The sequence below is a fragment of the Thermus sp. NEB1569 genome, from assembly GCF_022385295.1.
GTDB classification, from domain to species: domain Bacteria; phylum Deinococcota; class Deinococci; order Deinococcales; family Thermaceae; genus Thermus; species Thermus scotoductus.
Map to the genome: position 1 here is coordinate 1030534 of NZ_CP092445.1, position 111774 is coordinate 1142307.

The 111774-nt window shown below is 63.9% G+C and carries 98 protein-coding genes, 5 pseudogenes and 3 riboswitches (2 of these 106 cut by a window edge); of the genes and pseudogenes, 44 read left to right on the plus strand and 59 right to left on the minus strand.

Annotated features, from left to right (window positions below; all coding sequences use genetic code 11):
- The 11 genes from MI302_RS06105 to MI302_RS06155 form a co-directional block, all read right to left on the minus strand.
- A protein-coding gene (locus tag MI302_RS06105) for a cobyric acid synthase (protein ID WP_239726472.1) crosses the window boundary here: on the minus strand, nt 1-760 show its 5' end (the start). The gene continues 1217 nt to the left of window position 1, outside the view; 760 of the gene's 1977 nt are visible here — the first part of the coding sequence; the start codon lies at nt 758-760; its stop codon lies beyond the left edge, outside the window.
- Between the two features lie 351 nt (nt 761-1111).
- The gene (locus tag MI302_RS06110; protein WP_126164900.1) at nt 1112-1936 is read right to left on the minus strand and encodes an ABC transporter ATP-binding protein; all 825 of its coding nucleotides are present in this window, start codon (nt 1934-1936) and stop codon (nt 1112-1114) included.
- Between the two features lie 24 nt (nt 1937-1960).
- A complete protein-coding gene (ntrB, locus tag MI302_RS06115) occupies nt 1961-2770 on the minus strand; it encodes a nitrate ABC transporter permease (RefSeq protein WP_126164901.1) in 810 nt (269 codons plus the stop codon).
- 12 nt (nt 2771-2782) lie between these two features.
- Entirely contained in the window at nt 2783-4012 is a 1230-nt protein-coding gene (locus tag MI302_RS06120) for a CmpA/NrtA family ABC transporter substrate-binding protein (RefSeq protein ID WP_038032252.1), read from the minus strand.
- A gap of 13 nt (nt 4013-4025) precedes the next feature.
- Nucleotides 4026-4790, minus strand: a complete 765-nt coding sequence (locus MI302_RS06125) for a uroporphyrinogen-III synthase (protein ID WP_239726473.1) — start codon at nt 4788-4790, stop codon at nt 4026-4028.
- 50 nt (nt 4791-4840) lie between these two features.
- Complete coding sequence (nirD, locus tag MI302_RS06130; RefSeq protein WP_038032256.1) at nt 4841-5188, minus strand: nitrite reductase small subunit NirD; 348 nt, start codon at nt 5186-5188, stop codon at nt 4841-4843.
- Complete coding sequence (nirB, locus tag MI302_RS06135; RefSeq protein ID WP_239726474.1) at nt 5185-7704, minus strand: nitrite reductase large subunit NirB; 2520 nt, start codon at nt 7702-7704, stop codon at nt 5185-5187. Before nirB ends, nirD begins: the two co-directional genes overlap by 4 nt.
- A 13-nt stretch (nt 7705-7717) precedes the next feature.
- Nucleotides 7718-8497, minus strand: a complete 780-nt coding sequence (gene cobA, locus MI302_RS06140; protein WP_052037985.1) for a uroporphyrinogen-III C-methyltransferase — start codon at nt 8495-8497, stop codon at nt 7718-7720.
- Nucleotides 8494-9156 carry a bifunctional precorrin-2 dehydrogenase/sirohydrochlorin ferrochelatase gene (locus tag MI302_RS06145; RefSeq protein WP_038032261.1) on the minus strand — a complete coding sequence of 221 codons (663 nt, stop codon included), beginning with the start codon at nt 9154-9156 and terminating at the stop codon, nt 8494-8496. Before MI302_RS06145 ends, cobA (MI302_RS06140) begins: the two co-directional genes overlap by 4 nt.
- A complete protein-coding gene (locus MI302_RS06150) occupies nt 9141-11273 on the minus strand; it encodes a molybdopterin oxidoreductase family protein (protein WP_126164905.1) in 2133 nt (710 codons plus the stop codon). The genes MI302_RS06145 and MI302_RS06150 overlap by 16 nt, the downstream gene beginning before the upstream one ends.
- 456 nt (nt 11274-11729) lie before the next feature.
- Nucleotides 11730-12707 (minus strand): histidinol-phosphate transaminase, encoded by a 978-nt coding sequence (locus MI302_RS06155; RefSeq protein ID WP_126164906.1) that lies wholly within the window; start codon nt 12705-12707, stop codon nt 11730-11732.
- A 115-nt stretch (nt 12708-12822) separates the two neighbouring features.
- Here MI302_RS06155 and surE point away from each other — a divergent pair, with 115 nt between their 5' ends.
- Entirely contained in the window at nt 12823-13557 is a 735-nt protein-coding gene (gene surE / locus MI302_RS06160; RefSeq protein WP_019550894.1) for a 5'/3'-nucleotidase SurE, read from the plus strand.
- 28 nt (nt 13558-13585) lie between these two features.
- Here the strand turns inward: surE and MI302_RS06165 are convergent, their stop codons facing one another.
- From MI302_RS06165 to MI302_RS06185, 5 genes are all read right to left on the minus strand, one after another.
- Entirely contained in the window at nt 13586-15256 is a 1671-nt protein-coding gene (locus MI302_RS06165) for a ribonucleoside-diphosphate reductase subunit alpha (protein WP_126178694.1), read from the minus strand.
- A gap of 14 nt (nt 15257-15270) precedes the next feature.
- Nucleotides 15271-16239 (minus strand): ribonucleotide-diphosphate reductase subunit beta, encoded by a 969-nt coding sequence (locus MI302_RS06170; protein ID WP_054391844.1) that lies wholly within the window; start codon nt 16237-16239, stop codon nt 15271-15273.
- Nucleotides 16223-18466, minus strand: a complete 2244-nt coding sequence (gene metE, locus MI302_RS06175) for a 5-methyltetrahydropteroyltriglutamate--homocysteine S-methyltransferase (RefSeq protein ID WP_239726475.1) — start codon at nt 18464-18466, stop codon at nt 16223-16225. The genes MI302_RS06170 and metE overlap by 17 nt, the downstream gene beginning before the upstream one ends.
- A gap of 48 nt (nt 18467-18514) precedes the next feature.
- On the minus strand, nt 18515-18871 hold the full coding sequence (locus MI302_RS06180; RefSeq protein WP_038031025.1) for an acyl-CoA thioesterase: 357 nt from the start codon (nt 18869-18871) through the stop codon (nt 18515-18517).
- A 209-nt stretch (nt 18872-19080) separates the two neighbouring features.
- A riboswitch (cobalamin riboswitch) is annotated at nt 19081-19241 on the minus strand.
- A gap of 205 nt (nt 19242-19446) precedes the next feature.
- Nucleotides 19447-20952: an alkaline phosphatase gene (locus MI302_RS06185; RefSeq protein ID WP_239726476.1), complete on the minus strand. Its 1506-nt coding sequence runs from the start codon at nt 20950-20952 to the stop codon at nt 19447-19449.
- Nucleotides 20953-21185: 233 nt separating this feature from the next.
- Between MI302_RS06185 and MI302_RS06190 the strand changes: the two genes are divergently transcribed.
- The 4 genes from MI302_RS06190 to MI302_RS06205 all read left to right on the plus strand — a co-directional run bounded on the left by MI302_RS06190 (nt 21186) and on the right by MI302_RS06205 (nt 24338).
- The gene (locus MI302_RS06190; RefSeq protein ID WP_239726477.1) at nt 21186-21536 is read left to right on the plus strand and encodes a helix-turn-helix domain-containing protein; all 351 of its coding nucleotides are present in this window, start codon (nt 21186-21188) and stop codon (nt 21534-21536) included.
- 117 nt (nt 21537-21653) lie between these two features.
- Nucleotides 21654-22265: an RNA-guided endonuclease TnpB family protein gene (locus MI302_RS06195; protein WP_239726478.1), complete on the plus strand. Its 612-nt coding sequence runs from the start codon at nt 21654-21656 to the stop codon at nt 22263-22265.
- A gap of 155 nt (nt 22266-22420) precedes the next feature.
- Entirely contained in the window at nt 22421-23020 is a 600-nt protein-coding gene (locus MI302_RS06200) for a protoglobin domain-containing protein (protein ID WP_239726479.1), read from the plus strand.
- Nucleotides 23021-23024: 4 nt separating this feature from the next.
- Nucleotides 23025-24338 carry a cobyrinate a,c-diamide synthase gene (locus MI302_RS06205; protein ID WP_126218976.1) on the plus strand — a complete coding sequence of 438 codons (1314 nt, stop codon included), beginning with the start codon at nt 23025-23027 and terminating at the stop codon, nt 24336-24338.
- Between the two features lie 137 nt (nt 24339-24475).
- On the opposite strand, the gene sat is transcribed toward MI302_RS06205, so the two are convergent.
- From sat to MI302_RS06240, 7 genes are read right to left on the minus strand one after another with little or no spacing between them, the layout of a single operon-like run.
- Nucleotides 24476-25528 (minus strand): sulfate adenylyltransferase, encoded by a 1053-nt coding sequence (sat, locus tag MI302_RS06210; protein WP_239726480.1) that lies wholly within the window; start codon nt 25526-25528, stop codon nt 24476-24478.
- Nucleotides 25529-25530: 2 nt separating this feature from the next.
- A complete protein-coding gene (gene cobA, locus MI302_RS06215; protein WP_239726481.1) occupies nt 25531-26256 on the minus strand; it encodes a uroporphyrinogen-III C-methyltransferase in 726 nt (241 codons plus the stop codon).
- Nucleotides 26249-26989, minus strand: a complete 741-nt coding sequence (locus MI302_RS06220; RefSeq protein WP_038029654.1) for a sulfite exporter TauE/SafE family protein — start codon at nt 26987-26989, stop codon at nt 26249-26251. The genes cobA (MI302_RS06215) and MI302_RS06220 overlap by 8 nt, the downstream gene beginning before the upstream one ends.
- Nucleotides 26990-27658, minus strand: coding sequence for a phosphoadenylyl-sulfate reductase (locus MI302_RS06225; RefSeq protein ID WP_019550907.1), 669 nt, complete (start codon nt 27656-27658; stop codon nt 26990-26992). It abuts the gene before it with no gap.
- A complete protein-coding gene (locus MI302_RS06230) occupies nt 27646-28296 on the minus strand; it encodes a bifunctional precorrin-2 dehydrogenase/sirohydrochlorin ferrochelatase (RefSeq protein WP_019550908.1) in 651 nt (216 codons plus the stop codon). Before MI302_RS06230 ends, MI302_RS06225 begins: the two co-directional genes overlap by 13 nt.
- The gene (locus MI302_RS06235) at nt 28293-29051 is read right to left on the minus strand and encodes a uroporphyrinogen-III synthase (RefSeq protein WP_026329025.1); all 759 of its coding nucleotides are present in this window, start codon (nt 29049-29051) and stop codon (nt 28293-28295) included. Before MI302_RS06235 ends, MI302_RS06230 begins: the two co-directional genes overlap by 4 nt.
- A gap of 12 nt (nt 29052-29063) precedes the next feature.
- Nucleotides 29064-30794, minus strand: coding sequence for a nitrite/sulfite reductase (locus tag MI302_RS06240; RefSeq protein ID WP_019550909.1), 1731 nt, complete (start codon nt 30792-30794; stop codon nt 29064-29066).
- Nucleotides 30795-30920: 126 nt separating this feature from the next.
- A riboswitch (TPP riboswitch) is annotated at nt 30921-31030 on the plus strand.
- A gap of 70 nt (nt 31031-31100) precedes the next feature.
- Between MI302_RS06240 and thiE the strand changes: the two genes are divergently transcribed.
- The 7 genes from thiE to thiD are packed head-to-tail and all read left to right on the plus strand — an operon-like array spanning nt 31101 to nt 37036.
- The gene (gene thiE / locus MI302_RS06245; RefSeq protein WP_026329026.1) at nt 31101-31721 is read left to right on the plus strand and encodes a thiamine phosphate synthase; all 621 of its coding nucleotides are present in this window, start codon (nt 31101-31103) and stop codon (nt 31719-31721) included.
- The gene (gene thiS, locus MI302_RS06250) at nt 31708-31902 is read left to right on the plus strand and encodes a sulfur carrier protein ThiS (RefSeq protein ID WP_019550911.1); all 195 of its coding nucleotides are present in this window, start codon (nt 31708-31710) and stop codon (nt 31900-31902) included. The genes thiE and thiS overlap by 14 nt, the downstream gene beginning before the upstream one ends.
- The gene (locus MI302_RS06255) at nt 31903-32688 is read left to right on the plus strand and encodes a thiazole synthase (protein ID WP_015717079.1); all 786 of its coding nucleotides are present in this window, start codon (nt 31903-31905) and stop codon (nt 32686-32688) included.
- Nucleotides 32685-33647: an FAD-dependent oxidoreductase gene (locus MI302_RS06260; protein WP_015717080.1), complete on the plus strand. Its 963-nt coding sequence runs from the start codon at nt 32685-32687 to the stop codon at nt 33645-33647. The genes MI302_RS06255 and MI302_RS06260 overlap by 4 nt, the downstream gene beginning before the upstream one ends.
- Nucleotides 33648-33649: 2 nt before the next feature.
- Nucleotides 33650-34957, plus strand: a complete 1308-nt coding sequence (thiC, locus tag MI302_RS06265; protein WP_239725239.1) for a phosphomethylpyrimidine synthase ThiC — start codon at nt 33650-33652, stop codon at nt 34955-34957.
- A gap of 4 nt (nt 34958-34961) precedes the next feature.
- Nucleotides 34962-36263: an MFS transporter gene (locus tag MI302_RS06270; RefSeq protein WP_019550915.1), complete on the plus strand. Its 1302-nt coding sequence runs from the start codon at nt 34962-34964 to the stop codon at nt 36261-36263.
- Complete coding sequence (gene thiD / locus MI302_RS06275) at nt 36260-37036, plus strand: bifunctional hydroxymethylpyrimidine kinase/phosphomethylpyrimidine kinase (RefSeq protein WP_239725240.1); 777 nt, start codon at nt 36260-36262, stop codon at nt 37034-37036. The genes MI302_RS06270 and thiD overlap by 4 nt, the downstream gene beginning before the upstream one ends.
- A 1-nt stretch (nt 37037) precedes the next feature.
- Here thiD and MI302_RS06280 read toward each other — a convergent pair whose 3' ends face one another.
- The 14 genes and pseudogenes from MI302_RS06280 to MI302_RS06345 form a co-directional block, all read right to left on the minus strand.
- On the minus strand, nt 37038-37796 hold the full coding sequence (locus MI302_RS06280) for an SDR family oxidoreductase (RefSeq protein WP_126170051.1): 759 nt from the start codon (nt 37794-37796) through the stop codon (nt 37038-37040).
- A 9-nt stretch (nt 37797-37805) separates the two neighbouring features.
- Nucleotides 37806-39425 carry a long-chain fatty acid--CoA ligase gene (locus MI302_RS06285; protein ID WP_239725241.1) on the minus strand — a complete coding sequence of 540 codons (1620 nt, stop codon included), beginning with the start codon at nt 39423-39425 and terminating at the stop codon, nt 37806-37808.
- A 40-nt stretch (nt 39426-39465) separates the two neighbouring features.
- Nucleotides 39466-39819 carry a PaaI family thioesterase gene (locus MI302_RS12185; protein ID WP_014630492.1) on the minus strand — a complete coding sequence of 118 codons (354 nt, stop codon included), beginning with the start codon at nt 39817-39819 and terminating at the stop codon, nt 39466-39468.
- The gene (locus MI302_RS06295; RefSeq protein ID WP_014630493.1) at nt 39820-40284 is read right to left on the minus strand and encodes a MaoC/PaaZ C-terminal domain-containing protein; all 465 of its coding nucleotides are present in this window, start codon (nt 40282-40284) and stop codon (nt 39820-39822) included.
- A 16-nt stretch (nt 40285-40300) separates the two neighbouring features.
- The gene (locus MI302_RS06300; RefSeq protein ID WP_014630494.1) at nt 40301-41035 is read right to left on the minus strand and encodes an SDR family NAD(P)-dependent oxidoreductase; all 735 of its coding nucleotides are present in this window, start codon (nt 41033-41035) and stop codon (nt 40301-40303) included.
- Nucleotides 41035-42288, minus strand: a complete 1254-nt coding sequence (locus MI302_RS06305) for a serine hydrolase (RefSeq protein ID WP_239725242.1) — start codon at nt 42286-42288, stop codon at nt 41035-41037. Before MI302_RS06305 ends, MI302_RS06300 begins: the two co-directional genes overlap by 1 nt.
- Nucleotides 42289-42311: 23 nt before the next feature.
- A complete protein-coding gene (locus tag MI302_RS06310) occupies nt 42312-43016 on the minus strand; it encodes an ABC transporter ATP-binding protein (RefSeq protein ID WP_172961930.1) in 705 nt (234 codons plus the stop codon).
- Complete coding sequence (locus tag MI302_RS06315) at nt 43013-43726, minus strand: ABC transporter ATP-binding protein (protein WP_239725243.1); 714 nt, start codon at nt 43724-43726, stop codon at nt 43013-43015. The genes MI302_RS06310 and MI302_RS06315 overlap by 4 nt, the downstream gene beginning before the upstream one ends.
- Nucleotides 43701-44645, minus strand: a complete 945-nt coding sequence (locus MI302_RS06320; protein ID WP_239725244.1) for a branched-chain amino acid ABC transporter permease — start codon at nt 44643-44645, stop codon at nt 43701-43703. Before MI302_RS06320 ends, MI302_RS06315 begins: the two co-directional genes overlap by 26 nt.
- Nucleotides 44642-45499, minus strand: a complete 858-nt coding sequence (locus MI302_RS06325) for a branched-chain amino acid ABC transporter permease (RefSeq protein ID WP_239726506.1) — start codon at nt 45497-45499, stop codon at nt 44642-44644. Before MI302_RS06325 ends, MI302_RS06320 begins: the two co-directional genes overlap by 4 nt.
- The gene (locus MI302_RS06330; RefSeq protein WP_014630500.1) at nt 45496-46650 is read right to left on the minus strand and encodes an ABC transporter substrate-binding protein; all 1155 of its coding nucleotides are present in this window, start codon (nt 46648-46650) and stop codon (nt 45496-45498) included. The genes MI302_RS06325 and MI302_RS06330 overlap by 4 nt, the downstream gene beginning before the upstream one ends.
- 12 nt (nt 46651-46662) lie before the next feature.
- Nucleotides 46663-47799, minus strand: coding sequence for an acyl-CoA dehydrogenase family protein (locus tag MI302_RS06335; protein ID WP_126177898.1), 1137 nt, complete (start codon nt 47797-47799; stop codon nt 46663-46665).
- Nucleotides 47786-48361, minus strand: a complete 576-nt coding sequence (locus MI302_RS06340; RefSeq protein WP_239725245.1) for a TetR/AcrR family transcriptional regulator — start codon at nt 48359-48361, stop codon at nt 47786-47788. Before MI302_RS06340 ends, MI302_RS06335 begins: the two co-directional genes overlap by 14 nt.
- Nucleotides 48330-49559 (minus strand): annotated as a pseudogene (locus MI302_RS06345) (integrase core domain-containing protein). Before MI302_RS06345 ends, MI302_RS06340 begins: the two are co-directional and overlap by 32 nt.
- 188 nt (nt 49560-49747) lie before the next feature.
- Between MI302_RS06345 and fbp the strand changes: the two are divergent.
- The 12 genes and pseudogenes from fbp to MI302_RS06405 all read left to right on the plus strand — a co-directional run bounded on the left by fbp (nt 49748) and on the right by MI302_RS06405 (nt 62381).
- Nucleotides 49748-50839 (plus strand): fructose-1,6-bisphosphate aldolase/phosphatase, encoded by a 1092-nt coding sequence (fbp, locus tag MI302_RS06350; RefSeq protein WP_126200175.1) that lies wholly within the window; start codon nt 49748-49750, stop codon nt 50837-50839.
- A 120-nt stretch (nt 50840-50959) separates the two neighbouring features.
- Entirely contained in the window at nt 50960-52549 is a 1590-nt protein-coding gene (locus MI302_RS06355; protein WP_239725246.1) for a gamma-glutamyltransferase family protein, read from the plus strand.
- A 181-nt stretch (nt 52550-52730) separates the two neighbouring features.
- A riboswitch (cobalamin riboswitch) is annotated at nt 52731-52856 on the plus strand.
- A 119-nt stretch (nt 52857-52975) separates the two neighbouring features.
- A pseudogene (locus MI302_RS06360) lies at nt 52976-53791 on the plus strand (ribonucleotide-diphosphate reductase subunit beta); the annotation flags it as partial.
- Nucleotides 53792-53800: 9 nt separating this feature from the next.
- A complete protein-coding gene (locus MI302_RS06365) occupies nt 53801-55471 on the plus strand; it encodes a ribonucleoside-diphosphate reductase subunit alpha (RefSeq protein ID WP_239725247.1) in 1671 nt (556 codons plus the stop codon).
- 123 nt (nt 55472-55594) lie between these two features.
- Nucleotides 55595-56509 carry a tyrosine-type recombinase/integrase gene (locus tag MI302_RS06370; protein ID WP_239725248.1) on the plus strand — a complete coding sequence of 305 codons (915 nt, stop codon included), beginning with the start codon at nt 55595-55597 and terminating at the stop codon, nt 56507-56509.
- A 117-nt stretch (nt 56510-56626) separates the two neighbouring features.
- Nucleotides 56627-57214, plus strand: coding sequence for a TetR/AcrR family transcriptional regulator (locus MI302_RS06375; RefSeq protein WP_239725249.1), 588 nt, complete (start codon nt 56627-56629; stop codon nt 57212-57214).
- Nucleotides 57207-58178 carry a 1,2-phenylacetyl-CoA epoxidase subunit PaaA gene (gene paaA, locus MI302_RS06380; RefSeq protein ID WP_239725250.1) on the plus strand — a complete coding sequence of 324 codons (972 nt, stop codon included), beginning with the start codon at nt 57207-57209 and terminating at the stop codon, nt 58176-58178. The genes MI302_RS06375 and paaA overlap by 8 nt, the downstream gene beginning before the upstream one ends.
- Nucleotides 58179-58187: 9 nt before the next feature.
- Entirely contained in the window at nt 58188-58709 is a 522-nt protein-coding gene (locus MI302_RS06385; RefSeq protein ID WP_126186989.1) for a phenylacetic acid degradation protein, read from the plus strand.
- Complete coding sequence (gene paaC / locus MI302_RS06390; protein ID WP_038029706.1) at nt 58702-59460, plus strand: 1,2-phenylacetyl-CoA epoxidase subunit PaaC; 759 nt, start codon at nt 58702-58704, stop codon at nt 59458-59460. The genes MI302_RS06385 and paaC overlap by 8 nt, the downstream gene beginning before the upstream one ends.
- Nucleotides 59454-59909: a 1,2-phenylacetyl-CoA epoxidase subunit PaaD gene (paaD, locus tag MI302_RS06395; RefSeq protein ID WP_038029708.1), complete on the plus strand. Its 456-nt coding sequence runs from the start codon at nt 59454-59456 to the stop codon at nt 59907-59909. Before paaC ends, paaD begins: the two co-directional genes overlap by 7 nt.
- Before the next feature lie 92 nt (nt 59910-60001).
- Nucleotides 60002-62011 (plus strand): phenylacetic acid degradation bifunctional protein PaaZ, encoded by a 2010-nt coding sequence (paaZ, locus tag MI302_RS06400; RefSeq protein WP_054391817.1) that lies wholly within the window; start codon nt 60002-60004, stop codon nt 62009-62011.
- 43 nt (nt 62012-62054) lie between these two features.
- On the plus strand, nt 62055-62381 hold the full coding sequence (locus tag MI302_RS06405) for a helix-turn-helix domain-containing protein (RefSeq protein ID WP_026329029.1): 327 nt from the start codon (nt 62055-62057) through the stop codon (nt 62379-62381).
- A gap of 57 nt (nt 62382-62438) precedes the next feature.
- Here the strand turns inward: MI302_RS06405 and bfr are convergent, their stop codons facing one another.
- Both bfr and MI302_RS06415 read right to left on the minus strand, forming a co-directional pair.
- Entirely contained in the window at nt 62439-62915 is a 477-nt protein-coding gene (gene bfr / locus MI302_RS06410; RefSeq protein ID WP_019550930.1) for a bacterioferritin, read from the minus strand.
- Nucleotides 62916-62958: 43 nt separating this feature from the next.
- Nucleotides 62959-64076: pseudogene (locus tag MI302_RS06415) on the minus strand (integrase core domain-containing protein); the annotation flags it as partial.
- Nucleotides 64077-64227: 151 nt separating this feature from the next.
- Between MI302_RS06415 and MI302_RS06420 the strand changes: the two are divergent.
- Together MI302_RS06420 and MI302_RS06425 are read left to right on the plus strand one after the other, a co-directional pair.
- Nucleotides 64228-66219, plus strand: a complete 1992-nt coding sequence (locus MI302_RS06420; protein ID WP_239725251.1) for a thioredoxin domain-containing protein — start codon at nt 64228-64230, stop codon at nt 66217-66219.
- A 121-nt stretch (nt 66220-66340) separates the two neighbouring features.
- The gene (locus MI302_RS06425) at nt 66341-67543 is read left to right on the plus strand and encodes an acetyl-CoA C-acyltransferase (RefSeq protein WP_019550226.1); all 1203 of its coding nucleotides are present in this window, start codon (nt 66341-66343) and stop codon (nt 67541-67543) included.
- On the opposite strand, the gene pxpB is transcribed toward MI302_RS06425, so the two are convergent.
- Nucleotides 67540-69081 carry a 5-oxoprolinase subunit PxpB gene (gene pxpB / locus MI302_RS06430; protein ID WP_239725252.1) on the minus strand — a complete coding sequence of 514 codons (1542 nt, stop codon included), beginning with the start codon at nt 69079-69081 and terminating at the stop codon, nt 67540-67542. The genes MI302_RS06425 and pxpB overlap by 4 nt on opposite strands.
- A 108-nt stretch (nt 69082-69189) precedes the next feature.
- Between pxpB and MI302_RS06435 the strand changes: the two genes are divergently transcribed.
- Nucleotides 69190-69483 (plus strand): hypothetical protein, encoded by a 294-nt coding sequence (locus MI302_RS06435; protein ID WP_366724881.1) that lies wholly within the window; start codon nt 69190-69192, stop codon nt 69481-69483.
- On the opposite strand, the gene MI302_RS06440 is transcribed toward MI302_RS06435, so the two are convergent.
- Genes MI302_RS06440 through MI302_RS06450 form a run of 3 tightly spaced genes read right to left on the minus strand, consistent with a single transcriptional unit; the run spans nt 69456 to nt 74184 of the window.
- A complete protein-coding gene (locus MI302_RS06440; protein ID WP_239725253.1) occupies nt 69456-71168 on the minus strand; it encodes an aldehyde ferredoxin oxidoreductase C-terminal domain-containing protein in 1713 nt (570 codons plus the stop codon). The two genes, MI302_RS06435 and MI302_RS06440, sit on opposite strands and share 28 nt — an antisense overlap.
- Nucleotides 71169-71178: 10 nt before the next feature.
- Complete coding sequence (locus MI302_RS06445) at nt 71179-72849, minus strand: ABC-ATPase domain-containing protein (protein ID WP_019550222.1); 1671 nt, start codon at nt 72847-72849, stop codon at nt 71179-71181.
- 9 nt (nt 72850-72858) lie between these two features.
- A complete protein-coding gene (locus MI302_RS06450; RefSeq protein ID WP_126170884.1) occupies nt 72859-74184 on the minus strand; it encodes an aminotransferase class III-fold pyridoxal phosphate-dependent enzyme in 1326 nt (441 codons plus the stop codon).
- An 89-nt stretch (nt 74185-74273) separates the two neighbouring features.
- Here MI302_RS06450 and MI302_RS06455 point away from each other — a divergent pair, with 89 nt between their 5' ends.
- The 4 genes and pseudogenes from MI302_RS06455 to MI302_RS12250 all read left to right on the plus strand — a co-directional run.
- On the plus strand, nt 74274-75137 hold the full coding sequence (locus MI302_RS06455; protein WP_239725254.1) for a metal ABC transporter substrate-binding protein: 864 nt from the start codon (nt 74274-74276) through the stop codon (nt 75135-75137).
- Between the two features lie 7 nt (nt 75138-75144).
- Nucleotides 75145-76188 (plus strand): galactokinase, encoded by a 1044-nt coding sequence (gene galK, locus MI302_RS06460; RefSeq protein WP_019550219.1) that lies wholly within the window; start codon nt 75145-75147, stop codon nt 76186-76188.
- A 306-nt stretch (nt 76189-76494) separates the two neighbouring features.
- Nucleotides 76495-76635 (plus strand): hypothetical protein, encoded by a 141-nt coding sequence (locus MI302_RS12245; protein WP_279164795.1) that lies wholly within the window; start codon nt 76495-76497, stop codon nt 76633-76635.
- A pseudogene (locus MI302_RS12250) lies at nt 76581-77193 on the plus strand (molybdopterin oxidoreductase family protein); the annotation flags it as partial. The gene MI302_RS12245 and the pseudogene MI302_RS12250, both read left to right, overlap by 55 nt.
- A gap of 18 nt (nt 77194-77211) precedes the next feature.
- Here the strand turns inward: MI302_RS12250 and MI302_RS06480 are convergent.
- From MI302_RS06480 to MI302_RS06490, 3 genes and pseudogenes are all read right to left on the minus strand, one after another.
- Nucleotides 77212-78288: a TRAP transporter substrate-binding protein gene (locus tag MI302_RS06480; protein ID WP_239725255.1), complete on the minus strand. Its 1077-nt coding sequence runs from the start codon at nt 78286-78288 to the stop codon at nt 77212-77214.
- 69 nt (nt 78289-78357) lie between these two features.
- Nucleotides 78358-78528, minus strand: coding sequence for a response regulator (locus MI302_RS06485; RefSeq protein ID WP_015717193.1), 171 nt, complete (start codon nt 78526-78528; stop codon nt 78358-78360).
- A 20-nt stretch (nt 78529-78548) separates the two neighbouring features.
- Nucleotides 78549-79355, minus strand: a pseudogene (locus tag MI302_RS06490) (PAS domain-containing sensor histidine kinase); the annotation flags it as partial.
- Between the two features lie 113 nt (nt 79356-79468).
- Between MI302_RS06490 and MI302_RS06495 the strand changes: the two are divergent.
- The 3 genes from MI302_RS06495 to MI302_RS06505 are packed head-to-tail and all read left to right on the plus strand — an operon-like array spanning nt 79469 to nt 82320.
- Nucleotides 79469-80614, plus strand: coding sequence for an acyl-CoA dehydrogenase family protein (locus tag MI302_RS06495; RefSeq protein WP_026328918.1), 1146 nt, complete (start codon nt 79469-79471; stop codon nt 80612-80614).
- Nucleotides 80615-80624: 10 nt separating this feature from the next.
- Nucleotides 80625-81368 (plus strand): electron transfer flavoprotein subunit beta/FixA family protein, encoded by a 744-nt coding sequence (locus tag MI302_RS06500; RefSeq protein ID WP_038069329.1) that lies wholly within the window; start codon nt 80625-80627, stop codon nt 81366-81368.
- A 10-nt stretch (nt 81369-81378) separates the two neighbouring features.
- Complete coding sequence (locus MI302_RS06505) at nt 81379-82320, plus strand: electron transfer flavoprotein subunit alpha/FixB family protein (RefSeq protein WP_126164888.1); 942 nt, start codon at nt 81379-81381, stop codon at nt 82318-82320.
- Between the two features lie 62 nt (nt 82321-82382).
- Here MI302_RS06505 and MI302_RS06510 read toward each other — a convergent pair whose 3' ends face one another.
- Nucleotides 82383-82805 (minus strand): hypothetical protein, encoded by a 423-nt coding sequence (locus MI302_RS06510; RefSeq protein ID WP_038069332.1) that lies wholly within the window; start codon nt 82803-82805, stop codon nt 82383-82385.
- A 73-nt stretch (nt 82806-82878) separates the two neighbouring features.
- Between MI302_RS06510 and MI302_RS06515 the strand changes: the two genes are divergently transcribed.
- Together MI302_RS06515 and MI302_RS06520 are read left to right on the plus strand one after the other, a co-directional pair.
- Nucleotides 82879-84444 (plus strand): acyl-CoA carboxylase subunit beta, encoded by a 1566-nt coding sequence (locus tag MI302_RS06515; protein ID WP_015717199.1) that lies wholly within the window; start codon nt 82879-82881, stop codon nt 84442-84444.
- Nucleotides 84445-84540: 96 nt separating this feature from the next.
- Nucleotides 84541-85212 (plus strand): type-5 uracil-DNA glycosylase, encoded by a 672-nt coding sequence (locus tag MI302_RS06520; RefSeq protein ID WP_015717200.1) that lies wholly within the window; start codon nt 84541-84543, stop codon nt 85210-85212.
- On the opposite strand, the gene polX is transcribed toward MI302_RS06520, so the two are convergent.
- Nucleotides 85190-86917, minus strand: a complete 1728-nt coding sequence (gene polX, locus MI302_RS06525) for a DNA polymerase/3'-5' exonuclease PolX (RefSeq protein ID WP_015717201.1) — start codon at nt 86915-86917, stop codon at nt 85190-85192. The two genes, MI302_RS06520 and polX, sit on opposite strands and share 23 nt — an antisense overlap.
- A 32-nt stretch (nt 86918-86949) precedes the next feature.
- Here polX and MI302_RS06530 point away from each other — a divergent pair, with 32 nt between their 5' ends.
- The gene (locus tag MI302_RS06530) at nt 86950-87198 is read left to right on the plus strand and encodes a hypothetical protein (RefSeq protein ID WP_038069339.1); all 249 of its coding nucleotides are present in this window, start codon (nt 86950-86952) and stop codon (nt 87196-87198) included.
- Here the strand turns inward: MI302_RS06530 and MI302_RS06535 are convergent.
- Together MI302_RS06535 and nifJ are read right to left on the minus strand one after the other, a co-directional pair.
- Nucleotides 87164-88162 carry a dihydroorotate dehydrogenase-like protein gene (locus MI302_RS06535; protein ID WP_239725256.1) on the minus strand — a complete coding sequence of 333 codons (999 nt, stop codon included), beginning with the start codon at nt 88160-88162 and terminating at the stop codon, nt 87164-87166. The genes MI302_RS06530 and MI302_RS06535 overlap by 35 nt on opposite strands.
- A 44-nt stretch (nt 88163-88206) precedes the next feature.
- Nucleotides 88207-91710, minus strand: a complete 3504-nt coding sequence (nifJ, locus tag MI302_RS06540) for a pyruvate:ferredoxin (flavodoxin) oxidoreductase (RefSeq protein WP_239725257.1) — start codon at nt 91708-91710, stop codon at nt 88207-88209.
- Nucleotides 91711-91792: 82 nt separating this feature from the next.
- Here nifJ and MI302_RS06545 point away from each other — a divergent pair, with 82 nt between their 5' ends.
- Both MI302_RS06545 and MI302_RS06550 read left to right on the plus strand, forming a co-directional pair.
- Entirely contained in the window at nt 91793-91930 is a 138-nt protein-coding gene (locus MI302_RS06545) for a hypothetical protein (protein ID WP_019550208.1), read from the plus strand.
- A gap of 32 nt (nt 91931-91962) precedes the next feature.
- Complete coding sequence (locus MI302_RS06550; protein WP_026328917.1) at nt 91963-93189, plus strand: aminopeptidase; 1227 nt, start codon at nt 91963-91965, stop codon at nt 93187-93189.
- Nucleotides 93190-93306: 117 nt separating this feature from the next.
- On the opposite strand, the gene MI302_RS06555 is transcribed toward MI302_RS06550, so the two are convergent.
- From MI302_RS06555 to hslO, 4 genes are all read right to left on the minus strand, one after another.
- Nucleotides 93307-94548, minus strand: coding sequence for an aminotransferase class I/II-fold pyridoxal phosphate-dependent enzyme (locus MI302_RS06555; protein WP_239725258.1), 1242 nt, complete (start codon nt 94546-94548; stop codon nt 93307-93309).
- A gap of 43 nt (nt 94549-94591) precedes the next feature.
- Nucleotides 94592-96121 carry a cation:proton antiporter family protein gene (locus tag MI302_RS06560; RefSeq protein WP_239725259.1) on the minus strand — a complete coding sequence of 510 codons (1530 nt, stop codon included), beginning with the start codon at nt 96119-96121 and terminating at the stop codon, nt 94592-94594.
- A gap of 341 nt (nt 96122-96462) precedes the next feature.
- The gene (locus MI302_RS06565) at nt 96463-96876 is read right to left on the minus strand and encodes a universal stress protein (protein ID WP_126169819.1); all 414 of its coding nucleotides are present in this window, start codon (nt 96874-96876) and stop codon (nt 96463-96465) included.
- Between the two features lie 12 nt (nt 96877-96888).
- Nucleotides 96889-97911, minus strand: coding sequence for an Hsp33 family molecular chaperone HslO (gene hslO, locus MI302_RS06570; RefSeq protein WP_126169820.1), 1023 nt, complete (start codon nt 97909-97911; stop codon nt 96889-96891).
- A 36-nt stretch (nt 97912-97947) separates the two neighbouring features.
- On the opposite strand from hslO, the gene cysS reads away from it, so the two are divergent.
- Complete coding sequence (gene cysS, locus MI302_RS06575; RefSeq protein WP_019550202.1) at nt 97948-99393, plus strand: cysteine--tRNA ligase; 1446 nt, start codon at nt 97948-97950, stop codon at nt 99391-99393.
- Between the two features lie 87 nt (nt 99394-99480).
- Here cysS and MI302_RS06580 read toward each other — a convergent pair whose 3' ends face one another.
- The 5 genes from MI302_RS06580 to MI302_RS06600 form a co-directional block, all read right to left on the minus strand.
- Nucleotides 99481-101214 carry an acyl-CoA dehydrogenase family protein gene (locus MI302_RS06580; protein ID WP_239725260.1) on the minus strand — a complete coding sequence of 578 codons (1734 nt, stop codon included), beginning with the start codon at nt 101212-101214 and terminating at the stop codon, nt 99481-99483.
- 9 nt (nt 101215-101223) lie between these two features.
- A complete protein-coding gene (locus tag MI302_RS06585) occupies nt 101224-102417 on the minus strand; it encodes a thiolase family protein (RefSeq protein WP_019550200.1) in 1194 nt (397 codons plus the stop codon).
- 12 nt (nt 102418-102429) lie between these two features.
- Nucleotides 102430-104721, minus strand: a complete 2292-nt coding sequence (locus MI302_RS06590) for a 3-hydroxyacyl-CoA dehydrogenase/enoyl-CoA hydratase family protein (RefSeq protein WP_239725261.1) — start codon at nt 104719-104721, stop codon at nt 102430-102432.
- A 122-nt stretch (nt 104722-104843) separates the two neighbouring features.
- Nucleotides 104844-107780: a transcription-repair coupling factor gene (mfd, locus tag MI302_RS06595; protein WP_126164489.1), complete on the minus strand. Its 2937-nt coding sequence runs from the start codon at nt 107778-107780 to the stop codon at nt 104844-104846.
- Nucleotides 107781-107834: 54 nt separating this feature from the next.
- Complete coding sequence (locus tag MI302_RS06600) at nt 107835-108680, minus strand: DegV family protein (RefSeq protein ID WP_239725262.1); 846 nt, start codon at nt 108678-108680, stop codon at nt 107835-107837.
- A 52-nt stretch (nt 108681-108732) separates the two neighbouring features.
- Between MI302_RS06600 and MI302_RS06605 the strand changes: the two genes are divergently transcribed.
- The 4 genes in view from MI302_RS06605 to MI302_RS06620 are tightly spaced (at most 12 nt apart) and all read left to right on the plus strand, a layout consistent with a single transcriptional unit that may run on beyond the window.
- Nucleotides 108733-109314, plus strand: coding sequence for a pyroglutamyl-peptidase I (locus tag MI302_RS06605; protein ID WP_015717218.1), 582 nt, complete (start codon nt 108733-108735; stop codon nt 109312-109314).
- Nucleotides 109311-110348 carry a glycosyltransferase family 4 protein gene (locus MI302_RS06610; protein WP_239725263.1) on the plus strand — a complete coding sequence of 346 codons (1038 nt, stop codon included), beginning with the start codon at nt 109311-109313 and terminating at the stop codon, nt 110346-110348. Before MI302_RS06605 ends, MI302_RS06610 begins: the two co-directional genes overlap by 4 nt.
- Nucleotides 110342-111418 (plus strand): glycosyltransferase family 4 protein, encoded by a 1077-nt coding sequence (locus MI302_RS06615; protein WP_239725264.1) that lies wholly within the window; start codon nt 110342-110344, stop codon nt 111416-111418. The genes MI302_RS06610 and MI302_RS06615 overlap by 7 nt, the downstream gene beginning before the upstream one ends.
- Before the next feature lie 12 nt (nt 111419-111430).
- Nucleotides 111431-111774, plus strand: the 5' end (the start) of a protein-coding gene (locus MI302_RS06620; RefSeq protein ID WP_239725265.1) for a glycosyltransferase family 4 protein. Its footprint extends 868 nt past the window's final position; only the first 344 of its 1212 coding nucleotides appear in the window; its start codon is at nt 111431-111433; its stop codon lies off the right edge, out of view.

Below are 111774 nucleotides of genomic sequence, written 5' to 3' on the forward strand. Positions count from 1 at the left end.
GGGGGTAGCGGAGGACGGCCACCTTGGGGCCCGGGCCAGGCCTAGGGCGATGGCGGAACCCATCTTCCTCGGGAAGCTCCAGCCCCAGCATGGGCAGGGTGCCCAGTACCGGGACCCCAGTCCAGTCCTGGAGGAGGCGGTAGGCGGGTTTTAGAAGTTCCAGATCCCCCCGGAACTTGTTGAGGATAAACCCCACCAGCCTTGGCCTGTGCTCCCCCAGAAGGGCCCAGGTGCCGTAGAGGGCGGCCAGGGAGCCACCTTGGTCCACATCCGCCACCAGGAGGGCCTTGGCCTTTGCCCACTCGGCCACCTTCAGGTTGGGGAGATCGGGCCAGAGATTCCGCTCCACGGGGCTTCCCGCCCCCTCGATCACCACCAGTTCGTAGTCTTGAAGAAGCCCCGCCAAAGCTTTCTGCACCACGCCATCCAGGTGGGCCCGCCGCTCGGCCCAGGAAAGCCGCGAAAGTTCCGGGCTAACCTGGCCCAGGAGGATCACCTGGGAGGCCCGTTCCCCCATGGGTTTTAGGAGAACCGGGTTCATGCGGGGCTCGGGAGGGACACCCGCCGCCTGGGCCTGGACCCACTGGGCGCTGGCCATCTCGCCCCCCGCCACCACCCGGGCGTGGTTGGACATGTTCTGGGCTTTGAAGGGGGCTGCCCTAAGGCCCAGGCGCTTAAAGTGCCTCAACAGGCCGGCGGTGAGGAAGCTTTTCCCCACCCCGCTTCCCGTGCCCCAGATGATGAGGGCCTTGGCCTTCATGGTAGCCTAGGTCTTCCTGGGGTTAACCCTGGGAAGGGCGTGGGGATAAGGGCTCAGGGCTTCAGGTGGTTTTTTCACCGCTTTTTAAGGTGGGCAACGGCTTTCCCCATGCGCCCAGTATACGCACCTACCTTTCCCGCCGCTATGTGGGGGCATTTGGGGGCTCGGCCCGCTGGATGGGCTTGGATACCTCCGCCCAGCAGGATGCAAGGCAGGCAGCCGTCTGGCCTATGGAAAAGGCCTGCCAGGTAGGGAACCGGCGGGCCTTGGCCAGCACACCTCTTGGAACATATCCCACGGTTGGAGGTTCATCAAGAGCAGCGCCCTTGGTTTGACCTCCTGCGGGGGGCCTCAGGCGGGCTTTCTAGGAGGCTCCGGGGCGTAGACCACAGTCAGCAAGTGCAGCAGTTCTTCCTTGACCTCCAGGTAAGCGCGGTTCTGAAGCATCTCCCGCCGGTTGCGGGGGCGGGGCAGCGGCACCTCTACCACCTTGCCGATGGTGGCGGCGGGTCCGTTGCTCATCACCGCAATGCGGTCGGAGAGGTAGATGGCCTCTTCCACATCGTGGGTTACCAAGAGGATGGTCTTGCGTTGGCCGCCCCAGATGGCCCTCAGGAAGCTGTCCTCCAAGGTGGAGTCCCACACCTTCAAGAGCTCGTCTTGCAAGTTCGTACGTGTCAGGGCGTCCAGGGCGCCGAAGGGTTCATCCAGCAACAGGATCTTCGGGTTGGTGGCCAGGGCCCGGGCCAAAGCAGTGCGCTGCTTCATCCCCCCGGAGATCTCGCCTGGCTTCTTGTGGCGGTGTTCCCACAGGCCCACTATGCGGAGAAACTTCTCGGTGATGCGGGCTCTCTCAGCATCGGTAAGTTCGCGGTGCACCGAGTCCACCCCTACCCTCACGTTTTGGTACACGGAAAGCCAGGGCAAGAGCGAGTAGTTTTGGAACACCACCCCCCGATCGGGGCCGGGGCTTCTTATAGGCTGGCCCTCCAGGAGGATCTCCCCCTTTGTGGGCCGGGTCAATCCCGCTATCATGGCGAGGAGGGTGGATTTCCCGCTGCCCGAGTGGCCGATGAGGGCTATCACCTCACCCTCCCGAACCTGAAGGTTCACGTTCTCCAGGGCGGTGTAATGACCGAAGCGTTTCTGGACACCCGAGATGTTCAAGAACGCCATACTCACTCCTAGTGCGAAAAGGCCCTAGCCGTGGCTGAACCGCCTCACTAGCCCGGCTAACAGGGCGTCAAGGCCCCAGCCCACGAGCCCGATGAAGAGGAGGCTAGCCATGACATAGTCCAGTTGGCCCGAGTTGTAGCTGTCCCACACGAAGAAACCTATCCCCATGCCTCCAGCAAGCATCTCAGCGGCCACAATCACCATCCAGGCTGTACCCATGCCTAGCCGGAAGCCGGTGAAGACGTAAGGTAGGCTGTGGGGCAGCACCACGCGGGTGAGGTAGGTCCAGGGTGAGAAGGCAAAGACCTTGGCCACGTTGCGGTAGTCCTGGGGGATTGAGCCTACGCCCAGCGCAGTGTTGATCAGGGTAGGCCATAGCGAGGTGATAGCGATAACAAAGATGGAGGCCGGTTCCGAGGCCTGGAGGGCAGCCAGGCCCACCGGGAACCAGGCCAGGGGGGATATCGGGCGTAGGATCTGGATCACGGGGTTAAGCATGGCCCTTAGCCCTTCCGAAGTTCCCACCGCGATGCCCAGGGGCACAGCGATCAAGGCCCCTAGCCCGAAGCCTGCAAAGACACGCTTAAGGGAGAGCCACAACTGCAAGCCGATGCCCAGGTCGTTGGGGCCGTGGTTGTAGAAGGGATTGGTAAGAAGTTGCCAGAACACCCCTAGGGTTCTGGCAGGATCGGGCAGCTGGGGGGTGATGGTGTGGCTAAGGATGTACCACGCCAGCAGCAGGATGGCAAAGCCGGTAATGGCGTTCAATCCCATGAGCAGGGAGGTGGGGACGGTAATCCTCCGAAAGGGGGACTCTTTACCAAGGCGTTCCATGGACAAACCTCCTTACACCCTCACCTTGTACTTCCTGATGGAACCTTCAGGGTCCTTGGGGTCAAAGGTGACGCCATCGATGAAGCCGGAAAGGGGACGCATATCGTCATTGGGGATGGGGATGCTGAGCTCCTTGGCCACGGAAATATAGAAGTCCTGCGCCAGGATGGTTTCGGCGATGCCTTCGTAGTCAATCCTTCCCTTGAGCATGCCCCAACGGCGGTACTGGGCCAGGAACCAGATGGCATGGGACTTCCGGGGGAAGTTGGTCTGGCCACCGTTATGGAAGAGCATGTAGTCGTCGGTATAGGTGTGCCTACCTAGATCTCCTCCCAGGTCGTACACGCCAAGCAGGCGGGCTTCGATAATGCTGGGATCAGCGTTGACGTACTGGCGGCGGGCAATCACCTTGGCGGCGGTGCGGCGGTTAGCTGGGTTATCCAGCCACTTGCTGGCCTCGAGGACCGCCTTGGTAATGGCCCGCGCCTCCTCTGGATTATCGCGAAAGAACTCATGGTTGAAGACCAAGGCCTTCTCGGGGTGGTGCTTCCAGATGTCCTGGCTGGCTAGGGCAGTGAAGCCGATACCCTGCTTGACCGCCACGCCGTTCCAGGGCTCGCCCACGCAGAAGCCGTCCATACTGCCCACGCCCATGTTGGCTACCATCTGCGGTGGGGGGACCACGATGATGCGCACGTCCTTCACCGGGTTAACGCCACAGGCCCCCAGCCAGTAGCGCAGCCACAGGTCATGGGTGCCGCCGGGGAAGGTCATGGCGAAGGTAAGGGGTTTGCCCTCCCGCTTCTTGGCTAGGATGGCTTTTCCCGCTCCATCCAGGTCCTTGAAGCCCACCTTGCCTCCGAAGTCCTGGCTGGAGAGGGTGATGGCCTGGCCGTTGTTGTTTAAGACCATAGCGATGCGCAACACCCGTCCCGCCGGCCCGCCGATCCCGGTATACACCGAGAAGGGCAGGCCGAAGAGGGTGTGCGCCGCCACGATCTCCCCGCTAAGAAGGTGGTCACGGGTGGTGGCCCAGCTGGCCTCCTTGACCAGTTCCACATCCACCCCGTGCTTCTGGTACAGGCCTAGCTCCTTGGCCATCACCACGGAGGCGCAATCGGTGAGGGCGATGAAGCCGATCCTAAGCTTTCTGCTCCGGGCCTGGCCACGCACAAGCCCGGTGGTGGCAATGCCCAGGGCAAGCCCCTTCTTCAGCACCTCCCTGCGAGCGATCTTTTTCATGCCTCACCTCCCTTTAGCCTGCCTTCCTGGGGCTGCTGATTTCCTCGAGGAAAGCGGCAAATTCCGTTACCAAGGCTCCCATGCGCTCCGTCCTGGGATGCCATACCCGTATCCCCGCCTCTTGCAGGGGCCTTGCGGTTACTCGCCCTATGGCCAAGGCCCAGACCTCCTGGAAGGCCTCCCTCAGATGGTCCATCTGTCCCCCTCTATGGGCGTACTCCAGGAGGCACTCCACCTGGGGCATGCTTGTGAAGACCACCGCATCTACCTGCTGGGCAAGGATTTCCTCCATCAACCGGGCAAGACCGGTTTCGGGGGCGCAGAGGTGCCGGTAGGGTAGGAACTCCTCCACCACCGCTCCCCGCTCTCGGAGAAAGTGGACAAGCCCGGGGGCGGGTTGTCCGTAAAGTTGGAGAAACACCCGTTGGCCCGTCAAGGGATAAACCCGAAGGGCCTCCATCAGACTCTCCATGGTGCCATCCTCGTCCTCGAGGACGGCCTCGAGGGCATGCCCCTTGAGGGCTCGCCGGGCCTTGTAGCCCCGCAGCGCGATCTTGCCGCGCCTTAGTTGGGCATAGACTGCTTCCCACAATCCCAGGGCCTCGGCCTGCTCCTGGAGTTGCTGGAATCCCATGCCCGTGGTGAAGATGACCCAGTCGGCACCATAATGGGCGAATTTGCGAAGCTGCTCCTCTAGCAAGTGGGCTTCAGCCAGCACCGTCTGTGCGGTGGGGCGAAATAGGGGAATGCCCCCTTGCTTTTTAAGAATCAGCGCCAAGTCTTCCCCCCGGCGTGAACTACAGAGGGCAAAGCGCATCCCGGAAAGCTTCATGTACCCACCTTGGCTACCTCGGCGACGGGAACGCCCACCCAGACTTCCCCTGCCTCCAACCTAACCGGGTACACGGCCAGGCGAACGGTGGGGTCGTCCAGGTATTCGCCGGTTTCCAGGTCGAAGCGATGTTTCAGTAGGGGCGAGGCTACGTACAGGCGCTCCCCTTTGCTTCCCACCAGCCCGCGGCTGATTACGTTGGCCTTGGTGAAGGGGTCGAAGTTGGAAAGGGCGAACAGCCGCTCGCCCACGCGGAAGATGGCCACCTGCTTCCCCTCCACCAGGGCGCAGACGCCACTCCCGGGCAGGATGTCCTCTAGCCGGCAGACCCGGACCCACCTCATGGTTCTGCCTCCGTGGCCAAGGGTAGGGGGAGCGTGTCGCGCTCAAAGTCGTAGGCCGGGCGGTGCTGGCCGCGTTGTGGCACCATTACGATGTTGTCGTCGGGGGCGTCGGAGTTGACGAAGTGGCGGAAGTGCTTGAGCTTATTGGGGTCCTCCAACGTGGCCTTCCACTCGCACCGATAGGTCTCGATGTGGCGGGCCATCTGGGCCTCGAGTTCCGCCGCTAAACCCAGTTTGTCTTCCACGATCACCTCCCGCAGGTACTCGATGCCGCCATCCAGCTTCTCCAGCCACCCGCTGGTGCGCTGGAGCTTATCGGCGGTACGGATGTAGAACATCAGGAAACGGTCGATGTAGCGCACGAGGGTTTCCTCGTCGAGGTCGGCGGCCAGCAACTCGGCGTGGCGGGGCTTCATGCCCCCATTGCCGCCCACGTAGAGGTTCCAACCCCGCTCGGTGGCGATGACGCCGACATCCTTACTACGGGCCTCGGCGCACTCGCGGATGCACCCTGAGACCCCCATCTTGATCTTGTGGGGAGCCCTGAGGCCCTTGTAGCGGTTTTCCAGCCGGATGGCCAGCCCAACTGAGTCCTGCACCCCGTAGCGGCACCAGGTGTCGCCCACGCAGCTCTTAACGGTACGCACGGCCTTGCCGTAGGCGTGACCAGATTCAAAGCCAGCGGCGATGAGGTCAGCCCAGATGTGCGGGAGCTGCTCTAGCCGTGCCCCGAAGAGGTCCACCCGCTGCCCGCCGGTGATCTTGGTGTAAAGCCCGTACTTTTTCGCTATCTGTCCGAGGGCGATGAGCTTCTCGGGGGTGATCTCCCCGCCGGGTATGCGGGGTACCACCGAATAGGTACCGTCGCGCTGCAGATTGGCCAGGAAGCGGTCGTTGGTGTCCTGCAAGGGGGCATGGGCGTCCTCCAGCACGTGTTCGTTGTAGAAAGAGGCCAGAATTGAGGCCACGGCTGGCTTACAGACCTCGCAACCCACTCCCCTGCCGTAGTCGCGCAGTAGGGCATCGAAGGTCTTGTAGCCCTTGACCCGGACGATGTCGAAGAGCTGACGGCGGCTATAAGGAAAATGCTCGCAGAGGTGGTCGCTGGCCTTCTCGCCCAGCTTCAGCAGCTCCTCCTTGAGGATATCCTCCATCATGCCCACGCAGCCGCCGCAACCCGTGCCGGCCTTGGTCGCCTTCTTCAACGAGGCGATGTCGCGGGCACCCAGGTGTATGGCCTCAACGATGGTACCTTTGGTCACGTTCTCGCACTGGCACACCCGCGCTGTGAGGGGTAAGGTGGTCCTGGTGGCGGGATTTTCCTGGGCTGGGGGAATGAGCAGGTGCTCGGGGTTTCCCAGCTCTAGGGCGTTGGAGAACAGGTTGTGAAGCCTGGGATAGTCCGAGGTGTCGCCCACCAGGATGCCGCCCAGAAGCCGCCGGCCATCTGGGCTGATCACGAGTTTCTTGTAAACGCCCTTGCCGAGGTCGTAAAGCAGGATCTCCCTTGCGCCTGCGGTTTGGGCGAAAGCGTCGCCGAAGCTGGCCACCTCCACACCCAGGAGCTTGAGCTTGGTGGACGTGTCCGCCCCGGTGAAGGTCCTCGTGCTGCCGGTGAGATGTTCGGCCAGGACGCGGGCCATCTCGTAGCCGGGTCCCACCAGTCCGTAGATGCGGCCTTGGTAGAGGGCACAATCCCCGATGGCGTAGATGTGGGGATCGGAGGTGCGGCAGTGCTCATCTATGACAATGCCGCCGCGCTCGCCTACCTCAAGGCCGCTCGATCGCGCCAGTTCGTCGCGGGGGCGAATGCCCGCCGAGAAGATCACCAGGTCCGCCTCGAGGCTGCTCCCGTCGGCGAAGTGCAGCGCGGCCACGCGGCCATCCCTGCCCCTGATCCTCTGGGTGGTTTTGGAGAGGTGCACCCCGATCCCCATGGCCTCGAGCTTTTTCTTCAACAGATGGGCGCCTAGCTCATCCAGTTGCATGGGCATCAGGCGGGGGGCGAGTTCCACCACGTGGGTCTCTAGACCCAGTTTTAACAAGGCCCCGGCAGCCTCAAGCCCCAGCAGGCCACCACCGATGACCACCCCCTTTTGGCTGTGCTTGGCCCAGGCTTCTATGCGGGTAAGGTCCTCGAGGGTGCGGTAGGTGAAGCAGCCCTCGAGGTCACGCCCCTCGATAGGCGGCACGAAAGGGTAGGGGCCCGTTGCCAGAACCAGGATGTCGTAGGGGATATCCTGATGGGTGGTCCGGACAAGCCTTTGTCCGCGGTCGATGGCCGTGGCCCTGGCGTGGATGATGTGGACGCCCCATTCCGCGTACTGCTCATAGGATCCCAGAGAGAGGTTGGGGCGCGGTTCGCTGAAGAACTCGCTCAGGCGGACCCGGTCATAGGCCAGGCGTGGCTCCTCGGCGATCACCGTGAGGTGGAAGTCTTGGGTCCTGGCCCTCAGGGCTTCCAGAAACTTGTGTCCTACCATGCCATTGCCCACCACTACGATCCGCTCTACCATAGGCACCTCCTCCTTAAGGGCTTAGCGCGGGACGCGGCTCTAAAGCCGTGCTGGCCTCGAGGGGCTTGAGCCGGGCCCTTATCCGCACCACCTCCCCTATCACCCATACGGCTGGAGGCTGGACCTCGCTTCCTCCCGCGGCTACCTCCCCCAGCGTGGAGACCACCACCCGCTCCTGGGGTGTGGAGCCCCGTTCGATAAAGGCCACCGGTTCCTCCGGCCTGCGCCCAACCCGTACCAGTTCTTGGGCGATGCGGCTGCGTTCCTTGATCCCCATAAGCACCACCAGGGTGTCCACCCGGGTGTAGGGGGTGAGGTCTGGCAACCTCCCCCCTTGGGTGTGGCCCGAGAGCACCGCAAAGCCCCCCGACACGCCCCGCATGGTCAGGGGAATGCCGGCCAAAGCTGGGACAGCGAGGGCGGAGCTCACCCCAGGCACCACTTCCACCTCGATCCCTTTTTCGGTCAGGAACAGCCACTCCTCCCCCCCACGTCCGTAGACCAAGGGATCCCCTCCCTTTAGCCGCACCACCTTCTTTCCGGAGCGGGCGTGATGGAGCAGTTGGTGGAGGATGAACTCCTGTACCCTGTCCTGCTCGCCCAGCTCCTTTCCCACGTAAACGAGCTGGGCCCGGGGATTGACCTGTTCCAACACGGCGGGACTGACCAGGCGGTCGTAGAGCACCACCTCGGCCCTCTTGAGCAAGCGGAGGGCCCTGAGCGTTAAAAGCTCAGGATCTCCCGGGCCCGCGCCCACCAAGTAGACCTTGCCTCTACTCCTATCCCTCATCATGAAGACACCCCCTCCAACCCCGATTGGTGTAGAGCCCTGAGCAGAACCTCTCTGGCCTCCTCGGTTTCGCCCCGGGCTACCAGTTCCAGGGCGGGGCTGTCCATCATGCGGTACCAGGCAGCCTTCCTAGCCTGGAAGTCATGGGGAAAGGTTTCCTTCACAATGGTTCGGTAGGCGTGCAGTATTTGGAGAAATTCTTTGTACTCAGGGCCGTATTTCTTGGCCAGTTCCTGCCGGATCCTTACCCCTAAGGCGGGGGCCACCCCGCTGGTGGAGACTGCGATGATCAATGCCCCCTGCCGATGAACCGCGGGTAGGATGAAATCGCAGTGGGCTGGGTCATCCACCGTGTTCAGCCACACCCCTCGCTCGCGGGCCTCCTGGGCGATGAGAGGGTGGAGCCAGCGCTCGCGCGGATGGGCAAAGCACAGTTGAAAGCCCTCGAGGTCTCCCCGGCGGTACCCCCGCCGTAGCCACCGAAACCGTGGGCCCTTGCCGTCTTCCAGAAGGGGTTCTAGCCCCGGGTGCGGGTGGGGAGAGATCAACGTGACGGCTGCCCCCACCTCCAGTAAGCTCCGCACCTTGGCTTCTGTTTCGCAGCCTCCCCCTATGAAGAGGACCGGGCGGCCCCGTAGATCCAGCATCACAGGGTAGTACATGACACCTCCTGGTCGGCTGCCGTTGCCACGGTCTCGGGCTGGGTGAACGGTGCGAGGTCCACGGCGGCCACCTTGAACTCGGGCATCCCGCAACTGGGGTCGAGGGCGGGGTTAATCAGCCGGTTGATGGCCCGCTCTCCTTCCCAATGGAAAGGCACGAAAAGGGTGTCGGGGCGAATCTTGGGGTTGTACCTTACCCGGTAACAGGCCCTGGCACGCCGGCTACGGACCACGGCCAGGCCTCCCTCAGCAAGCCCCAGGCGCTGGGCGGTTTCGGGGTGAACCTCCAAAAGCGGCTCGGGGTACTTCTTAATGAGGCGCTTTAGGCGGCGGGTGTGGTTGCCGGTGAGGTAGTGGTAGAGGACCCGCCCCGTGGTGAGATAGAGGGGATAGCGCCCATCGGGTTCCTCGGCACTCGGCCGAAAAGGCGTAGGGATGAAGTGCGCGCGTCCGTCAGCCTGGGGAAAGCCCTGGGCGAAAGGCCTGGGCGTGCCAGGGCGGTTTTCAGAGGGGCAGGGCCAGAATACCTCCTCCCCGGCTTCTAGGCGCTCCCAGGTGATGCCATAATAATCGGCTTTAGCCCCTCGGGTGGCCAGGCGTAGTTCGTCGTAGACCTCACGGGGATTGGTGTAGCGGAAATACTGCCCTGCCCCAAGCCCAACGGCTAGGTCGCGGAGGATCTCCAAATCGCCTCTGGCCCCAATAGGAGGGCGGTGTACAGCACGGCGCAGGACCACGCGGCCCTCGAGGTTAGTTGTGGTGCCATCCTCTTCAACCCAGAGCGCGCCGGGTAGCACCACCCTGGCATGGCGGGCCGTCTCCGAAAGGAAGGGGTCGATCACCACCAGATGCTCCATGCGGGCGAGGGCATCGCGCACCCAATCCGAGTGTGGGGAAGAGGGGATGGGGTTTGCGCCCATCACCAGCATTCCCTGGATTTCGCCCCGGGCGATGGCTTGCAGGATCTCGAAGGCCGAATACCCCTTGCCAGGGAGCTGCTCGGGCTCAATTCCCCACACCCTGGCGACGGCCAGGCGGTCGCTGGGGTCCTCGAGGCTGCGGTAGCCGGGCAGCTGGTCGGCCTTCAGCCCCATCTCGCGCGCACCCTGGCCGTTGGCTTGGCCGGTGAGGGTACCAAAATCCGCCCCCAGTGCCAGCGCCAGGTTGATATAGGCCAGGGTGGTGTCCACACCGCGCGCATTCTGGTCAGCCCCCCGCCCGGTGAGGATGAGGGCTTTGCGGGCGCTGGCGAGCAGTTGGGCGGCCTGTTGGATCTCGTAAGGCGTCAGGCCAGAAATCTCCGCAGCCCAGACCGGTGTACAGCCCTCCACCGCCGCCAGGGCCTTCTCTAGCCCTCGGGTGTGCTCAGCGATGAAGCCATAGTTGAGGCGATGGTCCTTGGCGAGTACGTGGAGCAAGGTATTGGCCACGGCGAGATCGGTGCCAGGACGAAGCGCGAGGTGCAAGGTGGCGAGGTTCGCGGTGATGGTATGGCGAGGGTCCACCACAATGAAGCGGGTGCCACCCTCCTTGGCCTGGTGGAAGTATGGCATCAGCATGGGCAGGGTCTCCGCCGCATTGGAGCCTGCTAAGAGGATCAGGTCGTACCGGGGTAGGTCGGCTAGGGGACGGTTAAGCCCCCGGTCCAGGCCAAAGGCAAGGTTCTGGGCGGCGGCCGCCGCCGACATGCAATAGCGCCCGTTGTAGTCCACGTGAGGGGTCTTCAAAACCAATCGTGCGAACTTGCCCAGCAAATAGGCCTTTTCATTGCTCAGGCTGCCCCCACCGTACACCGCGTTGGCGGTGTTACCATGCCTGGCTGCAATGCGCCGGAAGCCCTCTACCGCTACCTCCAAGGCCTCTTCCCAGCTCGCAGGCTCAAGCTGCCCCTTCTTACGCACCAGAGGGGTTCTCAGGCGATGGGTGTGCCCCAGCAGTTCGCCCGAGGTCAAGCCCAGTACACAAAGCCTCCCCTTGTTGATGGGGTGAGGTAGGGGTTTGACCGTACCGTCGGCGTGTAACTGCATCGCGCACTGCATGGCGCAGAAACCGCAATGGGTGGAGGTGGCGGGAGTTCCGTTCGGAGGGTGCTCTTCCTGGGTCGGGAGGCTCCTCATATGGGAAAGTATAGGGGTGGTTGTGCAGCTTGTCAAGATAGTAATGGTCAAATGACCACATTTTGACTTACACTAAGCACAGAAAGCGCTGAATATGTGCATAGCGTTCTGATAGTAATAGCTTAGTCTCACAAGTATATGGTACAACAGCAATTTGGGAAGCTACCAGAACCCAAAAAGCCAGGGTTCACCCCAAGCAGGATGGCCTGCGGCTGATCCTGGCCGGCAACCAGGTGGACCGGAAGAGACTTCGGCTGGCCCGGGCTATGTTTTCTTGGTGAAACCGAGATGCACTGAGCCCAGACCAGCCCTTATCGGTTACATGGCGTAAGCCTCGAGGCCCATGCGCCCACCAGGCCGGGTGATCCAGTTGGCTCCCCTATGCCTCGGGTCAGCGTGGCTTCTGGCCCAGTAGGCCGGAGGGTGGCCATGGTGGGGATCTCGGTGGCAGCCTGGCTATACCTGGGCCAGGGCCTTAAGCAAAGCCTCTATGGCCTCCTCCCTTTGGGCGGAAAGCCTGAGCCACTCGGGAAGGCCGAAACTGGTGGCATCCCGCACCCGGATGCCCTTCTCCCTGAGGGCCCTGGCCACCTCCGCGGCCTGGCCCACCCGTACCAGGAGGAAGTTGGCGGGACTTTCCCGCACCTCGAGGCCCAACTCCCTAAGCCCCTGGGCCAGAAGTCCCCTCAGGCGGTGAAGCTCTTTACGGGTGCTTTCCAGCCAGGCCTGGGCCCTGGGGTCCAGTTGCCCCTCCAAAAGCCCTTCCCCGTACACGGATACGGGCCAGGAGGGGGCCAGGTTCTGGAAAACCGTGAGGTCCAAGGGAGCCACCAGGTACCCGGCCCGCACCCCCGTAAGGCCGTGGGCCTTGTTGGGGCTATAGAGGAGCCAAGCCCCTTGGGGTAGGGAAGGGGGCGTTTCCATTAGGGGGAAGTAGGCCAGGTCCAGCACCAAGGCTCCTCCCGCCCGCCTCACTGCCTCCTCCAGGAAGGGGTAGACCTCCCCCGTGGGGTTATTGGGGAGGCAGAGGAAGGCTATGGAGCTTCGTGGCAAGAGCTTTAGGTACTCCTCCGGGGTCTCCACCTCCCAAAGGGGAAGGTCCAGGGCCCGGGCTGCCCGGGCGTACTCGCTAAAGGTGGGCTTTAGAAGGAGGATAGGGCCCCGGAGGTAGTTCCAACGCACCAGGCGGTGGATGAGCTCGCTGGTTCCCGTGCCCACGGCCACCTGTTCCGGCGATACCCCGTGGGCCTCGGCCAGGAGGCGGCGGAGGTTTCGGTAAAGGGGGTCGGGGTAGCGGCTAGGGTCCTTGGCCTGGATGTGCTCGAGGACCACGGGATTAGGCCCCAAGGCGTTGGCGTTGGTGGAGAAGTCGTATAAGGGCTCAGGGCCCCCGTCGGGACCTCCGTGGATGGGCCTCAGGACATCGTCCAACATGCCTCCATGTTAGGCTAGGGTTCAGGGCAGCGCCTTAGCCTGGACCACTGAGGTTCCGTGGGACCTTGGGCCATTGCTTGATGGTGAGCTGACAAAGCGCCCTTAGGGTGGGGGCATGAGGATTCTGGTGACCAACGACGACGGGATTTTCAGCCCAGGGCTCTGGTCTTTGGCGGAGGCGGCCAGCCGCTTCGGCGAGGTCTTTGTGGTGGCCCCCGACGTGGAGCAAAGCGGGGTCGGGCATGCCATCACCATTGCCCACCCCGTCCGGGCTTTTCCCCATCCGGCCCCCCTGCCGGGGCCCCATTTCCCCGCCTACCGGGTGCGGGGCACCCCGGCCGATTGCGTGGCCCTGGGCCTCCACCTCTTTGGCCCCGTGGACCTGGTCCTCTCCGGGATCAACCTGGGGAGCAACCTGGGCCACGAGATCTGGCACTCGGGTACGGTGGCCGCGGCCAAGCAGGGAAGGCTCTTTGGCCTCTCCGCCGCCGCCTTCAGCACCCCCATGAACGGGGCGGGCCCGGATTTCTCCGCATTGAGGCCCTGGGTGGAACGGGTGCTGGAAACCCTCCTGCGGCTGGAGCGACCCTTCCTGGTGAACGTGAACCTGCCCCACCGGCCCAAGGGCTTCCTCTGGACCCGGCAGTCGGTGCGGTCCTACGAGGGGGTGGTGGTGGAGGGTGAGGACCCCATGGGCCGCCCCCATTACTGGTTTGCCGCCAGGCCCCTAAAGGAGGCGGAGGAGGGAACGGACCGCTGGGCGGTGGAGCAGGGGTTCATCGCCGCCACCCCCCTTAGGCTGGACCTCACCGACGAGGCCAAGCTCCAGCCGGCTTTGGCCCACGATTAGCCCTATTCAGGTCCCGCCCGCCTTCTTTTCAGCTCTCGCAGGCCCGGCAGGAGAGGAGAAGGTCCCGGCTGTAGGCCTGGGCGGTGCTCACGCTGAACTGGTAGTACAAGGCCTTTAACCCACCCCTCCAGGCGTGGAGGTAGAGCTCGTTCACGTCCTTGGGTGGGGCCTCAGGATGGATCACCAGGTTCAGGGACTGCCCTTGGTCAATGTGCTTCTGCCGCCCTATGGCCAGGTTGACCAGGGTCTTTTGGGACACCTCGGCAAAGGTCTTGAAGACATCCTTTTCCTCGTCGGTAAGAAAGTCCAGGTGCTGGACCGAGCCGTTATGCTCCAGGATACTCCGCCACACCTTTTCCTCGTCCTTGCCCTTTTGGCGTAGGAGCTCCTGCAAAAAGGGATTCTTGAAGGGGACCCGGGCCTTTTGCAGGTCCTTTAGGTAGTAGTTGCTGGTGTAGGGTTCGATGGAGGGGGAAACCTGGCCTAGGATGAAGGAACTGCTCTTGGTGGGGGCGATGGCCAGGAGGGTGGCGTTGCGCCTTTCCATGACCTCGGCCAGCTCGTCCTCAGGGTGCCGCTTCCTGAGCCAGCGGCTAGCTTCCTCCGCTTTCTCCCTTATGGTCTTGAACACCAGGCCGTTGAGGAAGATCGCCTCGGCGCTCTCCAGGGGTATCCCCTGGGACTGCAGGTAGCTGTGCCAGCCCAAGACCCCGATGCCGATGGCCCTATAGCGCTTGGCGAAGCGCACCGCCCGCTCCATGTAGGGAATCCCCTCTGCCTTCTCGATGAAGTCGTCCAGCACCGAATCCAGGAAGATGGTCAAGGTTTCCACGGCGTCGGTGTCCTTCCACTCGTCAAAGTGGAGGAGGTTTAAGGAGGAAAGGCAGCAGACAAAGCTTTCATCGGGTCCTGAGGGGAGCATGATCTCGGTGCACAGGTTGGAGGCGTGGATGGTTTTCCCCAACTTCTTGAAGATCTCCGGAGCCTGGCGGTTGGCGTTGTCCCGGAAGAAGAGGTAGGGGATGCCCACTTCGGCCCGGCTCTTCAGCACCTGGGCCCATCTTTCCCGCTTCCTTTTATCCCCTCCTATCATCTCCTCCATCCAGGCATCCCCCACGGTGACCCCAAAGAAGAGGGACTGGATCTCGCTCCCCTCCCGCTGGATCTTGAGCCACTCCTCAAAGTCGGGGTGCTCTATGGGGATGTAGGCGGCGCACTGCCCCCGGCGGGTGGAACCCTGGTTGAACACCTCGATCACCCGGTCGAAAAGGGAGGCAAAGGCGTAGGAGCCGTTGCTCTCCCCGTTGTCCCGGATGGGGGCTCCCCTTGGGCGCAAGGCTCCCAGGTAAACCGAGGTGCCCCCACCCTGTTTGCTCATCATGCCGATCTCCGCCACCGCCCTCAGGATGGAGGCGGTGTCGTCTTCCACGTAGGTGCCGTAGCAGGAGATGGGGAGACCCCGCTTGAGGCCGTAGTTGGCCCAGATGGGGGTGGCCAAGGAGTACCAACCCTTGGCCATGTACTCCTGGAACTTGCGGGAGAAGCCCTCGATGCGGGTCAGGGCCTCCGCCCGGTCGGCGATTTCCTTCACCCTCTTCTCCACCGTCACCCCAGGGAGAAGGTAGCCCCGGCTCATGTAGAGGCGGGTCCACTCGTTGGCCCAGTACCACGGTTTGTACTCCCTTTTGGTCTTTAGCATCCTCGTCCCCCTCTTTAGAACAGGCTGTCCGGGTCAAAGCTTTGCACCCTCCTGGCGTAGGCCACGCTCCTTTTGTTGAAGAAGTCCACCTCCTTGTCCGCCAAAAGCTCCAGGTCAAACCATGCCGTGTCCCTAAGCGCTTCCTCCTTAACAGTGAAGGGTGCGGGGAAGCCGTGGAGGGAAAGGGCTTGGTTGTACCGCCATTTCAGGAACTCCAAGACCTCATCCCGCCCCACCGCTTCCGTGTCCCCTTTGGCAAACATCCAGTCCAAGAGGGCTTCCTCCACCTGGAAGAAAGCCTGGACCCGCTTGAGGACCTCCTCGGTGAAGGAGGCATCAAAGAGGTCGGGGCGCTCTTCCTTTAGGATGCGAAGAAGCTCCACCCCGAATAGCCCATGCAGGTTTTCCTCCTTGCTGGTGGCCTCGATGGCATTGGAGATGCCCTTGAACCGGCCGAGGCGTTTGTTTAGGGCCATGAGGGCGTAGAACTGGGAAAAAAGGGAGGCGTGTTCGGTAAAGGCGGAGAAGAGAAGGAGGCCTTTAGCGTACTCCCTGAGGTCCCCCTTTCCCGAGCGGGCCAAGACCTGGGAAAGCTCCTTTTGCCTATCCCTTAGGGCTGGCTCCTCGAGGGCCTGGGCGAAGCGCTCTTCCAGGGAGAGGAGGTCCAGGAGGTGGGCGTAGGCGTTGGCATGCCGCACCTCGCTTTCCGCAAAGGTCATGCCCACCTCGGCGATCTCGGGCTTGGGGAAAACCTCGTAGGCTTTGGCCCAGAAGAGCTTCACGGAAAGCTCCACCTGGGAGATGGCAAGAAGGGAGCGCTCCACCAACGAGCGCACCTCAGGATCCGCCAGGGCGTAGTCCTGGACGTCTGCCGCATAGCTGAACTCCGTGTGGAGCCAGTAGCTGTGCCGAATGGCGTCCCGGTAGGCCAGGAGCTTTGGGTACTGGTAGGGCCGGTAGTGGGGTCTAGGTTCGGTGAGCATGGCCACCTCCTGGGGATTTTCCACCTAGGGCTTGGCGAAGCCGCTTGGCGGCCTCCACCATGTTCCTGAGGTTCGAGATGGCCTCCTGGGGTTTACGGGTTTTTAGACCGCAGTCGGGGTTTACCCACAAGGAGGCCGGGGAAAAGAAGTTGAGATAGCCCTGGAGGCGGGTGAGCATCTCCTCCACCGTGGCTTCCTCTGGCGTGTGCACATCAAATACCCCGGGCCCGATCTCTAGGGGAAGGTCCTTAAGGCTTTGGAGGAAGGCTGGGTCCTGCCGGGCTCCTTCCACGCTCACCACGTCGGGGTCCATGGCCTCCAGGAAAGGCCTTAAGGCGGCGTAATCGGAGTAGCAGAGGTGCTGGTGCACCTGTACCTTGGGTTCCAGATCGCCCACCACCCGATGGAAGGCCTCCTGGGCAAGTTTTAGGTAGCTGGGCTGCTCTTCCCGCCTGAGGGGCATTTTTTCCAGAAGGGCTGGCTCGTCCACCTGGACAAAGCGGATTCCACGGGCGGCCAGGTCCCGCACCTCCTGCCTTAGGGCCTCGGCCAGGGCCATGACCGCCTCAGGGAAGCTAACCCCTTCCGGCAGGTAGCTCCAGGCGGCCAGGGTGATGGGGCCGGTTAGGATGGCCTTCACGGGCTTGGCGGTTAGGCTTTGGGCGTAGAGGGTTTCCCGAAGCACCAGGGGTTCTTGGCGCCGGGGAGGGGCAAAGAGGATGGGAGGGCGCCAGACCCGGCTTCCGTAGGAAAGGACGAAACCCTTCTGGGTGATGAAAAAGCCCTGTAGGCGTTCGGCGAAGAACTCCACCATGTCGCTTCGTTCGGGTTCCCCGTGGACCAGGACGTCCAGGCCCAGCTCCTCCTGCAACCGGATGTTTTCCTCGATGGCTTTTTTGATGTTCTCCCAGTAGGTGGCCTGGTCCAGCTTCCCTGAGCGCAGGCGCCTCCTAAGTTCCCTGAGCTTCCCCGTCTGGGGGAAGCTGCCGATGGTGGTGGTGGAGAAGGGGGGGAGGCCGAGGTCTTGCTGGGCCTGGCGCCGCACCTCCAGGGGGGGCCTAGGGGGAGGTGGGGGAGAAGGGTGGAGCTCCCAGGCGGGAGGCGGGGTGTACCAGGCCCTGGCGGCTTGGTATGCCCTTGAGGGCGAGGTGGCCGCCTCGAGGTGGCCTGCTGGGCCTTGCCCATCCGTCAAGAGCTCTTTGAGGAGGGAAAGTTCCTGTAGCCTTTCCACGGCAAAGGCAAGCCGGCCCTCGAGGGCCTTGGGCAAGGGCTCATCCACCCGCCAGGGCAGATGGAAAAGGGGGGCCTTAGGGGCCAGCCAGACCTCCTGCCCCTCTAGCAGGGGCAGGATCCCTCCTAGGGCCAGGAGATGGGTTCGCCACACGCCTTGCCCCTCCACCACCCCTAGGACCAGGGCCATTCCTGGGGGTAGCTTGGGCAGGGCTTCCCCTACCGGGAAGACCCCAAGGCCCCGCAAGGGAAGGTTGGCCAGGCTCCGAACCACCTCCGAAGCCGGGGGCAGGTAGTAGCTGAGAAGGACCAAAGGTACCCTCTTTGCCAAGGCGGCATAGGCTTTCAGGAGGTGGGGTAGGTCCCGTTCCACCCCATCCAACCCCAGGGCCGGTTCTTGGAGGAGGAAGAGGGTGCCGGCAAAAGGCTCAAGAAGCTCCGCATAGGCCTCCACCAGGGCCTCGAGGTGGTCCTCCACCCTCTCGGGGGGGTTTTGCGCCAGGCGCAGAAGGGTGTAGGGACCGAGCAGGGTGGGAAGGCCTTCCGCCGAGCCTGGGGTTTTTTGGCCAACAGGATAGGGGAAAAAGCCCCGCCTGGGGGTGTAGCGGGGTTTTTCCGGAAGCCGGGGGACCAGGTAGTGGTAGTTGGTGCCAAACCACTTCCTAAGGGGAAGGGCCCCCTTGCCCCGGGCCAGGGCGTAATAGCCTTCCAGGTCAAAAGGTTCCACGGGGTAGACCCCAAGGGCCACCGCCAGGTCCAGCATGGGGTCGTACAGGCTGAGCTCCCCTGCTGGATAAAGGTCCACGTGTTCCCGATAGGTGGCCATCCTGAGACCCTCGAGGTCCTCGAGGGCCTGGAGGAACTCCTCCCTCGGCAAGGAGCCCTGCCAGTAGGCTTCCAGAAGCCGCTTGTACTCCCGGTTAGGGCCCAGCCGGGGAAGGCCAAAAGCCAGGGTCCGGATGTTGCCTTCTAAAGACGCATGGAATTTTTCCCGCATCGCTTACCTCAACTTTCCCATGACCAGGGTAGGGTGGCCCACTGGGAGTTAGGAAAGAGGGGGAACGGAAACCGGCCGCCCCACCTCGTCCACCGCCACCAGCACAAATCCGCCCTTAGCTGCCAGGTAGGGTTCCCTACCCACCTCTATGGGCTCCACCCACATCTCCACCTCCACCCGCATGGAGGTACGGCCCACCTCTATTACCCGGGCTACAAGCTCCACGATGGAGCCCAGGGGCACGGGGCGCTTGAAGTCCACCGCATCCGAGTGCACCGTCACCACCTTGCGCCTGGCGTGGCGGGTTGCGGCCACGAAGGCTGCCTGGTCCATCCAGGCCATGGCGGTGCCGCCAAAAAGGGTCCCGTAATGGTTGGTTTCCCCAGGGAAAACCGGGTAGACCATGCGCGTTTCCTTCACCACGGACCTCCAGGGCCGTCTTTGGGCCCGTAAAAGCTAAATCATCCCTTCTACCTGCCCAAGGGGAGTAACCCCGTGCTGGGCAAGAACTTGCCTAAGGTCGCCTGGCCCAAGGTCCTTGGACCACCGGGTTTTGGGGGGTTAGGAGTCTAAGGTCCCACAGGCATCACCACCTTCACCCTTGCCTCGAGGGCTACGGGGTAAGGCCGCGAAGCGGGTACTCGGGCTTCCGGACAGAGCCGGTTACCGTTGCGGGACAGCGCCGGACTTGCACCGGACTTCCCCCACCGCCTGGTGGCGTCCAGGCCTGTCGGCCTGGCATCGCGGCCAAGACACCCTAAGTCTTGGGTGTCTTACCAGTGAAGCTACCATATCTTGAATCCCAGGTCAATAGGCCTAGGCTTCCCCTTTTGGGAATCGGGGATTTGTCCGAGGAGCCCTGGTGGGACGTGCCTCGGAGCCAAAATATAACAGGCCGCCTAAGGTGGCGGCCTGAAGGAAGGAGCATCTGCCAAGTTTCCTGCCCCGAGAGCGTTTAAGGGGTTCAGGGGAGCATGGCCCTAGGCCCAGATGTCCTCGGGGTGAGCCATGCCCACGGGGCGGGCCTTGAGAACCTCGAGGGCCTCTTCCTCGGACATAACCGGGTTCTGGTAGCGAATGCTCAAGGCTTCGCCCATCAGCCGGAAGACATGGGTGTTGTCCAAGAGGCCCAGAGGGAGGAAGCGGAGGCCCTGGCCGTAAAGGGCCAGCATCACCGGGCTTGCCGTGTGCTGGCCGGAGTTCCAGCCGATGTTGGGCCGGTCAGGCTTCTTGGCGTCCTTCTGCACCATGGCCCAGGAAAGGGTGTTGCTGGGCTGGACGCCGTAGCGCACCCCATCGGGGCGGTGGACCTTCTTGGTGATGGCCTCCACCACCATCTGGGCTTCGGCGTCCTCCAAGGTCACGCCCTTCATGGTCCGGAAGGCTTCCTTTACCTGGCTGGGGTCGGGGTTGTTCCCTAGGACACGCAGCATGTGCTCAAAGCTGGCCTTCTGGCCTTCCAGGAGGTCCAGGCCCACGCTGCTTTCCAGGTAGCTTCTGCCCGTTCCGTACAGGGCCCCCGTGCCCGTGGCGTGGTCGGATACCAAGATGAGGAGGGTGTCGGGGTTCCGGTCCGCGAAGGCGGTGAGGAGTTCCAGGGTTTCGTCGGCCGCCAGCACATCCCACAAGGTGGCGGCGGGATCGTTGAGGTGGTTGGCGTGGTCAATGCGCCCGGCTTCCACCTGGAGGACAAACCCATTGCGGTAGGCGGCCAAGCGGGCCAAGGCGGCCTGCACCATCTCCTTGAGGCTCGGTACCTTCACCCCCTGGAAGCGGCGGTCCACCTCGTAGGGCACGTGGCCGTCAGAGAAGATGCCAAGGAGCTTGCTGGCGTTGGAGCGGGCCAGCTCCTCGGGAGTGCGGACCACTCCGTAGCCTGCCTGAGCGAAGGCGGCATACATGTCCTTCTTGTCCTTGCGCTTCTCGGGGTTGAAGAAGCGATCCCCGCCTCCCAGGTAGACCTCGGCCCCAAACTCCAGGTACTGGCCCGCGATCCTCTCCTCGGCGTTGCGGTCGGGATTGGAAATCACGAAGCTGGCGGGGGTGGCATGGGTTGCGGTGGTGGTGGTCACCAGCCCCACAGCCTTCCCCATCTCCTTGGCTGCGGCAAAGAAGGGCTTTAAGGGGGTGCCGTCGGCATGTACCGCTAGACCGCCATTGACCGTCTTGACCCCGCAGGAGAAGGCGTTGCCGGCAGCGCTGGATTCGGTGACGTAGCTGGTGAGGCTATAGGTGTTGATGAGCCCGTTAGGGTAGCGGGCCAGGAGCCTTTCCAGGGTAAGGACCCGCCCCTGGCGCCTGCGGGCGTAGGCCTGGGCGATGGCGTAGTCTTCCCAAGAGAAACCATCATAGACGAAAACAATGAGGTTCCGGTACCTCCGGCCGAGGCTGGGAACGTTCTGGGGTGCTCCCTGGGCTCCACCCTTGGGGAGAAGGACCAGGGCTCCTGCCGCCAAACCGCCTTTGAGGATATCCCTTCGCTTCATGGCTCACCTCCAAGAGTAGGCTAGGCACCCTGTGTCATAGCCGGGTCAAGGGTTAGAGAAAAGTGGGGGTGTGGGGGAGCTATAATCCCCCGGTTTCCAAGATAGCCCTCAAGATACGCTAACGCGTGACACAGGCTGACCAAACCGGGGATTGCGGCCGCACGCGGCCGCATAGCTCCCCCACGTCCACCACAGGTGGACACGGATTTGGTACTGTGTAGAAGAAGCCAGCCATGCGCAAAGCCTTCAAATACCGCCTTTACCCCACCAAGCCCCAGGTGAAAGACCTGGAGCGCACCCTTGAGCTTTGCCGTGAGCTGTACAACGCCGCCTTGCAGGAGCGTAGGGATGCTTACAAGAAGGCCGGGAAAAGTGTCGGCCTCTACCAACAGAAGAGGTACCTGCCCCAGATACGAGAGGAACTGCCCCAGTACAAAAGGGTCCACTCCCAGGTGCTCCAGGATGTTCTTCATCGGGTGGACAAAGCCTTCCAGGGCTTCTTCCGGAGGCTCAAGGCGGGACAGAAAGCGGGATACCCCCGCTTCAAGGGGCAGGGGCGCTACGACTCCTTTACCTTCCCCTAGGCCTACGAAACCGGGGTCAAGCTCCAGGAGGGCGGGAAGCGGGTGCTCCTCAAGGTGTTTCCCTGACGGGAAAGCAGCTACGGGATTGGCTCCGTCAAGGTTAAGCTCCACCGCCCTTTGGAAGGGAAGATCAAGACGGCGACGGTTAAGCGGGAAGGCGAGCATTGGTACATCATCTTCATCACCGAGGTGGACCCCAAGCCTTTGCCTCCAAGCGAGGAGGCCATCGGCATAGACCTGGGTACCAACCCCCACTTCCTCGTTACCTCGGAGGGGGAGATGGTAGAGGCTCCCCGCCACTTCCAGAAAGCCGAGGAGAAGCTGGCCAAGGCCCAAAGGGAGCTTTCCCGGAAGAAGAAGGGAAGCAACCGCAGGAAGAAGGCCAGGCTCAAGGTAGCCAAGCTCCACCGCAAGATCGCCAACCAGCGCAAAGACTTCCACCACAAGGTAGCCAGGAAGCTGGTAAACCGCTACGGAACCATCGTCCACGAAGACCTGAACGTTCAAGCCCTTTCCCGCTCCCATATAGCCAAGGGCGTACAGGATGCGGGCTGGGCCCAGTTTCTCCAAATCCTCGCCTACAAAGCGGAAGCTCACCGCGCAAGCGGTAGCGTTTTGGCTGGTAGGCGAGTCATCAAGGTAGACCCCAAGTACACCAGCCAGGACTGCCCGGTGTGCGGCCATAGGGAGAAGAAGCCTCTCTGGGTGCGGGCGTACACCTGTCCATAGTGTGGGACGCTTCTCCACCGGGATGTGGCCGCCGCTCAAAACATCCTGGCAAAGGCCTGGACGGGGCCTTCGGGGGAGACCCTGCGTGCTTTCCCGCAGGGAAACACCCCGAGAAGCCCTGGACTTTAGTCCGGGGAGTCGTCACTATGGTACCCATGACCGACAAGAGCCTCGGCCGTTTTTACGCTTTGGCCCAGGAGTTCTGGTCCCAGCTTCCCCCCTCCGCCCGTTTCCGCCCCCTCGAGGACGCCAAGACCTTTGCCCGCCACAAGGAGGCCATGAGGTCTTGGGTGGACGCCGTGGTCCAGGGCTTCTACGACACCCTCTTCGCCCACCCCGCCACCCGGGCCATCTTCCGGGAAGGGGAAAGGCCAGCCCGGGAGAAGACCCTAAGGGACTGGTACCTGCGCACCGTGGAGGGCCCCTTTAACGGGCAGTATTTCGCCTGGCAGACCCTGGTGGGGCTGGTGCACGTACGCCGGGGGGTGACCAACGCCATGATGGCCGCCATGTGGAACTGGGTGGTGGATACCGTCTCCCGCCTGGCCCGGGAGCACCTTTCCCAGGAGGAAGCCCAGGTCCTGGCGGATGCCTGGCGCCGGCTGGGCTTTACCGTAATGGCCTTGATCTCCGAAGGCTATCTCCACGCCTACCTCGAGGCCCTGGCGCAGGTGGAAGGGGTGGAGGTGGGGGTTTTCCTGCAAAGGGCCCAGGAGGAAGCAGCCCGCCTCCTGGCGAGCCTTTCTCCAGGCTAAGGCCATGCTGAGGCTTCCCCGGTTGGTCCTGGCCGCCCCCCACTCGGGGGCGGGAAAGACCACCGTGGCCCTGGCCCTCCTCCAGGCTCTTGGGGAGCGGGGTCTTGAGGTCCAGCCCTTCAAGGTGGGGCCGGATTACGTGGATCCCAGCCACCTCGAGGCCGCTTCGAGGCGCAGGGTGTACAATCTAGACGGCTTTTTCCTGGACCCCTCGGGGCTCCTTTCCCTCTTCCAGCACGGGGCTAAGGGGGCGGACCTGGCCTTGGTGGAGGGAGTGATGGGTCTATTCGATGGCAAAGACCCCTTGGGAAAGGAGGGCTCCACCGCCCAGGTAGCCAGGCTCTTGCGGGCTCCCGTGGTCCTGGTGGTGGATGCCTCCGCCATGGCGGGCTCCATCGCCCCTTTGGTCCAGGGTTTTCGCACCTTTGACCCCGCGGTCCAGGTGGTGGGGGTCTTTGCCAACCGGGTGGGCTCGGCCCGTCACGCGGAGCTTTTGCGGGAGGCCCTGTCCCAGGTGGGCCTGCCCCTTTTGGGCTGGCTTCCACAGGATCCTAGTTTGGAAGTCCCCGAGCGCCACCTGGGCCTGGTGCTGGCGGGGGAGGTGCGGCCGCCCCTCGAGGCCCTGGCCCGGGCTCTCCAGGTGGATCTTGAAGGAATCCTGCGCCTGGCTGCCGCTGCCCCGCCCCTGCCCGAGGCCTTGCCCTTCCTTCCCGATAGGAGGCCTCCCCGGGTCCGGGTGGCCTACGCGTGGGATAAGGCCTTCCGCTTCTACTACCCTGAGGCCCTGGAGCTTTTGGAGGCCCTGGGGGCTGAGCTTGTTCCCTTTAGCCCTTTAGAGGACCCGGCTTTGCCCGAGGCCCAGGCCCTTCTCCTGGGGGGCGGTTACCCCGAGCTCTACGCCCGGGAGCTTGCGGAAAACCGGGCCATAAGGGAGGCTATCCGCCGTTTTCCCGGCCCCATCGTGGCCGAGTGCGGGGGGTACATGTACCTCTCCCAGGGGCTTTGGGTGGAGGGAAACGTTTTCCCCATGGTGGGCTTGGTTCCCGGGGAAGCCCGTATGGCCCAGCATCCGGTGCTGGGCTACCGGGAGGTGGAGGCCTTAAGGGATAACCCCTGGGCGCGAAGGGGGGAGGTGGTTAAGGGGCACGAGTTCCACTATGCCCGGATGGAGCCTTCTCCGATGGCTGCTTGGCGGCGGCTGGATACGGGGGAGAGGGAGGGCTATACGGATGGGCGGGTGCTGGGGAGTTTTGTCCACCTGTACCTGCCGGCCTGGCCTCGAGGGGTTGCGCGCTTTTTGCAGTTTGCAGAAGGTTAGCGGAGAGGGAGGGCACAAGCGTGGTGAATCGTGAATTAAAGCACAAGAAGCCGCCACACTCGGCATAGGGTACCCCAACGCACAAAACAACCCCCGCAAAACGGTACGGCCTACGAACGGAGCCAAGCAGGATGGCATCAGAAGCCTTCCCTCAGAACCGGGAGGAGTTCGGGCCGCACCAGCTCGAGGGGTGGCGTCTTGCCCTCCCTCAGGAGGGCTCGTACCTTGGTCATACTGATGCTTAGCCGCTTTTCCCGGTGCCCTTCTGGACAGGTTCTCTCCGAGGCCATACCCCCACAGACGGGGCAGTGGAAGACCGCGCCCACCTTCACGATCTCGATGCCCAAGGGGGGAAGCTGGTCAAAGATGCGGTGGGCTGCGTAAGGATCGTAAAAATCTCCTACCCCTGCATGATCCCGGCCCACCAGGAAGTGGGTGGCCCCGAAGTTCTTGCGCACAAGGGCGTGGAATACCGCTTCCCGGGGGCCGGCGTAGCGCATCGGGGTGGCAAGGCCAAACAGGGCCACCCGTTCCCGGGGCAAAAAGCCTTCTATGAGGGCTTGGTAAGCCTTAACGATGACCTCTGTGGGGAAGTCGTCCTCTTTCTTGGCACCCAGGATGGGATGGACTAGAACTCCATCGGCCAGCTCCAGTCCCAACCGGATTAGGTACTCGTGGGCCCGATGGGGGGCGTTGCGGGTTTGAAAGGCCACCACCCTCTTCCAGCCCTTTTCCCGGAAGAAGGCCCGCATCTCCTCAGGGGTCTTCTCCAGCTGTGCAGACCGGGGTCTCCAGGCCAGCACCTCCACCCGCCCCCCAAGGGCGTAGGGCCCCTTGGCGAGGAGCTTCCTCACCCCGGGGTGGGCCTCGCTTTCCGTACCGAAAACCTGGCGGGCCAGGGCCTTGAGGTCCAGCTCGTAGGCGTCCTCTACCTGGAGAAGGGCCACCGGCTTTTCCCGGTGCATGAGGATCACCTGATCCCCCTTGTCCACCCGGGGTCGCTCCTGGAGCTGGAGGAGGATGGGAATCGTCCAAACCTCTCCCGAAGGAAGGCGCATTTCCTGGGCCACGGAAAGGGTTTCCTCCCGAGTCATAAAGCCTCGCACAGGGTGGAAGGCTCCCGTGGCCAGGTTTTCTAGGTCCAGCCGCTCGTCCTCGCCAATGGTCACCTGGGGTAGGGTTTCCACCATGGTCAAACCTCCGCAAGGGCCCAAGCCTGTGGTGTTTTTTGGAGAATGTCAAAGACCTCCACCACCTTGCCGATCACCCAGACCGCTGGGGCGGCCACCTCGACCTTCCCCTCCGCCACGTCTTCCAGGGTGGCCGGCACCCTGCTTTCCCTTGGGGTGGTGGCCTCCATAACAAAGAGGGTGGGCTCATCCGGCCTTCTGCCGAGGCGGATAAGCTCCTTGGCGATCCACGCTCGCCTCTTCACCCCCATGAGGACCACCAAGGTGGGTACCTGGGCAAACGCCCTCAGGTCCGGGTAACCCCCATCCTCCAGGACGCCGGAGACCACAGCGAACCCCGAGCTCAAACCGCGGTGGGTAAGGGGAAGCCCCGTGGCCAGGATGCTGCTCACGCCAGGCACCACCTCCACCTCTATCCCATGGGTAGCCAGGAAGAGGGCCTCTTCCCCGCCTCTGCCAAGGACGAAGGGGTCACCTCCCTTAAGCCGGACCACATAGGGAAAGGCCCGGGCGTAATGAAGCAAGAGGCGGTGAATGGTTTCTTGCTTACCGCTTTCCCCCTCCCTCTTGCCCACATCCACTTTTTTTCCGGTTATTAGGGAAAGGATCCTGCCATCTACCAGCCGGTCGTACAGGACCACGGGGGCTTCCCTCAAGAGCCGGTGGGCTTTGAGGGTGAGGAGGTCGGGATCTCCTGGCCCGGCTCCCAGCAGGTAGACCTTAGCCATGGGCCACCCCCCGCCAGACCAGCTGAGCACCGATGAAGAGAAGCCAGAGGAGGAGGGCTACCCGGAAGGGCTGCTTGGGCACGCGGGTGGCCACGAGGGCCCCCAGGCTGGCCCCCACGATCCCTCCTAGGCTTAGGGAAAGGAGGAGCTTTGGGTCCACCTGGCCGAAGTGGAGGTGCACCCCACCCCCCACCAGGGAGAGGACCAGGCCGAAGAGGATGTCCGTGCCCACCACCTGCTGGGGGGTAAGGCGGGTGGCGTAGAGCAGGAGGAGGCTGCCCAGGGCCCCTGCTCCTGCCGAGGAGAAGCCCACCTCGAGGCCAATCCCGAAGGCGGCGGGAGGCAGGAGCCAGGGCCGTTCCCGGCTTAGGGTTAGCCGGGCTAGGCTCCGGTAGAGCCCAAGTCCCGCTGAAACCACCACGGTGAGCCCCACCAGGAGGAGGACCATGTCCTTGGCCCCCTTAAGGTGAACCAGGAGGAGGCTGCCCAGCAGGACCCCGGGGAGCCCCCCCAAAAGGAGGAGGCCCAGCACCCTACCCGCCACCTGGCGCCTAAAGAGGTAGACGGCGCCGGCGGGAACCTTGACCAGAAAACCGAAGAGAAGGGCCGTGCCCACCGCGATCTCCGGGGAAAGGCCCAGGCCCAGGATGAGGAGGGGGGCGGTGATAGTGCCGGCCCCCACCCCGGTGATCCCGATGGCGAAGGCGATGAGGAAGCCCAGAAGAAAGGCCATCTATGCCTCCTTTGGGTGGAGATGGATTCCACACTCCAGCTTGCCCTTGCCCGCCCAACGGCCGGAGCGGGGGTCCTTGGGGTCTAGGGGCTTAGCCGTGCAGGGGGCGCAACCGATGGAGAGGTAGCCCTGATCGTAAAGGGGCAGGTAGGGCAGGTCGGCCACGGCCAGGTAGGCAAACACCTCCTTGAGGGTCCAGTCGTAAAGGGGACTCACCTTCTTCAGGCGATGGCCGCTCTTCAGAAGGGCTTCCTCCACGGGCTTTAGGTTGGCCCGGGTGGGGGACTGCTCCCGTCTAAGCCCTGTGAACCAGGTGTCGTAGTCCTCGAGGGCCCGGAATAGCGGGTCCACCTTGCGGATCTGGCAGCAGCGGGTGGGGTCGGTCTCGTAGAGCTTCCCGTAGAGGCGTTCCTGCTCCTCCCGGGAAAGGCTTGGGGAGAGGTTGATGAGCTGGAAGCCAAGCTTCTCCTTTAGGGCATCCCGGTAGGCGTAGACCTCCGGGAAGTGGTAGCCGGTGTCCAGGAAGAGGACGGGGATGTCGGGTTTCTCCTCCAAGAGGAGATGGAGCACCACCACGTCCTCTGCTTGGAAACTGCACGTGAAGCAGGGCCTTTGGCCTTCTGCTAGGGCGTCCCGGATAAGGGCCTTGGCGCTTGTTACCTTGTCCATGGCTGGACCTCCGCAAGCACTTCCTCCACCTTTTCCTTGGCCCTGGTCAGGCCGGCCTCCGGATCCAGGTCAAGTTCCTCTAAGGCCAAATCCACTAGGCGGTACCAAAGCCGCTTGCGCTCTTCGAAGCAGGGGATCTCCGCTATCCGTGGCCTAAGGCGGCGCAGATAGGCTACAAGTTCCCCGTACTCTGGACCCAAAAGCCGAAGAAAACGCTCCTTTAGGCGCACCGCCAAAGCAGGGGCAGCCCCAGAGGTGGAAAGGGCCACCACCAACTCTCCCCTTCGCACCACGGCGGGGAGGATGGCGGTGGCGTTTTTCGGGTCGTCCACCGCCACCAAAAACACTCTTCGCCTTTCCGCTTCTGCCTTTACCTGGGGATGGATCCCCTTGTCCCGGGGATGGCTCACCACCAGGAAGAAGCCCTCGAGGTCCCCTTCCCGATAACCTCGGGGAAGCCAGCGGATCCTTCCCTCCTTGGCCAAGTCTGCCAGATTCCAATGGTCCTCCTCGGCCAGGACGGTAACCTGGGCCTGGGCCTCCAAGAGGGCTTGGAGCTTGGCCCCCGTCTCCGGGCCGCCGGCGATTAGGAGAACCGGCCTGTCCCTCAGGTTCAGCATGAGGGGAAAGTAGGTCATGCCACCTCCCGGTACAGGCGTAAGAAGCCCTGGAGCATGCTTCCTAGCCGCTCCTGCTCATCCACGTAGAAGGGCTGCACCCCCCACTCCCTTAAGGCATCCGCGGTAACCCGGCCCACGGCCAGGGCCTTTACCTCGTGCTGGAAGGTTTTCCTTAGGTCCGAGGGGTTCCGGGCTCCCTCAAACAGGAATTCCACCTGGATGGCGGCTACAAAGGCTACCGCTTCCACCTCTTTGGCCAAAATGGTCTCCTCCAGAAGGCGGATTCCCTCAGGGTCCGGCAGGTGGCGGTAAGGCATGAGGGGGAGAACCGCATAGCCCCTTTCCTCCAAGGCCTGTTCCAGGAGGGGTAGGGGCTTGCCGTAAAGCTGGAGGGCGGCCACTCCAGGCCCTTGGGGTAGGAGAGGCAAGAGGCTTGGTGTGGTCCCGTCTCCTACCCCATGAGGGGCAAGCCCTAGGTCCCTGAGTACCCGGGCGGCCTTGGTCCCCCGGGCCAAGCGGAGGGCTTTCTCCAGGCTCCCCTTCAGATCTAGTTCCAAAACCCGCCCTCCTTCCATAAGCTCCCTTACCCCTATCCCGGTGGTGGCCACGAAGAGATCCACGCCTTCTCCCAGCCGCCGGAGATGGTCCTGGTATTCGGGAACGGGTACCTTTTCCGTGGCCTGAACAGGGAGAAGGAGGGGGATTAAGCCTAGCTTTGTGGCCAGGGATTTGAACTCTTCCCTCCTCCTGAGACCGGCATAGGCGATGCGCATCCCTAACCTCCCTTACACCGCGCACTCCCCACGGCCTAGCTGCACCCGGAAGGTTTCCCCTTCCGCCCCCAGATCCTGGTAGTACTCTGGGGCTTCCTCATAGGAAGGAATAGTCTGGAGGTCCTCGAGGAGGGGCTTGAAGGAGGCGGCCCCCACCCGGTCCAAATAAGCCTGGAAACTTTCGCCCTGCTCCCGTTCCTCCTGGTAGCGCTTCAGGATCCTTTCCACCGCCTCAGGAGTGCGCCGGGCAGGAATCCGAGCCACTACTTGGCCAAAACGGGCCTCCCCCTCCCGGGTGCGCCCGCCCAGAAGGAGGGTGTAGTGGGGAACCTCCCTTTCCCCTACCTTGCGGCTCGACCCGTAGAAGCCGATGTCGGCAATATGGTGCTGGCCACAGGAGTTGGGGCAGCCGGAGATCTTGATGCTGATGGGCCGGACCATTGGGTCCTGGACCAAGGCAAGGCTCGCCAAGTGGGCTTCCAAGGCCTGGGCCAGGCCCCGGGAGTGGGTGATGGCCAGGTTGCAGGTGTCGGCCCCGGGGCAGCGGGTGATGTCCAGGAGGGTATGGGCCTGGGGCTGGGCCAGCCCGGCTTGGAGGAGGGCCTCATAGAGCCCGCCCAAGGCCTCCTCGGGTACATAGCGAAGGAGGAAGTTCTGGCTGATGGCGCTCCGAACTTCCCCGGCGTAGACCTCGGCGATCTCCGCTAAGGCCCTAAGCCCCTCCGGGGTGATGTCCCCCAAAGGCAGGCGTACGGCTACGGTGTAGAAGCCTGCCTGCTTCTGGGGGTAAAGGTTGGTCCTGCGCCACTCGTCAAACCCCGGGGCGAAGGAGAAGGGCTTCCTCGGGGGTGTGGGAAGCCTGGGGGGTTCGGGCTCTGGGGGCGGGGCCCAGGCCTTCAGGTCCTCGCCGCTTGCCGTGAGCTTCACCAGGCGCCTTTCCTCCCGCACGGCCTCGCGGAAGGCGGCGATGCCCCACTTCTTCACCAGGAACTTGAGCCGGGCCTGGGTGAGGACCTTGCGGTTCCCGTAGCGATCAAAGAGGCGGATGATGGCTAGCATGGTGGGGAGGAGGTCCTCCTCTGGGGTAAAGGGTTCCAAAAGTTCCGCGCTCATGGGAGCCGCTCCCAAGCCCCCGCCCACATAAAGGCGGAAGCCCCTCTTGCCCCCTTCCACCGCCGCCACCGCCCCGATGTCGTGGATGGGGGTGCGGGCGTGGTCCGTAGGGCACCCCTCAAAGGCGATCTTGAACTTCCGGGGGAGGTTCTGGCCCACGGGATGGCGGAGGAAGTAGCGGTAGGTGGCCTCGGCATAAGGGGTCACGTCAAAGGGTGCCTCGGGGGAGACCCCGGCGTAGGGGCAGCAGGTGATGGCCCGGATGGAGTGCCCGCAGGCCTCGCGGGTGGTGAGGCCCACGGCGTTCACCGCCCGGAGGACCTTGGGGACATCCCGGCGGTGGACATGGTGGAGCTGCACCGCCTGGCGGGTGGTGACGTGGGCGAGGCGGTTTTCCGTGTACTGCTCCGCCACCTCCGCAAGGACCCGGAGCCCCTCGAGGCTGATTCGCCCCACGGGAAGCTTGATGCGGATCATGTGGTGCTCGGGACGGCCCCGTATGCCGTAGATGCCGTTTTTGAGCCGGTAGACCCGGAAGTCCTCGGGGTCTTCCTCCCCCGCCTCGAGGCGGGCAATCATAGCCTCCAGATACTGGATTTCGGCTTCGGCCTCCACGCTGAGTCCTGCCATTCCGCCTCCTTTTCCCCCTCCCCGGGGGATTGCCCGGCATAATATACCATTGAGTGTATGAAAGTCAAGAGTATATGCCCTGTTCCCCAGGTCGGGTTTTAGAGAGCCCCGCATGCTATAGTGGAAGGGACAGGCTAGGGGTGCCCCAATGGAGGGGCTGAGAGCTGGGTTTCTCCCAGCAACCCTTAGAACCTGATCCGGGTAATGCCGGCGGAGGGAAGCCTATGCGGAAGACCCTAATCCCCCAAAACCCCACCTCCTTTGGGCCGCGTGGGCCTTTCCCGCTGGCCTGAAGGGGGTGAAAGCTTGCTGGGAAGGCTATACCTGGTGGTGACCCCGAGGCCCGGTTGGTCCATGGCGGAGGTGCTGGATCGGACGGAACGGGCCCTGGCGGGTGGGGTGGAGGTCGTGCAGCTTCGGGCCAAGGACTGGGAGGCGAGGCCCATCCTGGACCTGGGGGAAAGGATGCTGGCCCTGGCCCGACGGTATGGGGTGCCCTTCTTCCTCAACGACCGGCCGGACCTGGCGGCTCTTCTGGGAGCGGATGGGGTGCACCTTGGCCAGGGGGACCTGACGCCCGCGGAGGCCCGCCGCTTCTTCCAGGGGATGGTGGGCCGCTCCACCCACGCCCCCGAGCAGGCCCTAAGAGCCCTCGAGGAAGGAGTGGACTACCTCTCCATAGGCCCTGTGTGGGAAACCCCCACCAAGCCGGGGAGGCAGGCCGCGGGCCTGGGTTATGTGCGCTGGGCCCGGGAGAACCTGGGGGAGAGGCCCTGGTACGCCATCGGCGGCATCACCCTGGAGAACCTGGGGGAGGTTTTGGAGGCCGGGGCGCGCCGAGTTGTGGTGGTCCGCGCCATCCTGGACGCTGAGAACCCCGAGCGGGCGGCCCAGGCATTCAGGGAGCGGCTTTATGGTGTGGCTTAACGGGGAGGCTAAGCCCCTCGAGGGCAAGACGCTCAGGGAGGTTCTGGAGGAGCTGGATGTGGATCTTTCCCGGGTGGCGGTCCTCCTCAACGAGGAGGCCTACCTGGGGCGGGAGCTTCCTCACCACGTCCTGAAGGAGGGGGATGTGGTGGAGGTGGTCACCCTCATGCAAGGAGGCTAGATGGACACCTGGAAGGTCGGGGACATAGAGCTTAAAAGCCGTCTTATCCTGGGCTCGGGCAAGTTCCGGGACTTCGGGGTGATGCGGGAGGCCATAAAGGCTGCGGGGGCCGAGGTGGTCACCGTGGCCATCCGCCGGGTGGAGGCCAGGATGCCCGGGCATGTGGGTCTCCTCGAGGCCTTAGAGGGCGTGCGCCTCCTGCCCAACACAGCAGGTGCCAGGACGGCGGAGGAAGCGTTGAGGATAGCCCGGCTGGGCCGGGTCCTCACCGGGGAGAGGTGGGTGAAGCTGGAGGTGATCCCTGACCCCACCTATCTCCTCCCCGATCCCGTGGAGACCCTGAGGGCGGCGAGGATGCTCATCGATGAGGGCTTCCTGGTCCTGCCCTACATCGGTCCTGACCTCGTCCTGGCCAAGAAGCTTTCGGAGCAGGGCACGGCTACGGTGATGCCCCTGGCGGCCCCCATCGGCTCCGGCTGGGGGGTGAAGACCCGGGCCCTTTTGGAGCTCTTCGCCCGGGAGAAGACCTCATTGCCCCCGGTGGTGGTGGATGCGGGGCTTGGCCTCCCTTCCCATGCAGCGGAGGTGATGGAGATGGGTTTGGACGCCGTGCTGGTGAATACCGCCATTGCCGAGGCCCAAGATCCCGTGGCCATGGCTGAGGCCTTTCGTTTGGCTGTGGAGGCGGGGAGGAAAGCCTTTTTGGCCGGCCCCATGCGACCCCGGGAGGTGGCGAGCCCCTCGAGCCCCATGGAGGGCATCCCTTTGGGAGGTCCTAAGCCGTGAGGGTAGAGGTGGCGGTGGTGGGGGCGGGGATTATCGGAACCCTCGCCGCCTACGAGCTCAGGAAGCGGGGGCTTTCCGTCCTCCTCCTAGATGCCGGTAAGGAGGGAGCGGCTACCCTGGCCAGTGCGGGGATGCTGGCTCCTTATCCCGAGGGGCTTTCCGGGGAGGTTTTGGAGGCGGCCCTTTTCGGCCTAGAGTACTATCCAGGCCTCCTCGAGGAGCTTGCCGCCAAGGGATGGAAGGTGGAGGCGGGGTTTAGCGGCACCCAGGTGGTGGCCCTGTCCCAGGTGGAAAAGGAGGCCTGGGCTGCTTTCCCGTCAGGGAAACAACCAGCGGCCCAGGAGTCCTTGTCCTACCCGGTTCGGGGTGGAAGGGGAGCGCGTACCTTCCCTGGCGGGTATGTCCATCCCAAGGCCCTCCGCGAGGCCTTACTGAAAGCTTTGGAGGTCATGGAAACCCCTTTCCTTCAAGCCGAGGTGGAGGAGGTGAAGGAAGGGGGAGTGCGAGGGCGCTGGCGGGAGGAGCCCTTTACCGCCCAGGCCCGGTTCGTCCTCCTGGCCGTGGGCGCCTGGGGTAGCCGATTTGGCCTTGGGGTCCGGCCCCTGAAGGGGGAGGCCTTGGTCCTCGAGGGCCCGGCTCCTCCTGCCCCCCTTTTCGCCGGGGAAGGGTACCTCCTTCCCCGGGAGGGTGGGGTATACGTGGGGGCTACCCAGCGAGAGGGATGGGCTCAAGGAGTGGATCTATTCGGCCTAAGGTGGCTTTCCGACTACGCCCACGAGCGCTTTCCCCTGCTGGCAGGGGCCAGGTTCCGGGAGGCCCTTTGGGGGTACAGGCCGGTAGGAGAGCTTTTCGTGGGTGAGGTGGAAAGGGGAGTGCTGGCTGCGGTGGGCCATGGAAGGAACGGCATCCTCCTGGCCCCGTGGACGGCGAAGAGGATTCTCGAGCTTTTGGGGGTGTAGCTATGACCCAGCTGGAAGCGGCAAGGAAGGGCATCGTGACCGAGGAGATGGCTTACGTGGCGGAGAAGGAGGGGGTTTCCCCTGAGTTTGTGCGGGAAGGGGTGGCGTCGGGGCGGATCGTGATTCCTAGGAACCCCAACCACCGCACCCTTCGGGACTTCAAGGGGATCGGGGAAGGGCTCAGCGTGAAGGTGAACGCCAACCTGGGTACTTCCTACGACTACGTCAACCTCGAGGAGGAGGTGGAAAAGGCCAGGGTGGCCATCCAGTACGGGGCGGACACCATCATGGATCTCTCCACAGGGGGGGACTTGAAGGCCATCCGGGAAAGAATCCTCGAGGTGGCCACCGTTCCTTTGGGCACTGTGCCCATCTATGAGGCGGAGTTCCGCGCCGCCAAGCGGAAGAGCTTCTTCGACATGTCCGCGGACGAGCTTTTCGAGGTCATAGAGGAACACGGGCGGCAGGGGGTGGACTACATCACCGTGCACGTGGGGGTTACCCTGAAGAACCTGGAGGTTTACCGGAATTCCTCCCGGACCACGGGGATTGTGAGCCGGGGTGGAGGGCTTCTCGCCGCCTGGATGCTCCACCGCGGAGAGGAAAACCCCCTCTACGCCCGCTTTGACGACCTCCTGGACATCGCCCGCACCTACGACATGACCCTCTCCCTAGGGGATGGCCTCCGCCCTGGCTCCCTTGCCGACAGCACCGACCGGGCCCAGATCGCCGAGCTCCTCACCATTGGGGAGTTGGTGGAAAGGGCCCGCCGGGCGGGGGTGCAGGCCATGGTGGAAGGACCGGGCCACATTCCTTTGAACGAGGTGGCCACCAACGTGCAGATCCAGAAGAAGCTCACAGGGAACGCCCCCTTCTACATCCTGGGGATGCTTCCCGTGGACACCGCCGCGGGCTTTGACCACATCGCCGGGGCCATCGGAGGCGCCTTGGCCGGTTGGATGGGGGCGGATATGCTCTGCTACCTGACCCCGGCGGAGCACCTGGGCCTGCCCACCCCCGAGCACGTGAAGGAAGGAGTCATCGCCTTCAAGATCGCCGCCCACGCCGCCGACGTGGCCCGGGGAAACCCCAGGGCCCTGGAGAGGAACCGGCGCATGTCCGAGGCCCGCTACCGCCTGGACTGGGAAGGCCAGTTCGCTCTTTGCCTTTATCCTGAGGAGGCCCGCCGCCTCAAGGAGGAGCGGGGCTCCAGGACCAAGGCCTGCAGCATGTGCGGCCCCTTCTGCCCCATGAACCTGGTGGAGGCCGTCCTCAAGGGAAGGGCGCGCATGGAGCTTCCCGTAAGCTAGAGCCATGGACCCCATCGCCCGCTTGGACCGCCTGCCCTTAGGGAGGCCCCACCTTAGGCTCCTTTTCCTCCTTGGGCTCGGCTGGGCCCTGGACGCCATGGACGTGGGCCTCATCGGCTTCACCCTGCCCGCCCTCACCCGGGAGTTCGGCCTAAGCCCCGTCCAGGCGGGGCTTTTGGGAAGCGTGGGCCTTTTGGGGATGCTCCTGGGGGCCGCTTTGGGGGGGAGGCTTGCCGACCGCCTGGGGCGGAAGGCCGTCATCGGCTATAGCCTCTTCCTGGCAGGGTTAGGAAGCCTCCTCACCGCCCTAGCCCCCTCCTTGGCATGGGTCTTCCTCTTCCGCTTCCTCACGGGGCTTGGCCTGGGGGCTGAGCTCCCCGTGGCCGCAAGCCTCATGGCCGAGTGGAGCCCCTTGCGCCTCAGGGGGCGGATGGTGGTCCTCCTCGAGGCCTTCTGGGCCGTGGGCTGGCTCCTTGCGGCCCTCCTCGGCTACCTCCTCGTGCCCGAGTACGGCTGGCGGTTGGCCTTCCTGGCCGGGGCCCTTCCCGCCCTCTACGCCGCCTACCTGAGGCTTTCCCTCCCCGAGTCCCCCCGCTGGCTCATGGCCCGGGGGCGGGTGGGGGAGGCGGAGGCCCTGGTCCGGGCCTGGGAGGGAGCCTTCGCGGGGCCCCTGCCTGAGCCCAAGGCCGCGGAGGTCCCTAGGCCCTTGCCCTACGGGGCCCTTTTCCGCCCCCCCTATGGCCGGCGCACCCTCTTCATCGCCCTGGCCTGGCTGACCCTGAACGCGGGGTATTACGGGGCCTTCATCTGGCTTCCTTCCCTCCTCGTGGCCCAGGGCTACACCCTGGTCCGCTCCCTGGAATATGTCCTCCTCATCACCCTGGCCCAGCTTCCGGGTTACCTCCTGGCGGCCTTCCTGGTGGAGCGGGTAGGGCGGAGGCCGGTCTTGGTGGGCTTCCTCGGCCTTTCCGCCCTTTTCGCCTACCTCCTTGGGCAGGCGGGAAGCCCGGGGGAGATCCTCCTCTTCGGGAGCCTCCTCTCCTTCTTCAACCTGGGAGCTTGGGGGGCCATCTACGCCTACACCCCGGAACTTTTCCCCACCGCCCTAAGGGGGAGCGGGGCGGGCCTGGCCGCGGCCTTGGGCCGGGTGGGGGGGATTTTGGCCCCCTACCTCACGGGCCTCCTCCTTAGCCCCTTGGGGCCAGGGGGGGTTTTGGCCCTCCACGGGGGGCTCCTCCTCCTTGCGGGGCTTTTTGCCCTCCTCGTGGGGGTGGAGACCCGGGGTAGGGCCCTGGAGGGGGTATGAAGGTCGCTTTGACCATCGCTGGCTCGGACTCCGGGGGCGGGGCGGGGATCCAGGCCGACCTCAAGGCCTTTACCCGCTTCGGGGTCTACGGGGCAAGCGCCCTCACCCTGGTCACGGCCCAGAACACCCTGGGGGTCCAAAGGGTCCACCTTCTTCCTCCGGAGCTGGTCTACGCCCAGATCCAGAGCGTGGCCGAGGACCTCCCCATCCATGCGGCCAAGACCGGGGCCTTGGGGAACGCGGAGATCGTGGAGGCCGTGGCCCAGGGGGTGAGGCGCTATGGGATCGCCCCCCTGGTGGTGGACCCGGTGATGGTGGCCAAGGGGGGGGATCCCCTCCTTGCCCCCGAGGCGGTCCAGGCCCTTAAAGAAAGGCTATTCCCCCTTGCCACCCTCATCACCCCGAACCGCCTCGAGGCGGAAGCCCTCCTTTCCCGGCCTATCCGGACCCTGGCGGAAGCCCAGGAGGCGGCCCGGGAACTTTTGGCCCTCGGCCCCCAAGCGGTCCTCCTGAAGGGGGGCCATTTTGATGGCGAGGAAGCGGTGGATTTCCTGGCCACGCCAAAGGGCATCCAAGCCTTCCGCGGCAGGCGCATCCCCACCCGGAATACCCACGGCACGGGGTGCACTCTTTCCGCAGCCATCACTGCCCTCCTGGCTTTGGGAAAGCCCCTGGAGGAAGCCGTGGCCGAGGCCAAGGCCTACCTCACCCGGGCCTTGGAAACCGCTCCTTCCTTGGGTCAGGGCCATGGCCCCGTGAACCACTTCGCCTAGTTCAGAGGGCGGTAGCCCCGCCGTCCACGGGAAGAATTGCCCCGGTGATGTAGTCGGAGGCCGGGCTTGCCAGGAAAAGCACCGCTCCTCCCAGCTCCCCGGGTTTCCCGGGACGCCCCAGGGGCAGGGTGGCCTTCAGGAAGGCCTCGGCCTTGGGCAGGACCTTTTCCGTCATGCGGGTGGGGAAAAACCCAGGGGCTAAGGCGTTCACCCGAATACCGAACCGGCCCCATTTCACCGCCAAATCCCGGGTAAGGGCGATAAGCCCACCCTTGGAAGCGGAATAGCCCACGGCGTCCAGGACCTCAGGGTACTCTCCTTTTAGCCCTGCCACGGAGGCGATGTGGATGATCTTGCCGTAGCCCCTTTCCCGCATGCGCTGGGCGGCGGCGCGGCTTGCCAGGAAGGCCCCCACCAGGTTGACCTCGAGGACCTCCCGTACCTTTTCCACCGGCATCTCCCAGGAGGGGGCCCCCCAGGAGATCCCTGCGGCGTTCACCAGGATGGTGAGGGGCCCAAGCTCCCGCTCCACCTGGTTCACCGCCGCGAGGAGCCGCCCTTCGTCCCGCACATCCCCTTCCAGGTAAAGGGCTTCCCCAAGGTGCTTTTTGGCCTCCTCAAAGAAGCTGGCCCTCCGGGCCAAAACCGCCACCTTGGCCCCGGCCTCCTTGAGGGCGAGGGCGGCCTCGAGGCCAAGCCCCCGGGATCCCCCCGTCACCAGGGCTACTTTGCCGTTCAGGCGGAATTGCTCCAGGAACATAGTCCCCCCTTATCCCTCTGAGGAATCGTGGAACAGATCCTTATACTGTTCCCTGAGGGCACGCTTTAGGAACTTCCCCGCGCTGGTGCGGGGGATCTCTTCCACGAAGACGAAGGCATCGGGAAGTTGCCACTTGGCAAAACCAGCCTTTAAGAGATGTTCCCGAAGCTCCTCCTCGCTGGGTTTCTCTCCCCTGGGCACCACCACGGCTAAGGGCCTTTCCTGCCACCTGGGGTGGGGAATGGCCACCACCGCCGCCTCCTTCACCTTGGGATGTCCCATGAGGATGTTTTCCAGATCCACGCTGGAAATCCACTCCCCGCCCGACTTGATGAGGTCCTTCAGCCGGTCTTTAATCTCCAAGTAGCCCTCCTCATCCCACACGGCGATGTCTCCGGTTCGGAACCATCCGTCGGGGGTTAGGGCGTTACGGCTAGCCTCCTCGTTCCGGTAGTACCCCCCGGTGATCCACGGCCCCTTGAGCTGGACTTCCCCCATGGTTCTGGCATCCTTGGGCACCGGGCGGCCTTCCTCGTCAGCCACCCGAAGGCGCACAAGAGGGGTAGGGAGGCCAGTCTTAGCCTTGAGGCGGATCCTTTCCTCCCAGGGGAGACTTTCCAGGTGGCTTTTCATGAAGTTCTGCACCACCACCGGAGAAGTTTCCGTGAGGCCATAGCCCTGCCGCACCTCTATGCCCATGCGCTCAAAGCGCTCCACTAGGCTTCTCGGGGCGGCGCTTCCCCCCACCACCAGGCGCCGCAGGGTCTTGAGGCGGTGTCCCGTGTTCTCCAGGTAATCGGCCAAGGCCAGCCACACCGTGGGCACTCCGGCGGTAAAAGTCACTCCTTCTCCGTCAAAGAGTTCTACCAAGGAGGCGGGATCTAGCTTGGGTCCTGGCAGGACCTGCTTGGCTCCCACCAAGGTGGCGGCATAGGGTAGGCACCAGGCGTTCACGTGGAACATGGGTACCACTGGGAGGACCGAGTCCTTCTCCGAGAGAGCCGTGCCATCCTCGAGGCTCGCCGCCAAGGTGTGGAGGACCAGGGCCCGGTGGCTGTAGACCACTCCCTTGGGAAGACCGGTGGTCCCCGTGGTGTAGGCCATGCCGCAGGCGGCCCGTTCGGGTACCCGGATGGGGTCCGCCTCCTCGCCCAACACCTCCTCGTAGGCCAAGTATCCCTCTGGCGCCTTCTCGTCCATTACCACGAAGTGGCGCACGGTGGAAAGCTCCGGGCGCAGGGTCTCCACCAAGGGAAGGAGCTGGGGATCAAAGAGAAGGACCTTGTCCTCCGCATGGTTCAGGATGTAGGCGATCTCCTTGGGGGAAAGCCGGGGGTTTGCGGTGTGGAGGACCGCCCCCATTCCCGGCACGGCGAAGTAGGTCTCCAGGTGGCGGAAGTGGTTGAAGCCCAAGGTGGCTACCCGGTCCCCCACGCCCACCCCTAGGGCCTTGAGGCCGCCCATGAGGCGCCTGGCCCGGCGGTAGACCTCGGCGTAGGTGGTGCGGTGGATCTCCCCGGTGTGGAGGCGGGAAACCACCTCCTTCTTTCCGAATAGCTCCGCCGCCCGCTCCAGAAAATCCCAAAGGTTCAGGTCCTCGTTCATCATGGTAGAGGGCAGAAAATCCATACTCCCCACCTCCTCGCAGATGAACCCAGTATAAAACCCATCACCCCACCCGGTAGAAGATCCCCTTGGCCCAGGCCACCCGCTCCTCGCCCAAAAAGGCCTCCCCTTGGGCGTGGACGAGCTTTCGTCCCCCGTGGACCACCGTCCCCCGGGCTTTTAGGGTGCCGGAGCGCACCGGCCTCAGGTAATGGACGGAAAGCTCCACCGTCACCACCCGGCCAAAGGCGCTTTCCACGGCGCTCCCCATGGCGCTATCCAAAAGCGCAGCCAGGATGCCCCCATGGACGATGCCCTGGCCCTGGAGGAACTCCTCCCGCACCTCCAGAGCAAGCTCGGCCACGCCCTCGGCCTTTCTTAGAATCTGAGCCTGAAACCAGCGGGCGAAAGGACTCAATTAGGCCTCCTGCCTGGAATCTATGACCCTCCTCCGCACCATGGTCACGAACTCCCCCTCCTGCACCACCTCCCCCCTTTGGTTCAGGACCCGCACCCTTTGCACCAGAATCCCCCGGTCGGGCTTGGAGGTCTCCCGCTTCTCCACGATCTCCGTCTCCCCCCGGATGGTGTCCCCGATGAAGACGGGCTTTAAAAAGCGGTAGTTCCGGATCTCCATCCAGGCGATGAGGGTACCGTCCGTAACCCCTGTGCGCTGCCTCAGCCCCGTGAGCATGGCGAGCACGAGAAGGCCATGGGCGATGCGCTGGCCGAAGGGGGTTTCCTTGGCGTGTTCGGCGTCGGTGTGGATGGGGTTGTAGTCCCCCGAGACCCCGGCGAAGTTGACGATGTCCGCCTCGGTCACCGTGCGCCCGGCGGTGGAGAACCTCTGGCCTACCTCAAAGTCCTCAAAGTACATAGGCATCCCTAATCCCTCCCTTCTAAATCGCGCTCAAGACCGAACGCCCTCCGTCCACGTAAAGGGCATGGCCGGTGATGAAACCCGCCTCCTCCGAAAGGAGAAAGAGGGCGGCTTGGGCCACCTCTTCGGGCCTTCCCGCCCGCCCGAGGGGGCAGGCCTCCACCTCCCGCCTTTTGGCCCATTCGGGCAAACCCGCGGTCATCCGGGTGGCGATGTACCCAGGCACGAGGAGGTTCACCCGGACCCCTTTGGGCGCAAGCTCCAGGGCCAGGGTCCGGGTTAGACCGATAAGCGCAGCCTTACTCGCGGCGTAGTGGGCGAGGCCTAGGGCGCCGAGGGCGGCCACGGAGCCGGTTAGAACGATGCTCCCCCCCTCCATCACGGCCCCTGCTTTCTGGACCAGGAGAAAGCTGCTCTCCAGGTTCACCTTGAGAACCCGTTCCCATGCCTCCAGGCTGAGGCGCCAGTGAAGGGCCGAGTCCGCTACCCCGGCGAAGTGGGCAAGGCCGTGGAGGGCCCCGAACTCTTCCAAGGTCTCCTCCAGGACCCGATCTAGGGCCCTGGGATCGCTCACATCCCCAGGGAAGGCCAGGGCCTCGGCCTCGAGGGAAGCCACCGCCTCGCAGAGGGCATCCCCATCCCAATCCATGGCGGCAATTCGCGCCCCCTCTGCGGCGAACAGGTCCAGGGCCGCCCGGCCGATCCCGTGGGCCGCCCCCGTGATGAGCACCACTTTGCCCTCAAGCCGCCCCATCAGCGCACCAAGCTGGCATAGACCATCTGGCGGAAAAGCTGGGAGTAGTAGGCCCGTCCACCCGGGCTCTGGCTCAAGAAGATGCCGATGAGCCGCTCTTTGGGGTCCACGAAGAAGTAGGTCCCGAAAAGGCCCGCCCAGCTATAGTCTCCGCTGCTGCCCATAAGGGGGCTACCCCCATCGGCGAGACGAACGGCCACGCCGAGCCCAAACCCGTACCCGGGCCCCGGCAAATAGGCCGCTCCTCGCTGCAAGGAGGGCAGGTAAAGGGGGCCTAAGTGGTCCTGGGTCATGAGGGCCACGGCCTTCGGGCTTAGAATCCGTCTTCCCTCCAGGGCCCCTCCCTCTAAGAGAGCCTGGAGGAAGCGGAAGTAGTCCCGGGCGGTGGAAACCAAGCCGGCTCCCCCCGAAAACCGTTTGGGCGGGCGCCGTACCTCCAGGGGCGTGGGCGTGGGGGCACCGGTGAAGGGGTCCTGCGGAAAGGGCTCGGCAATACGGCCCCACTTGGCCTCGGGTACGCTAAATCCTGTATCCGCCATTCCCAGAGGCCTAAAGATCCGTTTTTCCAGCAACTGTTCCAGGCTCTGCCCGGTGATCTGCTCCAGGAGGTGGCCCAAGAGGTCAGTGGAGTTTCCGTATTCAAAGACCGTACCCGGCTGGAACTGGAGGGGTAGGTTGGCCAGCTTGTTCAAAAACTCCTCCCGGGTTTGGTCCACCGCGTCCAACCCCACCCGGCGATACTCCCGCTTTACCAAGGAATCGAAGAAGATCCCGTAGGTGATCCCGGAGGTGTGGCGGAGCAGGTCGTAGACAAGGATGGGCCGCTGGGCCGGCACCAACTCTAAAGTGGACTCCCCGTTAGGGCCGGTGCGCTCCACCCCCACCCGAAGCTCCCGGAACTGGGGCAGGTAAAGGGATACAGGGTCGGTGAGGAAGATCCGCCCTTCCTCCATCAGGTTCAAGGCCAGGGCCGAAACCAGGGGCTTGGTCATGGAATAGATGCGGAAGATCGCCTCCTTGGACATGGGGGTGCGGCGTACAGGGTCCAGATAGCCTACGGCCTCCTCAAACACCACCCGCCCGTTCCGGGCCACCAAGACCACCGCCCCAGGAAGCCGACCTTGGGCCACTTCGGCCTCGAGGCGGGCCTTCAAAAGCCCTAAGCGTCCGAGGTCCACCCCCTCCTGGATCTGGGCCAGGGCCAAGCCCAAGAAAAGGAGCAGGTGGACCCACCAGAAACCCTTCCCCCTCATTCCCTCATCACCTCCTCCAAGGGCTAAACCATTCCCAGGTAGCTGGCTTTGACCCGGGTGTCCTGGAGCAGGGCCTTGGCCTGGCCTTGGAGCACCACCCGGCCTTCTTCTAGAACATAGGCCCGATCAGCCAACTCCAGGGCCAAAGCCACGTTCTGCTCTACCAGCAAAATGGGAACCTGTACCTTGATTCTCGCCAAAGTTTCAAGGATCTGGATCCCCAGCCGGGGAGCCAGACCCAGGGTCGGCTCATCCACCAGGAGAAGCCTGGGTTCGGCCATTAAGGCCCGGCCTATGGCCAGCATCTGCTGCTCACCTCCAGAAAGGGTCCCGGCGAGCTGGGAACGCCGATCCTTTAAGACAGGGAAAAGGGTGTAAACCTCTTCTAACCGCACTTTAAGTCCCTTACGCGCCTCTTTGCGGTAGGCCCCCAGGCGCAGGTTCTCCTCCACAGTCATCTCCGGGAAAAGGCCGCGTCCTTCGGGAGCCCAGGCCACCCCTAATCGCGCCACGCGGTGGGGAGGGAGGTGGGTTATGGACTGCCCTTGGAAAAGGATCTCCCCGCGCCGCCAGGTGAGCCCCAAGAGAGCCTTAAGAAGGGTGGTCTTGCCAGCCCCGTTAGGTCCAAGAAGGGCCACCATCTCCCCCGGTTCCACGCAGAGGTCTATCCCGTAGAGCACCTGCAAGGATCCATAACCCGCCTCGAGGCGGCGCACTTCCAGCATCAGGCCACCCCCCCGGTGTAAACCTCTATCACCTTGGGATCCCGGGCTACAACCTCAGGAGGCCCCTCGGCAATGAGGCTCCCAAAGGAAAGGACATAGACCCATTGGGCCAAGCGAAAGACCGTCTTGAGGTCATGCTCCACCAGGAGAAGGCCTAAGCCCCAATCCCGGGTCAGGGCCTCAATTCTCTCGGCCAAAGCGGCCTTTTCCACAGGGTTAAGGCCGGCAAACACCTCATCCAGGAGGAGGTACTTGGGCTCGGCAGCCAGGGCCCGGGCCACCTCGAGACGCTTAAGCTGGGCCACGTTCAGTCCCTCCACCCAAGCCTCAGCCCACTTCTCAAGCCCAACCCCCTCTAAGGCCCGCCAAGCGCTAGCCTCGGGATCCTGGGACCGGCCGGAGAATCGGGCGAAGACCAATACGTTTTCAAAGACGGTAAGGCCGGGGAAAGGGCGGGGAACTTGGAAGGTTCGTACCACCCCAAGCCTTGCCCGGGTTTCGGGGGGTAGCCGGGTGATCCGCCTACCCTCTAGGAAAACCTCTCCGCGGAAAGGCTTAAGGTGCCCGCTCAATACACCGAACATCGTGGTCTTCCCTGCACCGTTCGGACCTATAAGGCCCACCTTTTGTCCGACCTCCACCGCTAAGTGGACCTCGTGCAGGGCCAAAAGCCCTCCAAAGTGTACGCTAACCCCTTGGGCGGACAACGGCATACCGGCCCTCCAGGAAGCCGAAAACTCCGCGGCGCAAAAAGAGAACTACCAGGACTACCAAAGCACCCGTGGCAATGTGGTACCCCCTCTCCAGAACCTGCTTGACCCCAAGCTCAGCCCCCAGGTAAAGCCCTAAGGTACCCAAGATGGGTCCCACAACCGTTCCTCTTCCCCCTAGAAAAGAAGCGACCAGAGGATAAACGGACCACTCAAGGCTAAAGGCATAGGGCGGTTCTAGAAAGCGAATGTAAAGGGCTTGAAAAGCCCCAGCTAGACCGGAGAAAAAGGCACTCAGAAAGAGGGCCTGAGCCTTGAGCCGAAAAACCGGGACTCCCCCAGCTCGCGCCGCCTCCTCCTCCCCTAGGGCCGCAAGGCCCAAACCCAGGGGACCGTAGCGTACCCGGAAGGCCACCCCCACACCTACCAGGAGGAGGCCCAGGATCACGTAAAGGTTGGCAAGCTTGGCGCCAAAATCCACCCCCGGCAGGTATAGGCCCGGAATGCTGAAAAGCCCAGCCGCCCCTCCGGTCAGGCCCTCTAAGAGAATGGCCAAGGTGCGCAGTACCTCGGCGTAGGCCAGCATCGCCAGGGCAAAGTAAGCCCCATGAAGCCTAAGGATGGGTAAGGCCACCACGCTTCCCAGGAAGGCTACCCCCCCTCCGAGGAATAAGGCCAGCCAAGGATCTAGTCCAGCCTTGGACAGAATCCCCGCTCCGTAGGCTCCTAGGCCAAAAAAGGCCGCGTGTCCAAAAGAGACCTGGCCCGCGAATCCCCCGAGGAGATTCCAGCCCACGGCCAGAAGGGCCAAGGTCAAAGAAGAGACCAGGAGATGACGCAGGTACTCGTCTAAAAAAGGAGGTAAAGGAGGTAAGATAAGGAGCAAAGCAAAGAGAAGCCAAAGGAGTCTTCGCTCCCTCATCGCTGTCTCCCAAAAAGCCCCTGGGGTCGGAAGAGGAGCATTAGAACAAAGGTCAAAAAGGCCACAAGTTCACCCCAGGCCGGGTTAACCAGAGCGCTCAAGCCTTCCACGGCCCCAAGAAGGAGGCCCGCCAGGGCTACGCCCAGGGGGGAAGTCAGGCCTGCAAGGACCACCACCACGAAGGCTTTCACCGTAAAAAGAGGGGCTGCCATCGGCGCTATGGGTTGAACCACCACCAAAAGGGCCCCTGCAAGCCCCGCTAAGGCTGAGCCCAAGGCAAAGGCCAAAGCTTCTGCAGCCAAGGGTGAAATCCCTAGGGCCATGGCGGCCTCCCGGTTCTGCGTAAGGGCCCGAACCGCCAAGCCGGGCCAGCTCTGCCTCAGAAACCAAGCCACCCCACCCACCGTAAGTAGGGCAATCCCCAGGGTTATGATCTCTCCAAGGGCCAAGCGGATTGGTCCCAAGTGGACTGGCCTTACCCAGGCTGGGTAGGTGAGGTTGCGCAGGTCACTCCCAAAAGCTTCTACAAGCCCATAGAGGATGATGAGCGCAACCCCATAGGTGAGAACCATGCTGCTAATGGGAGGCTCCCGCCGTACGGGAAGAAGAAGGCTGTAGAGCCCAAGGCCCATAAGTCCCCCAAGCCCACCTCCGAGAAGGATCGCCCCCCAAAGGGGAAGCCCGGCCCCAGCCAGGAGATAGGTCAAAAGGGCCCCTGCTACCAACACCTCCCCATGGGCCAGGTTGACCACGTGCATGGCCCCAAAGATCAGGGCCAAACCCACCCCGATGAGGGCATAAATCCCTCCCTGCGCAAGGCCGGAAGCTAGAGCGTTGAGGAAAAGCTCCATCATCGAGTCCAAGGCACCTGAGGATAAACCCACCTGCCGTACGCCCGTTCTTTGGGCCAAACCGGAACCCCCCTGCCTTGCTGAACTTGGGAAACCACAGTCCGATAGAGCACGTTATCGCCCTTCTCGTCAAAGCGATAGGCCGAGACAAGATTTTCTCCCTGGCTTGCGGCCAAGGCATCCCGCAATGCCTGGGGCGTGGGGCTACCGGACTCTACCGCCTTCTTCAAGGCGTTAAGGAGGATCTGGGTCTGGACATACCCTAGAGCGGCCAGGTAGCCCGGGGTCTGGCCGAATCTGCCACGGTAATCGCGGACAAAGCGAGCTTCCTCCGCACGCAAGGCAACGGGAGCCGAACCGTTGGTCCAAGGCTCGGTTCCGTAGACCCCCTCCATAAGCGGCCCAAGGTCCTGGATGAGGGAGGGCGTGATCAGGCTATAAAGGCCTACAAAGGCATTGACCTTGGGCCTGACCACTTGAGCTCCACGCAAGGCGGTGGCGTAGTTGTTTTCGTAACCAATGAAAATAAGCACCTCAGCGCCGGAGCGACCGATCTGTTCCAAAAGGGGTTTGAGGTCCGTGCTTCGGCCGGGGTAGCTCGAGTCAAAAACCAATTGCAGCCCTAGGGCCTGGAGCTTGGCCCGAACGGCCCGGGCTACGTCAGTACCTCCAGCCCCGTCATCGTGCGCAAGGGCGACCCGCTTAGCCCTAAAGCCCTGGGCGATAAGATCCGCCACCACCGCGTAGCCCTCCACATTGGTAAAGCGGAAGAAATAACGGAAGCCACGCTGGGTCAGATCCCGTGCCAAACCCCCACTCGTGATGTAGGGAACACGGGCCCGCTCGGCCACCTCCGAGGCAGGGCCAATGATGTTAGAACCGTAACCTCCTGTAACGCCCAAAACCCGTTCCCGTCCCACGAGCCTTTCCACCGCGGCCACGGCCTTAGCTGGGGAACTTTCGTCGTCCAAGAGAACCAGCTCTACCTTAAAGGGGGCTGTGGCGTTGAAGTGCTCCACAGCAAGCCGCACCCCATTGGCCATCTCGGTGCCAATCCTAGAAAGACTGCCTGTGAGGGGTAGGTGGGAGCCGATCTTGTACTGAGCCAAGGCCAAGCCAAAAACCAAAGGAAGCAAGAACCCGATCCTCCTCATCCCTGTACCTCCCTATCCGAAAGCCCGCACTCCCGTGAGGTGGGCCCCAATGATGAGCTTCTGCACCTCGCTCGTTCCCTCATAGAGGGTGAGGATGCGGGCGTCCCGGTAAAGCCTAGCTACTTCGTACTCTTCGAAGAAGCCGTACCCCCCGTGGACCTGGATGGCCCGGTAGGCCACCCGGTTGGCCGCCTCGCTGGCGAAGAGTTTGGCCATGCTAGCCTCGAGGGTGTAGCCTTCCCCGGCAAGCTTCTTGACCACCGCCTGGTAGGTGAGAAGCCGGCTGGCCTCGAGGTCCAGCTTCATCTGAGCCAGATGCGCCTGGACCAGCTGGAAGCTGGCGATGGGCCTTCCGAACTGGTGCCTTTCCTTGGCGTAGCGTAGGGATAGGTCCAAGGCCCTTTGCATCAGCCCCACCGCTCCCGCCGCCAGGGAAACCCGGCCGGTATCCAGGGTGGAAAGGGCGATCCTAAACCCCTCCCCTACCTCCCCAAGGACCCGTTCCTTGGGCACCCGAACCCCATCCAGGAAAACCATGCCCGTGTCCGCCGCCCTAAGCCCCAGCTTCCCCTTGAGGGGGGCCGTCCTCACCCCGTCCTCCCGCTCCACCAAAAAGGCGGTGATCCCCTTGGCCCCCTTTTCGGGGTCGGTCTTGGCGAAGACGAGGAAGACCCGGGCCACGTTGGCGTGGGAGATGAAGGTCTTCTGTCCTTCCAGCACATAGTGATCGCCATCCCGGTAAGCCCGGGTGCGGAGGCTTCCTGCATCCGAGCCCGCCTCGGGCTCGGTAAGGCCGTAGGCCCCTAGGATTTCCCCCCGGGCCAGGTGGGGGATGTAGCGGTTCTTCTGCTCAGGGGTGCCGTAGGTGAGGAGAGGGGTGAGGACCAGGCTTTGCTGCACGGAGAGGATGGAGCGCAAGGAAGCGTATCCCCCAAGCTCCTCCAGAAGGGCGATGTAGGCCCAAAAGTCCAGGCCAGCTCCTCCCAGCTCCTCGGGTACGAACACCCCCAGAAAACCCAGCTCCCCCATTCGCTTCACCAGGGGCCAGGGAAAGACTTCCTGGGCCTCGTACTCCGCCAAAGCAGGACCTGCTTCTTCCAGAAAGCGCCTGGCCAGCTGCCGGATCTCCTTGTGTTCAGGAAGCTCCATGTTCTAACCCCTTTAGGATGAGATCAAAGTAGAACCTGGCCACCTCCTCCGCCCGCAAGGGCCCGCCCGGACGGAACCAGCGGATCATCCAGTTGAGGAGGGAGAGGATGGCCCGGGCTGTGAGGCCCACATCCAGAGGGCGGAATACCCCCAGTGCCATGCCCCGCTCCAGGATGCTTCGAAGCATGCCCTCGTACCGGTCGCGCAGGGCGATGGTCACAGCTCGCTTCTCGGGAGAGAGGCTTTGCAACCCTTGAAGCATGGCCACGAAAAAGGGCCGATTCTCTTCAAAGAAGCGGGCATGGTCTTCCATGAAGCGCAGAAGGGCTACCTTGGGGTCGGGTTCGGATAGGGCTCTTTCTCCTTGGCGACAAAGGCCTTCCAGGGCCTGAAGGCTGATCTCGTAGAGAACCTCCTCCTTGCTCCGAAAGTGGTGGTAGAGCGCCGCCTTGGAGAGGCCCAGTGCCTCGGCCAGATCTTGGACGCTGGTGGCCTCGTAGCCCTTTTCGGTGAAAAGCCGGGCAGCTTCTTCAAGGATGTGGTCGCGTGTGGCGGTTCCCATATCTCACCGACCGGTCGGTAAGCTCACTATACCGCCAGGAGGGTGGGAGTGTCAAGGCCCTGTAGTCGGTCAACACATTTGGGACTCTGTGGGGACCGCCTCCCCCCGTATTCTAGCCAGGTACTCTAAAGGGGCCAGGCCCCCCAAGGCCCGGTGGGGTCGCCGGCGGTTGTAGTGGTCCAGGTAGGCGTCAAGCTCCCTTTGGAGCTCGGGGATCTGTGAAGGCAACGGTCGTGTGTAGAACTCATCCCTAAAGGTCCGCTGCATCCGCTCCACGTGACCATTGAGCTTGGGGCTCCTCGGCGGTTCATTTGGGGTAGGGGCCCCAAAGAGGAAGAACGAAGAGCTTAACGCCCAAACGTTCACAGACCTCCTCAAAATCGGACATAAACTCGCTGCCCCCATCCACCTGCACCGCACGGATAGGAAAAGGCGCTCGCACCATCAGGCGGGCAAGAAAGCTGGCCGCCAGGTTGGCCGTGGCTCGGGTGTGGACTTCCGCAAGGGAGAAACGGGTGAAGAGGTCGACGGCCGAGAAGTGCTGGATCGTCTCCCCAGGACCCAGGGTCACGGTGAGGGTATCCACCTGGATAAGGTCGCCAGGGTGACCCACCTCGTATCCCTTGGGCTTCCTTTGCGCATAGGGCCTCCTTGGCCTTCCCCTTCCCTTTCCCCTTCCCCTCCTGGCCAAAAAACTGGCCACGCTCTCCACGCGTCCGCTCCCTTCAAGGTAGGCCAGGATCCGCCCCACGGTGCGCTCGCTCACCGCAAAGCCCTCCTTCCTTAGGGTCAGCCAAATCGGCCAGCGGCCCCAGGTGGGGTTCTCCTTCCTTAGGGCTTCCACCCGGATCAGCAGATCGGAAGACCAGTAAATCCTCCGCCGCAAGCGCTGCGGTTCATTTGGGGTAGGGGCCCCAAAGCGGACGTCTTGACCGAGGCTTAAGACCGGCAAGGCCCTCTTCCTTGAGGCGTTTCCGCCAGCGGTAATAGGTGGCCCGGCTGATCCCCAAAAGCTCCTGGATCTCGGGCCAGCCCACCCGGTATTTCCTGAGCGCCTCCACCTGTTTGAGCTTCCGTAAGCGGTCCTGAACCGTGGGATCGCCGGCCCCGGCCCCAAGGTACGCTTCGCGTGACCTTGGAGTTCCCGGGCCTTCCGCGCTCCCCGCAAAACCTCTTTGCCAACCGTGGTAAGCTGCATCCGTGGGGACCCCCTCTCTCCTAGAGTGGTCCCCACATTTTTACTCGTCCAGTCTCACATGTGTCTGTCCGGGTTCAGGCCCTGGCCGTTGGCATTCCACGTTTCCAGGATCCCTATCGGGCTTGCAAGCCAACACGGTTGCCAAACCCCGTATAAGTGTGGAAATATGGAACACGAAGGAGGAGCTTATGAAAATCACCCTCAGCGTCCTCAAGGCCGACATCGGTTCTGTGGGAGGCCACACCTTACCCAGCCGCAGGGTGCTGGCCAAGGTGGAGGAGGTGGTACGGGAAGCCGTAGGCCGCCTGCTTCTCGATGCCTATGTGTTCCACATCGGGGACGACATCGTCCTCCTTGTTTCGCACACCCAGGGTCCGCGGAACCCTGCTATACACGAGCTGGCGTGGAAGGCGTTCCGGGAAGGTACCCAGGTGGCTAAGGAGGAAGGCCTTTACGGGGCCGGGCAGGATCTTTTGAAGGACGCCTTTTCCGGTAACCTCCATGGCCTGGGGCCCCAGGTGGCGGAGATGGAGTTTGCCGAACGTCCCGCCGAGCCCTTCATGGTGCTGGCGGCGGACAAGACCGAGCCCGGGGCTTTCAACCTGCCCCTTTACCTGGTCTTCGCCGATCCCATGTACTCCTCAGGCCTCTTGCTTTCCCCCGATTTGCGCCCTGGCTTCCGCTTCCGCATCATGGACCTGGCCCAGACGGAAAGGGATAGCTACATCGTCCTTGATGCCCCGGAGAGGCTTTACGACATTGCCGCCTTGCTTAGGGACTCCCACCGCTTTGGGATAGAGTCCATCTGGTCCAGGAAGTACGGTGAGATCGCCGCCGTGGTGAGCACCACCCGCCTGCGAAACATCGCCGGGCGTTACGTGGGCAAGGACGATCCCGTGGCCATTATCCGCACCCAGAAGATCTTTCCCGCCACGGAGGAGTTTGGCCCGCCCTTTGCCCTGGCTCCTTTCGTGGCGGGGGACACCCGGGGCAGCCATCACCTGCCCTTGATGCCGGTGAGGGCCAATACCCCTGCGTCCACCTTCTTCTGCGTGCCCATGGTGTGCGGGCTGGCTTTCTCCCTCAAGGACGGGCGTTTTTCCGAGCCCGTGGACCTCTTTGCCGACCCGGTTTGGGACACGGTGCGGGCCAAGGTGGTGGAGAAGGCCCAGGAGATGCGCCGCCAGGGCTTTTACGGCCCGGCCATGCTGCCCATGGAGGAGCTGGAGTACACGGGGATTGCCGAGCGCCTAAAGGAGCTGGAGCGGGAGTTTTCGTAGGGCCTCGCTGGTTGGCAGTGCGGACAATGCCCCGTGTGCTTCCCCGAAGGGGAAGACCAGGCGGAGCCTCGAGGGGGGTCCTTCGCCTGGAAAAGGGGTAGACTCTTCCGGGAGAAGCCTATGGACCTCACTTACTACCCCTATCCCTCCCGTCGGCACGTGGTCATGGGCCGGCGGGGAGCGGTGGCCACCAGCCAGCCCCTGGCTGCCCTGGCGGGGATGGAGATGCTCCTAAAGGGAGGAAACGCCGTGGATGCCGCCATCGCCATGGCGGCTACCCTCACGGTGGTGGAGCCCACCAGCAACGGGATCGGGGGTGACCTCTTTGCCATGGTGTGGGATGGACGGCTCCACGGGCTGAACGCTTCCGGAAAGAGCCCCTTAAGCCTGACCCCCGAGCGGATTCCCGAGGGGGGAATGCCGGAAAGGGGCTGGTTCCCGGTGACGGTGCCCGGAGCGGTTTCGGGATGGCGGGCCCTGCACGAACGCTTTGGAAGGCTTCCTTTTCCCGAGGTCCTTGCCCCCGCCATCCGCTACGCGGAGGAGGGCTTCCCGGTGGGACCGGAAACGGCGCGGGCCTGGCGGCGGGCGGAAGGGATCTACCTACCTCTTCGGGGGCTCGAGTTCCGGGCCTTTCAGGAAGTTTTCTTTCCCCAGGGCCGGGCGCCGAGGGCGGGAGAGGTTTGGCGTAGCCCTGGGCATGCCAAAACCCTAAGGGAGATCGGGGAAAGCTACGGGGAAAGCCTTTACCGGGGAAAGCTGGCGGAGGCCATTGCCGGCTTCAGCGAGGCTACCGGGGGCCTCCTTAGCCTCGAGGACCTGAAGGCCCACGAGCCGGAGTGGGTGGAGGCTCTTTCCGTGAACTACCGGGGTCTTACCGTGCACGAACTCCCCCCCAACAGCCAGGGGATCGCCGCCCTCCTGGCTTTGGCCATCCTCGAGGGGTTTGACCTTAAGCCGGAAGACCCCTTCAGCTACCACGTACAGATCGAGGCCATGCGCCTGGCCCTGGCGGACGCCTTCCGCTACGTGGCCGACTCCCGCTACCTGGAGAAGCCCCCCCAGGCCCTGCTCTCCCCCGAATACGTGGCCTCCCGCCGAAGCCTCATCGGGGAACGAGCCCTGCCCCAGGCCCTGCCCGAGGTGAGACCCGGGGGAACCGTCTACCTGGCGGCGGCAGACGGGGAACTCATGGTCTCCCTCATCCAGTCCAACTACCAGGGCTTCGGCTCGGGGATCCTGGTTCCCGGGACGGGGATCGCCCTGCAAAACCGGGGCCTGGGCTTTTCCCTGGAGGAGGGCCACCCCAACCGGGTGGGACCGGGTAAACGGCCCTACCACACCATCATCCCGGGATTTCTCACCCGGGGGGGCAAGGCCCTGGGCCCCTTTGGGGTGATGGGAGGCTATATGCAACCCCAGGGACACCTGCAGGTGGTGGTGGGCCTGACGAACTTTGGCCTGAACCCCCAGGCGGCGCTGGACCGGCCCCGGTGGCAGGTGGTGCCGGGTAGGGGAGGGGAGGACCGGGTGGTGCTGGAGCCGGGAATCCCCCAGGCCACCGCTTTGATTCTGCGGGACCTGGGGCATCGGGTGGAATACGGGATGGAGCCCGGATACTTTGGCCGGGGCCAGGTGATCCTGCGGCAGGGCGAGGTGCTGGTGGGGGGATCGGATCCCCGGGCGGAGGGGTTGGCTTTGGGGTGGTGATTTGAGGAGAGGAATCGCACAAGCGCTTTATATCGTGAACGTCTACACATACCAGCGAGATGGCCTGGATACCCAAAAAACCCAAGACTCAGCGTTTCCCCTTAGCAACCATTGACGCCAACCACAAGAGGTAGTAGCCTCTTGTTAGGACGCCCAATACTTAGGGTGTCCTGGCCGCGATGCCAGGCCGACAGGCCTGGACGCCGGCCGGCGGTGGGGGAAGTCCGGTGAAAGTCCGGCGCTGTCCCGCAACGGTAACCGGCTCTGTCCGGAAGCCCGAGTACCCGCTTCGCGGCCTTACCCCGTAGCCCTCGAGGCAAGGGTGAAGGTGGTGATGCCTGTGGGACCTTAGACTCCTAACCCCCCAAAACCCGGTGGCCCAAGGACCTTGGGCCAGGCGATCTTAGGCAAGTTCTTGCCCAGCACTTGGTGGAGCGCTCCCTTCTTGTCATCTCCCAGGTGGAGCTTTCCGTGAAGCTCTTCTGGGCCCGAACCTACGAGGTCTTCCCGAAGCCAGAGGTGGCCGAGGTGGGCATGACCTTCGCCGAAAGCGAGGTGCGTCACGCCAACGCCTACGCCCACCTTTTGGATCTCCTGGCCCTCGAGGACCGCTTTGCCCAGGCCTTGGAGAAGGAGACCGCCTTAAGGGAACGGCACCGCCACTTAACCGCGGTCCTGGGGTCCGCCTTCCGAGGCGACCTGAGGGGACACGCCCTCGCCCTCCTTCTCTTTTCCGCCTTCACCGAACACGCCTCCCTTTTCTCCCAGTTCTACGTGCTTATGGCCCTGAACAAGCGCCTTGGTCGCTTCAAGGGGATCTCCAACGCCATCGAGGCCACCAGTAAGGAGGAAAACCTGCACGGCCTCTTTGGGGTAGAGCTCCTCAGGATCCTTAGGGAAGAGCGGCCGGACCTCTTCGGGCCCTCCTTTACCGAGGAAGCCCTGGATAGGGTAGAGGCCTTCTTTCGCACGGAGGAGGTCCTTTTGGAGTGGATCTTCGCCCGGGGGGACACCGAGGCGGTGAGGGGAGAGGAGGTCCTGGAGTTCCTTAAGTGGCGGTACAACCAGGTTCTTTCCCTCCACAGCCTGCCCGCTCCCTTCCCCGTGCGGAAGGAGTGCCTAAGGGATGCGGAATGGTTTGACCTAGAGCTTTTGGCGGACAAGGAAGTGGACTTCTTCAACAAGAGGAGCGTGGCCTACGCCCGCAGGGTGCAGAGCTACGACCCGGAAAGCCTTTTCTAGGAGGGAAGGATGACCAAGACCAAGCGGGAATACCGGCCCTGGTACTGGGCCAACGAGTGGACGAGGCTCTACATGAGCCGGGGCTACCTTCTCCCTGGGGTGACGGTGGAGAAGAGGGTGAAGGAAATCGCCGACCGGGCGGAGGCCCTGACCCGCATCGAGGGCTTCTCCCGCAAGTTCCAGGAGTACATGGCCAAGGGTTGGTACTCCTTGGCCACCCCCATCTGGGCCAACTACGGCCTCAAGCGGGGTCTCCCCATCTCCTGCTACGGCACCTACGTGGAAGACGACACCGCCTCCATCCTGAGGGCGGTGGCGGAGATCGGCATGATGAGCAAACAGGGTGGGGGCACCTCGGTTTACCTGGGGGCCCTTCGCCCCAGGGGAGCCCCCATCCGGGACAACGGGGAGAGCAACGGCTCCTACGCCTTTGCCTCCCTTTTCGACCGGGTGATCGAGGTGTTCAACCAGGGTTCCACCCGCCGGGGGCAGTGCGCCGCCTACCTCCCTATCGAGCACCCGGACCTCGAGGAGTGGTTCAAGATCCAGCGGGAAGGAGGGGAGATCCAGTCCCTCTTCTTTGGGGTTTCCGTGGGGGATGCCTGGCTGGAGGAGGCCATCGCCGGGGACAGGGAGAAACGGGAAAGGTGGGCTAAGGTACTCAAAAGCCGCACCGAGGTGGGGATCCCCTACATCTTCTTCCGGGACAACGCCAACCGCCAGGCCCCGGAGGTTTTCAAGAAGCTGGGGAAGACGATTCATGCCAGCAACCTCTGCACCGAGATCATGCTCCCCTCGGGCCCCGAGGAAAGCTTCGTGTGCTGCCTCTCCTCCCTAAACCTCCTCCACTTCGACGAGTGGAAGGACACGGACGCTGTGGAAACCCTCACCATCTTCCTGGACTCCGTGCTGGACGACTTCATCGAGAAGGCGGAGGGCATCCCCTACATGGAGCGGGCGGTGCGCTTCGCCAAGCGGTACCGGGCCATCGGCATCGGGGTCTTGGGCTGGCACAGCTACCTGCAGTCCAAGGGGATTCCCCTGGAGAACGCGGAGGCCCTTTTCCTTAACAACCTCATCTTCAAGACCATCCGGGAAAAGGCGGAGGAGGCGAGCCGCTGGCTTAGGAAGCGCCATCCGGAGGACGAACTGGCCGACCTAATGGAAAGGCGGAACGCCACCCTCCTGGCCATCGCCCCCACCAAGAGCAGTTCCTTCATCCTAGGCCAGGTTTCCCCCTCCATCGAACCCTACACCAGCAACTACTACCTAAAGGACCTGCAAAAGGCCCGGGTCCCCTTCAAGAATCCCTTTTTGCAGGAGCTCCTACGCCAAAAGGGCAAGGACGAGGAAAAGGTGTGGCGGAGTATCCTGGAGCATAACGGCTCGGTCCAGCACCTGGACTTTCTTACCGACGAGGAAAAGGATGTCTTCAAGACCTTTGCCGAGGTGTCCCAAAAGACCCTGGTCAACCTGGCCATAGGGCGGCAGAAGCACATTGACCAAGGGCAGTCCCTGAACCTGGTGATCCATCCTGAGGCCCCACCCAAGGACGTGAACGAGCTCTACCTCCACGCCTGGAGGGGTGGGTTAAAGGCCCTTTACTACCAGTTCAGCGCCAGTGCGGCCCAAGCTTACAGCCGGGACCTGCTGCTTTCCTGCCGGGCTTGCGAAGGTTAAGAGCCCCCTTGGTGGCTATCACGGAAGGGCTTACGCAGCCCCACCCTCCAAAAGCCGGGGTGGGGTTGACCCCAGCCCTTTGTTCGCGAAAGGTACATTTCGCGCATATGTTATACTACCCCCGTGGAACCCGCTCTTATTTGGAAATCCATCGGCATTAAAAAGCCCGAGAAGGCCCTTCAACCCCTGGCACCCTATGCCGAATACCTCCTTTTGGAGCGGGGATACTCCCCCAGGGGGGTGCGCCGCTACCTCCAGGACCTGACCCTCTGGTTTCGCTTCCTCCAGGAAGAGGGTTTCACCCCGGGCCCCGAGGCGGTCCGGGCGCTCCTCCTCAAGGAGCGTTGGGCCCCAAGGAGGGTGCAGGGGTTCCTAGCGGCCCTCCGCAGCTACTACCGCTACCTGTCCCAGGTCAAGGGAGAGGCCGTGTCCGACCCCACGGAGGGCATAGGCCGCCCCAAGGCCGGGCGCAGGCTTCCCCTGCACCCCGCTCCGGAGGAGCTCAGGCGCTTCCTCGAGGCCCTGGAAGCCGAAAGGGAGGCCAGGCTCCTCAGCCGCCTGGCCCGGTTCCTCTACGGCACGGGGCTTCGCATCTCCGAGGCCCTTTCCCTGAAGGGTCGGAACGTGATCCTCGAGGGCTCGGTTCCCGTGGCCATCCGGGTGGTGGGCAAGGGAAACAAGGAAAGGCTGGTGCCCCTTTCCAGGACCGCCCGGGAGGTTCTTTTAGAGTTGGGGCCACCCCAGGGTAATGTGAGTATTTTCACGTTCACTCAGGGAAGGCACCGGGGCAGGGTTCCTTCCGCCCGGTACGTGGAGGCCAGGTTCCGGGAGGCGGCCCTGAGGGCGGGCCTGGACCCCAGGCGCTTCACCCCGCACAAGCTCCGCCACGCCTACGCCACCCTGCTGGTGGAAAACGGCGTGGAGCTGGATGCCGTAAAGGACCTTCTGGGCCACGAGTCCATCGCCACCACCCAAATCTACCTGCACGCCTCGAGGGAACGGCTCAGGGAGGCGGCCTCGAGGTTGCCCGAGCTTTAAGGCGGGTACATCGGAAGCCGGCTAGGCCCCCCTTGACCTACCGGGACCCGCAAAAGGTGATGCGGGACACTTGTCCCTTCGCCTCAGGTGTGCTACCCTAACAAACGACCGTTAGCCATGGAGCGGCGCGAGCAAATCCTCACCATAGCAGGCCACCTCTTCAGCCAGCGGGGCTACCACGCCACCAGCATGCGGGAGCTGGCCAAGCACCTAAACCTCCAGGGGGGAAGCCTGTACGCCCACATCACCTCCAAGGAAGAGCTCCTCCTGGAGGTGGTGCGCCAGGCCGCCGAGCGCTTCCTTAAAGTTCTGGAGGGACTTAAGGGCGACCCCGTGGCCAAGCTGAAGGGCCTAGTACGGGGCCACCTCGAGGTCATCGCTCAGGAGCTGCCCCGGGCCACGGTTTTCTTCCACGAGTGGAAACACCTCTCCCCTCCCCTTCTGGAGGAGGCCAAGGCCTTGAGGCGCCGCTACGAGGAAGGCGTCCAGGCGGTCATGGAGGAGGGTATGGAACAAGGGGTCTTCCGGGTGGAAAACCTCCGTCTGGCCACCCTCTTTGTCCTTTCCGTCCTGAACTGGACCTACCAGTGGTACCGGCCCGAAGGGCCGCTTTCCCTGGAGGAACTTTCGGAAGCCTACGCCACCCTCATCCTGAGGGCCTTGGGCGTGGAGGCGAATGAGGATAAAGGAGGCGAGGATGGTTAAGCTTAAGCTCGGCTACCCAGAGGATCCCGACTACCAGGAAAGGCTAGAGGAGTTTGAGGCCCGCATCGCTCGGGGCGAGAAGATCGAGCCCGGGGACTGGATGCCCGCCGAGTACCGGCGCCAGCTCATCCGTATGATCTCTCAGCACGCCCATAGCGAGTGGGTGGGGATGCTTCCCGAGGGTGCCTGGATCACCCGGGCTCCTTCCATCCGGCGGAAGCTCATCCTGCTGGCCAAGGTTCAGGACGAGGCCGGGCACGGGCAGTACCTCTACCACGCCGCCGAAACCCTGGGGATCACCCGGGAAGAAATGGTGGAGGTCCTTCTTTCCGGCAAGGCCAAGTACTCCAACATCTTCAACTACCCCACCCTCACCTGGGCGGATGTGGGCATCATCGGCTGGCTGGTGGACGGGATGGCCATCAAGAACCAGACCATGCTGGCCCAGTGCTCCTACGGGCCCTACTCCCGGGCCATGGTGCGCATCTGCGCCGAAGAAACCTTCCACCACAAGCAGGGGAAGGAGGCCGTCCTCCTCTACGCCAGGGGCTCCAAGAAGCAGCGCCAGATGGTGCAGGATGCCCTGAACCGCTGGTGGTGGCCCACCCTGATGATGGCCGGGCCCCACGACACCGACTCCCCCCATACCCCCCTCCTTCTGCGGTGGGGCATCAAGACCAAGACCAACGACCAGGTGCGCCAGGAGTTCCTGAACGAACACGTCCCCGAACTCTTGGACGCTGGGCTCACCATCCCCGACCCCGACCTCCGCTACGACGAGAAGACGGGCAACTGGATCCACGGGCCGATCCCCTGGGATGACTTCTGGAAGGTGATCAACGGGGAAGGCCCCATGAACCGGCACCGGCTCATGGCCAGGAGGAGGGCCCACGAGGAGGGACGCTGGGTGCGGGAGGCCCTCGAGGCCTACGGCAAGCGCCACCTGGTCCAGGCCGCGGATTAGGAGGGCACCATGTGGGGAACCGAGTGGCCCCGGTTTGAGGTGATCAAGCAGGACACCAAGCATGGCCCCCCGCAGATGGTGGGTTCGGTACACGCCGCTGACCCGGAGCACGCCCTCTTGGTGGCCCGGCACGTCTTCGTGCGGCGCCCCGCCGCCTACGCCCTCTTCGTGGCCCCGGCCGAGGCCTTCTTCCACGTTTCCCAGGAAGGCCTAAAGGATCTGAAGCCCACCAGGAGGGAGGGAGGAAGCGAAGAACCTTACTGGGTCTTCGCCAAGCGGAGCCACCGCCGGAGCATGGTCTACGGGGACCTAGTGGGCCGCTTCCTGGCGCAAGGCCCGGAGGATGCCATAGCCCAAGCCCTCCTACAGGCCCAGGGGGTGGCCTTCTGGGCGGTTCCCGAGCGCCTGGTGGTGGGGACCGAGCCCACCGAGGAAGTGGTGGAAAGCTGGTTTGCCCCGGCCAAGGAGAAGACCTACCGCCTGCAAAGCTACTACGGGCTCATCACCGCCAAGGGGGTGGAGAATGCTTGAGGCCTACCTGAAGGACGCCCTGGTGGCCCGGCTCACCGCCTGGGCCGACGATGAGGTGGTTCTGGCCCAGCGGCTTTCCGAGTGGGTGGGGCATGCCCCCATCCTCGAGGAGGATATCGCCATCGCCAACCTGGCCCAGGATGAGCTGGGCCACGCCAAGGTCTGGCTGGAGCTCCAGCAGGAGCTGAACGGCTCCGACCCCGACCGCCTGGTCTACTTCCGCGATCCCCTGGAGTTCCAAAACGCCATTCTGGTGGAGCTCCCCAAGGGGGACTGGGCCTTCACCATGGTGCGGCAGTACCTCTTTGACGCCTACGAGAACCTCTGGCTCAAGGAGGCAACCCGGAGCGCCTACGCCCCCCTGGCCGAGGCGGCAAGCCGCATCCTGAAGGAGGAAAGGTTCCACCTGAAGCACTCTTCTCTCTGGGTGGAGCGCCTGGGCCAGGGCACGGAGGAATCCCACCGCCGGGCGCAGGAGGCCCTGGAAACCCTCTTCCCCTACGTGCGCCAGCTCTTCCAGCCTCTCCCGGGGGATGAGGCCCTGGTGGAGGCAGGGGTGGTACCGGATCTCAAGGCCCTCGAGGCTCCCTACCTGGAGGAGGTGACTGCCCACCTGGTGCGCTCGGGCCTAAGGCCGCCTGAGGGAGGGTACGTGCCCAAAAGCCGCCAGGAACACACGGAGTACCTCTGGTCCCTTCTCGCGGAGATGCAGTCCGTGGCCCGCTGGGACCCGGAGGCCAAGGCATGGTAGAGCGGTACTGGGAAGCCCTAAAAGGGGTTAAGGACCCGGAGATCCCCGTCCTCAACATCGTGGAGATGGGGATGGTCTTGGGGGTGGAGGCGGAAGGGGAAAAGGTCAGGGTCCGCTTCCGCCCTACCTTTTCCGGCTGCCCTGCCCTACGGCTCATCCGCGAGGAGATCGAAAAGGCCCTGCGGGAGGCAGGAGCCAAGGAGGTGGAGGTGGTGGAGGCCAGGACCCCCTGGAGCACCGAGGACATGGCCGAGGAAGCCCGAAGGAAGCTCCTGGGTTACGGCGTGGCCCCACCCCTTCCCCTCCCCCTGGCGGGGAAGGATCCCCCCTGCCCCCGGTGCGGAAGCCAGGAGGTGGTCCTCAAGAACACCTTCGGGGCCACCCTGTGCAAGATGCTCTACCAGTGCGCTGCCTGCGGGGAAGTTTTTGAGGCCTTTAAGACCGTCTGAAGGGGAAACATAAGGCCCGGGACTAGGAGGCGTACGGGGCCTTTTTCCTGGAAGACCTAGAGCGAACACAGTCCGGATTCAAGGAGGAAACCTTGAAGGTAAAAAGCTACCTCATGGGCCAATGGTTGACGGGTGCAGGAGAAGGGGTGCCGGTGCAGGATGCCGCCACCCTCGAGGTGCTGGGCCACGTGACCTCGGAGGGCCTGCCCCTCAAGGAGGCGGTGGCCTGGGGAAGGGAGGTAGGGGGGAAGGCCCTCCTTGCCATGGGCTTCCAGGAGCGGGGCCGAAGGCTTCGGGCCCTGGCACAGTACCTTTCCGAGCGGAAGGAGGAACTCTACCGGCTCTACGCCACCACCGGGGGCACCCGTCGGGATGCCTGGTACGACGTGGACGGGGGCATTGGGGTACTCTTCACCTACAGCTCCCTGGCCCGGACGCTTCCCGAGGGAAACCTCCTTCCCGAGGAGGAAAGCCTTCCCTTAAGCAAGGACTTTTCCTTCCAGGGAAGGCACCTTCTGGGTCCCAAGGGCGGGATCACGGTTCAGATCAACGCCTTCAACTTCCCGGTCTGGGGCCTTTTGGAGAAGTTCGCCCCTGCCTTCCTGGCGGGGGTGCCCACCCTGGCCAAGCCGGCCACCCCCACCGCCCACGTGGCCGAGGGGTTGGTGCGCCTCATGGTGGAGTCCGGGCTTCTGCCGGAGGGAAGCCTCCAGTTCGTGGCGGGAAGCCTGGGGGATGCCCTGGAGGCCCTGGACCACCGGGATAGCGTCTACTTCACGGGTTCCAAGGCCACCGCAGACCGCTTAAAGCGCCACCCTGCCTTTTTGGAGCGGGGCGTCCTCTTCAATGCAGAAACCGACTCCCTAAACGCCGCCATCCTGGGGGAAAAGGCAGGGGAGGAGGAGGTGGAGAGGCTGGCCCGGGAGATTGCCCAGGAGCTTTCCATCAAAACCGGGCAGCGGTGCACGGCCATCCGCCGGGTCCTGGTACCCCAAGGCCGCCTCGAGGCCCTCCTCGAGGCCACCCGTAAGCATCTGGAGGGCCTTAAGCTGGGCGACCCTAGGGAGGAGGGCGTGGACCTGGGGCCCCTGGCCTCCTTAGGGCAAAAGGAGGAGGTGGAAAGGGCCGTGGAAGCCCTCCTGGCCGCCGGGGCCAGGGTGTACTGGCAGCACCCAGGCAGGCGGGATGGCGCCTTCTTTCCCCCTACCCTGCTCCTGGCGGAGGATCCCTGGGCGGAAACCCTCCACCAGGTGGAACCCTTCGGCCCGGTGGCTACCTTCTTTCCCTACCGGGACCGGGAGGAAGCCCTGCGCCTGGCCCGGTTGGGAGGAGGGATGCTGGCGGCCACCCTGGCCACCCCCGATCCCGAGGAGTCCCGCTTCTACCTCCTCGGGCTTTCCGGGGAGGTGGGCCGGCTCCACGTCCTAAACCGATTCAACGCCCATAGCTCCACGGGGCACGGCTCCCCCTTGCCCCGCCTCCTCCACGGGGGACCCGGACGGGCAGGGGGCGGGGAGGAGCTGGGAGGGCTTCTTTCCGTCAAGCGGCACCTGGCCCGCCTGGCCCTCCAGGCCGACCCCCACACCCTGCAGGCCCTCACCGGGGAGTACGCCAAGGGAGCGGAAAAACCTGCCAGCACCCACCCCTTCCGCAAGTACTATGAGGAACTGGAGGTCGGGGAAACCCTCTGGACCCATCGCCGCACGGTCACGGAGGCGGACATCGCCCTCTTCGCCCACCTTTCCTGGGACCACTTCTACGCCCACACCGACGAGATCGCCGCCCAAAAGAGCCTTTTCGGGAAGCGGGTGGCCCACGGATACTTCGTCCTCTCCGCCGCCGCCGGGCTCTTCGTGGATCCGGCACCGGGTCCGGTCCTGGCCAACTACGGCCTCGAGGGCCTGCGCTTCACCGAACCCGTGGGCATCGGGGATACCTTGCAAGCCCGGCTCACGGTGAAGGCCAAGCGGCCCAGGGACGAGAAATCCGGGGTGGTGGAGTGGGCGGTGGAGGTGGTGAACCAGGAGGGCCAAACCGTGGCCGCCTATACCCTCCTCACCCTGGTGGCCCGAAAGCCCACGGATGCTTTGCCCTCCGGGTAAACACATTTTGGAGCTTGCTCTTAACCTGTGCTACCATGGGGGTATGGCCGAGCGCGAACCGGCCTTCTGCCCTGTCTATGCCGCCTTGAACCTCCTCCAGGAGAAGTGGACCCTGCACATCATCAGGGCTCTCCTGGAAGGCCCCAAGGGGTTCAACGAGCTGTCCCGGGCCATCGGGGGGGTAAACCCCGCTACCCTTTCCCAACGCCTGGAGCACCTGGTGGATCTCGGCGTGGTGGAAAAGAAGGTGGAATCCTTCATGCCCCCCCGCACCCGGTACGGCCTCACCGAGGCCGGGCGGGAGCTGGAGGCGGTCATCGCCGCCATAGACCGCTGGGCCCGCAGGAACCTCAAGGTCCCCGTGGGCTGAGGTTTCGGGGCCGAGGGCGATCTGGCGTGCCCGTGAGCCCGAACCCCTTTACGGAGCCTATTCCGCTTCTCCGGCCAGGTACTGGAGGTAGTTGGGCAACCCCATCTGGTTCAGGAGTTCCCGCTGGGCCTCCAGCCAGTCCACGTGGCCTTCCTCGTCCTTGAGGATCTCCGCCACCATGTCCCGGGTGCCGTTATCCCCCAGGCTTTGGGCCAGGTTCATGGTTTCGTTGTAGCCCTTCACCGCCTGGAGTTCCCCTTCGTAGTCCCGGAAAAGGATTTCCTCCACCGTTTTGCCGATCCGGATCTCCCCGATCCGGCTCACCTCCGGAAAACCCTCCAGGAAAAGGATGCGCTCGATGTGCCTCTCCGCATGGCGCATCTCGGTGATGGCGTGGGCCTTGAGGTGGCGGGCCAGGGCTTTAAAGCCCCAGTTCTCCGCCATCTCCGCATGGACCATGTATTGCAAGATGGCGGCCAGTTCCTCGGAAAGCCTTTCCTGAAGGCTTTGAATCACATCGGGATGACCTTTCATAAAGGACCTCCAAGGGCATTATACTCCAGCTGGCTCCATCCAGCAAGGCTTTGTAGTCGGTCAACACATTTGAGACTCTGTGGGGACCGCCTCCCCCCGTATTCTAGCCAGGTACTCTAAAGGGGCCAGGCCCCCCAAGGCCCGGTGGGGTCGCCGGCGGTTGTAGTGGTCCAGGTAGGCGTCAAGCTCCCTTTGGAGCTCGGGGATCTGTGAAGGCAACGGTCGTGTGTAGAACTCATCCCTAAAGGTCCGCTGCATCCGCTCCACGTGACCATTGAGCTTGGGGCTCCTCGGAGGAAGAACGAAGAGCTTAACACCCAAACGTTCACAGACCTCCTCAAAATCGGACATAAACTCGCTGCCCCCATCCACCTGCACCGCACGGATAGGAAAAGGCGCTCGCACCATCAGGCGGGCAAGAAAGCTGGCCGCCAGGTTGGCCGTGGCTCGGGTGTGGACTTCCGCAAGGGAGAAACGGGTGAAGAGGTCGACGGCCGAGAAGTGCTGGATCGTCTCCCCAGGACCCAGGGTCACGGTGAGGGTATCCACCTGGATAAGGTCGCCAGGGTGACCCACCTCGTATCCCTTGGGCTTCCTTTGCGCATAGGGCCTCCTGGGTCTTCGCCCCCCCTTCCCCCGCCGGGCCTGGGCCAGAAAGGCGGCTACGCTTTCCACGCGGCCGTGTGCTTCCAGGTAGGCCAGGATCCGCCCCACGGTGCGCTCGCTCACCGCAAAGCCCTCCTTCCTTAGGGTCAGCCAAATCGGCCAGCGGCCCCAGGTGGGGTTCTCCTTCCTTAGGGCTTCCACCCGGATCAGCAGATCGGAAGACCAGTAAATCCTCCGCCGCAAGCGCTGCGGTTCATTTGGGGTAGGGGCCCCAAAGCGGACGTCTTGACCGAGGCTTAAGACCGGCAAGGCCCTCTTCCTTGAGGCGTTTCCGCCAGCGGTAATAGGTGGCCCGGCTGATCCCCAAAAGCTCCTGGATCTCGGGCCAGCCCATCCGGTATTTCCTGAGCGCCTCCACCTGTTTGAGCTTCCGTAAGCGGTCCTGAACCGTGGGATCGCCGGCCCCGGCCCCAAGGTACGCTTCGCGTGACCTTGGAGTTCCCGGGCCTTCCGCGCTCCCCGCAAAACCTCTTTGCCAACCGTGGTAAGCTGCATCCGTGGGGACCCCCTCTCTTCTGGAGTGGTCCCCACATTTTTACTCGTCCAGTCTCACATGTGTCTGTCCGGGTTCAGGGAGTCCACGGGCCTGGTGCGCCGTGTGAGATGGCTACCTTTGTAGCCCTCCCTGAGCGGCTAGGCTAAGGGCATGGCCAACCGCCTAAGGGGTTCTAGAAGCCCTTACCTCCTCCAGCATGCGGAAGACCCCGTGGACTGGTACCCCTTTGGGGAGGAAGCCTTTAGCGCGGCTTTGCAGGAGGATAAACCCATATTCCTCTCCGTGGGGTACAGCGCCTGCCACTGGTGCCACGTGATGCACCGGGAGTCCTTCAAAGACCCCGAGGTGGCGGGGATCCTCAACCGGTACTTCATCCCGGTGAAGGTGGACCGGGAGGAGCGGCCCGATGTGGACGCCGCCTATATGCAAGCCCTCATCAGCCTCACCGGCCAGGGGGGCTGGCCCATGAGCCTCTTCCTCACCCCGGAGGGGAAGCCCTTCTTTGGGGGAACGTATTTCCCCAAGGAAGACCGCGGAAGTCTTCCCTCTTTTAGACGGGTCCTCCTGGCGGTAGCCCAGGCCTGGCGGGAGGAACGGGAGGCCATCACCAGGGAGGCGGAACGCCTTTCCCGAGCCCTTTGGCGAAGCCTTACTCCTGCTCCCGGACCCGTGCCTCAGGATGTGGAAGAGAAAGCTTTGTCGTTTCTTGCCCGCTCCTTTGACCCAGAGTGGGGTGGGTTTCTCCCCGCACCCAAGTTTCCTCAGGGCAACCTACTCCTTTATCTCCTTTCCTTAGCCTGGCGGGGCAAGGAGGAGGCCCGCAGGATCCTCCACAAGACCCTAAGGGCCATGGCCCTGGGTGGGGTCTACGACCAGGTGGGTGGAGGGTTCCACCGTTACGCCGTGGACCGCTTCTGGTACCTCCCCCACTTTGAAAAGATGCTTTACGACAACGCCCTCCTGGCCCGGGTCTACCTGGGGGCTTACCGGGTCTTCGCCGACCCCCTTTTTCTCAGGGTGGCCCGGGAAACCCTGGACTGGCTTCTTTCCATGCAAAGCCCTGGCCAAGGAGGGTTTTACACGGCTTTGGATGCGGAAAGCGAGGGGGAGGAAGGACGTTACTACACCTGGACTCCGGACGAGCTGCGGGCGGCCCTGGGGGAGGATTACCCCCTGGCCCACCGTTATTTTGCCCTGGGGAAAGCCCCGCCCGTGGAGGGAGGTAACTCTCCCAGGTACGTGCTTACTGCCTGGGGTGAGGAAGAGGTAAAGAGGGAGCTGGGGGAGGGCTTTGCAGCCTGGCGGGAAGGCCTCCGGGCTAGGCTTCTTGCCTTAAGGCGACGTCGCACGCCCCCCAACTTGGACGACAAGGTCTTAGCCGACTGGTCTGCCTTGGCGGTGCGGGCCCTGGCCGAGGCGGGCAGGCTTTTAAGGGACGACCGCTACTTGATGGCGGCCCGGCGCGGGGCCCACTTCCTGGTGGAAACCATGGGCAAGGACGGCCTTGTGCGCCACGTGTGGCGGGCCGGGGCCCTGGGGGAAGAGGCTTTCTTGCAAGACCAAAGCTTCACCGCCTTGGCCTTACTGGAGCTTTACACCGCCACCGGCGAGTGGCCCTATCTGGAGAAGGCAAGGTCGTTGGCGGAGGCAGCCTGGGAGGTCTTTCGAGGGGAGGGTTTTGAAGGACCAAGCACCCCTCCGGCCCAGAAGGCCCTTCCCCTTCCCGCCAAGGAGGTGGAGGAAACCACCCTTCCCTCTGGCAAAAGCGCCCTGGCCGAGGCCTTCTGGCGCTTGCAGGCGGCCTTTGGCGGGGACTACCGCAGGCGGGCCGAGTTGCTTTTGGAGGAAGGGGCCCTGTGGCTTGAGCGCCATCCCCACGCCCTTCCTGGCTTGCTCCTGGTTCACCGCCTCCTCAAGGAAGGAACGGAGCTTGCCCTCCCCACGCCCTCCCCGATTCTGGAGTCGGTACGGGAGCTTTACCTACCCCTTACCCAGTTGGTGGTGGGGCCAGCGGATGCCCTTCCGGGCCTTCTAGGGCGGGAGCCCGGAAGAGCCTACCTGTGCCGGGAGGGAGCCTGCCGGTTACCGGTTGAAGAGGTGAATAGCCTGGTGGAGGAGGTACGGGCGGTCTACGGTGGGTAGCCCTCCTTGTTTGTGCGATCTTTCACGATTAAACTCCCTTGTGCCTTTTCTCTCTCCAACAACATTGACTTTCCCTCTTAGTTCCCCTACACTGTTACCGAACGGTCGGTAAGGAGGTCCCATGCCCGAAGCCTGGATTGTGGAAGCCCTCAGAACCCCCATCGGCAAGCACGGGGGAGCCCTGGCCAGTGTGCGCCCCGACGATCTCCTGGCCCTCGCCCTCTCCGCCCTCATGGAACGAAGCGGGGTCCCCAAGGAGGAGGTGGAGGACGTCTACGCCGGCTGCGCCAACCAAGCCGGAGAAGACAACCGCAACGTGGCCCGCATGGCCCTCCTCCTGGCGGGTTTCCCCGTGGAAGTGGCGGGGTGCACGGTCAACCGCCTCTGCGGATCTGGTCTGGAGGCAGTGGCCCAGGCGGTGCGGGCCATCTGGGCAGGGGAAGGCCAGGTCTACATCGGGAGCGGGGTGGAGTCCATGTCCCGGGCTCCCTTTGTGGTGCCCAAGGCGGAAAGGCCCTTCCCCACCGGCAATCAGGTGATGTACGACACCACCCTGGGCTGGCGCCTGATTAACCCCAAAATGCAGGCCCTTTACGGCACGGAAAGCATGGGGGAAACCGCCGAAAACCTGGCAGAAATGTACCAGATCCCCCGGGAAGAACAGGACCGCTTCGCCCTCCTCTCCCACCAAAAGGCCATCCGCGCCTGGGACGAGGGGCGCTTCGCCAAGGAGGTGGTCCCCGTGCCCGTGAAGCGGGGGAAGGAGGAAGTCCGGGTGGAGGTGGATGAGGGGCCAAGGAGGGATACCTCCCTGGAGAAACTGGCCCAGCTCAGGCCCGTGTTCCGGGAAGGGGGCACGGTGACCGCGGGAAACTCCAGCCCCCTGAACGATGGGGCCGCCGCGGTCCTCCTGGTCTCCGATGCCTACGCCAAGGCCCACGGCCTCAACCCCCTGGCCCGGGTGCGGAGCATCGCCGTGGCCGGGGTTCCCCCCAGGATCATGGGCATCGGGCCAGTGCCTGCCACCAAGAAGGCCTTGGAACGGGCAGGGCTTACCCTGAAGGACATCGGCCTGATTGAACTCAATGAAGCCTTCGCCGCCCAGAGCCTCGCCGTGCTCAGGGAGTGGGGCCTGGACATGGAGGACCCCCGTCTGAATCCCAACGGCGGGGCCATTGCCATCGGCCACCCCCTGGGAGCCTCCGGAGCCCGCATCCTCGCCACCCTGCTCCACGAAATGCAGCGCAGAAAAGTTCAGTTCGGTCTGGCTACCATGTGCATCGGTGTGGGTCAGGGAATCGCCATGGTGGTGGAGGCAGTCTAGGGGATTTCCTCCTCCCACGGGACTTTCTGTGTTATGTGCCTATTGTCACGATGTAATCCGCTTGTGAAGGATAGCTCCACCCCCGGCCACACCTGCCCCAGCAACCACAAATCCTCCGGCGCCACCCGAGCGGGCTTGGCATAACCACCCAGGCTCCCCTTATCCGCCAAGAGGACCAAAGGCCGGCCTGAGGGAGGAACCTGGATGCCCCCGAGGGGCGTGGCCTCGGAAAGCCCCTCCCCTCCGGGAACCTCCGGGCCCGAAAGCTCCAAGCCCATCCGGTCAGCCCGCACCACGCGAAACGGCGCAGACAAGAGAGTGCGGAAGGCCTCCTCCGTAAACTGGGATCCAGGAAGCAGGCGAATGCGGAAAGATTCCGGCAAGGGCCTCTGGCGGAAGGCGAGGCCTGGCCGCACTGCCCTTTCCTCCTTAAGCCCCAGTACATCCCCTGCCCGCAAGGGACGGCCGATCCTCCCCCTTAGGTCCGGGGAAACGGACCCCAGGAAGGATCGGGCCTCGAGGCCCCCGGCCACCGCCAGGTAAACCCTGACCCCCCGGCCCCTGGGCCGGAAGGAGAGGGTTTTACCCCTGGGCCAGAAAAAGCTCTGGCCCGGCGGGATCTCTTCCACCTCCAGGAGGGCGGTAAGCCCATACCCCGCCACCGCCGCCACCAGATCCCTAAGAGCGGTGAGGACCGGGCCCCGGTAGGCCACCTCCAAAAGGGGTGCGCCCGGGGGATTCCCCACCAGGCGGTTGGCCAGGGAGGCGGAGTAGGGATCCAAGGGCCCGGAACGGGCCAGGCCCAGATGCCCCGCCAGGAACCGTCCCCCATCCACCACCAGATCCATAAGCCCCGGCTCCTCCACCCGGAAGGCGGGAATCCGGGGCTCCTCGGGGAGAAGCTCCAAGGGCGAAGGTTCTTTAGGCGTGGACCCCTCTGCCTCCTTAAAGCGCACCCGGTCCCCAGGCCCCAGGAGAAAGGGTTCCTCCCGATGGGGATCGTAAACGGCCACCAAGGCAGTACCCAGCAGGTGCCAGCCCCCGGGGGAAGGCAGGGGGTAGATGCCCGTTTGCGGCCCGGCCATGGCCAGGCTATGGGCAGGGACTCGAGGCCTTGGATGGGGCCGCCTTGGGAGGCGCAAGGCCTCCGCCACAGGAGCCAGGAAGGGAAAGCCGGGAGTGAAGCCCAGGGCATAGACCCGGTACAGGGGGGCCTGGTGTAGGCGCCTGACGGCCTCCAAAGAAAGCCCGGTGCGGTGGGCCACCTCCGGCAGATCCTCTCCGTCGTAGCGCACGGGGATCACCACATACTTCCCCTCTTCTTCCGGCGAAAAAGAGGCTAGGCGGCGGAGAAACCTTAGGAGCCGGGCTCTGGAAAGCCTTCTGGAGTCGTACTCCAGGTAGAGGGTGCCGTAAGCAGGAATGGCGTCCCAAAGCCCTTCCGGGGGAGCCTTAAGGAGAGCCCTAGCCAAGGCCTGGGCCCGGCGGTTGGCCTCCTCGGAAAGCCCTTCCCCAAGAACCAGGTAAAAGCCCTCCACCCCTCCACTCTACCTTGACGCTCCCTAGCCTCCAGGTTTAGCGAGGCCCTCATCACCCCCATCTGGGAGGGCCCCGCCAACATCCAGGCCCTGGACATGCTGGAGGCCATGGCCAAGAAGCAGGCCCACGAGCCCCTTTTGGACATGCTCCGCCAACATCCCGAGGCCCTGAAGTATGCGGAAAAGGCGTTGGCCAGGCTTGCAGAAGAAGGTACCTGGTATGCCAAGGAAGCGTTGCGGGTCCTGGCGGATGCCGTGGCGGTCTATGCGCTGGAGAAGGTGGCCCAGGATCCCTTCCCCGAGCTTTCCCACCTTTACGCTCGGCGCTTCCTGGAGGGAGAGGCCCTTCCCCTTAGCGCCCAAGCACCTGGGCTTTACGACCCTTGGTGGAGCCTCTCGTAAAGGGAAGCAAGGTCCTCGGGGCGGAAGCGGGCGGTGTAGCCCTTGGGAGGCAGGGGCTCCTCGTAAAAGAAAGCCGGAAGGCGGTCCTCCTCGTGGGTGAAGCCCGCCAGGTGGTTGAAGCGGTGCTCCAGGTGCAAAACCCTTTCTCCAAGCTCCTTCCAAAAAGGAGGGGTGAGGTGGGTGCCCAAGGCAGCGTTTACGCTTTCCACAATGAACTCCACCTGCTTGTTGGTGACGCTTCCCCCGAAGACGCAAAGGCCCAGGGCGTCGTTGGCGGCGGCGTTTACCTGGGCCTGGTAACTGGCCTCGAGGATCTCCTCCACGGGCATGGCCCGGGTTTCCAGGCGCGGGGCATTCCCCGCGGTGTGGTCCGCTCCCTGGGCGGTGATCATCATGGTGATCCCCGTGGCCTCCACCACCCTGGGATCGTAGGCGCTGATGGCCTGGCGCTTGATGACGGGAACCCGCTTAAGCCCAAGCGCCTCCCCCACCCGGGCCGTGCCTTGGGCCAGGAAGCGGGCCTCCTCACTTGGGGTGTAGAGGGCCTTGAGCCTGGCCTCCATGAAGGCATAGTCCCCGAAGTCCGCCTCTCCCTTTTCCATGAAAAGGGCCAAGGTGGCCCCGGTTTCTATGGTGTCCACCCCCAGGTCGTTGGCCAGGCGATTGAGGCGGGCGAGCTGGTCCGGATCGGTGAGGCCACAGTTGGTGCCCATAAGGCCGATGGTCTCGTACTCCAGGGGGGAGACCACCTCCTCTCCCTTTTCGTCCACGATGACGTTGGAGCACTGGATCACGCATCCAGGCATGCAGGCGTGGGTGTGTTTCCCTCCCCGGGCCTTGTTGAGGGGGGCGATATACTGTCCCCCCATGCGGAACTGCTCCGGCGGGACAAGCTGTCCCTGGCGGAAGTTCCTCACGGGAAGCCCGCCAAAGGCATTCTGGAAATCCGCCATGCCCATGGTGCCGATGGCGTTATAGAACTTCATGACCAAGGGGTCCTGGCGAAGAAGCTCCGCGTACCGGCGGATGGATTCGGTGACCTTGGGCTTATCCCAGACCTCCGCCTTCCCCGGCACCTCCACCACGATGGCCTTCACCCGTTTGGCCCCCATCACCGCCCCCACGCCCCCCCGGGCAGCCAAGCGGGAGGGCCTGCCGTCTATATCGGAAAAGGCGATGCCGGAAAGGAGGCCCAGATACTCCCCCACCGGCCCCAGGAGGGCGAAGGCGATCTTCCTGCCGTAGGCGGCAAAGAGCTTGGCCGCCGCCTCAAAGTTCCCGAGGCCGAGAAGGTCCTTAGCCGGGTCAAAGAAGACCTGGCCCTCCCGGGTGATGCGGAGGACCACCCAGTCGGAGCTTGCCCCCTCGAGGACCAGGTGGGAAAGCTTCATCTGGCCCAGGGCGTAACCGAAGGTGCCGCCCCCGTTGGCCTCCTTGATGCCCAGGGTCAGGGGACTTCGCGTACCCACGCTGGTGCGGTTGGCGTTGGAAAACCCCGTTCCCGCCAGGGGACCCACGGCGAACACCAGGGGGTTCTCCGGGGAAAGGGGATCCATGCGGTAGGCTTCCCGCTCCAGAAGAAGCCGCCCCGTGCGGTAGCGGCCGCCATAGGCCACCTCCTCGGGGGAAACCCCTTCCCACCGAACCTGCTTCCTCCCCAGATCAACCCCCAAGGACCGCCACATGGTTCTGATTCTACCCCTCCCCCCGCCGCACCTCCAGGCTCCGGAGCCGGTTCACCGCCGCTCCCAGCTCCAGAGGACGCACCTCCGCCACCTCAGGGGCCTCTTCCAGGGAAAAAAGATCCTCTATCCCTCCCGGCACCGCCTCCACCAGCTTCCGCAAGGGTGTCTTGCCGTCCGCCTGCCGCCAAAGCCGCTGGAACCATGCCCCCAAAGCCCGCACCTGGGCGTTTTCAAAGAGGTCCAGGGCGGATAGGTCCACCACCTCCTCCCCGTAGACCAGCTCCCTGAGGCCCCGACCCTTTACCCGGGCCTTCCTGCCCCGCCTGGGATCAAAGCTTTCGGGCAAGGGAGCCCGGGAAGCCACGGCAAGGGGATACCGGGACTCGCCAAAAGCCCGCCCCGTGGGGTGGGCTTGGGCGATGGCCTTGGCCTCCAGGGTGGCCTCCCTCGGCCGGTACTCCTCCAGTAGCAAGACCGTGTCCGCCAGGTCCAGGTAGTCCCCCACCCCGCCCACCACCAGGATCAGGCTGATCCCCCTGGCCTTAAAGTCCTGAACCCGGTCCAAAAGGGGGGTGAGGGTTTCCCGCTGCACCAGGGCCTGCATGCGGGCATCCCGCACCAGGAGGTTGGTGGCGGAGGTATCCTCGTCTAAGAGAAGCACCCGGGCACCCAGCTCCAGGGCCTCCAGGATGGCGGCCGCCAGGCTGGTGGACCCCGAGGCATCCTCCGTGGAGAAGAAAGAGGTGTCCTGGCCCAGGGGAAGGTCGTGCACGAAGGGCCTTAGGTCCACGCCCTTCACGCTTCGGCCATCCTCGGACTGGACCCTCTGGGCCAGGGCATGGGCCACCACCCACTCTCGCCCATCCCCGGGAATATGGGGATAGACCCCGTGAATCAAGGCCTCGAGGAGGGTGGTTTTCCCATGGAAGCCTCCGCCGGTGATGAGGGTGACGCCCTGAGGAAGACCCATCCCAACGACCTCGCCCTTGTGGGGTACGCGAAAGGAAACCCGCAAGGAAGGGGGGCTTTGGAAGGGAACCGCCCCCCTTAAGGGCTTCTGGCTTACCCCGCTTTCCCGGGGAAGGATGGCCCCATCCCCGACGAAGGCCACCAGGCCCCTTTGGGGAAGGCTCTCCTGAATGTAGGCGAAGTCCTCCACCTGCTGGACCTGGGACACCAGGGCCCTCCCATCCAGTTCCCACAGAAATCCCCGAAGGTGCTCCCCCAGGGCCCGGAAAAGCCTCTCCGCCTCCTTACCCAAAATCCTTCGGCCCGAGGCAGGAAGCCCCACCCGGAAGCGCAGGTAAAGCGCCTCCTGGCCAAGATGGGCCCCAGCCCGCCGCAACACCTTGGGGCTTTCCACCTCCACAAAGACCCTCCCCGAGTGCCCGCTCCCTCCGTAAAAGGGCAGGTGGCGGAACCGGGCCTTGAGGGCCCTGAGGAGGAAGTCCTCTACCGCCACCTTACCCGTAGGGTGGCGGTAGACCCGAAGTTTCTCCAGGGCCCTAGCCGGATAGCGCACCTCCACAACGCTTGGGGTGGCGAAGGGATCCCCCTGCACGTGGACAAAGCGCAGGTCAAACCCCTCACCCCTCCAGGTTCCCTTTAGATCCTTGTAAAAAGGGTAAGGCCTCCCCTCGAGGGAGGCCAGGAAAGTAAAAAGCTCCTCCAGCCGCCGCACCCTTCCAGGTTAGCCCAAAGCCTCCACCTCCACCTGCCTGAGGGCGCGGGAAAGGCGTTCCACACCTTCCAAGAACTCCTCCTCCTTTATGGTGAGGGGTGGAGCCACCACCAGGATGTTGTGCTTGGCCAGGAGGTAAACCCCCTCCTGCCACAAGGCCTTTTGCAGGGCCTGCATGGCAGGGCTAAAGGGAGCGTGCCAGGGGGAAAGGGGTTCCTTGGTGCCCCGGTCCCGAACCAGCTCCAAGGCGTAAAAGGCCCCAAGCCCCCGGACATCCCCCACCACGGGATGCCGGTCCTTTAGGGCCTTCAGGCTTTCCTGGAAGAAACCCTCCATGGCCAAAACCCGCTCGAAGAGGCCTTCCTCCCGGTAGGCTTCAAGGGAGGCCAGCCCCGCCGCCACCGCCAAGGGATGCCCGGCGTAGGTGTGACCTGTGGGCAAGGGGTTCTCGTCAAAGTAGCGGGCCAGGGTCTCCCGCACGAGCACCCCTCCTAAGGGCACGTAGGCGGAGGTGACCCCCTTGGCGAAGGTGATGAGGTCCGGGACCACGCCAAACCGCAGGGCGGCAAAGGCTGCCCCCAGGCGCCCGAAGCCGGTCATCACCTCGTCAAAGACCAGAAGGATGCCATGCCGGTCGCAAAGAGCCCGTACCCCCTCGAGGTACCCTTCCGGGTAGACGATGACGCCATTGGAGCCCACCACAGGCTCTAAGAAGATGGCCGCCACCCGCTTGGGATCCTCGTGGAGGAGAACCCTCTCCAGGTGGTCCAGAGCCCGGGCGGTTTCCTCCTTGGGGTCTTCCGTGTAAAAGGGGCTCCGGTAGGGATAGGGGGCGAAGAAGTGGACCACCCCGGGGGCATTGCCCGGCTCGGAGGGCCAGCGGCGGTTTTCCCCCGTAAGGCTGGCGGAGGCGTGGGTGGCCCCGTGGAAGGACCGGTAGGCGGCAAGGACCTTGAAGCGGCCGGTGAGGTGGCGCACGAACTTCAGGGCGTCCTCGTTGGCCTCGGTTCCCGAGGGGGTGAAAAAGACCCTGGCTCCTTCGGGCCAGGGGGAGAGGTCAGACAAGGCCTTGGCGAGAAGGGCCCGCTTATCGTGGAAAAGGCTAGGGGCTGCATAGGCCAAGATGGCCGCCTGCTCGGCAATGGCCCGCACCAGCCTAGGGTGGCCATGGCCCAGGTTCAAGGCCACCAGGCCGCTGGAAAGGTCCAGGTAGCGCCGCCCCTCCTCGTCGTACAGCCAGACCCCCTCACCCCGCACCACCAAGGGGGGGTTAAGGGGAGCCTGGGCCACCCAGGGGGTTAGGACGTGCTTCTTGTGGAGGGCTTTTAGGCTCATTTCCCCCTGAGTATACCGTGCCCCTTCATAAGCCCGTGGGCGGCCCAGGGAGGCTTGCGGCTATACCGATAATGGTTTATCATTACCTCATGCCACGGCTAGCCCTGTTGCTCCTCCTCCTCCTTTCCCAAGCCTGGGCCCAGGTGCAGGTGGCGGCCACCACCCCCCTCCTGGCCGACCTGGTGTCCCAGGTGGGGGGGAACCGGGTCAAGGTAGAAAGCGTGCTCCCCCCAGGGGCCGACCCACACACCTTTGAACCCACCCCCAGCACCGCCAAAAACCTGGCCCGAAGCCGCCTTCTCTTCGCCAATGGCCTGGGCCTCGAGGCCTTCTTGCCCAAGCTGGAACGCCTCCTCCCCCAAGGCGCCCGGGTAGTGAAGCTGGCGGAAGGGCAACCCGGCCTCATCTGCCAGGAGGAGCACCAAGAGGAAAACCCGGAAGAACGAGAGCACGCCCACGGCCCCTGCAACCCCCACCTGTGGCTGGACCCCACCTACGCCCTGCGTTATGCCGAGCACATCGCCCAGGAACTCTCCCAGCTGGACCCCAAAGGAAAGGCCATCTACCAGGCCAACCTAAAGCGCTTTAAGGCGGAGGTGGAAAGGCGTGATAAGGCCTTCCAAGCCTGCAACCTAAAGGGCCTCAAGGTGGTCACCCAGCACGATGCCTTCGCCTATTTTGCCCGCCGGTACGGCCTGCGGGTGGTGGGTAGCCTCACCGCCTCGGGGGTGCAGGAGGCGGGAACCCGGACCTTCCTCACGCTCCTGGAGCGAGCGCGCCGGGAGGGGGTAAAGCTGGTCCTGGCCGAACCCCAGTTCCAGGGAACCGCCCTCAAGGCCCTGGCTGAGGCCCTGGGAGCCCGCATCGTCGTCCTCTATACCGACACCCTGGACCGAAGGGTGCCCAGCTACCTGGCCCTTTTGGACCACAACCTCAAAGCCCTATGCCCATAATGGAGGCATGGGGTTTAAAGAAGTCTTCGGCACCCTGCCCGAGGCCAGCGCCCAGGCCCCGGGGCGGGTGAATCTCTTGGGGGAGCACACCGACTATCAGGAGGGTTACGTCCTTCCCACCCCCCTCCCCTACTTCACCCAGGTGGAGGCCGCCAAAGGGGAGGGCCGGGTAGAGGCCTACAGCGAGGCGCTCAGGGAGCTCAGGGCCCGGCCTTTGGAAAGCCCGGCCCAGGGGGACTTTCTGGACTACCTCCTGGGGGTGGTCTGGGCCCTGAGGGAGGCGGGGTACGGGGTTCCCGGGGCTCGCTTTTACGTGCGGAGCAGGGTCCCCATAGGGGCAGGGCTTTCCAGCTCGGCGGCCCTCGAGGTGGCGGCGCTAAAGGCCCTGCGCCTCCTCTACCACCTGCCCCTTTCCGACAAGGAAATCGCCCTTCTGGGCCAGAAGGCGGAGGTGGAGTACGTGGGGGTGCGCTGCGGCATCATGGACCAGATGGCCGCCAGCCTGGGCGAGGTGGGCAAGGCCCTTTTCCTGGACACCCGGACCCTGGAACACGAGAACCTACCCCTTCCTCCAAGGAGCCGGGTGGCCGTCCTAGACCTGGGCTTAAAGCGGCGCCTGGCCAGCGCCGGGTACAACGAAAGGCGCAAGGAAGCGGAGGAGGCAGCCAGGCGGCTTGGGGTGCGAAGCCTTAGGGACATCGGGGACCTTTGCCTGGTGGAGAGCCTTCCCTCCCCCTTGGACAAAAGGGCACGGCACATCGTGGGGGAGAACCTCCGGGTGCTAAGGGGGGTAGAAGCCCTACGAAGAGGGGATGCCCGGGCCTTCGGCGAACTCATGGTGCAAAGCCATCGCTCCCTCTCCCAAGACTATGGGGTAAGCCTCCCGGAACTGGACACCCTGGTGGAAGAAGCCTTGAGGGCCGGAGCCTACGGAGCCAAGCTCACGGGGGCGGGGTTCGGCGGGGCGGTGGTGGCCCTGGTGCCCGAAGACCGCATGGAAGGTTTCCAAAACCACCTCCTCTCCCGTTTTCCCCATCTCCGCCTCCTTTGACCCGCCTAGCCCCCTCGGCCAGGTAAGCTAAGGGCATGGAAAAGCCAAGCCTCCTCCCCCTCCTGGATGCCCGCCTTCCCCTAAGCGAGGAGAAGGGAGTTTCGCCTTCCCTTCGCCCTAGGGTATGGGAACCGGCTCCTCCCTCCCGAACCCATCCTGGAACTTGACCAGTATGAAGCGCTGGGAGGGTTGGTGTTCTTGCGGAGGGTCCTGAAAAACCTCCTGGCCCCGGAGGCCATCCTCGAGGCCGTGGAGGAGGCTGGGCTCCTGGGCCGGGGAGGAGCCGCCTTTCCCGCCCACATCAAAATGCGGGCCGTGGCCCGGGGGGAGCCCCCCAGGTATCTGGTGGTGAACGCCGACGAATCGGAACCGGGCAACTTCAAGGCCTGCCCTTCCTCATCGTCCAGGACATCCTGGAAAACGAGACCACCCCCTTTGCCCACGTGATCCTGCCGGCAGCCAGCTTCCTGGAGAAGGAGGGCACCTTCACCAACACCGACCGCCGGGTGCAACGGGTGCGGCAAATCCTAACCCCTCCGGGGGAGGCCAGACCCGACTGGTGGATTACCCAGGAATTGGGGAAGCGCCTAGCCCAGGCCTTAGGCCGGCCCTGGGTTCTCCAACTTCACCCCGCCCGCGGAAACCCCCTCCGAGGAATACCCCCTCACCCTCTCCACCGGCCGGGTCCTTTTCCACTGGCACGAGGGCACCCTAAGCCGCAACAGCCAGCTCAAGGAAGCCTATCCGGAGCTCAAGGTGGAAGTAAACCCCAAGGATGCCCAAAGGCTGGGCATCGGGGACGGGGAGATCATCCAGGTGGTGAGCCGCCGGGGCCGGATCCGGGCCCGGGCCTGGGTTACCGACCGCACCCCCGAAGGAGTGGTCTACGCTCCCTTCCACTTCGCCGAAGCCCCCGCCAACCGCCTCACCACGGACGCCCTGGATCCCTTCAGCCGCATCCCCGAGTACAAGGTGGCGGCGGTGCGCCTGGAGAAGCTGGACTGAGAACCTCCCTAAGCTTTCTCAAACGGTGGGGAAGGCGAAGCTCTCGTAACCCAGCTCCGCCACGGCAAACCAGCGGTACTGTTCGTTGCGGAAGGCCCAGTAAGCGGAATACACCTTGCGGTAGGTGGCGTCCTTGGCCGCCTGTTCCTCGTACAAGGCCCGGGCTTCCTCGAGAGCCTTCTTCATGATCTCCCCAGGCCAGCGGCGCAGGCGCACCCCCGCCTTGAGAAGGCGGTTCAGGGCCGGGGGGTTTTGCGCATCGTACTTGGCCATCATGGTGAGGTTGACCTCCGCCGCCGCCACCTGGAAAGCCTCCTGGAACTCCTTGGGAAGCCTCTGCCACTCTCTTTGGGAAACCAGGAAGGAAAGCTGGGCGCTGGGCTCCCAGAAGGAAGGGTAGTAATAGTAGCGGACCACCTTATAAAAGCCCAGCTTCTCGTCATCGTAGGGGCCGGCGAACTCGGTGGCGTCTATGGTCCCCCGTTCCAAGGAAGGATAGATATCCCCGGCGGCCAGGGTCTGGGGCACCACGCCTAACCGCCCCATCACCAGGCCTCCGAGGCCGGGGATCCGCATCCTGAGCCCTTTTAGGTCAGCCAGGGTCCGGATCTCGCGGCGGAACCAGCCGCCCATTTGGGCCCCGGTGTTTCCCCCAGGGAACTGCATCACCCCGAAGTCGGCATAGACCGCGCGCAGGAGGTCCAAACCACCCCCATACCGCATCCAGGCGTTGTGCTGCCGGTAGGTCATGCCAAAGGGCACGCCGCCGTCAAAGGCCAGGGTGGGGTTCTTCCCCACATAGAAGGGGCCATAGGTGTGGCCCGCCTCCACCGCGCCCTGCTGGACTGCATCCAGCACCTGGCCCCCCGGTACGATCTCCCCCGCCTGGTAGGCCCGGATCTGGAAGCGGTTGCCGGTGAGTTCCGCCACCCGCTTGGCCAAATCCTCGGCACCGCCATAGAGGGTATCCAGGCTCCGGGGATAGCTGGACACCAGCCGCCAGCGCACCTGCGGAGCGGCCTGGGCAAAGGCCCTGTAGGAAAGGCTTGCCGCCAAACCCACCCCTACCCCTTTGAGAAACTGCCTCCGCCTCATATCTTCCTCCTTTTCGCGTATAAGTATACACCAGCCCGCCCCAGGCTATTCAGGCCGTCCGAAGGCCCATTACCCTTCTTCCCGGGCCAACAGCCGGTCCACCTGGGCCAACAGGGTCTGGGTTTCAAAGGGCTTGCCCAGGAAGGCTTGGGCCCCCGCCTCGAGGGCCTCCCGCCGGCTTTTCTCGGAAACGCTGGCGGAAAGGGCCAGAATGGGCGTGGAAAGGCCCAAGGCCCGCATCCTCTGGATCACCTCGAGGCGGGGGAAGAAGCCAGGGGCAGGCGGATGTGGCTGATGCCCTCCGTCCAGTACACGTCTTTTCCCCGCACCGTGAGGTAGCCCCCCAGGTAATCCTTGCCCTCCTCCCCCTTCACCAGGGCCACGGTCACCCGGAAGAAACCGAATCGCTCCGAAAGAGCCTGGGCCAAGGTTTCCAGCACGGCAGCGGGCTCCAGGGCCTTGACCACCTCCCGGGCCAAGGCGCTCACGTGGGATAGGGCCTCCGCGTGACGGGAAAGCTCCGCCAAAGCCCGGTTTCGCTCCCAAAGGAGTTCGCCATTTTTCAAGGCCAAGGCCGTGAGCTGGGCCGGAAGGGGCAGAAGAGGCCCCAGGGCCTGGGGAACTCCCTCCAGGCTCAACACCCCCTTGGGCGAAAAGTAAGCGCAGCTAGGACAGACCAGGAAGCGGGTCTCCCGAGTGGCCCGGGGGCGGACCGTGCAGCGGGCCTCGGGATCGGCCCAGCAGTACGAGGCCTCCTCCCCCACCACCGGCAAAAGCCATTCTTCTCCCCGCCGCACGGGACCTTCGGCGAAAAAGGCCTCCTGCACATGCCCTTTTGCGTATAGGGGGAGGGCGATGGCGGAAACCGTGTAGTGGCGGCCCCGACCCGAGGCCACCTCCCCCACCAGCTCCCGGGTTTCCCGGTGGTAGAGGAAGAGGGCTGCCCGCTCTACTCCTTCGTCCGTGGCCACCTCGAGGAGGTTCCGGAGTATTTGCACAGGCTCCAGGTCTTTCAATAAGGCTCGCTGAAAACGTCCAAGGATCTCCAATTGGCCCGAGGTTCTCATCTGCCTTCAATGGTAGCATTGAGGCGGGGTTGCAAGGGGGTGGGCAAAATCTTAGACTGGGTCAAAGAGTGGGCCCTAGGCCCCACCCCCGGCAGGCCGCCAAGGAGGAGGTTATGCCCATAGACTTCAGCCTCACCGAGGAACAACGCCAGCTCCAGGCCCTGGCCCGGCGCTTCGCCAAGGAGGTCATCCTCCCCGTGGCCCAGGAATACGACGAGAAGGAAGAGGTGCCTTGGCCGGTCATAGAAAAGCTCCACGAGGTGGGCCTCCTGAACGCCATCATCCCCGAGGAGTACGGGGGGATGGGCCTCAAGATGCTGGACGAGGTCATCGTGGGGGAAGAACTGGCCTACGCCTGCATGGGCATCTATACCATCCCCATGGCCAGCGATTTGGGGATCACTCCCGTGCTTCTAGCCGGCAATGAGGAACAAAAGCGCCGCTTCCTCAAGCCCCTTACCGAGAAACCCGCCCTGGCCGCCTTCGCCCTCAGCGAGCCGGGAAACGGCTCGGATGCCGCCGCCCTCAAGACCCGGGCGGTGCGCCAGGGGGATTACTACATCCTTAACGGCACCAAGATGTGGATCTCCAACGGGGGCGAGGCCGAGTGGGTGGTGGTCTTCGCCACCTTGAACCCCGAGCTACGCCACAAGGGGGTGGTGGCCCTGGTGGTGGAAAAGGGCACCCCGGGCTTCAGCGCCGTGAAGATCCACGGGAAGATGGGGCAAAGGGCCTCGGGAACCTACGAGCTGGTGTTTGAGGAGGTCAAGGTACCCGTGCAAAACCGCCTGGGGGAGGAAGGAGAAGGGTTCAAGATCGCCATGAACACCCTCAACAAAACCCGCATCCCCGTGGCGGCGGGAAGCGTGGGGGTGGCGCGAAGGGCCCTGGACGAGGCCAAAAAGTACGCCAAGGAACGGGAAGCCTTCGGCCAGCCCATCGCGAGCTTCCAGGCCATCCAGTTCAAGCTGGCGGACATGATGATCGGCATAGAAACCGCCCGCATGTACACCTACTACGCCGCCTGGCTCGCCGATCAGGGCCTGCCCCATGCCCACGCCAGCGCCATCGCCAAGGCCTATGCCTCGGAAATCGCCTTTGAAGCCGCCAACCAGGCCATCCAAATCCACGGGGGCTACGGGTACGTGCGGGAGTTCCCGGTGGAGAAGCTCTTGAGGGACGTGAAGCTCAACCAGATCTACGAGGGCACCAACGAGATCCAAAGGCTCATCATCGCCAGGCATCTCCTGGCGGAATAGGAGGTAAGGGATGAAGTTCGTGGCGGTCATCAGGCAGGTACCGGACGGGGAAAGCAGGCTGAGGATCCAGGGGGATCGGGTGGATCTTTCCGGGGCCACCCTGATCCTGGACCAGATGGACGAGTACGGGGTGGAGGAAGCCCTTCGCCTAAAGGAGAAGCACGGGGGCGAGGCCATCGTGGTGGGCTTCGGCCCCGAGCGCACCGAGGAAGCCATCCGCACCGCCTTGGCCATGGGGATGGACCGGGGCATCCACGTGGTTTACGAGGGGTATGCCGATCCCGTGACCGTGGCCGAGGCCCTGGCCCCCATCCTGAAGGAGGAATCCCCTACCCTCATCCTCACGGGCGGGCAACAGGCGGACTGGGATAGCCAGGCCCTGGGCGGGGCTCTGGCGGAAGCCCTGGGCGTGCCGGTGGTGGCCTGGACTACGGCCCTCGAGCTGGAAGGGGAAACCGCCAGGGCCAAGCACGACCTGGACGAGGGCGCGGAGTGGGTACGGGTGCGGCTTCCTGCGGTCTTCACCACGCAACAAGGCCTGAACGAACCCCGCTACCCCACCCTACCCGGCATCATGAAGGCCAAGAAGAAGGAGATCAAAAAGGTGACCTTTCAGGGCGCAAGCCGGGTGGAAATCCTCCAGGAGAGCATCCAGGAGAAGACCCGGCTTCAGAAGATCCTGGACGGCAAGGATCCTGTGGCGGCGGCCGAGGAGCTGGTGCGGCTTCTGCACGAGGAAGCCAAGGTGATCTGAGGAGGCATCCATGATCCTGGTGGTTCTGGACCACGATGGAAACAAGTTGAGGAAGGCGAGCCTCGAGGCCCTGACCCGGGCCCGGAAGCTGGCCGAGACCTTTGGAGAAGGGGTGGCCGGGGTGCTTTTGGCGGAGGGCCAAGCCCCCGTGGAAGAGGCCCGAGGCTACGTGGAAACCCTTTACGTGGCGGAGCTTGGTCCCTACACCGCCGAGAAGTGGGCGGCGGGGATCCTGGAAGCCGCCAAGGCCGGGGTAAAGGCCATCGTCGCCCCATCCTCCCGGCAAAGCCGCACCTACATGGGCCGGGTGGCCTATGCCTTAAGGGCCGGGCTCCTGGAGGACACCCTGGAGTCCTGGGCGGAAGGAGGCGAGGTCTACGCCACCCGCTACGCCTACCTGAACCGGGTGACCCAGAAGGTGAAGAGCGCACCCCCCGTGGTCCTCACAGTGAAGCCCAACACCACCCCCCTGGCCGAGCCCTTGGGCCAGCCGGGGGAGGTGGTAGCCCTGAACGTACCCCCCGTGCCCACGGTGGAGGTGTTGGAAAGGCTACAGGAGGAGAAAAAGGGCGTCTCCCTCACCGAAGCCGACATCGTGGTCACCGGAGGCCGGGGCATGGGTGGCCCCGAGGCCTTCAGGCTGGTGGAGGAGCTTGCCGCCCTTCTGGGCGGGGCTGTGGGAGCCACCCGGGCGGTGGTGGATGCCGGCTGGCGTCCCTATAGCGAACAGGTGGGCCAGACGGGGAAGACCGTGCAACCTTCCCTGTACATTGCCCTGGGAGTTTCCGGGGCGGTCCAGCACCTGGCGGGGATGAACAAGAGCAAGTACATCGTGGCGGTGAACAAGGACCCCGAGGCTCCCATCTTCAAGCACGCCGACTACGGCATCGTGGGGGATGTGCACCAGGTGCTTCCCGCCTTGATCCAGGCGGTCAAGAAGCTTAAGGACTAGCTACGGCGGGTAGCAAAGGGCGGGCAGGGATTTCCCTGCCCGCCCGGAGCTTTAGTCCATCCCTACTCCTTCTTGGGCGGAGCTCCTTCGTTCTCCATACGGGAGGCCTCGTGGTTCTCCTGCCCCGATGATCCCTGCCCCTCGGCCCCTTCCTTGCCCCGGTTGCCGCGAAGAAGCTGCAACAGGAAGAAAAGGAGCACCGCCGCCACCACCACGCCCACCGCATAGGGCCAGGCGGGGGCGCTTGGGGCCTTTGGCACCTCGGGGAGGGAAAGAGGTGGGGACGGAGCGTTGAAGACCTCCTGCTCCAGCTTGCCCACCCGATCGCCCAAGGCCTTCAGGGCTTGCTCCTGGGCCTGCACCCGGCTCTCCAAGGCGGCCACCTGGCCCTCGAGGGCCCGGAGGCGGGCATAGCCCTGGTAGCCAGCCCATACCACAAGAAGTGCCACCACCAGCAACAGGACCAGGCTTAACCAGCGCTTCATTCCACTCACCTCCTCTGCCGGGCCCCCTTACCGTGAAAGCAAACCCGGCTTCTTAGTATATCATGCGGCCAGTATGGCCGATAACGCCAAGCTTATCCTGGATGAGCTACTGGCTGAGTTGGAGGAAAGGCGGAAAAGAATCCTTCTCGGCGGGGGAGAGGAACGCATCCGCAAGCAGCACCAGCAGGGGAAGCTCACCGCCCGGGAGCGCATAGACTACCTGCTGGACCCCGGGAGTTTCGTGGAGCTCATGCCCTTCGCCGAGCACCTGGAAACCGGCCTCATGGAGGGGGTTGAGGCTCCGGCGGACGGGGTGGTGACCGGCTACGGCACCATCGGGGGCCGGCTGGTCTTCGTCTTCAGCCAGGACTTCACCGTCCTGGGCGGCTCCTTAGGCAAGATGCATGGGCGCAAGATCGCAAGCCTCATGGACCTGGCGGCCAAGGTGGGGGCTCCCATCATCGGCCTTAACGACTCCGCCGGGGCCCGCATCCAGGAGGGGGTGGATAGCCTCTCCGGGTACGGGGAGGTCTTCTACCGCAACGCCATCTACTCCGGGGTGGTGCCCCAGATCTCCGCCATCCTGGGGCCCTGCGCCGGAGGAGCGGTCTACAGCCCCGCCATGACCGACTTCATCCTCATGAGCCGGGGGACCAGCTACATGTTCATCACCGGCCCCGAGGTGATCAAGAGCGTGACCCGGGAGGAGGTGAGCTTTGAGGAGCTGGGCGGGGCGGACGTGCACATGGAGAAAAGCGGGGTGGCCCACCTCGAGGGCCAAAACGACCAGGAGGTCCTGGACCTCATCAAGAAGCTTCTCACGTACCTGCCCCAAAACAGCCGGGAAAAGCCCCCGGTGGTGGAACCCAAGGACGATCCCCTCCGCCCCACCCCGGAGATCCTGGACATCGTCCATCCCGATGCCAAAAGGCCTTACAACATGCACCAGGTGATCAGGACCCTCCTGGACGACGGGGAATTTTTGGAAATCCAGCCCGGCTTCGCCAGGAACATCATCGTGGGCTTGGGCCGGCTGGGCGGTTACCCCGTGGGGGTGGTGGCCAACAACCCCCGCTTCATGGCCGGGGCCTTGGACATCAATGCTTCCGACAAGGCCGCCCGTTTCATCCGCACCATGGATGCCTTCAACATCCCCATCCTCACCCTGGTGGATGTCACCGGGTTCCTGCCCGGGGTGGCCCAGGAGCATGGGGGCATCATCCGCCACGGGGCCAAGATGCTTTTCGCCTACGCCGAGGCCACGGTGCCCAAGATCACCCTCATCGCCCGCAAGGCCTACGGCGGGGCCTACCTGGCCATGAACTCCAAGGACATGGGGGCGGACGTGGTCCTGGCCTGGCCCACGGCGGCGGTGGCGGTGATGGGGGCCGAGGGGGCCGCCAACATCATCTACCGGCGGGAAATCCAGTCCTCCCCCAACCCCGAGGAAACCCGCCGCCGCAAGATCGAGGAGTACCGCCGGGCCTTTGACAACCCCTGGGTGGCCGCCGGCCGAGGTTACATTGACGATGTCATAGACCCCACCCACACCCGCCGCATCCTCTACCAGCACCTGAGGATGCTCTGGGACAAGAAAGAGGAACGCCCCTTCAAGAAGCACGACAACATACCCCTTTAGGGTGCATGGCCTAAAATGGGACTAGACCATGGTCTGGGTCTGGCTTGACCCGCCCAATAACCCCCGCCCTAGGGCGGGGGTTATGCTTATAAGCCGATGGATCTTTTCTCGTGGGATGCCTTTAAACAGGAACTCACCGCCTGCACCCGCTGCCCACGGCTGGTGGCCCACCGGGAAGAGGTGGGGCGGAAAAAGCGCCGCGCCTTTCAGGATTGGACCTACTGGGCCAGGCCCGTCCCCGGTTTCGGGGACCCCCAGGCACGCCTGGTTCTCTTCGGCCTGGCCCCCGGGGCCCATGGTTCCAACCGCACGGGCCGGCCCTTCACCGGGGATGCCTCCGGAGCCTTCCTCTACCCCCTCCTCTACCAGGCGGGCCTCTCCAGCAATCCGGAAAGCGAGCCCCACGACGACCTAAGGCTCTACGGAACCTACCTCACCGCCGCCGTGCGGTGCGCTCCCCCGGAGAACAAGCCCACCCGGGAAGAACTCCTGGCCTGTAGCGCCTGGACCCGGGTGGAGCTTGGGCTCCTTCGGGAGGCCAGGGTCTACCTGGCCTTGGGCCGCATCGCCCTCGAGGCCCTTCTGGACCACTTCGGCATGAAGAAGTCCGCCCATCCCTTTTTCCACGGGGCCCACTACCTCCTGCCGGATGGCCGCCACCTCCTGGCCAGCTACCACGTTTCCCGACAGAACACCCAGACGGGCAGGCTCACCCGGGAGATGTTCCTGGAAATCCTGCTAAAGGCTAAAGGCCTCGCCGGCCTTTAAGCCAGGCGGTAAGCTGCGGGTAGGAGAGCACGTTGAGCACGCGCTCGGGCCCTATCCAGGCCCTCTGCGCTGTGCCCACCGCAAGCTCCATGAAGCGCAGGTGCTCCACCTGGTGGGCATCGGTGGAAAGGCTGATCCATAGGCCCATCCCGTAGGCCATGCGGGCCAGATCATCCGGGAGGTCCATGCGGTCGTAATACCCATCGATCTCCACCGCCACGCCCCGTTCCATGGCCTTTTTAAACACCGCCTCCCAATCCACCTCAACGGGCGCCCGCCTCCCGATGAGCCGGGCCGTGGGGTGGGCCAGCACGTGCACGAAGGGGTTTTCCAGGGCGCGCAGGATCCTTTTGGTCTGCTCGGCCTTGGAAAGCTTAAAGCTTGAGTGGATGGAGATGAGCACCAGGTCCAGCTCCCGCAAAACCCAGTCCGGGTAGTCCAGGGAGCCATCGGGCCGGATGTCCACCTCGGCCCCCGCCAGCAGGTAGGGAGGACCATGGGTTTCGTTGAAGCGGCGGATGGCCTCTATCCGCTTCAGAGCCTCCTCTGGGGAAGGGCCTCCCGCCACCCGCACCGCCGGGGAGTGGTCGGTGACCCCCAGGTACTCATAACCGAGGGACTTGGCCGCCTGCCAGAGCTCCTCGAGGCTATTCTGCCCGTCGGAGTACGTGGAGTGGACCTGCAAGTCTCCCCTCACCTGGGAAAGCTCGAGAAGCCTGGGAAGCCTTCCCTCCAAGGCTGCCTCGATCTCCCCGTGATCCTCCCGCAAGGCAGGGGGAATGAAGGGTAGCCCCAGGGCCTCGTACACCCCTTCCTCCGTCTCCCCTGCCAGGCGCTCTCCGCCCCTAAAAACCCCGTACTCAGAAAGCTTCAAACCCTTTTCCTGGGCCAGGCTCCGAAGCCGGATGGAGTGCTCCTTGCTCCCCGTGAGGTACTGGAGCCCGGAGCCCCAACTCTCGGGCGGCACCACCCTCAGGTCCACCTGGAGGCCGTTTTTCAAAAACACCGTGGCCCGCTCCTTGCCCTGGGCGTACACCTCCTTCACCTGGGGAAGCTTCACGAACGCCCTCACCACCTCCTCGCTTCTTTCGCTGGCCACCAGGTAGTCCAGGTCCCCCACCGTGTCCTTATACCGCCGGGCGGACCCGCAAAGCTCCGCCCTCTCCACCCCGGGCAGCTCCCGGATGGCAGCGAGGAGGTTCCTCGCCAAGGAAAGCACCGCCCCCAAGGGCCTTCGCTTGCCCGCCACCTGCACCAGGGCCAAGCCCTCCCGGATGCGCTCCGCCTTCTTCTGGCCAAAGCCCTTCAGGCGAAGGAGATCGCCCCTATCCAGGGCTTCCCTTAGTTTTTCCAGGGAGTCGATGCCTAGCTCGTCGTAGAGCTGCCGGGCGGTCTTGGGCCCCACCCCGGGCACCTCCATCACCGCCAAAACCCCCTTTGGCACCCGCTCCGCAAGCTCCCGGTGTTTTTTAATCTCCCCGGTTTTGAGAAACTCCAAGATCTTTTCCGCCAGATCGGGCCCGATCCCGGGAAGGGCCAGCAGGGCTTCCCTTCCTCCCTTGGCCACCTCCTCAATGGGGGTATCCAGGTCGTACAGGGTGCGAGCCGCCTGGTAGTAGGCCCGGACCCTAAAGGGGTTGTCCCCCAAAAACTCGCTCATGAGCCCGATCTCCTCAAAGAGGCGGGCCAGCTCCTGGTTCCTCATGCCCTCACTATACGGGTATACTGGGCCTGCCCATGCCCCCACCGGACCGGTTCCGCAAGGCGGTGTTGGAGATGCTGAAACAGGAGGGCCGGCCCCTTCACTATACCGAGGTGGGCCGCCGCCTGAAGGAAGCAGGGCTCTGGGCCGAGGTGAAGGAGCCGGAAAAGATCGCCAAGATCCGGCTTTCCGCCTTGGCCCGCTGGTCCAGAAGCCCGGTGGTGGCCCTGGGAAAGGGGTTTTACGCCCTCAGGGAAGAAGGCGGTACGACCCCAGAACCTTGAGGTAGTTGGCCCTTTCCAGGGCAGCGGGTTCCGCCACCTTAAGGTAGCTCATCACCCCCCGCATCTCCTCCACGCTTGCGTACTCCCTTTCCTCCATAAAGGCCTTGAGCTCCTCCAGCACGGTGCGGAAGTGCCCGGGCCCCTTTTCCAGGACGGCCGAGGTCATCATCACCACCTGGGCCCCGGCCAGAAGCCCCTTGGCCGCCTCCTTCCCTGAATGCACACCCCCCGTCAAAGCCAGCTCCAGGCCGACCCGGCCGTAGAGGAGGGCGATCCAGTGGATGCGCAAAAGGGCCTCATAGGGGCGGGAAAGGGTCAGCGTGGGCACCACGGAAAGGGTTTCCAGATCCAGGTCCGGCTGGTAAAAGCGGTTGAAAAGGACCAAGGCCTTGGCCCCCGTGGCCTCCACCCGCTTGGCGAAGTGGGCAAAGGCGCTGAAGGCATGCCCCACCTTCACCGCCACCGGGATCCGCACGCTTTCCGCCACCGCCTGGATGGTTTCCAGGTACATGGCCTCCACCTCGGCCCCGGAAAGGGCCGGGTCGGTGGGAATGTAGTAGAGGTTAAGCTCTATAGCGTCGGCCCCTGCCTCCTCCAGAAGCTTGGCGTACTCCACCCAGCCTCCCCGGCTGATGCCGTTCAAGCTGGCGATGAGGGGGATGGAAACCCGTTCCTTGGCCCGGGCAAGAAGGTCCAGGTGGCGCTCAGGGGTCAGGCGGTACTCGTGGGCCCGGGGAAAGTAGGAAAGGGCCTCGGCGTAGCTTTCGTGGCCGTAGTGCAGGTAGTGGTCCAGCATCTCCTCCTCGAGGGTCACCTGCTCCTCAAAGAGGGAGTGCATCACGATGGCCGCCGCACCCCCGTCCTCCAGGCGGAGAAACCCGTCCAGCCGCTCCGTAAGGGGTGAGGCCGAGGCCACCAAAGGGTGCTCCAGCTTCAATCCCATGTAGGTGGTGCTGAGGTCCATACCCTCCTCCTTCATCTTTTTCCCCTAGAAGGGAATGCGCGCCCTTAGCTTGGCACAACCCCCTTGGCTGCCATGCGGGAAAGCCTTTCCCACCTTTCCCGCACCGCCTCCTCCGCCAGCCTTAAGAAGGCCTCGGCCCCCTCGGGGTGGGTCTGGAGGAGAAGCCGGTAGCGGTTTTCCACATAGAGGTATTCCCTAAGGGGCAGCGTCGGGGGCTTGGAGTCCAGGGTGAGCCCCTGGCCAGGGATGTAGCGGAAGAGGGGCCAGTACCCCGTGCGCTCCGCCAGCCTCTGGTGCTCCATTCCCTTGGCCATGTCGATGCCGTGGGCGATGCAGTGGCTGTAGGCGATGATGAGGGCCGGGCCCTTATGGGCCTCCGCCTCGAGGAAGGCCTTCAGGGTATGGGCGTCGCTGGCCCCCATGGCCACCTGGGCCACGTAGACATGCCCGTAGCTCATGGCCATGAAGGCCAAGTCCTTCTTGGGGGTGGGCTTGCCTGCTGCGGCGAACTTGGCCACCGCCCCCAGGCCCGTGGCCTTGGAGGCCTGCCCCCCTGTGTTGGAGTAGACCTCAGTATCCAGGACCAACACCTTCACGTTGGCCCCGCTGGCCAGCACGTGGTCCAGGCCCCCGTAGCCGATATCGTAGGCCCAGCCATCCCCCCCCACGATCCAGACGGAATGGGGGATCAGGGCATCCGCCACCGCCAGGAGGTCCCTAGCCCTGGGATCGTCCAGGCCCTTTAGCCTTTCCCGCAAGAGGGCCACGTCCCGCCGCCTCTTTTCCACTCCCTCGGGCCCCTCCTCGGAAAGTAGCCTCTCCAAAAGCTCCTGGCCCAGGATGCCTTGGAAAGCCCTTAGAAGCTCCCTGGCGTATTCCGCCTTCTTGTCCAAGGCCAGGCGCATGCCCAGGCCAAACTCGGCGTTGTCCTCAAAGAGGGAGTTGGCCCAGGCCGGGCCCCGGCCCTCCTTGTTCTTGCTCCAGGGGGTGGTGGGCAGGTTGCCCCCGTAGATGGAGCTACACCCGGTGGCGTTGGCCACGATGAGGCGGTCGCCGAAAAGCTGGGAAAGAAGCCTTAGGTAAGGGGTTTCCCCACATCCCGCACAGGCCCCCGGGAACTCAAAAAGGGGCTCTAGAAGCTGCACGTCCTTGACGGTGTGGAGCTTAAGCCCAGACCTGGGAGTTTCCGGCAAGGAGAGGAAGAAATCCCAGTGGCGGTTCATGGCCTCCCGCACCTCGAGGCGGGGGGCCAGGTTCAAGGCCTTGCGGCTCGGGTTGTGCTTATCCTTGGCGGGGCAAACCTCCACGCAAAGGGAGCAACCCGTGCAGTCGTCGGGGCTGATGGCCAGGGTAAACTCCCCGGAAAGCTCCTTCCACATGGCCTTCCGGTGGGGAAATCCCTCGGGTGCCTGGGCCAGGGCCTCCTCGGGCACCACCTTGGCCCGGATCACCGCATGGGGGCAGACCAAGACGCACTTGCCGCACTGCACGCACACCCCGGGATCCCAGGTGGGCACAAACTCGGCGATGCCCCGTTTCTCATAACGGGCGGTACCCGTGGGATAGGTGCCGTCGGGGGGGAAGGCGGAAACCGGCAGGGAATCCCCTCGCCCCAGGGCGATGGGGCCCAGCACCTCCCGCACAAAGGTCGGCGGGTGGTCCACCATAGGGGGCACCCGTTCCTTTTCCGAGGTGATCCTTCCGGGAATGGGCAGGGGCTCCACCGCCTCAAAACCCAGCTCCACCGCCTGGAAGTTCCTTTCCAGCACCGATCGGCCCCGCTTGCCGTAGCTTTTCTCTATGCCCTTCTTGATGCGGGCCTTGGCCTCCTCCTCGGGCAACACCCCAGAGAGCTTGAAGAAGGCCGCCTGCATGATCACGTTGATCCGCCCGGGAAGACCCACCTTTCGTGCCAGCTCGTAGGCGTTAACCACATAGACCCTAAGCTTCTTCCTGAGGATCTCTTCCTGAACGGGCCTCGGCAACCGGTCCCACACCTCCTCCCGGGGATAGGGGCTATTGATGAGCACCGCGGCCCCTTCTTCGGCCACCTCCAGCATGGGCAGGCGTTCCAGGAAACTCCACTGGTGGATGCCCACGAAGCTGGCCTTCTGGATGAGGTACGGCTTGTCCAAAGGGTTGGGACCAAAGCGCAGGTGGCTCACCGTGCGGGAGCCTGACTTCTTGGAGTCGTAGACGAAGTACCCCTGGGCGTAAAGGGGGGTTTCCTCCCCGATGATCTTGATGGTGTTCTTGTTGGCGCTCACGGTGCCATCGGCCCCCAGGGCGAAGAAGACCGCCCGCACCGAGGCCGGATCCTCAAAGTCCACCTGTGGGTAGGAAAGGCTTGTGCCCGTCACATCGTCCACGATGCCCACGGTGAAGCCGTGGCGGGGCCGGTCCTTTTTGAGCTCCTCGTATACCCCCAAGGCCATGGCCGGGGTGAACTCCTTGGAAGAGAGGCCGTACCGCCCCCCCACCAGCAGCGGTACCTCCCCGCCCCTAAGGGCAAAGGCCGCCGCCACCTCCTGGAAGAGGGGTTCCCCCACGGCCCCCGGCTCCTTGCCCCGGTCCAAGACCGCCACCTTGCGCACCGTTTTGGGGAAGGCGGCAAGAAAACCCTCCGCGTGGAAGGGCCGGTACAGGCGTACCCGCACCATCCCCACCCTTTCCCCTCGCTTTAGGAGGTGTTCCACCGCCTCCTCCACCGCCAAGGAGCCCGAGCCCATCACCACCACCACCCGCTCGGCCTCTTGGTGCCCAAAGTACTCGTAGGGGGCATAGCGGCGCCCGGTGACCTGGGAGAAGTGCTCCATAACCTCGGCCACCACCTCGGGTAGCCGCAGGTAGTAGGGGTTGATGGCCTCCCGGTTTTGGAAGTAATGGTCGGGGTTTTGCGCGGTACCGCGGATCACCGGGGCCTCGGGGGTCAGGGCACGCCGCCGATAGGCCTCGAGGGCCCCGAAGGGAAAGAGGGCCTTAAGCTCCCGGTCGGAAAGGGGCACGATCTTCTGCACCTCGTGGGAGGTGCGGAAGCCATCCATGGCGTGAAGCACGGGCAGGCTTGCCTTCAGGGCGGTGATGTGGGCGATGCCCGCCAAGTCCTGGGCCGCCTGCACGGAGTCCGACACCAAGATCGCCCACCCGGTGGGCCGCACCGCATAGAGGTCCTGATGATCCCCGAAGATGGACAGGGCATGGGTGGCCAAAGCCCGGGCCGCCACATGGATGACCCCGGGCAGGGCCTGGCCGGCGATCTTGTACATGTCGGGGATCATGAGCAGGAGGCCCTGGCTGGCGGTGAAGGTGGTGGCCAGCACACCCTCCTGGAGGGCTCCGTGCAGGGCCCCCGCCGCCCCGCCCTCGGACTGCATCTCCACCACCTTGGGTACAAGCCCCAATAGGTTGGGCTCCCCCTTGGCCGCCCACTCGTCGCAAAGCTCGGCCATGGGGCTTGAGGGCGTGATGGGGTAAATGGCCACCACCTCGCTCAGGCGGTAGGCCACCCGAGCCACCGCCTCGTTGCCGTCCACGGTGATGGGACGCATAGGACTCACCTCTCCTCCACCATAGTGGGCCCGGTGGGTGAGAAATGTCCCCCCTTGGCGGTGCGGGGTGTAGGCTAAGGGCATGGCAGCGTGGCGCTACCCCTTGGCCTTGCTCCTGGTGGGGATAGCTTTCGCCTGGGAGGCTTACCGGCCACTTTTCCTTCTGCTGGCCGCCCTCGTCCTCCTCTTGGGCCGGCCCAAAACCTGCCCCCGGCCTTGACGAAAGTCCTTCCAGAGGGAAGACTTGAGGGCGTGGGCACGCTTCAGGAGAATCTAGAAAAGCTGGCCGCACTGGCCATCCGGGTGGGGCTCAACCTGCAACCGGGGCAGGAAATCATCGCCACCGCCCCCATCGAGGCCGTGGACTTCGTCCGCCTCCTGGCGGAAAAAGCCTACGGGCAGGGGGCAAGCCTCTTTACCGTGATCTACGGGGATAACCAGCTTTCCCGTAAGCGCCTCTCCCTGGCCCCAGAGGAGGGGCTGGACAGGGCTCCCGCTTGGCTTTACGAGGGCATGGCCAAGGCTTTTCGCGAAGGCGCTGCCCGGCTTGCGGTTTCCGGGAATGACCCCAAGGCCTTAGAAGGCCTTCCCCCTGAGCGCATCGGACGGGCCCAGCAGGCCCAGAGCCGAGCCTACAAGCCGGCCCTCGAGGCCATCACCGAGTTCGTCACCAACTGGACCATCGTCCCCTTCGCCCACCCCGGCTGGGCCAAGGCGGTCTTCCCCGGGCTTCCGGTGGAAGAGGCGGTGGACCGGCTTTGGCAAGCCATCTTCCAGGCTACCCGGGTGGATACCCCGGATCCCGTGGCCGCCTGGGAGGCCCATAACCGCAGCCTGCACCAGAAGGTGGCCTACCTCAACGAAAGGCGCTTTTCCGCCCTTCACTTCCAAGGCCCAGGGACCGACCTGGTGGTGGGCCTGGCGGAAGGCCACCTCTGGCAAGGAGGGGCCACGCCCACCAAGAAGGGACTGCTTTGCAACCCCAACCTGCCCACGGAGGAGGTCTTCACCGCCCCCCATCGGGAACGGGTGGAAGGGGTGGTTAGGGCAAGCCGCCCCCTGGCCCTTGCGGGCCAGCTGGTGGAGGGCATCTGGGCCCGGTTTGAGAAGGGGTATGCGGTGGAGGTGGGGGCAAAGAAGGGGGAGGAAGTCCTCCTTAAGGTCCTCTCCACCGACGAGGGAGCCCGCAGGCTGGGAGAGGTGGCCCTGGTACCCGCCGACAACCCCATCGCCCGAACGGGTTTGGTCTTCTACGACACCCTTTTTGACGAAAACGCCGCCAGCCACATCGCCTTTGGCCAGGCCTATGCGGAGAACCTGGAGGGCCGCCCTACGGGGGAGGAGTTCCGGAAGCGCGGGGCCAACGAAAGCCTGGTGCACATCGACTGGATGATCGGCTCTATGGAGATGCAGGTGGATGGGATTTTGCAGGATGGTACCCGCGTGCCCCTCATGCGCGAGGGGCTTTGGGTGATCTGAAAGCTGGGAGTTTCCTAGAGGATCCCGCCGTGGAAATCCCACTGGCGGGATCTAGGCTTCGGGTGGCGAGTTAGTGCACAGTTTCACGATACCACATGCTTGTGCCTTTCTTCCCCCCTAGGCCCCTTCCAAGGCCTCCCGGAACCAAGCCACAAGATCCTCGGGATCCTCCAGCCCCACGGAAACCCGCACCAGCCCCGGGGTAACCCCCGCCTGAAGCCTCCCCTCCTCCGAAAGGCGGCTATGGGTGGTGGTCCAAGGATGCACCAGCAGGGTGCGGGCATCCCCCAGGTTGGCGGCCTTGGGCAAGGGAATGGCCTTAAGGAAGCGGCTTGCCGCCTCCTCGCTTCCCAGGTCCAGGGTGAGCATGGGCCCGCCTGAGGCCAGGTACTTCCGGGCCATGGGGTAGGCCGGATCCTCGGGCAGGCCGGGGTAGCGAAGGGACTGGATCTTCGGGTGCCCCTTCAGGGCCTCGGCCAGGCGATGGGCGGTTTCGCTCATGCGCCTCACTCGCAGGGCCACGGTTTCCAAACCCTGGAAGAGAAGGTAGGCGTTAAAAGGGGAAAGGACCATGCCCATAAGGGATAGCCCCAGGGTACGCACCCGCTCCGGATAACACCGAGGTCCCAAGGCTTCCCAGGGAACCTGGCCCCTGGCATCCTTCTCCAGGAACTGGGGATAGTTTTGCCAGATGCGGCTTTCCCTCACCACCACCGCCCCTCCCAGCACGGAACCGTGGCCGCTTGCCCATTTGGTGAGGCTTTCCACCACCACGTGGGCCCCCCACCTTAAGGGTTTGGCCAAGGCCCCAGCGGCCCCGAAGGTGTTGTCCACCACCAGGGCCATGGCCTTTTCCTCCGCCAACGAGGCCAGGCCCTCGAGGTCCGGCACCACCAGGGCAGGGTTGGCCATGGTTTCCACAAAGATAGCCCGGGTCTTTTCCGTGAGGGCTTCCCGTACCCGGTCGGGCTCGGGCTCCACATAGCGCACCCTTATGCCCATGGGAGCCAGGACCTGCTGGAAAAGGCCTATGGTCTGGCCGAAAAGCCCCGTGGCCGCCACCACCTCATCCCCTGGGCGGAGAAGGGCCATGAGGGCCGCAAAGGTGGCCGCCTGGCCCGAGGCGAGGACCACTGCCTCCATGGCCTCTTCCAAGCCCTTAAGCCTCTCTTCTAGGGCCTTCCCGGTGGGATCCTTCTGCCGGGCGTAGACGTAGCCCTTCCCCGTGGCGAAGCGCTCGGCCCCCTCCTCCAGGGTGGCGAAGCCGTAGGCCGCCACGGCGTAGATGGGAAGCCCCACCGCCCCGTGGGGGTCCTCCTCCGGAAGGCCTGAAAGCACAGCCAGGGTTTCGTACTTCATGCCCCTTAGTGTACCCCGCCCACAAGGGAAGGGACACCCTCAACTAGGCCCCGCCCTTTTCCAAAACCCGCTCGGCAAGGCGCTCCCCTGCTTCCAGGAGGGGGTGGAAAACCACGTCCACCCCCGCCCCCTTAAGGGGAGCGTCCTCCTCCTTGGCATAGCTCACCGCCCCCACCACGCCCCCAAACCCCTTGGCCCGCAAAGCCCGGGCGGCCCTAAGGCGGGCCTCGAGGTCCGGAAGCGCCAGAATCACCCCCTTTACCCCATTTAGCTCCAACCCCTCCCAAAGGGCTGGGTCCTCGGCATCCCCATAGAGCACCCGCCGGCCCTTGGCGGTGTGGTATTCCACCTTGGCGGGGTCGCTATCCAAGCCCAAGACTTTTTCCCCCTTCTCCTCCAAAAAGCGATAGGCCGCTGTCCCCATCCGCCCCATGCCCACCACCAGCCACCTCGCCCCCAAGGCTCCCCGGGGCTCCTCGTCGAGGTGCAAGCCAGGCTTCTCCCACCTTTTAAGCCAAGACTTCCACCTTTCGTAAAGGGAGTGAGCCCTCTGGAGTAAAGGAGTTCCCAAAAGGAACGAGCCCCCCACGGCTAGGGCTACCGCCCCTACCCCCTGGGGCGTCATCTGCCCTAGCCCTTGGAGTACTCCCGCCACCACCAGGCCAAAATCCGAGTAGGTTCCCAACCCCACCCCCACCAAAAAGGCGGTACGGGCCCTGAACCCCTGCCGGACCAGGGGAAGGAAGAGAAAAACCGGCTTCAAGAGTAGGAGGAGCAGGAGAACCAACCCCGCAAGAACGCCGTCGGGGCCCACGGCCATTCCCGCCCAAATAAAAAAGGCCACCAAAAATATCTCCCTCAAGGCCCAAAGCCTTTCCGCCACCTCTCCCACCCCCGGGTAGCGGGACAAGCCCAAGCCCATGAAAAGAGCCCCCAGGGCCTCTGGGGCCTGAAGAAACCGGGCCAGCTCCGCCCCCAAAAGGGCCAGCCCCACGCCCAAAAGGAGTTTGAGTTCCGCACTTTGTGCCAGGTGAAACAAGCGGGCCAGTAGCGGTCGCAACAAAGGAAGGGCCAAGACAGAGAAACCCAAAGGCCCGACCCCTTGGAACCCCACCAGGATAAGCAGGACTAGGGATACCACGTCCAGAAAGACCGAGATCCCCAAAGCCAGCTGCCCGTGCAAGGCGGCAAGCTCCCCCTTGTCCTGAAGCACCCGGGCTAGGAGCACGGTGCTGGGGTTGATAAGGGCCACAGCCAATACCAAGAGGGCCAAGGGGTTTTGCGCCAGCCCCAAGACGTAAAGGGCGGCCATGAAAACCGGAAGCAAAAGGAGCTGAAAAACGCCGGTAGCCCAAATCTCCCTGCGCACCAGGCGGTCTAGGCGCACGCCCAGGCCCACAGTAAAAAGCAAGAGGTAGACGCCGAGATCTTTGAAGAAGTCCAAAAGGGGATCCCCGGAAAAGCCCAGGAGCCTCAACGCCATCCCGACACCGAGGTAACCCAGGAACACCGGCAACCCCAGGCGCACCAATAGCACGCCGGAAAGGTAGGTCAGCAGCAACACGCCGGACATCAAAAACCTCCTTGTACGGAAAGAAGGAGCAGAAACCCCCTTTGTTTCCCCAGTATAGTGTAAGATAAGGAGACCCCTCGTGGAAACCAGCTTCGCTATGCGCCGCAACCTAAGCGCAATCGCCCTTTTCCTGCTCTAGGAAGCCCTCTTGGCCCTCGGCTTCCTCCACCCCCTATAGGCTCCCCCACCCCACGAGGTCCTCCTGACCTTCATGGGCCTTTTGTGCTAAGGGAAGGTCTGGCCCCACCTCCAGGCCACCTTCACGGCAGCCCTGTTGGGCCTGGGGGCCGGCATCCTTCTCTGGGGAATCCTGGGTCTTTTGGCCGCCTTTAGCCCCTTGGCTAACGCACCAGGAGCACGGGGCAAGGAGCCTCCGCCACCACCTTCTGGCTTTGGCTCCCCAGGAAGAGACTACCGATGGCCCCAAGGCCCCGGGTACCCATGACGATGAGGTCGGCCTTCTCCCCTATGGCCGCTTCCAGAATGGCCTCCGCGGGCCGGCCCTCGAGGAGAAGGGCATCTTCCCGGGGCACTCCCGTGAGGCCCACGGCCTCCACCAGGACTTTTTCCGCCCGCTCCAGCCGCCTTTTCAAGGCCTCCTGGAAGAAGGGCTCCCCCAGGTAGTCGGGGACAGGCTCATAGACATGAACCACCACCAGCCTGGCCCCATGGGCCTCGGCTTCCATCTTGGCTATCCTTGCCGCCCGCTTGGCATGGTCCGAACCGTCATAAGCCAGGAGGATGGTCTTGAACATGGCCTCAGCTTATCAGGCCTGGGCCCGTTTTTCCGAAGGAATTTCCACCTTACGTCCGCAACGGCAGGTATCCCCCTCGATCCGGAAAAGGGTGCCGTCCGCCTTGGGATACAGCCAAAGGGTGCCGCAGTCAGGGCAACGCACCTCCGCCACCAGGGAACGGATCTCCTCCGGGGAGAAGCGGTACACTTCCCCGCACCAGTGGCAGACCACCTCCGCACCCCCGTCCTCCACGATCATGTCCTCCCGTTCCTCCGGGGTGAAGAAGACCAGGGCCTCGAGGGCCTTCTCCCGGTTGCAACGGCAGCGGAAGCGGGCGGGGATCTCGTTTAAAGGGTAGCCCAGGGCCTTGAGATCCGTCCATTCAAAACCCAAGCCAGCAAGAAGCCTCTCCACAGCGGCCTCCAAACCCTCCCGCAAGAGGGGCGTGATGCCGCTCAAACCCGCCAGGTTGGCCTCGAGGCGGGAAAGAACCTCCTCGGGAGTATCCGGCATCACCTGGATGGCCACACCCCCCGCCACCTCCACCTCCCCTTCCCCCTTGACCCGCACCCCTAAGAGGACGGCGGAGGGAATCTGCTCCGACTGCCAAAGGTAGTGGGCGAGGTCCTCGGCAATCTCCCCGGAAACCAGGGGCACCGTGCTGGTGTAAACCTCCCCATTCGGAAGGCTCCGGTCCACCCGCAACACCCCGGCCCCGAGGAGCTCCCCCACGTTGAGCTTCCCATCCTCCCGCAAGGGCACCTCCGCCCTCGGGTTTCGCACGTACCCCCGGACGTTTCCAGCCGCATCCGCCTCGGCCACGAGCCCGCCCAAGGGCCCCGTGCCCTCGATGCGCAGGGTTATCCGCTCCTTGGGCGTCTTTAGGAGGAGCTGCGCCAGCAGCAAGGCCCCGGTCATGGCCCGGCCTAAAGCGGCGGTGGCCGTGGGGGAAAGCCCGTGGCGGCGCCGGGCTTCCTCCACCACATCCCCTGTGTCTGCGGCCACCACCCTAAGCTGGCCACCCCCTGCCAAACCCCTCAGGATCCTGCCCATACCCCGCCATTATGCCATGGGCCTATAATCCCCCATATGGGCCTGCGCATCTACGACACCTTGCAAAGGAGCAAAGTGGATTTCACCCCCGCCACCCCGGGGCACGTGGGGATCTATGTCTGCGGCCCCACCGTATACTCCGACCCCCACCTGGGCCATGCCCGGGGACCCATTGTTTACGACGTGCTCCGCCGCTACCTGCTCCACCAAGGCTACCGGGTGCGCTTCGTCTCCAACATCACCGACGTGGGCCACCTTACCGACGACGCCGACCAGGGGGAGGATAAGATTGAGCGCCGGGCCAAGCTGGAAAGGCTCGAACCCATGGAGGTGGCGGAGAAGTACACCTGGAGCTACTTTGACGCCATCACCGCCCTAAACGTGCTCCGACCTTCCATCGCCCCTAGGGCCAGCGGTCATATCCCGGAGCAGATCGAGCTCACGGAAAGGCTCTTAAAGCTGGGTTTCGCCTACGAGCGAAAGGGTAGCGTCTACTTCCGGGTGCGGGCCTTTCCTGGGTACGGAAAGCTTTCGGGAAAACGCCTGGAGGAGCTTAGAGCCGGGGCCAGGGTGGAGGTGCGGGAGGAGAAGGAGGACCCCCTAGACTTCGCCCTTTGGAAAGCCGCCGAGCCCGGCCACATCATGCGCTGGAAAAGCCCCTGGGGGGAGGGGTACCCGGGCTGGCACATCGAGTGCACCGCTATGAGCCTCAAGTACCTGGGAGAAGGGTTTGACATCCACGCCGGGGGCATAGACCTCCAGTTTCCCCACCACGAGTGCGAGATCGCCCAGGCAGAGGCCGCGGGCTACCGCTTCGCCCGCCACTGGATGCACCACAACCATGTGCTTCTGGAAGGGGAAAAGATGGCCAAGAGCACGGGGAACCTGGTCCTCCTCCACGACCTCCTTAAGGCCCACGAGCCCATGGCCCTGCGCTTTTACCTCCTCCAAACCCACTACCGAAGCCCCATGGACTTCACCTGGGAGGGCCTCGAGGCGGCCAAGCGAGGCTATGCCCGCCTCCTCCAGGCCTACCGCGAGGTGCGAACCCGCCTGAATGCGGCTTACCCTGGCACCACCCCGGAGCTGGAAAGGGCCTTGGATGCCCTGGAAAAGGATTTCCTGGAGGCCATAGAGGACGACCTCAGCACCCCAGAGGCCCTGGCCGCCTTCTTCACCTTCCTCCCCGAGCTCAACAAGCTTCTCCCTGAGGCCAAGAGGGACACCCTAAGGCGAACCGCCCAGGTCTTCCACACTCTGGGGGAAGGCATCCTGGGCCTCTTCCCCGAAAGGGTGCTGGAGGAAAAGGTGTCCGGGCCCCTTTTGGAGGGGTTAGTCGCCCTTCTTCTGGAACTTAGGGAAGAAGCCCGGCGGGCCAAGGATTACGCCAAAAGCGACCTGATCCGGGAAAGGCTCAAATCCCTGGGCATCATCGTGGAGGACACCAAGGAAGGCCCCAAGTGGCGGATTGGCCTGGAGTAGCCTAACCAAAGCAGGTCCACGGGGTAGCGGAGGCAACCCAATAACAACCCCTGCCGGGGCCTGGCCCCGGCAGGGAAACGCCCAGGTTCAGTGGGGGATCGGGTAGCCCTCCGCCTCGAGGACCGCCCCCGCCACCTCCCGCCTCAAGGCCACCAGGTCCACGGGCTCATGCTTGGTGAGCCTCCGGGCTGCGGAGTACACCACCCGGGCCTCATCCCCTTCCACCAAGCGGGGCAGGACAGAAAGAGCCCAGGCCTGGGCCCGGTCCAGAGCTTGGAGCAGGTATAGCCGGGCCATGGCAGGCGCAACCCCCCCAAGCCTCCTGGCCCTCAGGAGGGCGCTTTCGGCGGCGTAAGCATCGATCAGGATATCCGCCACCGCCCCAAGGACCTCCTGCTCCTCCTCCACCTTCTGCCCGTACTTCTGGGCCGCAAGGCCCGCCACCATGAGGGCCAGCTTTTTGAGGCCCATTACCTGGTGGAGCTCCACGTCCTCAGGCTCCTCAAAGCTCGGCTCCAGAAGCTCCTTCTGAAGCTTCATGGCCGCCTGGAAGAGGGGTAGCTGCCCCTTCAGGGCCCTTCTCAGGAGCATCCCGGGGATGAGGAGGCGGTTGATCTCGTTGGTGCCCTCAAAGATGCGGTTGATGCGAGCATCCCGGTAGGCCCTCTCGATGGGGTACTCCTGGGAGTAGCCGTAGCCCCCGTGGATCTGCACCCCTTCGTCCACCACGTAGTCCAGCACCTCGGAGCCCAGCACCTTGATGATGCTGGCCTCCACCGCATACTCCTCGATCCCCGCCATCACCGCTTCAGGCCCCTTCTTGCCCTGAAGGGCCTCGTCGATCAGGCCCACGGTGCGGTAGACGGCGCTTTCGGCGGCGTAGATGCGGCTCGCCATCTCCCCCAGCTTGTGCTGGATCAGGCCGAAGCTCCCGATGGGCCGGCCGAACTGGTGGCGCTCCTTGGCGTACTTGGCGGAAAGCTCCAGGGCCCGCTTGGCCCCGCCCACCGCCCCCGCCCCCAGCTTGTACCGGCCCACGTTGAGGACGTTGAAGGCGATCTTGTGCCCCTTGCCGATCTCCCCCAGGACGTTTTCCACGGGGACCTTCACATCCTCGAGGATCACCTGGCGGGTGCTAGAGGCCTTGATGCCCATCTTCTTCTCCTCGGGACCGAAGGAAAGCCCGGGAGTATCCCGCTCCACCAAGAAGGCGGTGAAGTGCTCCCCGTCCACCTTGGCGAAGACGGTGAAGAGGTTGGCAAAGCCCGCGTTGGAGATCCACTGCTTGACCCCGTTCAGGATGTAGTGCTTGCCGTCCGCCGAAAGGGTGGCCCGGGTCTTGGCCGCCAGGGCATCCGAGCCCGAGCCCGGTTCCGTGAGGCAGTAGGCGGCGATCCACTCCCCGCTGGCAAGCCTGGGCAGGTACTTCCGCTTCTGTTCCTCAGTGCCGAAGTAAACCAGGGGCAGGGTGCCGATGGAGGTGTGGGCCCCGTAGGTGACGGAAAACCCCCCGGTGCCCGCGAGCTCCTCAGCCACCACGGTGGAGACCACCTTAGGCAGGTCCAGCCCCCCGTACTCCTCGGGGATCTCAATGGCGAGAAGCCCGAGCTCCCCCGCCTTCCGCATCAGGGGCACGTTGAGCTCGAGCTCCCCGTGCTCCATCCGCTCCAAAAGGGGTAGCACCTCCCGTTCCGCGAAGGTGCGGGTGGTGCGGGCAATTTCCTTGACGCTCTCGTCAAAGTCCTCCGGGGTATAGATCGCTTCCGGGCTCTCCAGGATCCAGCCGCCGCCCTTCTGCCAAAGCTTTTTCTCCTCCGTCATGGCTCCCTCCTACGCTGGATACACCTCAAAAACCCCAGCGGCACCCATGCCGCCTCCAATGCACATGGTGACCAAACCATACCCTCCGCCCCGCTTGCCCAGCTCGGCGATGAGCTGGGCGGTGAGCTTGGCCCCCGTGGCCCCCAAAGGGTGTCCCAGGGCGATGGCCCCGCCGTTCACATTGGTCCTCTCCTCGGGCATTTCCAGGGTGCGCATCACCGCCAGTACCTGGGCGGCGAAGGCCTCGTTGAACTCGATGAGGCTGATCTGGTCCAGGCTCAGGCCTGCCCGCTTCAGGGCCTTGGGCACCGCCTTGATGGGGCCTATGCCCATGACATCCGGCTCCACCCCGGCCACGGCGAAGCTGATGAAGCGGGCCAAGGGTTTCAGGCCCAGGGCCTCCGCCTTCTCCCGGCTCATGACCACCACCGCCGCCGCCCCATCGGAGTAGGGGCTTGCGTTCCCCGCCGTCACGGTGCCGCCCTTTTTGAAAGCAGGCCGGAGCTTGGCCAAGGCCTCCAGGGAGGTCTCGGGCCTCACGGTCTCGTCCCGTTCAAACAGGGTTTCCTCCACCACCTTCTTGGTTCCCTGGTAGCGCACCTTGGGTACCCGGATGGGCACCACCTCGGTAAACCGACCCTCGGCCCAGGCCTGGGCCGCCCTCTGGTGGCTTCTCAGGGCCCAGCGGTCCTGGTCCTCCCGGCTGATGCCAAAGCGCTCCGCCACCCTCTCGGCGGTGAAGCCCATGCCGATATAGGTGGAGTACCCTTCCGGAGTCCACTCCGTGGGGGTGAGGTCGGGGTGGAGGCGGGTGTGGTAGCCCGACATGGGCACCTGGCTCATCATCTCCACCCCACCCGCCAGCACCGCATCCGCCATGCCGGTCATCACCGCCTGGGCAGCCATGGCGATGGTCTGGAGGCCGCTGGAGCAAAAGCGGTTGATGGTGGCTCCCGCCACTTCCACGGGAAAGCCCGCCCTTAAAAGGGCCAGGCGGGCGATGTTCAGCCCCTGGGCTGCCTCGGGCATGGCGCAACCCCAGAGGACATCCTCGAGCTCCTTCGGCTCCAGGCCCACCCGCTCCACCGCCTGCCGCATCACCTGGGCCGAGAGGTCCACGGGATGCAAGGTGGCCAAGGCTCCATCCTTCTTGCCCCGGGCCACGGGGCTCCGCACTGCGCTAACGATTACCGCTTCCCGCATGGTTCCACCTCTTTAGTTCCTAAGGGGCTTGCCCGTCTTCAAGGTGTAGGCGATCCGCTCCTGGGTCTTACGGGTGCCGAGGAGCTTCAAGAAGGCCTCGCGCTCCAGGTCCAGAAGGTCCCACTCGGAGACCTCCCGCACCGGGCCTTCCCCGCCGGAAAGGACGTAGGCGATCTCCAGGCCGATCCTCATGTCGTGATCCGTGATCTCCCCCGCCTCCCGGAAAGACCAGACCGCATAGCGTAGGTTGCCCAAGGCCTCGCTACCCAAAACCCGGATCCTGGGCGGAAGGGGCGGACGGTAGTCCGGGGCCAGCTCCAATACCTGCCTCTTGGCATCGGCGATGAGGAAGTCCCGGTTCATGCTGATCCGGTCCCGCTCCCTTAAGAAGCCCATCTTGCGGGCCTCGAGGGCACTGGTGGAGGTCTTGGCCAAGGCGATGAGGTTGAAGGCCCTCTTCACCCCCTCAAAGGGATCCGCCTCCTCGTAGGGCTCGAGCTCCTGAGTGAAGCGGAAAAGCATCTCCTTGGTGCCCCCCCCAGCGGGCAAAAGCCCCACGCCAGCCTCCACCAAGCCCATATAAAGCTCGGCGTGGGCCTGAACGCTATCCGCATGCAAGGTAAACTCCGCCCCACCTCCCAGGGTCAGGCCGAAGGGAGCCACCACCACCGGGAAGGGGCTATAGCGCAAGGACATGGAAGCCTTCTGGAACTGCCGCACCGCCAGGGAAAGCTCGTCCCAGTCCCCTTCCTGGGCCAGGGAGAGGATCAAGGCCAGGTTGGCCCCGGCGGAGAAGGCCCTTGGGTCCTCGTTGCCGATGACCAGGCCCACATAGCCCTTTTCCTCCACATACTCCAGGCTCTTCTGGAGCATGCGGATCACACCCTCCCCGATGGCGTTCATCTTGGTGCGGAACTCCAAAAGGGCCACCCCATCCCCGAGATCCAGCAGGGCCGCCTCCTTGCCCTCCAGCAGGGTCTTGCCCTCGGACTTGAGGGCTTTCAGGGAAATAACCCCTTCCCGCTGGGGCAAGGGATGGTAGCCCCCGTCAAAGCCCAGGTAGGTGCCGTTTCGGTAGAAGGCCCCCTGGGCCTTCTTAAGAAGCTCGGGTTCCGAAAGGCCATGCTCAGCGAGAAGCTTCCTTAGGCCCTCGAGGCCCAGGGCATCCATGTTCTTAAAGGGCCCCTCCTCCCAGCCGAAGCCCCACTCCAGGGCCTGGTCCACGGAAACCAGGTCGTAGGCGATCTCGGGAGCCTTCTCCAAGGTGTAGTGGGCGGTGCGGGCGAAAAGCTCCCTGAGGAAAGCCCCGTACTTGCCGGGAAGCTCCACCACCTTCGGAAGCCTTTCCGCCAGGGGCAGGTCCCGAAGGGCCTTAAGCTCCGGGAGGTCCACCTTGGCCCGGGGCACGTACTCCAGGGTGCGGTAATCCAGGGTGTAGATCTCCCCGTTTACCCGTTTGTAAAACCCCGCACCCGCCTTCTCCCCAAGCCGGCCTTCCGCCACCAGGCGCAGAACCCACTCCGGCAGGGCGAAGTCCTCCCCGGTGGTCTGGGCCAGCTCCTCCGTAACCAGCTTCAGCACATCCAACCCCGTGAGGTCGGCGGTGCGGAAGGTGGCGGAGTTGGGGCGGCCCAGTAGGGGCCCCGTGAGGGCATCCACCTCGTCGATGCTGAGGCCGTGCTTTTCCATAAGGCGCACCGCCTGCACCATGCCGTAAACCCCAAGCCGGTTGGCGATGAAGCCCGGGGAGTCCTTGGCCAGGACCGTGCCCTTGCCCAGGATGCGCTCGCCGAAGCGCCGGATTTCCCTTAAGACCTCTGGGTCGGTTTCAGGGGTGGGGATCAGCTCCAAGAGGTGCAGGTAGCGGGGCGGGTTGAAGAAGTGGGTGCCCAAAAAGCGGCGGCGAAAGGCCTCCGATCGGCCTTCCAAAAGCACCCGCATGGGGATTCCGCTGGTGTTGGAGCTGATGATGGCCGTGGGTTTTAGGATGGCCTCGAGGCGCTCGTAAAGGGCCCGCTTGGGCTCGGGCTTCTCGATGATGGCCTCCACCACCCAGTCGCAGTCCGCCAGCTTCCCCAGGTCGTCCTCCGTGTTGCCGATTTCCACATAGCGGGCCAGATCGGGGTCCATGAAGGCTGCGGGCTTGGCCTTCAAGGCCCTCTCCAGGCCTCTTTTGGCCAGCTCGTTGCGGTCTCTCTCGCCCGGGATGTCCAAAAGGACCACCGGGATCCCGGCGCTTACCACCAAAGCGGCAATCCCGCTCCCCATGGTTCCCGCGCCCACCACGCCTACCTTCTTGATCATGGCCACCTCCTTATACTGAGTCAAAGTTTACGGCAGCAGAGAGGGCTTGTCAAACCGGACGTTTGACACTCAAGCCTTCAACCCCCTCTAAGGTTCAAGCTTTTCAACCTGATCCCGAACCCCTAGGCATCGGCAAACAAGTACAGGGCCTGGAGCAAAGCCTCGGGGTAGTCCCGGGGCTTTAAGCCCTTTTTCTCCAGGCGAAAGCCCGGGGGATACTGGGTAAGCTCGACCCGGAAGGGAAGTTGCCTCAAAGCCTTGGCGTCATAGTCCAGGGGCCAGCGGGGAAAGATGACCTGGAGGTGGGCAAGGTCCTCCGTGATGGAGACCACCCCCTTCCGCTCCGCCACCAGGCGGAGCCGGGCAAGGGCCAGGAAGTTTTCCGCCTCCTCGGGAAGGGGGCCATACCGGTCCTTGAGCTCCCTGGCGATGCGGGAAACCTCCGCCAGGCTCCGGGCCTCGGCCAGACGGCCGTAGTAGCGGCTACGGCCCTCGAGGCTCGGCACGTACTCCGCAGGAAGCCGGGCGGAAACTCCCAGGTCCAGGGTAACGTGCCTTCTCTCCTCCTTGGCCTCGCCCTTGAGCTTGCGAATGGCCTCCTCCAGAAGCTCGCTGTAGACCTCGAGGGATAGGGCCCGGATATGCCCGTGTTGCTCAGGGCCCAGGAGATTCCCCACGCCGCGGATTTCCATGTCCTTCTCCGCCAGGAGATGGCCGCTTCCCAGGTCGGAAAGATCAGCGATGGCGTTGAGGCGCTTTTCCGCCGCCTCGGTGAGCCGGGGAGGATGGAAGAGATAGGCGTAGGCCTCCTGCTCCCGCCGCCCCACCCGGCCCCGGAGCTGGTACAAGGTGGCGAGGCCCAGACGGTCAGCCCGCTCGATGAGGATGGTGTTGGCCTCGCCCACGTCCAGGCCCGACTCGATGATGGTGGTGGCCAGAAGGACATCGTAAGCTCCCTCGGCGAAGAGGAGCATGGTCTCCTCCACCAGGCCTTCGGGCATCTGGCCGTGGACCACCCCGATGCGGGCTTCGGGCACCAGGTTTTCCAGGTAGCGCCTCCTCGCCTCGATGGAGGCCACCCGGTCGTGCACATAAAACACCTTGCCTCCCCTTTCCAGCTCAAAAAGGATGGCCTCCCGAACCAGAAGGGGGTCAAAGGGAGCCAGGAAGGTGCGAATGGGCTTCCGGCCTGGCGGTGGGGTTTTGATGCTGGATAGGTCCTTCAGGCCCACCAGGGCGGAATAAAGGGTACGGGGGATGGGCGTGGCCGAGAGGTAAAGGGTATCCACTTCGGCCTTCAGCTCGCGGATCCGCTCCTTCTGCGCCACCCCGAAGCGGTGCTCCTCGTCCACAATCAAAAGCCCGAGATCCTTAAAACGCACGTCGGGCTGGAGAAGGCGGTGGGTGCCGATGACGATGTCCAGGGTGCCCTTTTCCAAGCCCTCCAGGATGGACTTCTCCTCCTTCTCGGGGGTAAAGCGGGAAAGCACCCCGATGCGCACGGGAAGCCCGGCAAACCGCTCCCGGAAGGTCTTGCCATGCTGCTCCGCCAAAAGGGTGGTGGGCACCAAAAAGGCCACCTGGGCCCCGTGCCCCACCACCCGGTGGGCAGCCCGGAGGGCAATCTCCGTCTTGCCAAAGCCCACGTCCCCGGAGATGAGCCGGTCCATGGGGAAAGGAGCCTCGAGGTCCCGCAGGACCTCCTCCAGGGCCTGTTTTTGGTCCGGGGTGAGCTCGTGGGGGAAGCCCCTCTCGATAAGGGGATCCCACTCCGGCAAGGGAGGAAAGGCCCGGCCCGGGGTAGCCTTCCGCTTGGCCTGAAGGATGAGAAGCCGTGCCGCCAGCTCCTCCACATCCTTCCTGGCCTTCTCCTTAAGCCGCTGCCACTCCCCTTTGCCCAGGGAAGAAAGTTCCGGAGGGTCATCTGTGGTGCCGGGATGGCGCCTGAGAAGGGGCAGCTGCTCCACCGGAAGGTAAAGCTTCCCCTCCCCCTTGTAGCGGAGGACCAGGTAGTCCCGCCTAACCCCCAGCACCTCCCGGGTTTCCAAGCCCAGGTACTGGCCCACGCCGTGGTCGGGGTGGATGAGGAAATCCCCAGGGGAGAGAGCCCCGGGGTCGGTAAGCCCCTCCCCCACCCGCAACCTGGCCCGCACCGCACCGGTGGCAAAGACCAAGGCCTCGGTGAGGAAAACCTCCTCCCCCCACTCCGCCCCTCCCTCGAAGGCTCCCCTGAAAAGGGAAAGCTGGCCTCTGGGACCCGGAAACCGCTCGGGTACCTGGGGACGGAAGGGGGCAAGCCGCCTTTTCAGGTAGTCCAGGGTGCGCTCGTGGGCCACGAAGAGGCTAACCCGCCTCCCCTCCCCGAGCCAGCGGGCAAGGTCCTTTTCCAAGGATTTGAGGCTTCCCCTGTACGGGGGAAGGGGTCTCATCCCCAGGTCCAAGGGAGGAAGCTCCACCCCGCTCCCCAGGGCCACCACCTGACGCCCCCTTAAAAGGGACCAGACCTCCTTGGGGGCCAGGGCTGGGGTGTCCAGGTACACGGGGCCAGGAAAGTGGAGGAGTTTTCTGGAGGTAAAGGCTTCGGCCTTGCCCGGCTTGGGTAGAAGGATGTGCCGCTTGCGTTCCTCTCCCTCCACCAAAAGCCTCTCTAGCTCTTCCCCAAAGAACTCCAGCCGCACCCCGCCAAGCTCCAGCACCTCCCCCAGCACCCGGTAATCCTCATCCCGGGCGTACCCCATGCGCAGGAGGCGGTCCAGGAGCTCCCTTCGAGGATAGCTTCGGCCCACCTCCAAAACGAGCCGCCAGGCGGAGGGGTCCTCAGGAAAGGGAGCAAGGGCCTCCTCGTAACTCATCACGAAGAGGGCCCGCTCCTCCCAGGCCTCGAGGCCAGGGTTCACGTAAACCGGCACGCCAAAGGCTAGGAGGTCCCGGTAGCGCCTCAAGCGCTCCTCTGGGACCAGAAGGAGGGCCGGGGGCTTCTCCCGGGCAAAAATCAAGGCCGCCACCACCTGGGGCAGGGCCAGGCGGTGACCGTAGTAGCGTTCCAGGGCAATCTCCATGGGCAAGAAGCATCCACCCCCTCTGACCCGGGAGCCGGAGGGGGCACCCTTGGCCTATTCTATCGAGTAAGCATGGATGGCTATGGCCCCAAGACCCACGTTGGCGGCGATGGTGGCTCCGCTTCGCGTGATGCGCCCCCTTTCCAGGCGCAAAGCGCCCTCCAAGCTCTTCTTTAAGCCTTCAATCCACTCGCTTTTGGCATCGGTGTGGGCAATGGTGATGCGGGCCGGTTTTCCTTGAAGCTCCTCGAGGACCAGCCGGGCCAGGACCTCGGGCACCGCACCCTCCCTGGCCACCTTGAAAAACCGGATATGCCCCTTCTCTATGCGCAAAATGGGGCGAAGGCCCAGAAGGTTACCCACCACCTCGCCGAACCGCGGAAGCCGGCCGTTCCGGGCCAAGTGGGATAAATCGGCCACGCTGAAGTACAGGCTGGAATGCTTTAGCCTCTCCCACTCCCGCACCACAGCCTCCTCCTCCGCTCCCTTCCTCAGCATCTCCACCGCCCTCAGCACCATGGCCCCAAGCCCAGCGGATACCATGCCCGAGTCCACCACCCGGATGCGGGTGGGAGCCACCTTCAAAGCTGCTTCCCGGGCCCTGTCCACGGTTTTGGAGAGCTCCCCGGAAACATGCAGGGAAAGAACGCGGTCATAAATCTGGAGGTAGCGCTCATAAACCTCGGCAAAGTCCTCCACCCCTGGAGGCTCGGTCACGGGCTCGGCCCCTGCCCGTATGGCCTGATAGAGGGCATCCGGGGTAAGCTCCCGCCAGTCCTTGTACCTCCTGCCCCCCAGGTGGACGTAGATGGGCACCAGGCCCACCGCCTCCTCTTCTAGGAACCGCGGGGACAGGTCCGCTGCGGTATCCGTCACCAGACCCAGTTCCACGTACCCCATCTTATACCGGGTAAAAGAAGACCTCGGCTATAATGGCGACGGAGTTTAGCTCATGATCCTGGTCACCGGTTTCGAACCCTTTGGCGGTCTTAAACACAATCCCTCGGCCACCCTTCTAGAGCGATTACCCCAAGGGGTGGGTGACCATCCCCTCCACAAGGCCATCCTTCCCGTGGACTCCGCTGCACTTCCGGGGGTCCTGAGGAAGCTTCACGCACTGAAGCCTAAGGTGGTTCTCCATCTAGGCCTGGCGGAAGGAAGACCCCTCCTCAGCCTGGAGCGTCTGGCGATAAACCTCTTGGACTTCGAGCGCCCCGACAACCGGGGCATCCGATGGGAGGATACGCCGGTGGTACCTGGGGGACCCCTAGCCCTCGAGGCCCGCTTTCCCTTAAAAGAATCCCTCCGCCGACTTCGGGAAGCCGGGATACCCGCCAAACAAAGCCTCTCCGCAGGAAGCTATCTCTGTAACCAAGCCTTCTATTTGTCGCTTTTCCACCTGCCCCCCGAAGTTCCCGTAGGCTTCGTCCACCTTCCCCCTGATGAAACCCTTGCCCTGGAACGGGGTGGGGCCTACCTTCCCCTGGCGGAACAGGTAAGGGCAGTCACGCTTCTTCTGGACACCCTATTATGAGGATTCTCTTTCTTACCGACGCCAAGACCGTGGGGGGAAGCGAGATCTACCTCAAGGAGATGCTTCCCCGGCTTCGCCAGCTCGGCCTCGAGGCCGAGGCCGCCTTGCCCCTGGCAGAGGGCAACGCATGGATCCGCCAGGCTTTAGAAGCAAGGGGGGTACCTGTGCACGCCTACCGATCCTTCAAGGACCTCCCTTTGGGATATGACCGCGTGGTAGCCTCCGCCTGGTATCCGCAAAGCTACCGGAAATTCTTTAAAAGGTTTCCCCGCTTAACGCTTTTGCTCCACGACCAGATAGAAATCTTCTACCCCCTGGGTCTCCGCTACCTATACCGCCTGGGCTACCGCCTCCTTCAGGTACCTAACCTGGTCCGCGCTGAAGCCGTGATCACAGTCTCCCACTGGGCCGCACGTTGGCTAGAGGAAGTGCATGGGGTGAGACGCGTTTATTCCGTACCAAACGGGGTAGACACGGACCAGTTCCGCCCGCCGGCACCCGGGGAAAAGGAGGCACTCAGAGAACGCTACGGCCTAAAGAGATTCTCCGTAATCGTGCCCGCCCGGATGAGCGCGGAGAAAAACCACCTAGCGGTACTCCTGACCGCCAGGTTACTACCTGAAGTAGACTTTCTGCTGGTGGGAACGGGGGAGCTGATGGGGGTTTGGCAAAAGACGGCCCGCCTCCTCAACCTGAAGAACGTACGCTTCCTGGGACGTCGCACGGACATGCCAGAGCTTTACCGGGCGGTGGATGCCATGCTGCTGCCAACACTGGGAGAAAACCAAAGTCTGGCTACCCTCGAGGCCATGGCTTCCGCTCTGCCCACGGTAAGCACACCTATCCCTGCACAACAAGAGCTGATCGTCAGCGGGCAAACAGGCCTGCTCACACCCCCGTGGCCCTCAGCTCTAGCCCGGGCCCTGCAAAATCTGCCCCTCCACCTTGGAAAGCAAGCGCGAGCCCACGTTCTTGCTCATCACACCCTGGAAAAAAGTGCGCACACCTTGGCCTTCGTTTTAGCGATATGCTGAGAGCTGCGTTCATAACCGATGCTCCTAGGATAGCTGGTAGCGAAATATGGCTTCTCGAAACGCTGCCAAAACTCCCGCAGCAAAGGATCAGCCCAGCCGTTTTTCTTCCTTCCTCGTCGGGGTTGGCTAGGCTTAAGGAACTTCTGGAAGCAAGGGGAGTCCCCACTCACACATACCCAAGCCATAACGCTCTCGTTCACCTCACTGAGAACTATGATGTCCGCATCCTCCAGGCGTGGTACCCAAAGACATATCTCCTTTTAAAGAAGCTTCCCTCTCCTAAGGCCGTGTTCCTACACGACCAGCTGGAATACCACTACCCGTTCGGAATTAAACGGCTATACCAACTCATCTACGGTGCCACCAAAGCATCTAAGCTTAAGGACGCCGATGCGGTGTTGGTAGGTACCCACTGGGCTGCCCATTATCTCCGCCGCCACTTTGGCCTAGAAACCCAAGTGGTGGCCGTGGGCGTAGACCCCGACCGTTTCCGCCCCCCCTCTCCAGAAGAGCGGCAAGCCCTTCGGTCCCTTTACCAATTCTCCCGCTTCACCCTTCTGACACCTGCCAGATTCACCCTGGAAAAGAATCACCTAGCCGTCCTTCTAACCGCGCGCCTCACGCCGGATGCCGATTTCGTCTTGGTGGGAGAAGGTTCCTGGTCCAAGGGCCTACGCTCCCTGGCCCGGGTTTTGAATTTGTCCAACGTAAGATTCCTGGGAAGAAGGGAAGACATCGCAGAGCTCTACCGAGCAGCGGACGCAGTGCTTTTCCCTACGCTTGCGGATAATCCAGGGCTGGTCATCTTGGAAGGTATGGCGTCCGGCTTACCCGTTATCACCAGTCCCTTCCCTCCTCAACAGGAAGTTATTTCACCCAGGGAAGGGTTGCTTGTGCCTCCCCATCCCAGGAACCTGAGCCAGGCTGTCCGCTGGCTGATGCAAAATCCCCAAAAAGCGCGTGAGCTGGGCGAAAAAGGCCGCCAGCGTATCCTTTCCGAAAGGAGCGTGGACGTTGGAGCGCTTAGGTTGGCAGATGTGCTCCGCGCCCTATCCAAGGTCCCGTTGTAAAATCGTGGGCGCATGCGCCTCTACCGCGTAGGCCTCTTCACCGATGTCTACTTCCCCAACCCCAACGGGGTAACCACCAGCGTTTACCTCCTCCTTAGGGAGCTTAGGCGCATGGGGCACGAGGCCTGGGTGGTGGCACCCCACCATCCCGAGGCCCCTGAGCGCGAAGAAGGCGTGGTCCGGGTTCCTTCCGTGCCCTATCCCTTTTACGAGGGACAGCAGATTGCCCTGCCCTCCGCCCGCCACCTCCCCACGGAGTTTGAGGTCATTCATACCCACACCCCCCTAACCCTGGGCGTGTGGGGCCTCAGGATCGCGCGCAATAAAGAGCTCCCCCACGTATCCACCTTCCACAC

What these genes read in the sequence shown, in the direction of transcription:
- MI302_RS06110 (WP_126164900.1), bottom strand. Translation starts at nt 1,936, where the DNA reads ATGGCGTTCTTGAACATCTCGGGTGTCCAGAAACGCTTCGGTCATTAC.
- ntrB (WP_126164901.1), bottom strand. Translation starts at nt 2,770, where the DNA reads ATGGAACGCCTTGGTAAAGAGTCCCCCTTTCGGAGGATTACCGTCCCC.
- MI302_RS06120 (WP_038032252.1), bottom strand. Translation starts at nt 4,012, where the DNA reads ATGAAAAAGATCGCTCGCAGGGAGGTGCTGAAGAAGGGGCTTGCCCTG.
- nirD (WP_038032256.1), bottom strand. Translation starts at nt 5,188, where the DNA reads ATGAGGTGGGTCCGGGTCTGCCGGCTAGAGGACATCCTGCCCGGGAGT.
- nirB (WP_239726474.1), bottom strand. Translation starts at nt 7,704, where the DNA reads ATGGTAGAGCGGATCGTAGTGGTGGGCAATGGCATGGTAGGACACAAG.
- cobA (WP_052037985.1), bottom strand. Translation starts at nt 8,497, where the DNA reads ATGATGAGGGATAGGAGTAGAGGCAAGGTCTACTTGGTGGGCGCGGGC.
- MI302_RS06145 (WP_038032261.1), bottom strand. Translation starts at nt 9,156, where the DNA reads ATGTACTACCCTGTGATGCTGGATCTACGGGGCCGCCCGGTCCTCTTC.
- MI302_RS06150 (WP_126164905.1), bottom strand. Translation starts at nt 11,273, where the DNA reads ATGAGGAGCCTCCCGACCCAGGAAGAGCACCCTCCGAACGGAACTCCC.
- MI302_RS06155 (WP_126164906.1), bottom strand. Translation starts at nt 12,707, where the DNA reads ATGTTGGACGATGTCCTGAGGCCCATCCACGGAGGTCCCGACGGGGGC.
- surE (WP_019550894.1), top strand. Translation starts at nt 12,823, where the DNA reads ATGAGGATTCTGGTGACCAACGACGACGGGATTTTCAGCCCAGGGCTC.
- MI302_RS06165 (WP_126178694.1), bottom strand. Translation starts at nt 15,256, where the DNA reads ATGCTAAAGACCAAAAGGGAGTACAAACCGTGGTACTGGGCCAACGAG.
- MI302_RS06170 (WP_054391844.1), bottom strand. Translation starts at nt 16,239, where the DNA reads ATGCTCACCGAACCTAGACCCCACTACCGGCCCTACCAGTACCCAAAG.
- metE (WP_239726475.1), bottom strand. Translation starts at nt 18,466, where the DNA reads ATGCGGGAAAAATTCCATGCGTCTTTAGAAGGCAACATCCGGACCCTG.
- MI302_RS06180 (WP_038031025.1), bottom strand. Translation starts at nt 18,871, where the DNA reads ATGGTCTACCCGGTTTTCCCTGGGGAAACCAACCATTACGGGACCCTT.
- MI302_RS06185 (WP_239726476.1), bottom strand. Translation starts at nt 20,952, where the DNA reads ATGAAGCGAAGGGATATCCTCAAAGGCGGTTTGGCGGCAGGAGCCCTG.
- MI302_RS06190 (WP_239726477.1), top strand. Translation starts at nt 21,186, where the DNA reads ATGCGCAAAGCCTTCAAATACCGCCTTTACCCCACCAAGCCCCAGGTG.
- MI302_RS06200 (WP_239726479.1), top strand. Translation starts at nt 22,421, where the DNA reads ATGACCGACAAGAGCCTCGGCCGTTTTTACGCTTTGGCCCAGGAGTTC.
- MI302_RS06205 (WP_126218976.1), top strand. Translation starts at nt 23,025, where the DNA reads ATGCTGAGGCTTCCCCGGTTGGTCCTGGCCGCCCCCCACTCGGGGGCG.
- sat (WP_239726480.1), bottom strand. Translation starts at nt 25,528, where the DNA reads ATGGTGGAAACCCTACCCCAGGTGACCATTGGCGAGGACGAGCGGCTG.
- cobA (WP_239726481.1), bottom strand. Translation starts at nt 26,256, where the DNA reads ATGGCTAAGGTCTACCTGCTGGGAGCCGGGCCAGGAGATCCCGACCTC.
- MI302_RS06220 (WP_038029654.1), bottom strand. Translation starts at nt 26,989, where the DNA reads ATGGCCTTTCTTCTGGGCTTCCTCATCGCCTTCGCCATCGGGATCACC.
- MI302_RS06225 (WP_019550907.1), bottom strand. Translation starts at nt 27,658, where the DNA reads ATGGACAAGGTAACAAGCGCCAAGGCCCTTATCCGGGACGCCCTAGCA.
- MI302_RS06230 (WP_019550908.1), bottom strand. Translation starts at nt 28,296, where the DNA reads ATGACCTACTTTCCCCTCATGCTGAACCTGAGGGACAGGCCGGTTCTC.
- MI302_RS06235 (WP_026329025.1), bottom strand. Translation starts at nt 29,051, where the DNA reads ATGCGCATCGCCTATGCCGGTCTCAGGAGGAGGGAAGAGTTCAAATCC.
- MI302_RS06240 (WP_019550909.1), bottom strand. Translation starts at nt 30,794, where the DNA reads ATGGCAGGACTCAGCGTGGAGGCCGAAGCCGAAATCCAGTATCTGGAG.
- thiS (WP_019550911.1), top strand. Translation starts at nt 31,708, where the DNA reads ATGGTGTGGCTTAACGGGGAGGCTAAGCCCCTCGAGGGCAAGACGCTC.
- MI302_RS06255 (WP_015717079.1), top strand. Translation starts at nt 31,903, where the DNA reads ATGGACACCTGGAAGGTCGGGGACATAGAGCTTAAAAGCCGTCTTATC.
- thiC (WP_239725239.1), top strand. Translation starts at nt 33,650, where the DNA reads ATGACCCAGCTGGAAGCGGCAAGGAAGGGCATCGTGACCGAGGAGATG.
- MI302_RS06270 (WP_019550915.1), top strand. Translation starts at nt 34,962, where the DNA reads ATGGACCCCATCGCCCGCTTGGACCGCCTGCCCTTAGGGAGGCCCCAC.
- thiD (WP_239725240.1), top strand. Translation starts at nt 36,260, where the DNA reads ATGAAGGTCGCTTTGACCATCGCTGGCTCGGACTCCGGGGGCGGGGCG.
- MI302_RS06280 (WP_126170051.1), bottom strand. Translation starts at nt 37,796, where the DNA reads ATGTTCCTGGAGCAATTCCGCCTGAACGGCAAAGTAGCCCTGGTGACG.
- MI302_RS06285 (WP_239725241.1), bottom strand. Translation starts at nt 39,425, where the DNA reads ATGGATTTTCTGCCCTCTACCATGATGAACGAGGACCTGAACCTTTGG.
- MI302_RS06295 (WP_014630493.1), bottom strand. Translation starts at nt 40,284, where the DNA reads ATGCCTATGTACTTTGAGGACTTTGAGGTAGGCCAGAGGTTCTCCACC.
- MI302_RS06300 (WP_014630494.1), bottom strand. Translation starts at nt 41,035, where the DNA reads ATGGGGCGGCTTGAGGGCAAAGTGGTGCTCATCACGGGGGCGGCCCAC.
- MI302_RS06305 (WP_239725242.1), bottom strand. Translation starts at nt 42,288, where the DNA reads ATGAGGGGGAAGGGTTTCTGGTGGGTCCACCTGCTCCTTTTCTTGGGC.
- MI302_RS06315 (WP_239725243.1), bottom strand. Translation starts at nt 43,726, where the DNA reads ATGCCGTTGTCCGCCCAAGGGGTTAGCGTACACTTTGGAGGGCTTTTG.
- MI302_RS06320 (WP_239725244.1), bottom strand. Translation starts at nt 44,645, where the DNA reads ATGAGGGAGCGAAGACTCCTTTGGCTTCTCTTTGCTTTGCTCCTTATC.
- MI302_RS06325 (WP_239726506.1), bottom strand. Translation starts at nt 45,499, where the DNA reads ATGATGGAGCTTTTCCTCAACGCTCTAGCTTCCGGCCTTGCGCAGGGA.
- MI302_RS06330 (WP_014630500.1), bottom strand. Translation starts at nt 46,650, where the DNA reads ATGAGGAGGATCGGGTTCTTGCTTCCTTTGGTTTTTGGCTTGGCCTTG.
- MI302_RS06335 (WP_126177898.1), bottom strand. Translation starts at nt 47,799, where the DNA reads ATGGAGCTTCCTGAACACAAGGAGATCCGGCAGCTGGCCAGGCGCTTT.
- MI302_RS06340 (WP_239725245.1), bottom strand. Translation starts at nt 48,361, where the DNA reads ATGGGAACCGCCACACGCGACCACATCCTTGAAGAAGCTGCCCGGCTT.
- fbp (WP_126200175.1), top strand. Translation starts at nt 49,748, where the DNA reads ATGAAAATCACCCTCAGCGTCCTCAAGGCCGACATCGGTTCTGTGGGA.
- MI302_RS06355 (WP_239725246.1), top strand. Translation starts at nt 50,960, where the DNA reads ATGGACCTCACTTACTACCCCTATCCCTCCCGTCGGCACGTGGTCATG.
- MI302_RS06365 (WP_239725247.1), top strand. Translation starts at nt 53,801, where the DNA reads ATGACCAAGACCAAGCGGGAATACCGGCCCTGGTACTGGGCCAACGAG.
- MI302_RS06375 (WP_239725249.1), top strand. Translation starts at nt 56,627, where the DNA reads ATGGAGCGGCGCGAGCAAATCCTCACCATAGCAGGCCACCTCTTCAGC.
- paaA (WP_239725250.1), top strand. Translation starts at nt 57,207, where the DNA reads ATGGTTAAGCTTAAGCTCGGCTACCCAGAGGATCCCGACTACCAGGAA.
- MI302_RS06385 (WP_126186989.1), top strand. Translation starts at nt 58,188, where the DNA reads ATGTGGGGAACCGAGTGGCCCCGGTTTGAGGTGATCAAGCAGGACACC.
- paaC (WP_038029706.1), top strand. Translation starts at nt 58,702, where the DNA reads ATGCTTGAGGCCTACCTGAAGGACGCCCTGGTGGCCCGGCTCACCGCC.
- paaD (WP_038029708.1), top strand. Translation starts at nt 59,454, where the DNA reads ATGGTAGAGCGGTACTGGGAAGCCCTAAAAGGGGTTAAGGACCCGGAG.
- MI302_RS06405 (WP_026329029.1), top strand. Translation starts at nt 62,055, where the DNA reads ATGGCCGAGCGCGAACCGGCCTTCTGCCCTGTCTATGCCGCCTTGAAC.
- bfr (WP_019550930.1), bottom strand. Translation starts at nt 62,915, where the DNA reads ATGAAAGGTCATCCCGATGTGATTCAAAGCCTTCAGGAAAGGCTTTCC.
- MI302_RS06420 (WP_239725251.1), top strand. Translation starts at nt 64,228, where the DNA reads ATGGCCAACCGCCTAAGGGGTTCTAGAAGCCCTTACCTCCTCCAGCAT.
- MI302_RS06425 (WP_019550226.1), top strand. Translation starts at nt 66,341, where the DNA reads ATGCCCGAAGCCTGGATTGTGGAAGCCCTCAGAACCCCCATCGGCAAG.
- MI302_RS06435 (WP_366724881.1), top strand. Translation starts at nt 69,190, where the DNA reads ATGGCCAAGAAGCAGGCCCACGAGCCCCTTTTGGACATGCTCCGCCAA.
- MI302_RS06440 (WP_239725253.1), bottom strand. Translation starts at nt 71,168, where the DNA reads ATGTGGCGGTCCTTGGGGGTTGATCTGGGGAGGAAGCAGGTTCGGTGG.
- MI302_RS06450 (WP_126170884.1), bottom strand. Translation starts at nt 74,184, where the DNA reads ATGAGCCTAAAAGCCCTCCACAAGAAGCACGTCCTAACCCCCTGGGTG.
- MI302_RS06455 (WP_239725254.1), top strand. Translation starts at nt 74,274, where the DNA reads ATGCCACGGCTAGCCCTGTTGCTCCTCCTCCTCCTTTCCCAAGCCTGG.
- galK (WP_019550219.1), top strand. Translation starts at nt 75,145, where the DNA reads ATGGGGTTTAAAGAAGTCTTCGGCACCCTGCCCGAGGCCAGCGCCCAG.
- MI302_RS12245 (WP_279164795.1), top strand. Translation starts at nt 76,495, where the DNA reads ATGCGGGCCGTGGCCCGGGGGGAGCCCCCCAGGTATCTGGTGGTGAAC.
- MI302_RS06480 (WP_239725255.1), bottom strand. Translation starts at nt 78,288, where the DNA reads ATGAGGCGGAGGCAGTTTCTCAAAGGGGTAGGGGTGGGTTTGGCGGCA.
- MI302_RS06485 (WP_015717193.1), bottom strand. Translation starts at nt 78,528, where the DNA reads ATGCGGGCCTTGGGCCTTTCCACGCCCATTCTGGCCCTTTCCGCCAGC.
- MI302_RS06495 (WP_026328918.1), top strand. Translation starts at nt 79,469, where the DNA reads ATGCCCATAGACTTCAGCCTCACCGAGGAACAACGCCAGCTCCAGGCC.
- MI302_RS06500 (WP_038069329.1), top strand. Translation starts at nt 80,625, where the DNA reads ATGAAGTTCGTGGCGGTCATCAGGCAGGTACCGGACGGGGAAAGCAGG.
- MI302_RS06505 (WP_126164888.1), top strand. Translation starts at nt 81,379, where the DNA reads ATGATCCTGGTGGTTCTGGACCACGATGGAAACAAGTTGAGGAAGGCG.
- MI302_RS06510 (WP_038069332.1), bottom strand. Translation starts at nt 82,805, where the DNA reads ATGAAGCGCTGGTTAAGCCTGGTCCTGTTGCTGGTGGTGGCACTTCTT.
- MI302_RS06515 (WP_015717199.1), top strand. Translation starts at nt 82,879, where the DNA reads ATGGCCGATAACGCCAAGCTTATCCTGGATGAGCTACTGGCTGAGTTG.
- MI302_RS06520 (WP_015717200.1), top strand. Translation starts at nt 84,541, where the DNA reads ATGGATCTTTTCTCGTGGGATGCCTTTAAACAGGAACTCACCGCCTGC.
- polX (WP_015717201.1), bottom strand. Translation starts at nt 86,917, where the DNA reads ATGAGGAACCAGGAGCTGGCCCGCCTCTTTGAGGAGATCGGGCTCATG.
- MI302_RS06530 (WP_038069339.1), top strand. Translation starts at nt 86,950, where the DNA reads ATGCCCCCACCGGACCGGTTCCGCAAGGCGGTGTTGGAGATGCTGAAA.
- MI302_RS06535 (WP_239725256.1), bottom strand. Translation starts at nt 88,162, where the DNA reads ATGGACCTCAGCACCACCTACATGGGATTGAAGCTGGAGCACCCTTTG.
- nifJ (WP_239725257.1), bottom strand. Translation starts at nt 91,710, where the DNA reads ATGCGTCCCATCACCGTGGACGGCAACGAGGCGGTGGCTCGGGTGGCC.
- MI302_RS06545 (WP_019550208.1), top strand. Translation starts at nt 91,793, where the DNA reads ATGGCAGCGTGGCGCTACCCCTTGGCCTTGCTCCTGGTGGGGATAGCT.
- MI302_RS06555 (WP_239725258.1), bottom strand. Translation starts at nt 94,548, where the DNA reads ATGAAGTACGAAACCCTGGCTGTGCTTTCAGGCCTTCCGGAGGAGGAC.
- MI302_RS06560 (WP_239725259.1), bottom strand. Translation starts at nt 96,121, where the DNA reads ATGTCCGGCGTGTTGCTGCTGACCTACCTTTCCGGCGTGCTATTGGTG.
- MI302_RS06565 (WP_126169819.1), bottom strand. Translation starts at nt 96,876, where the DNA reads ATGTTCAAGACCATCCTCCTGGCTTATGACGGTTCGGACCATGCCAAG.
- hslO (WP_126169820.1), bottom strand. Translation starts at nt 97,911, where the DNA reads ATGGGCAGGATCCTGAGGGGTTTGGCAGGGGGTGGCCAGCTTAGGGTG.
- cysS (WP_019550202.1), top strand. Translation starts at nt 97,948, where the DNA reads ATGGGCCTGCGCATCTACGACACCTTGCAAAGGAGCAAAGTGGATTTC.
- MI302_RS06580 (WP_239725260.1), bottom strand. Translation starts at nt 101,214, where the DNA reads ATGACGGAGGAGAAAAAGCTTTGGCAGAAGGGCGGCGGCTGGATCCTG.
- MI302_RS06585 (WP_019550200.1), bottom strand. Translation starts at nt 102,417, where the DNA reads ATGCGGGAAGCGGTAATCGTTAGCGCAGTGCGGAGCCCCGTGGCCCGG.
- MI302_RS06590 (WP_239725261.1), bottom strand. Translation starts at nt 104,721, where the DNA reads ATGATCAAGAAGGTAGGCGTGGTGGGCGCGGGAACCATGGGGAGCGGG.
- mfd (WP_126164489.1), bottom strand. Translation starts at nt 107,780, where the DNA reads ATGGAGATTGCCCTGGAACGCTACTACGGTCACCGCCTGGCCCTGCCC.
- MI302_RS06600 (WP_239725262.1), bottom strand. Translation starts at nt 108,680, where the DNA reads ATGGGGTACGTGGAACTGGGTCTGGTGACGGATACCGCAGCGGACCTG.
- MI302_RS06605 (WP_015717218.1), top strand. Translation starts at nt 108,733, where the DNA reads ATGATCCTGGTCACCGGTTTCGAACCCTTTGGCGGTCTTAAACACAAT.
- MI302_RS06610 (WP_239725263.1), top strand. Translation starts at nt 109,311, where the DNA reads ATGAGGATTCTCTTTCTTACCGACGCCAAGACCGTGGGGGGAAGCGAG.
- MI302_RS06615 (WP_239725264.1), top strand. Translation starts at nt 110,342, where the DNA reads ATGCTGAGAGCTGCGTTCATAACCGATGCTCCTAGGATAGCTGGTAGC.